The organism is Mesorhizobium sp. P2_D1, assembly GCF_056404455.1.
In genome coordinates this window covers 1-111663 of record NZ_JBFUDZ010000010.1, presented here as the reverse complement: position 1 = coordinate 111663, position 111663 = coordinate 1, and the positions used below count along the sequence as shown (strand labels likewise).

Below are 111663 nucleotides of genomic sequence, written 5' to 3'. Positions count from 1 at the left end.
GAAAACCGTGATGTTCTGGACGGGTGCCAGTGACCGTAGCGCGAGGCATTGGTTGAACGGAGATCATGGCCCAGGTGGTTTGCACCTCATTCTGCTGGCCAGGAATTCGACGGCGGTAATGAAGACAATCATGCAGCTCGCCGACCAGGAAGGATTCGAATTGACGATTGAACTATCGGCCGCGCGGACAGCTCTCATTCGAGCCACCGCGATCGTGGAAGCCTTGTCTTTCAAGGCAGACAAGATTGATGTATGAGCTCTGGCCGTCTCAACCCCACCAGAACATCGCCCAAGTTCGACAGTGAGGCCTCGTCGTGGCGGCGAAATGTCATAGAGACGAACCTGCCAGACTTGCCGAAGGTATGACTGCCGTACCGCGCGAGCGGGCGCGGATCGAAAATCATGTTTGCGAGTTTGCCGGATGTGGCATGCGTGCGCCAATTCGGTTTCGCCAAGCCGAGGCATGAACCGCACTGGTTCTGTTTCGGGCACCGAGAGCATGGTGACAGCTATTTGCAGGGGGCAAGATGATCAATCCGCCGAAAGGACAGGAAGAATATCAGGACCGCGACATTGACTGCCAGAAGGCCATGGAACCTGGCATCCAAGCCATCGTCGACTGCATGCGCGAGGCGGGCTGGACAAGGGGYGAGATTCTGCGGGCGCTGAAGCGGCTCATTGCCGCCGACAACATGACCCTGAAAGAGAATGCCAGGACGGAAACGCAACTCGCTATAGCGCGAGCAATGATACGCTCAGGCAAGCCGCTCTAGGCTTCACTGACACCCGCTTCGTCGACCTCCGCTTTCATTTGGTCGCTGATCGGCTTGGCCTTGCCGGCGCCAACTATGGGTTCGCCATCAAAGCCCTGCATCCACGCGTCGGCCAGAAGTCAGGCGCGGCACGCACATTGCCATCCTTGCGCGCCTGTGCGCCATACATCCATGCGTAGGTGATGCGCTCCTGGTCCTTCTTTAGCTACGGCCATTCTCGCTTTCCTTTCTGCGCTGAAAGCAGGCGTACATTAGCAATCTCTTGACAACCGAACCCGTCACTCCAGAATCCTATGCATGGCGCGGGAAATCAATATCGGTGACCGTGTGGCGATCAGCGCCACGGTAGGCAAACGCATCGAGGATCGCGTGACCCTCCACATTCTCACGGCCAACTATCCCTATTCGATCGTGGATCTAAAGGCGAAGCCAGGCGACAAGATCAGATTCGAGGGCGATGTCGTCCATGTTGACGAGGATCTGGGTCGGGTGACTGTACAGGTGCTCGGGCGTGTCACGGTCGACGCCGTCACGGTTGAACTGGTGCGGAAACTCCGTAGGCCCAAAGGCACAACACCGCTGATTGGCGAGCCGACCTGACGATATCTGGACTCTCTCCCGCAACGGACGCATTCTCTTCTCTGGGGAGTGGGGCGTGGGCAAACACCGATACGACAATCGGTCTGATCAATGGCGCAAACGGCGCGGCGCCCAGCGGATGCGTGCGCGCGTTCTGGCTGGCATTCCGAAGCGGCTTGTCGTAGTCACGGTGGCGGCGATGGCCGCCTATGTGGCGCAGTTCGTCGTGCAGCACAGCGAAGGCGCCCCCGACCTCCATGTATCTCACTGGATCGGACGCACGCCGGAGCCGATAGCCGGTGTCGCCTCGGTCATCGATGGCGACACGATCGAGATCCACGGACAGCGCATCCGCTTCAACGGCATCGATGCCCCAGAGTCAGCCCAGCAGTGCGACGACGCCAAGGGCTTACGCTACCGGTGCGGTGCCAAGGCAGCGGCAGCGCTCGACGGGTTCTTGGCTGCCTCTAGGCCGGTCACATGCACCTTTGTCGCGTGGGACCCTTACAACCGCTTCGTGGGCGACTGCCAGCGCGCAGACGGTGCCAGTGCGGCCGCCTGGATGGTCGAGCACGGCCAGGCGCTCGACTGGCCCAAATACAGCCATGGGCTTTACGCGGGGCACCAGGCGAAGGCCGAGGCGGCAAAGATCGGTCTCTGGGGCGGCAAGTTTCAGATGCCCTGGGATTGGCGTGCCGGCCATCCCAACGTCGGCGTTCGCACGACAACCAACCAGCCTCCCGGGCTCATCAACAGGCTGGTGGCGCAGAGCTATTCGTGCCAGCCGAGGCGAACCTGCTCGCAGATCAGTTCGTGCGACGAGGCGAACTGGTATTTGGCCAGCTGCCCTTGGGGTGGAAAGCTCGACCGGGACAGCGACGGCATTCCTTGTGAGAGCCTATGCTGATCGGGGTGGGATAGGTGATGGAGAGCAATCCGGTTGTCGTTTCCAGCATCATCGAAGATGCTTTCCTGATATCTTGCCTGGTTCTCGCGCTGCAGAATGCAGAACAGGTCATCGATAGAAATTCAGAGGTCGATATCTTCCTGGACGATTGCCAAACCAGTATCGAGAGCATGCTCCTTAAAAGGCTATTGGCCACCGCTGGTTTGATACGCAACGTAGTTTTTGAAAAATATACAACAGAGATGAGAAGCGACGAATGGCGACGGCTCGCCGAAAGAGATGTTGGGTGGCTTTCCACGGATGGGCGAGAGCCCGCACCGCTGCTTTTCCGAGATAGCTGCAACAAAATCCTGCATCACCGCGACTATTCCTTCCCAGCATCAGATCAGGTATCTCACATCAAGGCGCGGTCGAGCCTCTCCTTACAGGACTGCGCACAGTTCTCTGGGGCGCTGCAAAAGAGCGAGTGGCACGCAATCATCAACCTACACCAATTTGCTTCAGCTGCTTATTTTTGCGCCGATATCGATAGCAGGGTTTGAAATGGCGCCGTATTCAGCATCAGAACTCAAGTATGCGCGGCCAATTGCCAATGCTTTGATCGACTGCGGCGATTTTCGCCAGTGGTTTATGCGGGGCACGCCATATGAGGCTGGGGCATTCGAAGCTCGTGCTCTGGTGGAGGAGCATCGAGGCTTAAGAAGCCCCAAAATAAAGAACCCGTTCTGGTTCAACTGTTTTTGCGGCAAGTCCAACTGCGCGTGCCGTATTGGAACCGGAATCGAGACGGATATCCTTCTGATTTTCGAGTTTACGGCGGGTAGTCGCCTCGGGCTGCACATCGAGGTCAAACCACCCGGAGAGGCGCTTGGGAATGGCCAGGCTGAGTCTTATCCAAGACGAGCTGCATGCTGGGCAAACGCGGCGACGCGTCCCAAGACGGTCCCGCGCCATGAACACTTTCTGACTGTCATAGCCTGCTCGCGCGACCTTCGATGGGATAGATCGAAGCAGACCTTCGAGAAAGAAAGGTACCACGATGAGATCGCGCGACATCTGTCGCCCTATCCTGAGGTGTAGGTCATGCAATTGTCGATGAAGGACCGGGATGAACTAAACGAGTTCTTGCTCGACGAAATCCCACGCGGTCGCAACCTCACAAGAAAGGACCTAAACGGCGCCGCCAGCGGGAATCTTTTCGGACTACTCGACATCCTAAACCGACCCCTGAGGCGCAAGCTAAAGGACCGTCAAGGTTTGGTCTCTGCGGCACGCGATCTGGGCTTCGCAATTGAGATTGGAATGGGCGGCAGCAGTCGCGGCGCGGTTGTTTGGGAGTACATAGACTTGCCGCCCAAAGACCGGAGGTGAGGAGGTTCTCGCGATGCGTCCGTAGCGGCGCTGCGGCCATAACGCAATGATGATTTGCTGAAGCACATGGGAAAACTTGTCCTTCTATATCGTCTGCTGGCAATTGCCGGTTTGGGATATGTCGTCGTCCAAGTGATTGCAGATCGGAAGCCGCCACCTTTTGAGGTCCGGTCGACGTCAACAGGACATTCGCTATCTGACGATGAAGCCGACGAAGCATATCGGGAGTATCGAGACGAGATGTCTTACCGATACCGATGACTTGGCCTTCAGGCGGCGTGCCACCGCAACCAAGCCGCCTCGGCCTCTCGCCGGTAGCCATGGCAAGTTCCTATTGTTGAAGGGAACTCCATGGTCGGATCGCGGTCTCTACCCGCTCAAGGCCTATGAATACCGCGCCATCTCAGAACCAGGCGACACTCCCGCGAAGCGGGTTCGTGCATGCGGCGCAACCACGACCTCCAGCGCGGTCGCCGGCGACGTCAGCTTTCAGGAAACGGCCAAGCTGATCTATACGGCTGACATTGGGCGCATTGCCGCCTAGCAGCCTAGCAGTCTATGGCCGAGAGCGGACTGGCAGCTAGGGACAGGCCGCCGTGTTTTTTGGCTGGGGAAATGGCCGGCGCGGTCGCCGGTGAAAGCATTGCTTAAAAATCGCGCGGCCATTGCGGCTCTTTGAGGGATTGCCGCCTGTGGAAGCTAGAGCCCGGCAACAGGCCGAGCACCGCCTGTGGAGGGCCGCTCCCGAGAGCTGCCAGGTCCGCTTCACCCTCAGAACGACTCGTTCACATTTTTTTCGCCAAAGTTGGTTCTACCTCAAGGTGGCCAGCCAAGTCTTAGCACCCCTTGGTTGCAATTCGCCCGCCCGATTTCGATCATGCTCTGTTCCTTCCGGCTCCCTGACCATGACCTGCGACCCTCCTTTATCATTTCACTGCTGGTGCAGGACTCGCCGACGAACCAGTGGCCTCCACTGTCGAAAGGCGAGGACATCGATTCCTTCGGCCCCGGGGGCAGCGTCGCAACCAGCTACAGGAATCGATAGCATTGCCGACTTGCCGGCGGCAAAGGGTCGTTTCAAGCTCTGGTGGCGGATAGTTGACACCGTTGTCAACATTTACAGACGCCAATAATTTTGGTCCCATCCTGCGCCTTCTTCGACAACGCCACGGGCGCCATCACACGCCGCGAGTCCTATACGACCGTCGCAAGATAGCTGGTGGTTGACCAGTTCGTGTCAAAGCGCGCCGAACGAGCAATGCCGAATCGAATCCCTATTCATCGATGTTTTGGGGGCAATTCGCAGATCGTGGCCGTGCCAGCGAGAGAGGCGCCGGACTCCACTTCAGGGGCGCAGGAACGAATCCTGCAAACTACAAGCCACCCCCGAACCGGCCCCAGAAATCCGGGGTCAAATGACCTGTTCAGCCACCGGATTGCGAAACACTGTCCGTGAAGCCGCGGTACTGCCACGCCGGTCCGTTTGAAGGTTTTTCCGCCCGAAGTCCCAAGGCTTGCCCCATCAGGTAGCGGTCGTCTCAGATCTTAATCACATCTTTGTCGCAGCTAAGTAACTGCGCGGTAAAGGATTCGCGCCGACGGAGCCAAAGGATCCATTGACTGCACTCAAATTCAAAATAAGGCCGATTTCTTCGAAATTAAGAAGTCAAGTCATTTCGAACTGATCCATAGTTTTGATTAAGATCCGATCCATCATTGGCATTGTTACATTTGTAAGACTGTGTTACTTGCCAACATTTTCGATCCGGTCATATGCATTCGTCGCCTACACGTTAAGGAGGATGAGATGAGACCAACTGTTCCCGAGTTGAAATATGAAATGGCATGCGTTGTAAGTGCGCGTCAGAAAGATCGCCTCCTAATCGGTGCGTCATCGGTAAAGTCATTCATTGTGGATGCAAGCATAGTTAGTCTGACTTGGCCTTATAACTGTCACCGCACGGCATCCTTATGGCTCGACGAGACGATCTATCAGACCCTTTTTGTACCTAGCATTGTTCTTGGTGTGATCAATCGCGGTAAATCAAAAGTACATCATGAACATGAGCACGTGATGGAACTGACAGAATGGCGGAATTCCCTTCCCCGACGTGGCTTCACCTTCGTGCAACCCCACGGAGAGATCGAGAAGATCGTGAGCCGGATGAAAAGTACAAAAAGGCTCAACAACTTTTGGATGACATCACCCCGGGCCAAGAAGAAGAAGATCCCGCAGGAGATCCATGTGGCAGCCACGTCCGTTGCTCTGGGAATGACGATCGTTAGTCTTAAGACCAGAGGTTACCAGTGCATAAAGGATACGGGATTTGACCTGCCCGGGTGGATCAACCTGGATGACCCTGCTCAGTCTAGGGTTTTTGACCCTATCCTCGGGCAATACGACCAACATCAGGCCCGCTTACACTGATTGGGTCGGTCGAGGGAGCGAACCCCTGGGCTCCTCCCTTGTCACCACGAATAGATCGAGGCCGACCGGTCGCAGTCATCAAGCGTGATGCGTAAGAAAATCTCCCCTCGACATCTAAATCCGCAGCTCTCCCGCCTCACTTAGGTTGGATCCTCGACAAGACCGCAATGCGCGTGAATGCGCCCACCTGAACGGAAGGAAAACTACAACGATGAACACGCCCGACAAAATCCCCGCGCATGACGCTCCGATCTACCGCATCGGTGAACTGKATCGATTTACCATCGTAGAAACCCCCTATACCTGGATCAGCTCGGATGCGGCTGGCCACGTTCTCGCTCCGGAAAGATTTCCGGAGCGGCTCCAGGGATTCTTGCACTCGGAGTTCCACGAACTCATCCAGAACGGAGGCGCCAGGATCGAAACGGACTTCTACGCCCCCGTCAACATTGCACGCCGCAAAGCCGGGGTGGGAGACGTCCCAGAAAAGGAGGCACAGTGCGCGCGGTTCAATGCGGCGATCTGTGACGCATTCCTTGACAGGCGTGAGCGCGGTGAGGACGGCGCCAGCCTTTCCGACGCGTCGCTTGCGCGAGTGCTTCCGGAACTTGCATCGGAAGCGGTGCTGGGCACGAAAGGGGACCGTTTACCCGGACTATTCAGCCTGCCCTCCCCGCGCGCTTTCCGTCGACTGCTCGAGACGTACGTGGAGTCGAAATACCAGCCGCTCGCGCTGGCATCCACGGGCTTTTCGAACCGGAGTGAGACCCCGACGTTCGGAAGCCATGATTTCCAAGTATGGAATGAATTCGCGGCCATGTACGCGGGACCCGGAAGGCCGACTATGGCCAACCTTTTCGTCCTCCTGAAGGCTGCTCTCCACGAATGCAATCTCAACCGATGCCAGCAGGGTCTGCCACCGCTCACGGTTCCTTCCCGGAGGACCTTCGAGAGGTTCATTCGACGCTGCCGCGATCCATTTGCTTCAGGTACTGGAGCACCCTCCTTGGCGCCGCTTCCGGGGTCGACCGCTGAAGAAGTGCGCCAAGTTGCCAGCAGGCGAGTTGACGTAATGTTTCGGTTTGCAGCAACCCGCTGAGCCCTTTGCATACCCACCCCAGTAAACACGATTCAAACTGTACGCGGTCAATCCGCGTCCCGACCGAAAGGAGAACTTCGATGAACAGATCACGACTTGTGCTGGAATATATCCTGGACCGCCGTGCCGGCGTCCTTGATGACTATTTCGTTCCCGAGCAGACAACCTACCTTACCTTGCCTCCGCATCGCAAACGTGAGACTGCCGACGGGACGTCGGACTGCGCTATATGAGGCTCCCGCTTCCCGTGAAGTACCGGAATCGATCAGTTCCAGGCCGCCGGCTCCATCCAGCGGCGTGAGGGGGCCCGCCCGGAACTCAACCGGCTCGTACCGCTCCTGGGCGCCAATCTCCGAGCTGGACCGGGTCATTACCGCGGAAAGTCTTGGCGAAAGGCGGGTACGCAACGTCCTGCTCGGCCGGAGAGACCTTAGGGATCTGCGCGATCAATGGCCGAAAGTCACATTTCGCGACCATACGGGCAAGCTCCGAACCCACACTTTCGACTACTGCGCGCGGTACGATTCGGGCCTCGTGGAGGCCATTGCGGTAAAGCCCTCTAAGAGAGTCGACTATTGGCCGCGAACCGAGGCACCCTCCCTGAGGGAAGCGATCCGGCGGATCAATGAGCAGGGAGCGGTCCTCCCCTTCGCGCACCGGGCCATCATCCTGACCGAGGAGGACGTGTCGGATGACGATGCCCACAACGCCAACTGGCTGCGCCGGGCGCGCAGGTTCCGGGTCGAGGAGGACGTGCGGGAGGCGCGTCATGCGCTGCGCGCGCTCGGAAACCGCTTCCGTTTTCATAATCTCATCCGCGGTGCCGAGATCGAATGGCGGCGATCGCACGCCGTCTGGGCTTTGATCGATGACGGCGTCCTCGTTGCCGAGAAGCCGGGGGCGATTATCGACCGGTCGTGGCTGCGCGTCGCGGTAGCTTCGAAGGAGGTCATGTAGATGTTGCAGCATCTCCTCCCTCCGCCACCGCCCCGGGTGCCTTTTTGGAAGCTCGATCCGGACGCGCTGTACGGCATCGACGGATGCGACTATCGGCTGCTCGAGTCCAAGGACCAGGTACACAGCTTCCAGGCCACGGGGAGCCCTTACAAGACCATCTCCCTCAGCCAGGATGAATTCTACTGCAAACACGCAGACGGTGAAGCCCGTATCGAACCCCGTTACCTGTCACGGCAACGGGCCTATCTGAGGACCCTCAACCGGGACTTCATGGTTTCCGACCTGTTGCCGGCGGAACAGGAGCGCGTGCTCTTTTCCTACCTCCTCTGCCAAGGGTTCGAGAAGCTTCTGGGCGAGAAGCAACAGGGTCTGCGTTCCGGGAAGATCAACCTGGGGAAGACTTGCCTCTCCTTGCTTCTGCCGCAGGTCCAGCAAGAGATCGTGGACGCTCACAACGTCAAGGCGAGAAAGGGTGATTCCTTGCGTTTCTCCGGCAAGCTGCCGTCGGCCAGGCAGTTCGTCCGCGACTGGCGCAAATACGAGGCGTGACGCGCCCCCGCAGCATTCGCCCGCCTCTACAGAGGGTCAGCGACACGCCGGAAGAACTCAAATCCGCACGAACTGCACATCCGGTGCCACATGCAGCGTGCCTATGCCTCCCCAAAACGACCGACTGTGGCTGCGGTTCTGAAGCGCTACGTCGGGATAATCCGCCGCATCAACCGGGGACTGAAGGCGAAGGGGCAACCGAAGCTGAAAGCGATCAGCCGCAAGACCTTCGCCAAAGGCATCGCGGAACTCGATCCCTTCTATGTGGTGGTAATGCGCGAAGGCGAAAAGGCCGCCCTCGCCCGTTTCGCGAACGGCTCAGGCGGATACGGTCTGTTTCGCCCTCTCGAGCGCGTGGAGGCCGATGAATGGTTGATCGATCTCCAGACCCTGCTCGTGGAGCTTGAGATCTGGATGACGATGACCCCGCAGGAGCGGGATGCTGTCGCGAGGAGCAGGCTTTGGGTCACGGTGTTCATGGACACTGCCACCAGGTGCATCCTGGCATTCAAGATCCACGAGCGGGAACCCTGCGGGGACACCGCGGTGGACGTTTTCGAGCTTGCACTGACGGACAAGTCTGCGATCGCCGAGTATGTCGGATCGGGTGCTTCATACCCGTTCTGTGGAAAGATCGAGACGGTCCTGCCTGACAACGGCTCGGCTTTCCGGAGCACCCAATTTCTGGTTGCCTGCAATGACGCAGGCGCGGAACTCCTTCTACCGCAGGCAGGGAAACCTCAGGCGCGAGCGCATCTCGAGCGCTATTTTCGCACTTGCTCCGACAAGGCCTTGCACTGGTACAGCGGCAGGACATTCTCCGACGTCGTCACCAAGGGCGATGCCAAGCCCGAAGCGGAGACAACCGTTCCCGCCCCCGCATTTGCCAGAGGGTTCTTTCGTCAGCTCATCGATGATTACCACCATACGCCTCACAGCGGGCTTGGTGGACAGACGCCGTATGACGCCTGGATGAGCCAGACGAAGAAGTATCCCCCCGAACCGCCACCGGACCCATGGCGTATGCGGCGGATCTTTGGCCTGGAGTTCAAGAGGAAGGTGGACAAGCTCGGAATCAGGTTCCTTGGATTCCAGTACAACTCGCGCCCCGTCCAGAAGCACTTCGGCGAGTACGTCATTTTCCGCATCGCCCGCTATGACGTGTCTCAGATCACATTCTGGGATGGCGTGATGTGGACCGATGTCGATAGCGACCTGCCGGTGCCAAGGGGGCTGACGGTCTACGAACTGGAGCAAGCTCAACGCGAGTTCGCAGCACGGTTTGCCGGACGCGAGGAAATGCATCTGGACTACGTTGCCGACGCCGCGAACGCACTGCGCGAGATCGGAGAAGCGGCAGATCGGGCGGCGGTCGTCAGTCCCTTCGCAGACCGTGCATCTGAGCGCGCCCGACTGGACCGCCTCGACCGCGAGCGCTTCGGTTTCAGGATCACCCAGCGCAATCCCGACCAGTCCGAGAGGCGCGTCCTTCTCGACCTGACAAAAGCACCACCAAGCTCCCAGCAGGTCGGAATCTACGACGTTCCGCCGGGGTGGCAAGACGCGTCGTCCAAACCCGATCCGGACCGCTACACCATCAAGGGGGACGAGGCAGAAGAAGTCAGCAGTAATGACCCATCATATTCGGGCCGTTCGGAAGCAATCGAAGATGAAGATGACATCGACTTCGAATAGGAGGTGAACATGTTGCAACAGAAACACGAGCATGGGATCAGCAAGCCAGTTGGTCGCAGGAATTCCCTTTCCCGCCTGCGTGACAGTATGCCCCCGGAAACGCTTGCTCGCGTGGACCGGATGGCACGCATCAATCGAGGCTACGTTGTCCGGCCAATCGACAGAATCCTCGAGAAGCAGGTGAATGCGATGATCGAGGGACAGCTGGTCCTTGAGAGGCAGCTCAATGCGATGAGAGAGGGTCAGCTGGCGTTTCAAACCAACCAAGACTACGCCGCATCGGAAGCGTTCAAGTATCGGGCCATCTTCGTGATCGGCGACTCCGGCTCCGGCAAGTCAACTGCCATCAAGCGCATCTTCGCCCGTATGCCGGCCGGACTACAACCCTACGAGGATGACTTTGGGCAGAAGATTTGTCCGACGGATTCCTTCAAAGCCCCCAAGCCGCTCACAATGCGGCTCCTAGCGAAAACCGGGCTGGAGTCGATCGGCTACACCATCGACCGTAATCGGGCAGAAAACGAGATGTGGGACCTCTACCGTCAGCAGCTGGAGGAACGCGAAGTTCTTTGGGTCCACATCGACGAGATGCAGCACGCCGTAAGGGGTAGCGGCCACGCTGCCATGCAGGATATTGCAGATATCGCGAAGAACCTGCTTCAACTCGAGGACTGGCCCCTCTGCGCCATCTTTTCAGGGGTGACGAGCCTCGCGGCATTCCTGCGGTTCGAAGACACTCAGCTGCGAAACCGCTGCTTCGTCCTGCCATTCCTGCCACTAAAGCCTGGTGGCGGAACCAAGCGGCTGAAACGGGCCGTTGAGGGTGTTGTCACCGTACATGCGGAAATGCAGACTGCCGAGGTCATTCTGACGGATGAGTTCGTCAACCGTCTCATGCACGCGACATGTGGAGCCTTCGGGACCGCGATCCAGGTCACGCGCGAAGCAATCTTCATCGCGCTACGCGCAGGGCGCGAGCAGCTACTGCCGGAGGATTTCGTACAATTCTACGCAACCGCTTCAGGATGCAAGCCTGACGAGAACGTGTTCACGGCGCCCAACTGGCAGCTGATCGACCCCGGAAAGGCCATCCACGACTACATCGTCAGGTTCGAGCAGGAAGAAGAGGCGGCCCGAAAAGCGCGGAAGCGGGGGTGATCATGCCGCTGATGCGAACCGTTCCTTTCGATCCTCGCGAGACGCCGCGCAGCGTAGCCGCGAGACTTGCGGCGGCCAACGGCGTCCCCGCCATCGATTTTGCGCGGGATATGAGGTTCTGTCTTGCAGCCCTCGACACCGGAGACACGAAAGCACTAGCGGTGCTTTCACAGCTGGCCGGCATCCCTGTTGCGAACTTGAGATCCACTGCCATCCTCCGGCGGGAGGACGGGGTCTGGATCGGAGCCCAGAAGCTGAGCCTGCGCAACGTCGCCCAAAACAGACCGCGCGTCTGCCCTGTCTGCCTTCAGGAGGACCTCGAGGGCGGCATGGAGCCAAAGCTCGAGGCGCGACCACGGTACCGGGTGACCTGGACTGTACCGTTCGTGCTCACTTGTCCGGTCCACCGTTGCCTACTGATCTCGCCTAGAGAGCTTACCATGGGCTCGTCATCCAGCATCCCGGATTCGATGCGCCGACATCCTAGCTGGATCCATCGAGCAGCCAGATCCACGACCGGCGCACCTGCCTCACCACTTGAGAACTGGCTGGCAGAACGGCTGGCTGGGAGTGAAACGGCAGCGGGGTTTCTCGAACAGCTTCCGCTATACGTCGGAGCGAGACTTGCGAATGTCACAGGCTGGTCTATGGCGCTCGGCGAGCACGTCCCGTGGGAAAGCCTCACCGATATCGAAAAGGTTGAAGCGGGAGCTGCAGGCTTCGCTCTGGCGCAATCCTCGCTGGAGGAATTCCTTGGCGAGATTGGCGAGAGACGAAACAGCACGACGCCAGTCACAGCAAGACCCAAGAGCCGCGGATTCATGGCCTGGCTGGGAGGCAACATCCAGAACCCAGACTACGCGCCATTGCTGGATTGGGTCCGTGAGCATGCGATCGATCATCAGCCTCTCGGTCCGGGAGACACGTTTCTCGGCCCCATCACTCGCCGAAGCCTGCATTCCATCTACTCAGCGTCGAAGGAACACGGGGTGCATCCGAAACGCTTGAGGAAGCTTCTGGTGCAAGCGGGCATCGTCCATCCGGATACGACCGGCCTGTCAGATTCCCAGGTCGTGTTTCGGGTTGAAGCTGCACACCATCTAATCTCGGCCGCGGCCGAGGAGATCATCGGCGAAGACGCTCGGGTATATTTGGGCATGACCCGCGTGCAGTGGGGCCAGATCCGTAAGGCAAAACTCATCGACACCCTCTTCCCGGAAAGCGACGAGACAAGGCGGGCGTATTCCAGAGCCGAGTTGGACCGGTTTCTTGGGAGCGTCCGATACGAGAAGGGTGAAGGCGCTGACCTCGTTTCGATCGCCAAGGCAGTTAAAATTGCCGTTACCGGCTACGTCGACGTGGTGCGGCTTCTTCGCGACCACCGCCTCGACCGGGTCAGCATCGATACTTCACGCAAGGGCTTTGCTGGAATCTTGGTCGATGCGCATGAGGTGAAACGAGAAGTTCCCAAGCCTGCCATGGCTGGGCTGACTTCAAGACAGGCCGCGCAACGGATCGGCGTAGCCATCGAGACCGTGCATGCCCTGACGGAGCTCGGCGTCCTGCCGTCCGCTATACACCAGACATATGGCGGGGGACGGAAGGCTCGCCTCGTCCGTCCTGCGGACCTTGCCGCCTTCCTTGTTGAATACATTCCGCTATCGGAATTGGCAGACCGGCTCAACGTCAGTTTCTGGCCAAGACATGCCTGCCGGATCATGGAAGCGGAAGGTGTACTTCCGGTTTTCGACCGTGGGATGATCCGCACGATAATTTATCGACGTACTGACGTCCTTCCAATCCTGGCGGCTTCGACATGACGGTCAGATAGGTCATCGCCAGCACGCATGCTCGCTATTTCCAACCCCGCCTTGAGCGGGGTTTTTTTGTGCCCGAAGGAACCCTGCGAAGACAAACCTTAAGTCACACTGGAGACAGCTTGGTTCGTATGTGGCGGAAAAATCCCAGTAACATCAGCGTCGCCATCGTTTCCAGAGACAAACCTTAGGTGCATCCACAGAGACGCTAGTCCAAAACGCAACGTTATCGGCCCGGTCGTAAGATCGGGCCGAAATGTCTTAAGGGTAGCGATCAGGTGCGTCTTCCTTCTCCCCTTGTGGGAGAAGGTGGCCGAGCGAAGCTCGGTCGGATGAGGGGTGCTGGAAGGGTCACCGCCCAAGCCGTAAAGATTTAAAATCATTCGATATTTTATAACGCCCAGTTTCTTCCAGCACCCCTCATCCGTCTCGACGCTGCGCGCCGATCCACCTTCTCCCACAAGGGGAGAAGGGGAGAGTCGCCCGCCCAATCCGGATCACACTCCCTACCCCGACGGCAACACCTGCAGTGTCTGCTCGTCAAACAACGGCTCGTCCTGACCTATGCGGACGAACAGCAGCTTGCGCGCTGCCCCAGCTGGTACCTCGAAATACTGGATGCCGTCGGGCATTTCACCCCAGTCGCCGCAGGGCGGATCGGGTATTTCGTTGGGATCGGCCTTCGCTTCCAGCTCTTTCGCATAAGCAGCGTCGGGGCTGAATGTGTAGCGTTTGACGCCGGCGGGCACGGTGCCCTCCGTGTAAGGTGCCAGAACGCAGCGGGCGCTGACGGCCTTGTCGGTCTTTTCGCGGAACAGGCGCTGCAATGAGGCCTCTGCGGTTTCGCCGGACTTGATGTCATACAACTCGACAAGAGGATCGGCCGCGCCGCCATCGCTGTATTTGATGGCGAGAGCGTTGCCGGTGAATTCGAAGTGGATCTGGCGGAAGCCGAAATCGCAGCGCTGCACCCAGGCGGCAAGCCCGAGAGTTTTGTCCGTAAACTTCTCCCAGACGCATTTGTCGATGGGCGGGCGCGACGGAGCCGGCTCGTCCGCACGTGCCACGGCCGATACCGCCACGCATCCAAACAGGGCACAGGCCCAAGTGATCGATCTCATGGCGCTATTCATCGCTGCATCCTGTCAAAGTAAAGGCGTCCCATGCCGAGCCATTGGGATTGGCGTTGGCGAAATCGGCCCATTCGGTGAAAGCGGCGCCAAAATCGGGCAGCAACAGCCCCGTCGGCGCTGGTGTCGCTTCGCTCGAATTCAACTGCTCGGCGCCGCCGCCGGTCAAGGCATAGACCTGTCCATCCCATATCCTGCACAGGCCGCTGCCATCCTGCAGGCCGGCTTCGCGGTCGTCGTCGGTGCAGGTGTGGCGGATGGTGCCGAGCGGAAACGAATTCTTGCCATTCGTCCAGGTGATGTCGGCTGGCAGGCGGGTGTCGGTATGGGGAACGGTCAGCGAAAACACCTCGGCCGTCAGCGCGGCCGGTTCGTTGGCGAGCGGCCGAAATTGCATGACCGCGCCCGAGCGCGGTTCCCGATAGGTGGCATGGCTCAGCAGGCATTCCCCGGCACTCGCCGTCTGCAGCGGGACGAGCAGGCCCAGGAACACGAAGGCCAGTTTGCGAATGATCACCAGATGTCTCCGGGAGAGCGTTGTGAAAGCCAAAAGCCTGTCCTCACACCAGCCCGACCAGAAAGGCAGCGCCGCCGAGAAATCCTGCCGAACAGACCCACAGCAGCCAGAGCCCGCGCACCCGGCATTCGAGCACGGCCGAGCCGGGGTTGGCGGGATCATAGTGCACGTCGACCTTGCTGCCCTCGACATAACGACGCACCTGGCCGCCGACGAGGCCGGGCAGCGAAGCCGTGACCGTGGCGCCGAAGGTGACGCGGTCGGCGCTGTAGCGTTGGCCGGCGACGCCATAGCTGTAGACGATGCGAGATTTGAAGACGGTGCGCCAGCGTTGATAGCTTGAATGGCTTCGCAGCGCCTGCAGACCTGATGCATCGATGCGGCCGGCGGCGACCGGCCATTTTGCCGCCTGCTCGGCAAGCGACTTCTGGGCAAAGCCCATGCGCAGGGCGAACAGGCCCATGAACAGCAGCAATGCCGCGGCACCGAGGTTTTGCGGTTTGGGCAGATGCGGCCGGATCGCCTCGAGCAGGCCGCCGACGGAAAACACCAGAACCGCCGTGCCGATCACCAAACCGGCCGAGAGCTGGACCATGAACTTGAAGGCACCATCCGGCATGGTGCGTTCGATTACGGCTTTGCTCGGGTCGGCCGGATTGTAGAAGACGGTCACCTCCGCGCCGCGGGGAAACTGCGCAAGGGTTTCGGGGACTTCAAAGTTCCCCAAATTCTCCTTGACGCTGTAGCGCGAGCTTTGAAATTTCTTGCCGCCGACTTTGTATTCGAAGGTGATGGCCGGGAAATTGCGCATCTCCGTGGTATCGGTGCTGTCCGAGCTAGCGCCCGAGCTTCTGACCTCACGCGCCTCGACGCGTGACGAGATGATCTTTCCCGGCGTCGGCAACCAGCGGCTGAGGGTCTGCACCTCACGCCATTTCACGAAGGTGATGAGCGACAGCATGCCGGAGACCGCGCAGGCAAAGCCGACAAGCAGAAATTTGAGTTCCAGCTCCACCCTGATCCCCCCGGAGTGCAGGAACAGGCACTAGACAGCACTGCGGCGGCAATGTCTCGCTTATTCGCAAAGGCGAGAGATGAGCGATGGGGCGTAACGCTCGCCCCTCTCCTTCTCCCCTTTGTGGGAGAAGGGAAAAGGTCCCTTCACGACGGTCTCACGGCCAGGAACGTGTTCCACTCTTCGTTGTTGCGGCCGATGTTGAAATCGTCCCTGATAAGGACCAGCCCGGCGCTTTCGATGCGGGCCGCAAAGTCGTCCCTGCGCCAGTAGACGGTATGATATTCGCCGCTCGTCTCGCCATCGCCATTGCGCATCGATACGAGGAACGCGCCGCCTGGCCGCAGCGATCCGGCTATCTTGGCAAGGACCTGGTCGGTCTGGTCGCGAGGCATATGGATCAGGACGCACAAGGCCAAGACTGCGTCGTAGGGGCCGCCGAAATCATCGGTGATGAGATCGAGCATTTCACCGTGCTTGCCGCGCGCGGCCTGCAGCTCAAGAAACCGCCTTGTCGCGTCGGTGCGCCGAACCCTAGCGCCCAAGGTCTCCAGAAAGTCGGCGTCGTATCCCGCTCCCGACCCGACTTCCAGAATCTGGCCGCCTGTGCCGGCGATCGCCACGAGGCGCCTTAGCGCTGCCTGCTCTCTCGGGTTGGGAACATGCCGCACGATTGCATCATACTGTTCCGCATAATCCTCATAGGAGGAGATCGTTTGACGGCTCTTCGCCAGGGCCTCCGCAGATACGCTCGTCTTTTCCTCCCGTTGCACCGGTCAATGCACGCAAGTCAGCGGGTGCTGCCGGCAGAGGCGTGTCCGTCGAGCACGCCGATATCGCGCAGGAAATGATCCGACAGCGCACGCTGGTCGAGCACGCCGCGCGTGCGGGGTCTGAACGGAGCGGTGAAGAGGTCGAGCACCGGACGACGAAGTGTGTTGTAGAGGGTCATTGCCGTGTCCTTTCGGGTTCGAGTTGATGACCAGAGTATGCCTGTTCGCGGCCTTGGCTTCCAATCGAACGTCGCGTAGCCTGCATCAGGAGGATTGATGCGTCATGAGTTGGGAGCTACCACCACTGGGTGCCATTCGCGTCTTTGAAGCCGCGGCGCGGCTGGGCAGTTTCACCAAGGCTGCCGAGGAACTCGGCATGACCCAGTCTGCGGCCAGCTATCAGATCAAGGTGCTGGAAGAACGCGCTGGAACGCCGCTTTTCATAAGAAAAACAAGGCAAATCGCTTTGACCGAAGCTGGCCAGCAGTTGGCGCCGCACGCAACGGGCGCATTCTCGGCCCTGGCCGACGCGTGGGTCGCCACAAAGGGTGGAGCGACTGGCGTGCTGTCCGTCACAACCTCGGAAACATTCGCATCGAACTGGCTGGCCGTGTGGCTTGGAACATTCCAGCTGATGCATCCTGATCTCGCCGTGAAGGTGAATACATCGTCCCGGCTGGTCGATTTCACACGCGAGGACATGGATATCGGGATCAGAACCGGCACCGGAAAATGGCCCGGCCTGACGGCTCATTACCTGTTCAAAGCAGACTATACGCCAATGCTCAGCCCGAAACTGGCCGAGAGCGTAGGCGGCATTCGCCACCCCGAGGACCTCTACAAGGTGGCGCTGTGCTGTGCCGACGATCCCTGGTGGAAAATCTGGTTCGAAACAGCCGGCGTACCCTTCGAGCCCGATCGTGTCATGGCCGGACCGAACCTGGGTTCGCAGGCCTACGATGCAATGGCGGCGCTGACCGACCAGGGCGCCGCGATCCTCACCCGCAACATCTACAGCGCCCTGCTGGCAAAGGGCCAGTTGATACAGCCATTTGAAGTGCTGGGATCAGATGGCGACGGCTATTGGCTGGTGCATCTGGAAAGCCGCCGCAACACGCCGAAGATCAAGGTGTTCCGGGACTGGGTGCTGGCCCAGACGGCCGACATACGCGAGCGCGAGGTACGCCGGGCCTGATGGATGATCAGTCAGCGTCGGCGACGGAAATCCGTCCGCCGGCCCAGGCGCGCCATTGCCGTTCGTCGCCGTGGAACACGTTGAGGTCGATGCGACCGGTGACACCATGCGACAGGCCGGAACCGGAATACTGCCAGAACAGCCATTTGCGGTCGGGGTAGACCTTCGACGGGTGGCGCGCCACCGCGCGCACCCAGAACGGATAATCGAGAAATTCGCCCCGGAGATTGTCGCGGTAGAAATCAGGCGCGGTGTAGATGATGGGCCGCTGGCCGTAATGGCGCTCCAGCTTGTCCATGAACACCTGCATCTTTTCCAGCACCTTTTCGCGCGACGGCCGCCGCTTGCAGCTGGATTCGCCGTTCCATTCGACGTCGATCACCGGCGGCAGTGCACCATCCATCTTAGGCACGTTGCGGATGAACCAGTCGGCCTGTTCGCCCGCCGTGCGGCACCAGTAGAAGAAGTGATAGGCGCCGCGCTTCAGGCCGGCGGCGTCGGCATTGCGCCAGTTCTTCATGAACATCGGATCGAGATGGTCGCCGCCATCGGTCGCCTTGATGTAGGCGAAGTTGGCGCCCTGCGCGCGCAGCTTTTCCCAATTGACGTTGCCTTGCCAGCGAGAGACGTCGACGCCATGCACGGCAAGGTGCCGGGGCGAGGACCGACCAAAATTGATCGGCTTGGCATCGCGAAAGCCGTAACGGGTGACCGGCCCGGCGAGCATGGGCGGCGCCGCGCGGCTCAGCAGCCTGGGCGGCGACACGAGCGCAGCCGGCTCGACCGGCGGTTCCGCGCTGTCGGGCAGCGCCGGAAATGACACTGTCTCTTCTTCCGCCAGGCCGAAAGGCCGAGCATTTTCGGCGGCGGCATTGTCGTCTTCCAGACCATTTTCAGGCAGACCATTTTCAGGCTCGGGCGCCCTTTCGGCCCTCGGCGCGCTCCTGGCCATCGCCTTCGGAGCCGCGGCGATCGGCGCGGGCGGCCGTATCACGGAACTGGTGGTTTCGTTCGACGGTTTCTGCAAATCCAGCGCGTCGACGCCGGCCGTCGAGGTACAGCCGGCAAGGCATAGCGATGCGATCAAAAAACTGATGGCGCCCGGAATCCGCATCTGGACCTGTACTCAAAACACAACAGACCGAGGGCAAAACGACAGCCGACGGACAAACCAGATCGAGTTATGAACGAGAAATTACCAATAAAGTTTGAATCAAGTTTTTTTCGAGCGCGCCAGGTCGCAAAATCTGGCTCCCGGTGCGAGCGATCGGCAGGGCAAGCGGGTTGGCAAAGCCGCTAGGATTTCCTGAGGACGCCGATCATCGGCCCGAGATTCCAGTAGTCGTCGTTGCGGCCGATGGCCGGCGCGAACAGGCTCGATATCGTGCCGTCGAGGAAAAGCGCGTTGTCGCAGCCGAGCGCATCGCGGAAAAGACGGGCGAAGGCATGGAAGGTCACCGTGCCGTTCGAAATGGCAAAGACGGCGACGCCGTCCTTCCGCACGCCGACGCCGTCGCGCGTCTTGCGCGAGGTGCTGTCGGCCTGGAATTTCGGATGCAGCTTGCCGTCGATCACCAGCATCGGCCCGGATTGCGTCGCATAGTCGAGCGGCGGTCGCTTTTTCAGGAAGTCCCTTGTGGCGCGGACCGTGGCCTTGCCGTTGCTCATGTAGAAAATGCCGTTCGGCTGCAGGGAAAAATTGCCGCTTCCCGATCCCGTCTTCACCGATGCCATTTCGTTGCCGCGCTCGACATACAGACCGACCGGATCGAGGTCCGGGTGATACATGCCGGCATTGATGGCAAACAGCATGGTGCGCCCGGCCGCCTGCTCCGAGGCATTGAGATTGTGCAGCGATTGAAACGGCTTGCCCGCCGGATCTTTCCAGAACAATTCGATCGAATACCGTTTCGGGTCGACCTCGCAGACGAGGTAGCTGGTCGCCTCAAAGGCAAAGTCGCGGCATGGCGGCAACGAGGCGACCCATTGGCCAAACCCCATGCCGAACGCCGCCACCGACGGCAGCGCACCCTTGGCCAGCATCAGCAGCAGCGGCAGCGATTGCAGGAGGGTCAAAAAATCCATGCGTGTACCGGAATCGAAGTTCAGGAAGATCCGGTAGGGATATAGCCCGTTTCAAGCGATACTGTGAAAGAGCCCTAGGCAAGCCATCCCATCGCCACGCATAGCAGCAGGACGACGCCCAGCACACCGCGATAGATGACGAACGGCCAGGCCGAAAAACGCTCCAGAACGCGCATCAGGCCCCATATGGCGAAGAAGGCGGAAACCGAGGCGACGACCAGTCCGACGATCAGAACCGACCAGCCATGCGCGTCGAGATGGACCTTGTGCAGTTCCCAAAGCTCCTTGAGGCCGGCCAGTGCAATCGCGGGCAGCCCAAGCAGGAACGAGAACCGCGCCGCCTCGGCCCGCTTGAAGCCGAGCCCGAGTGCGGCCGTCAGGGTCGAGCCGGAACGAGAGACGCCTGGAATCAGCGCGCCGACCTGGGCGACGCCGACGAGCAGCGCGTCAGTCAGCGATGCCTCGCCGACGGTGCGCCGGTGACTGGCAAAAATCTCGGCCAGCGCCAGAAGGATCGCCATCACGATACAGGCCCAGCCGATCACCGTCAGGCTGCGCAGCGGCGAGTTGCAGGCGTTGAGCACGCCCGACAGCGCCACGCCGGCGATGACGATCGGGATGGTCGCCAGCACGATCCACAGCGCCAGCCGGAAATGCCGGTCGCCGAAATCACGTCGCGTCAGGGCGTCGAGCGAACCAAACAAGATATCCCTGACATCGCTCCAGAAATAGCTGACCACCGCGGCCAAGGCCGCAAGCTGCATGGCGGCGGAGAAGGCGGAGCCCGGATCCTGCCAGCCGAGTACGGCCGGTACGATGCGCATATGGGCGGTCGAAGAGATCGGCAGCAATTCGGTGATGCCTTGCACCAGGCCGAGGAACGCCACCTTGGCGAATCCCAGCCCGACAAAGCCGGTGTCGACGCCTTGGGTGCAGATGTCTGCCATATCGAGCCTTTCTGTCGAACAATCGTGAGGGGCGATCCCCGCCGAGCCATAGTCTGGCGATCCCCGGAATCCAATTTACGGATTTGTAAGGCGCCGCTTGACAAGCCATGCGGTTATATTAAAATCCGCTAATCTTACACTGTAAGGCATATGACGGAGGAGAGCCATGCAGACCGCCCTGTCAGAATTGCAGCCCCCGCCCGAACCATGCCCGCCTGTCATCGCGATCGAGGATGTCTCGCGCGACCTCAGCCGTATTATCGAGCACGCCGAGGTGAATGCCTGGCTCGACCTCTACGCCGCCGTGCCTGCCGATTTCGCCGCAAGCCAAGGCCTTTCTATAACGGAAGAAGGCGGCCTCGCCTGGACCACCTGCACGACAATCCCGTTCATTCATTTCAACTGCGTGAAGAACTTCGGCGTCGACAGCGCGGCCACCGAAAGCCAGCTCGACGCGCTTCTGGCGCACTACCGCGCCGCCGGCATTTCGCGGCCCTGGTTCTATGTCAATCCGCACACTGAACCATCGCGCCTCAGATGCTGGCTCGAAGCGCGCGGCCTGCAGCGCCAGGGCGGCTGGGAGCGGATTTATCGCGGGGCAGAACCGCTGTCATCCGAGCCGCTCTTCACGGCTGAAGGGGTTTCAGTAGAACGTGTGACGAAAGCATCGGCAAGCGAATGGGCCGGCTTCATCGACAGCCGCTACCGGCTGCCCACCTCACCATGGCTGATGGCGTTGGTCGGCCGGAAGGGCTGGCATCACTACATGGCCAAGCGGGACGGCGCGGTGGTGGCGGTGCGCTCGCTGTTCATCGGGCCCGACGGCGCGGCCTGGAGCGGCATCGACGCGCCGGTGCCCGGCATCATGGCGCCGAGCTTCGATCTCGACGCGGTGCTTGGGGAAGCGCTGGTACGCGACGGGACTGCGGCCGGCGCGAAACTGTTCGTCGCCGACATCGAGGCGCCGCACGAGGAGCGCGACGGCCCTGCCTATCGCAACTATGCACGCATGGGCTTCAAAATCGCCTATTTCCGCAGCCATTACAGCTATTTGCAGGCCAGCTCCAACTGAGCGTACCTAAGTAAGCAGCCATTGCTGGAAACAGCTTTTGGCCACCATATGGGCCGGCGGCACCATGGGCTCGTCGACGGAAGTCCGGCGAACCCGTTCGAGCAGCATGCGCACCTGTTCGGGGCGCACACGATCGCGCTCCATCACAAGCAGGACCATCGGATCGCTCAAAAGCTCGTCCAGGGTGCTGATGCTGTCGTTCATCCGTCGTCTCCTCGAATGCCGTACCCGCGCCCCATAAATAGGGAGACGATGATGGCCCGCCAATGACGCTTTGCCGGCTATCTCGTGTCTCTTTCGATTAAATTTTGTTCATGCTTGCGCTCCCCCTTCGCCCCCCTGGGGGAACGGACAACCTAGCCTGGAGGCGGTGCGCCTTCATACTGCGGCAGGCCATCATCGAGCATCACCCAGGGCTGCTTCGAAGCCGTGAAAATATGCATTTGCGGCTTGAAGGCCGTGGGATCGTCGAGCGAACCGGTGGTGATGCCGATGATGCCGGCGGAATCGCGCCGGGAAAACATCGTCGTGCCACAGCTTGGGCAAAAGCCGCGCTTGAGATCCGGCGAGGTGTTCACCGTCGCCAGCGGCCCCTCGATCGCCACTTCATCGATGCGAAACAGCACGCGTGCGTTGAAGGCGGCGCCAATCACCTTCTGGCACAGCCGGCAGTGGCAGACGCGTTCGTTGATGGGGGCTGCGTCGACGCGATAGCGCACCGCCTTGCACAGGCATCCGCCCTGATATTTGCCCATCGTCCTTGATCCATAGGTGGAGAGAATAGGCGGCAAGGTAATGGCCGGCCCGATTGGGTCAATTGAAAAGCTTTGATACAACGCCATCGCTTATCGTGATGCAGGGACCTGAAGCCATGACACCGGACATCGAAACCATCGGCATTGCGGATCTGTTCGGGCCGCCCTCGCCCGCGCGTGACCGCACCGACGCCAGGATCATGGCCGCAGCTTCGGGGATCGGCTTCATGGCCGTCCGGGACTTTCCCGGCGATGACTGGCTGACGCCGGAAGGAAGGGCACAATTGCTGCGCATCTTCGCGCTCCCCGATACGGAGAAGCAGAAATTGCTGCGCTGGAATTTCGACCGCAGCAAAAGGAACGTCTATCGCGGCTGGTTCCCGCTGCAGCCGGCAGCCGTTTCCTACAAGGAAGGCATCGACATGGGTCCGGACCTTGCCGATCCGGCCGATTCCTCGGTTTTCGACGATCCGTTGTGCGAGCCGACACCCTTGCCGGCCGAAGAGGCCCTGCCCGGCTGGCGCGCGGCGGCAGCGGACTACTACCGCGCCATGGAGACGGTGGGCAACGCGCTGATGCGGTCGATCGCCCGCGGACTTGGCCTGCCGGAAACGACCTTCGACGCCTATTTCGATCATGGCATCTCGACGCTGCGGCTGATCCGTTACCCCTTGCGTGACGCCAATGCCAGCGTCGACACCAGCGGACCGGAGTTTTCGGTGGTGCACAAAGGCGAGACGCGCACAATCATCGGGCGCGAGCATGCCGATTCAGGCTTCGTCACTTTGCTGGCGCAGGACGGCGTGGAAGGTCTGCAAGCAAAGAACCTCACTGGCGAATGGATCGACGTGCCGCCGGCCAACGGCACGCTGGCTGTCAATTTTGGCCAGTTGCTGGAGCGCTGGACCGGCGAGCGTGTCCGTGCGACGCGACACCGGGTGATCGCGCCGAAGACGGCGCGCTTCTCGATCCCGTTCTTCTACGAGCCACGCGTCGACGCGGAGATCGCGCCGCTGCCGCTGGCCGACGCGGAGCCTTTCGAGCCGTTCCTCTACGGCGACCATCTTTGGGAAGCGGCGACGAATTTCGTCGAGATGAGCGGCATCAAGCATCTCAGGCAGCCGCGCCGCGCCAAAGCCTCATAAACAAAACCACCGGCCGCTTCGATCGAGACGGCCGGTGGGAATCGGCAGGCGGTTATTCGGCTTCGCTGACGACCTCGTCCCAGGTCTTCACCTTGGTCTCGCCGTTGAGGAACGGCAATGCGGCAGCGGTCAGTTCGGGGGCGAAGAAGACGTCGTAATGGGTGCGGTTGGGCAGGATCGCCAGGCGGTTCTGCGACAGGTTCTCGCGCATCCAGCCGGCGTCCTTCAGCCCGCCGCCGAGCATCTGGTAGAACTTGATCTCGTGCTCGGGCCTGTACATGTCGCTGTCGCCATAGGCCAGCATGACCGGCATCTTCAGCTTGGCGACGTCGGCGGAGTAATCGTAGTTCTGACGCATGAAGTTGCCGAGCGTGTCGAGGAGCCTCGGGAAATCCTCGGGATGCGGCGCCACCGCGACGTAGGATTTGTACATCGGCGTGTCCTTCATGAAATCGGCCGCCGCCGCGCTGACTTGCGCCTGCTGGCCGCGCATCTCGACGTAGAAACCGTCCGCGGCATAGCCGGTCGAAACCAGCACAAGGCGGCGCACCGTTTCGGGATGCTGGACCGCCATGCGGAAGGCGACGCCTCCGCCCAGCGAATAACCCATGACGTCGACCTTGTCGTAGCCGAGCGCCTTGACGATATCAGCCATGTCGTCACCGATCGCCTCCAGGGCGAATGGCCGGTCGCCGAGTTCCGTGCGGCCATGACCTTGCAGGTCGACGCCGATGACGGTGCGGTTCTCGGCAAGCTTGGGCAGGATCGGGGCGAACATGTCAGTCGTGCCAAGACCGCCATGCAGCAGAAGCAGCGGCTCGCCTTTGCCGTAGACGGCGTAATAGTAGTTCAGGCCGTTGACCGGCAGCAGGCCAGATTTTTCCGGCTTCGGCAGTGGGTTCGTAGCGGTCGTCATGGCGGGTTTTGCCTCCTCTGCATTGGTGGGGCCCGGTGAAGCAAGAAGCGCTGCAGCCGAAGCAAGAATGGCGAAAATCAGGGTTTTGAACATATCGATCTCCTCCTCGTCCCGGCGGTATCAAAGCGTTCTGGCGAGCTCTTCGAGCTGGTCGGTGCACTGGCCCCAGCCCTCGTGAAAGCCCATCTTCTCGTGCTGCTCGCGGTCGGCGACACTCCAGTGCCTGACCCGAGCAATGTAGCGGGTCTTGCCATTGCCCTCGTCCTCGAAGGTCAGCACGCCGGTCATGAACGGCTTCTCCGATGGCTCCCATGCCTTTGTGTAGGCGTCGGTAAAGACGATCTTCCTGCCGGGAACGACTTCGAGGAAAACGCCGGGGTTGGGGAATTCATTGCCGTCGGGGCCTGCCATCACGACAAGGCTCGAGCCGCCGGTGCGCACATCCATTTCGGCGCGCGGCGTCGTCCACGGCTTTGGCGCGAACCACTGCGTCACCAGTTTCGGGTCTGTCCAGCAGCGATAGACGTTCTCGCGCGGCGCATCGATGATGCGGGCCAGAACCAGTTCGCGGTCATTGGCGGGGGCGATGTCGAGCTTGGTGGTCATGATGGGGTCCTTGCATGGTTTGATCTGGCTTCCGTCCCTAGGACGAACGGATGACGCGCAAGTCGACATCGCCAGCGAAAAATTCTGGGCCACCAAAAAATTCTGGGCCAGAGAAAAAATCTGGAGAAATGCGCCTGTTGGATAGAGATCACGAACGAAGGAGCGTCAGTGGCGCTTGGCTTGCACCAGATAGGCGTCGATCTCGGTCTCGCCGAGCCATTTGGCTGCTTCCAGCCGATGCAGGCCTTCGACCAGGATATGGCGCTTGCCGTCATGGCGGACCTGGATCGGCGTTTTCATGCCGTTTTCGAGGATGTCCTCGGCCAGATGCCGGACGGTCTCGGGATGCAGCGTCTTCTTGCGCGCCGCCGGCACGTAGATGTCGTCGACCTTGACCTTCTGGATTCTGAGCATGCCGCCTCCGGTGGCGGAAAACGCCGCCCTTTGTGGAGATAGTCTTTTTGGCCACAGGGGCCAAGGGCGCGGCTAACGAATGCTGGCCCGATGGTTTCCATTTGACGCTTGACCGCCAGATCGCCGAAATGGCGCCTTTGAAACTTCAGGGCTTCATGATCAACCTTCCGACCGAATTCCCCGATTTCGGACTGACGCCGGAGCAGCGCCGCCACGCGGTACGCGGCCATTACTACGAATGGCCTGGGATGGATGGCGAGCGCGGCGAGATCTGGTGCTACAGCGACCGGTTTTCCTATCGCACCGGCGAGACCGTGGCGTTGCATGTCAGTTCGACGGCTCCGGCAGTCAACATGGCGATCGTCCGCGATGGCGGCACCGAGACCAAAGTGTTCGAGAAATCGGGCATCGCGGCGCGCTGGCAGGACAGCCCCGACCAGTGCTCGGCCGAAGGCTGCGGCTGGGAAGCCTCGTTTGAATTCCGCATCGGAGCAGACTGGCCGTCCGGCGCCTATCGCGTGACGCTTGAAGCGGATGGCCGCGACGGCAAGCCGATCCATTGCCATCATCTCTTCATCGTCAGCCCGCAGCCCGGCAAGAAACCCGGCGGCGTGCTGCAGGTGGCGGCGACGGGCACCTGGCTTGCCTACAACACCTGGGGCGGCTCCAACCACTACCAGGGCATCACCGGGCCGGACCGCAATCAGTATTCGCCCATCGTGTCGACACAGCGCCCGTGGTGCCGCGGTTTCGTCGTGCTGCCGAACGATGCGCCGCGTGTGCCGCTGGAAGTCGCCGTACCGCCAAAGACGGTGCCGCGTTATCCACACATGGAATGGGCGCTCGCCACCGGCCATTCGAAGAAGTACGCCTCGTCCGGCTGGGCGAGCTACGACAGCCACTTCTTCCGCTTTGCCGAACGGGCCGGCTATGGCGTCGACCTCGCCAGCCAGCACGATCTGCATTTCTCGCCCGAGATTCTCGACGGCTACGACTGTGCCGTCTTCGTCGGCCATGACGAATACTGGACCTGGGACATGCGCGATGCGGTCGACGCCTATGTCGAGCGCGGCGGCCATGCAGCGCGCTTTGCCGGCAATTTCATGTGGCAGACGCGGCTGGAGGACGAGGGCCGCCGGCAGGTCTGCTACAAATACCGCGCGCGTGCCGAAGACCCCGCCTATCTCCACGGCGGCAACGTCACCCGCGCCACCAATTCCTGGGAAGCGCCGGAAATCGGCCGGCCGGGTTCAGCGACCTTCGGGCTCAACGCGACGCGCGGCGTCTATGCCGGCTGGGGTGGGTGCGCACCAAGGGGCGTGCGTGGTTTTCCGGTCTACCGGCCAGAGCACTGGGCCTTTGCCGGCACCGGCATCTATTATGGCGACCTGCTGGGCGCCGACAGCCATGTCTATGGCTATGAGGTCGATGGGCTCGACTTCGAGATACGCGGCGGCCTGCCCTACCCCACCGCGACCAGCGGTGCTCCCGACGGGTTGCAGGTTCTCGCCGTCGGCATGGCATCCCAGGTCGAGGAAAGTGCCGATATCCCGATAGAGGACCAGTTCCTTAGCGACGAGGATGGCCGCTTCACCGCCGAGACGCTGTTCGGCGAGGCGAGCGACGCCAATCTGGAAAAGGTCAAACGCGGCAACGGCATGATCGTCAATTTCCCGCGCGGCAAGGGTGAGGTGTTCCACGCCGGAAGCTGCGAATGGGTCGCCGGCCTCCTAAGACAAGACCCGATGGTCGAACGCGTCACCAGGAATGTCCTCGATCGCTACCTCAGAAAGTCCTGACATGTCGAAAGTCCAGATCACCGCTCAAGACACCGACGCCCGGCGCCAATCGCATCTGTTTTATCTGTCTAGCCTGCGCCGGCCATTGGTCGACCGCGCCGAGGGCATCTACATCTGGACGCAGGACGGCCGCCGCTTCATCGACGGATCGAGCGGCCCGATGGTTGCCAATATCGGCCATTCCAACCGCAACGTGCTCGACGCCATGAAGCGGCAGATGGACCGCGCCACCTTCGCTTATCGGCTGCATTTCGAAAACGAGCCGGCGGAGGAATTGGCACGGGAACTGGCCGGCAAACTGCCGGAGGGCATGGACCGCATCTTCTTCGTCTCGGGTGGCTCGGAAGCGACGGAGTCCTGCATCAAGCTGGCGCGGCAATGGGCGGTTGCCACCGGCCAGGCCAGCCGCTGGAAGGTGATCACACGCTTCCCTTCCTATCACGGCGGCACGCTGGGTTCGCTCTCGATCACCGGCGACGATGCACTGGCCGAAACATTTGAGCCGATGATGCGGGTCATGCCGACCGTGCCGGCGCCGACGGCGTGGCGCGACCGCGACAACCTTTCGATGGAACAGCGCGGCGTCCGCTATGCCGACATGCTGGAGGAGAAAATCCTGTCCGAAGGCCCTGAGAGCGTGGTCGCCTTCATCATGGAACCGATCGGCGGTGCCGCCACCGCCGCCCTGGTGGCGCCGGACAGCTACTATGCGCGCATTCGCGAGATCTGCGATCGATACGGCATCCTGCTCATCCATGACGAAGTGATGAGCGGCGCCGGCCGCACCGGCAAATTCCTCGGCGGCGACCACTGGAACTGCAAACCCGACCTCATCGCGCTGTCCAAGGGGCTGGGCTCGGGCTACGCGCCGCTCGGCGCGCTGGCCGCACCCATGCGGCTGGTGCAGCCGCTGCTCGCCTCCGGCGGCTTCCAGCACGGCCACACCTACGCCGGCAACCCGCTGGCCTGCGCCGCCGGCCTTGCCGTGCTCGGCGAAATGGACCGGCTCGACCTGATCGCCAATGCCGCTGCCGTGGGCGATGTGCTGATGGACGGGCTGAAGGGGCTGGCCAAGCGATTTCCGTTCATCGCCGACGTGCGCGGTAAGGGCCTGCTCACCGGCGCGGAGATGGTTGCCGATCCCGAGACGCTACGGCCGATCGACCAGAACAAGAAGGCGACGCAACGGCTGCTCGACCTCACCTATGAGCGTGGGCTGATCATCTATGGCCGCAGGGTCAAGGGCGGCGTCGACGGTGACAATTTCATGGTCGCGCCGCCGATGATCGTCACCAGGGAACAGGTCGGCGAGATCGTCGCCATCATCGGCGACTCGCTGGACGTTCTGGCCGCCGAGCTCGACCTGCCGCTCGAAGGCTGAGGGGCAAAGATGGCGCCGCGAAAAGTCATCATCACCTGCGCCATAACAGGCTCGGTGCACACGCCGTCGATGTCGCCCTATCTGCCGGTGACGCCGGACCAGATCGCCACCGAGGCGATCGCGGCCGCCGAAGCCGGGGCCTCGATCCTGCACCTGCACGCCCGCGATCCCGGGGATGGGCGGCCGACCGCCGATCCGGACGTGTTCATGCAGTTCCTCCCGCGCATCAAGCAGGCGACCGACGCGGTGATCAACATCACCACCGGCGGCTCGTCGCTGATGACGCTGGACCAGCGGCTGGCGGCGCCGCTTCGGGCCGAACCCGAAATGTGCTCGCTCAACATGGGCTCGATGAACTTCGCGCTGTTCCCGATGCTCGACAAGCCGAGGGAATGGCAACACGAGTGGGAGCCGAAGCTGCTCGAAGCCACGCGCGACACCATCTTCAAGAACACCTTCGCCGATATGGAGGGCGTGCTTGAGAGGCTGGGCAAGGGCTGCGGTACGCGCTTCGAATTCGAATGCTACGATGTCGGCCACCTCTATTCGCTGGCACATTTCCGCGACCGCGGGCTGGTGTCGGGACCGCTGTTCATCCAGTTCGTGCTGGGCATACTGGGCGGCATCGGTGCTGACCCGGACAACCTCGTCCACATGAAACGGATCGCCGACAAGCTGTTCGGCGACAGCTATCAGTTCTCGGTGCTGGCCGCCGGCCGCAATCAGATGCCACTGATCTCGATTGCCGCGGCGATGGGCGGCAATGTCCGCGTCGGGCTGGAAGACAGCCTCTATGACGGCCGCCAACTGGCGAAGTCCAATGCCGATCAGGTGCGCCGCATCCGTGGCATTCTCGAGGGGCTGTCGCTGGACGTTGCCTCACCCACCGAAGCGCGCGACATGCTGGCGCTCAAGGGCGGCGACCGGGTGGCGTTCTAGGGGTACTGGAGGTCTAGTGGCAAAGGGAGGGCGCTGATATGGAAAGGGTTCTCGTTTCAGCCTGTCTGCTCGGCAGCAAGGTTCGCTACAACGGCTCCTACCGGCTTAACGACCATCCCATTCTTGCGCGATGGCAGGCAGAGGGGCGGATCGTGCAGATCTGCCCGGAGGTTGCCGCAGGCTTCTCCACGCCACGTCCTCCGGCGGAAGTTCGAGGCACAGGCGACGGCCGCGCAGTGCTGCACGGTCAAGGCCGAGTGGTCGAGCAAACAGGAAACGATGTGACCGCACTTTATCTCGAAGCCGGGCAGCTCGCACTCGATCTCGCCCGACAAACAGGGTGTCGGTATGCGGTTCTTACCGACGGCAGCCCGTCCTGCGGCAGCAGTTTCATCTATGACGGGCGTTTTTCGGGAAACCGGGTGGCTGGCCAGGGCACGACCACCGCGCTGCTGGAAGCGAACGGCATTCGCGTCTTTTCGGAAGACGGCATCGACGAGCTCGATGGCCTTCTGACCAGGCCGGGCTCGGCCGGCGCCGCGGCCTGACCCATGCCAGAGAAGACCCAAGCCAGGACCACCGACACCGTTATCCGGCCCGGCCGCATCGACGATGTCGACACCATCCATTCGGCGATCCTGAAACTCGGCACGCACATCGGCGCGCCGGAGGAGATCATCTCGACAGCAGACGATCTCAGAACCTACGGCTTTGGCGAAAAGCCTGCCTTTTCCACCTTGATTGCCGAAGTGGGTGGCGAATTCGCCGGCCTGTGCCTGCATTTCCCGATCTTCTCGACCTGGATGGGGCGGCCTGGCGTCTATGTGCAGGATCTCTATGTCGAGGACCGGTTCCGTGGTCGCAAGATCGGCGAGTTGCTGCTGCGGCATGTCGCGGCGCAGTGCCGGAAGGAAGGCGGCGTTTATCTGAGGCTGTCCGTCGACACCGACAATGAGGTCGCCAAGACATTTTATGAAAGGCTGGGCATCGCCTGGTCGAGCTACGAGCAGACGCAGAAGATCATCGGTGATGCCTTTTTTGCCTTTGCCGACGCGCCGCAGAATGGGGAACAGGAATGAAAGCCTTCTTTGCCGAGGAACAGAAACGCCACGACCCCAAGGCCTTTCTTTCGAGCGGTGCCGCGAAGCCCAATCCGGAACAGCCCGAACGGGTCGAACGACTGTTGGCCGGCGCATTATCTGCCGGCTGCACGATCGAGCGACCGCGCAATCACGGGCTTGGCCCGGTCTCGGCGGTGCACACGCCGGAATATCTCGACTTCCTCGAGCACATTTTCGAGCGCTGGCAGCGCATCGAGGGCGCTTCTGCCGAAGTGATCCCCAACATCCACCCGATCGCACGGTCAGGCAGCTATCCGGCCTCGGCGGTCGGCCAGGCCGGCTATCATATGGCCGACACCGCTTGCCCGATCTCGGGCGAGACATGGCAGAGCGCGCTGTGGAGTGCATGGAGCGCCGTCGAAGCCGCTGAAGGCGTGACATCAGGCGCGCCGGCCGCCTATGCGCTGTGCCGCCCGCCCGGCCACCATGCCTTTGCCGATGTCGCCGGCGGCTTCTGCTTCGTCAACAATTCGGCCGTTGCAGCTCAGGTTCTGCGCAAACAGGCTGCGCGGGTGGCGATCCTCGATGTCGACCTGCACCACGGCAATGGCACGCAAGGCATCTTCTATGCGCGTTCGGATGTGCTCACCGTCTCGCTGCATGCCGATCCGGTACGCTTCTATCCGTTCTTCTGGGGCCATGCCGATGTGCGCGGCGAAGGCCCGGGCCTTGGCTACAATTTCAACCTGCCGCTGCCGCGCAAATCCGCCGATGCGGCATTTCTCGAAGCGCTAGCGGTGGCGTTCCAGCGCATCCGTGCCTTTTCGCCAGACGCGCTGGTCGTGGCGCTCGGCCTCGACGCGTTCGAGGGCGACCCGTTCGGCGGGCTTTCGGTGACGACACCGGGCTTCTCACGCATTGGCGAGGCCATCGCCAAGCTCGGCCTGCCGACCGTCATCGTCCAGGAAGGCGGCTATCTCTGCGACGAACTCAGCGACAATTTGACGGCCTTCCTCACCGGTTTCGGTGGCAAGACGTCGTGATCGGTCAAGCTGGCGTCAGGAGCGCTGCTGCCTGAGCATGGCGATGACCCGGTGCACGCTCTCCAGCGTCTCGTCTATTTCGGCCGCCGTGTTGTAATGCGCGATGCCGATGCGCACGACCCCATGTTCGGCCGGAATGCCGAGCTGGTGGACGATCTCCCAAGCGTAGTTGTGGCCGGACCACAGGAAGATGTTTTCGGCGTTCATCTGCCGAACGATTGTCTCCGGCACAATGCCGTCGACGGTGAAGGACACTGTCGGCACACGTTCGGCGAGCCGCTTCGGATCAGTGATGCCATGGATGGTCAGGCCCGAAATGTCCGACAGGCCATCGATCAGCCTTTGCGCCAGCGGGTTTTCGTAGGCGATCGACACCTCGAACGCCTTGACGATCTTGCGCCTTCGCGACCCACCCTCGCCCGCTGCCGCACCCAGTCCTGAGAAATAATCGACCGCGGCCGTGAGACCCGCCATCAGCTCGATCTGCGGCGTGCCGAGTTCGAACCGCTCCGGCAGGCCATCCGACGAACAGCGGCATTTGTAGGGTTGCAGGCCATCGATGACATCGCGCCGGCCCCACAATATGCCCATGTGCGGACCGAAGAATTTGTAGGCCGAGCAGATCAGGAAATCGCAACCGAGATCTTTGACGTCGATCAGGCCATGCGGCGCAAACTGCACGGCGTCGACATAGACCAGGGCGCCGGCATTCCTGGCGATGGTGGTCAAAGCCTTCACCCGGTTGATCGAGCCGGTCAGGTTGCTGGCGTAGTTCAGCGCGACCAGCCGGGTCTTCTCCGAAAGCAGACCAGCCAGCGTCGCCTCTTCGACCTGCCAGCTCTTTTCGTCGAACGGCAGCCAGCGCACCACCAGGCCAAGGTCCTCAGCCAGTTGCAGCCAGGGCGAGACATTGCCCTCATGGTCCATGCGGGTGAGGATGATCTCGTCGCCGGGCTTCATCGTGCGGCCGAGCGTGCGCGACATGTGATAGGTCAGCTTCGTCATGTTGGCGCCGATGATGATTTCCTCAGGGCTTTCCGCACCGAGGAAATCGGCCATCGCCTGATGCGCCGCGTCGACGACGGCCTGCGCTGCGACAGTCGTTTCGAAATAGCCGCCAAGGTTGGCGTTGGTGGTCAGAAGGCAGCGCGACACGGCGTCGGCGACTGCCTGTGGCACCTGCGTGCCGGCAGGATTGTCGAGATAGATCCGCCGCCGCCCTTTGTCGGTCAGGGAGAGGGCCGGAAACCTTCCACGCACTGCCTCGATCGGAAAATCCACCATTGTCTCCACCCCTCTGTCATTCCTGGATAATTCTGTCCCCTATCAAGGACAGGGATTGCCGACGCGCTGATGGATCGCGTCCACCGCCTTCTGCATCTCTTCGGTCCAGACGACGTCGACCGAAGACAACGCCATGTCGAGCTGCGCAAGGGTGGTCGCGCCGACGATGTTCGAGGTGACGAAGGGCCGGCTCGAGACATAGGCATTGGCAAACAGCGCCGGTTCGAGGCCAAAGGAGCGCGCCAGCTCATTGTATTCGAGCTGTGCCTCGGCCGCGTTGGGTGTCTCGTAGCGCTGGCCGCGGTTGAAGAGCTGCGTGCGCGACCCCTGAGGGCGGGCGCCATGATCGTATTTGCCCGTCAGATAGCCCTGCGCCAGCGGCGAATAGGGAAGCAGCGACACCTGTTCGCGCTCGCAGACCTCGGCGAGGTTCACTTCGAAGGTGCGGTTGACGAGATTGTAGGCGTTCTGGATCGACGCGACGCGGGGACCGATGCCTTTGTCGGCCTCCGCCAGGAACCGCATCACGCCCCAGGAACTTTCGTTCGACAGGCCGAAATGGCGGATCTTGCCGACCTTCACCAGTTCGTCGAACACGGCAAGCGTCTCGGCGATCGGCGTTTCGTCGGTTGATGCGCCCACAGAATCGGCGCGGCGCGGTACGGCGCCGACGCGCGTCGGGTTGGCGCCCCAGGGGATGTCCCGTTCCGGCCAGTGGATCTGGAAGAGGTCGAGATAGTCGGTGCCGAGCTTGGCCAGCGATTTGTCGATGGCGTCAAATATATCGGCACGCACCAGTTGCGACGGCCTGTCGCCGCGAAACCAGCCGTTGGCGGTGCGGCCTACGACTTTCGAGGCCAGGATCACCTTGTCGCGGTTGCCGTTGGCCTTCATCCAGCTGCCGATGATCTTCTCGGTCCGCCCTTGCGTCTCCGCCTTTGGCGGGATCGGGTAGAGCTCGGCGGTGTCGATGAAATTGACGCCGCGCGAGAAGGCCAGATCCATCTGGGCGTGGCCATCTGCCTCGGTGTTCTGCTGGCCCCAGGTCATGGAGCCCAGGCAGATCTGGCTAACAAGAAGATCGGTCCGACCGAGACGGCGTTTGTGCATGGAATTCTGCTCCGGAGGGAAAGCTTGCGTGGCGGCGTCGGAAGGAAGCCGCATCTATAGGGAAAGCAGAGGCGCTCTCCAAGCCTCGCCAGCCCGACTTTTGGGTGAACCAGTGGCGTTTAGCGGCGAGCGCCGGCCAGCGCGCGGCGCTTTGCCTCGTCGATCAGCATATTGGCCACCTGCATGCGGATCATAGCGCGCTGGCGCAGGTGCGGAGCGACACGGTCCGGATGGTTGGCAAAGGCGAAGCTGCGGCGCATGCGGCCAAAATCGGCGACCTGCTTGGTCTGATTGAGGCCAAGTTCGACGGCAATGGATTCCGGATCGATCGGCGGCAGGCTTTCCTCGGGCTTCAGCTCTTCGCCGGCGAGTGCCAGTCTGGCATGCTCGAGCAAGGCGGCGAATTCGGTGGCCAGATCGGCGCCGGCCTCGCGATATTCAGTGGAAAAGCTGCTGCCCGAAACCTTGATGCGGCCGGAATGGAGTTCATCGGCCACCGAGAGATAGTCGAACGGGATGGATGGACGAGCGCCGGACTCTTCGCCCTCGATCCCGTCGAGCTTGTCCGAAGCGACGAAGAGGTCGTCGAGCAACGAAGCGAAATCCCGCTTGGCGCCAGTAGCGATGTCAGCCTCCCCCTTGCTCGACTATCCAAGCTTCGGACCATAGAACCGGCTCGTTAAAAATGCATGCCACCGATGTTAACGAATTTAGCCGTTGCGGGTACCAAAGCTGTGGTATCTGCCGTCCCAAAACAAAAAGCCGGACTGCACTTTCATGCAGTCCGAAATTCGCCAGGAGTGGCGAGGAAAAGCCGGCCATGTACCGGCGTTCAGCGTACGGTGCGCATCGGGAAAAAGTTTCACCCGCTCGCAAAACACTGCTCGGAAAAATCATCAGGACATGGCAGGCATGCAAATGCTGCACTGCACAATTGTCACGATTCACCTATATTAGCAGCCGTGGAGGAATCAACCAGGAGCCTGAAACATGGGTTTCTTCACTGAAATGTTCGCCCGGCCACGGCCGCAGGAACATCTGAGATACCGCTCGGCACTCGCGCTGCTTCATTCGATGAGCAATGCCGACCGCGCCGACATCGGCATCAAGCCCGCCGACTTTCCGCGCATCGCCCGCGAAATGTCCATTCGCTAAACACATACGCTCGCGAGATGTCCCGGACCCGTCCAGGACATCTCAAAAACCTCAAGTCCTTTAGCGCGCGCCGAGGAACGTCGCCTTGCCCAATGGCACGCCATTGTGGCGGAGGATGTCGTAGGCGGTGGTGAGGTGGAAATAGAAGTTGGGCATGGCCACATGCAGGAGATACTGCAGGCCGGGCATCGAGCGTTCGCGCCCGCCAAGCTTCAACTCGATCACCTTGTCGTCCGACCCGTCGAACTCCGCGGCTGAAAATGTCGCCAGCAGGTCCAGGGTCTTCGTGATGCGCGCCTGGATATCGGCAAAACTCGCCTCGTTGTCCTCGTAACTCGGCACTTCGCGACCGGCGAGCCGCGACGGCGCACCCTTGGCATGGTCGGTGGCGATCTGCACCTGCCTGGTCAGCGCAAACATGTCGGGCGCCAGCCTGGAGGTCAGGAACACCTGCGGGTCGATCTTGCGCTCAAGCGCATTCTGTTCGGCTGCGGCCAGTATGGTGGAAAGGGCTTTCAGCCTCTCCGTAAACACAGGCACGGATACCTCATACATCGATATCGTCACGTCAAATCTCCTTGTCCGGCCGGAACGCCGGCGGATGGACGTAGCGCCTTCAGGCACGATTCTTCAAGCACCACCAGCGGCACGTCACCACGTTGCCGCAATCGCCATAGTAGAATCTCCCCATCGAGCGGAGATTCCCGATGAGACGCGCCCTTTTCGCAGCGACTGCCTTTCTCTCCCTTGCTACAGCAGGCCAAACAGTACTGGCCGCCGACGATACACCCGAAGCGCCGTATGTCGACGATCGATCAAGCGCCGACGCCGTCGTCCGCTCACTTTACAGCGCGATCAACCGGCATGAATTCGCTCGCGCCTGGGGTTATTTCGGAGATACAAAGCCGGCAAAGGACTTCGACAGTTTCGTCAAGGGCTATGACGGCACCGACAAGGTCGAGGTCGAGACCGGTGCAATTTCAGACGAAGGCGCTGCCGGCAGCATTTTCTACAATGTCCCTGTCGCCATTCGCGCCACCGACAAGACCGGCGGCCAGAAGGTCTTTGCCGGCTGCTATACGCTGCGCCAGGTCAATGCCCAGGTCCAGGCGGCGCCGCCCTTCGATCCCATCCACATCGAAAAAGGTGCGCTGAAACCCTCCACCGCGGATTTCGAAGAGGCGCTGCCGCCAAGTTGCGGCGACGGGCCGCCACCTCCGAAGAAGGACACGGCACTGGAGCAGGCCAAGAAGGCCTTCCTGGCGACTTATGGCGACCAGTGCGACAAGCAGTTCCTGGCCGATGAGCCGACCGTTTTTTCGATCAAATACAAGGACAAGGATGCAGCGCCCGGCGACCCCGACAAGGAAACACGGCTGTTCCATTTTTCCTGCTCAGCCGCTGCCTACAATGAAAGCTCGGTCTACTACATGACCGACGAGCTATCGGCCGTGCAGCAATTGCAGTTCGCCGAACCCAAGATGGATATCCGCTACGAGAACAATAACAGCGACGGCAAATTGCTGGGCATGAGCATCGTCGGCTTCCAGACGACCGGCTGGGCGGTCAATTCCGAYTATGACGAGGAAGCYCACACGATCACCACCTTCAACAAGTGGCGCGGCGTCGGCGATGCATCCGATTCGGGGACGTATCTGTTCCGCAATGGCAATTTCTCGCTGGTCCAGTACGACGTCGACGCATCCTACGACGGCGAAGAGAATCCGCAGACGGTTGTCGACTACAATACCGCGCCCTGAGGGTTAGCCCGGCTTCCCGCACCGTCGATCAAGGTGCTTTCGACAGCATCCAGTTGAGGGTGCCGCGCCAATCGGTCATGCGGATCGGCGTGCCGTGGGTGCCTGTCTCGAAACGGACGAAGCGGGTCGGATAGGGATAGGCTTTCGATTTGGCGATGATGGCACGGAAGAAGGCTTCCTGCTTTTCCACCGGGAAAACCACGTCATGGCTGCCCTGTCCGAAGAAGACCGGGACGTGACGCCTGAAGGCCGGGCTTGAGAAAAAACTCTCGTCCCATAGCGAGCCGAGCAGCAGCAGGCCGTTGATGCGCCGGCCCGTGTCGTTGCGGGCAGCAAGCTTCCAGCACAAGGACCCGCCCATCGAGCCACAGGCGATGAAAATCTTCGCGCTGGGAGATTGTTCGGCATAATGATCGATCAGCGCCGCCACCTGGGCCGCGCCCTTGTCGCCGAAATCGGGAAAGTCGGGGCTGAGATAGAGGCCGCCATTGCCGGCCATCAGGTTCTTGAGCCGGTTGAAATTGCCGCCGAAGGTGAAGTCGTCGACGCCTTGCTTGCGGCTGCCGCCCTGCCCGTGCAGGTAAAGCACGATGATGCCGGCGCCCTCGGTCTTGCCGACGGCAACGTGCCTGACATCGCCTGCATCGGTCTTCAGCAGCAGATCCTGCTGTACCTTGCGCACGCTGGTGTCGGTGTATTGGGCGCGCACCCTGCGCTCCGGCACCTCGTCGCGCTGGTTGATGTCGCGTAGCTCGTGGTAGTCGAGGACGGTGTAGGCGCCGCTGGTGTCGGACGACAGCACGGCCGGATAGGCGAAGAGATCGTCCTTGAAGGGTTTTAGCGACAGCGTTTGACTTTGCGCGGCCGCCGACAACAGGGCCGTCGCAGCTACAAAGACACAGAAAAATCGGAAGCGGAAAGACATGCCAGCAGGCATGCGTTTTTCAGCTTCGGTTTGTCAATCCTGCAGAACGCCGCCGGCGCCTTCCAGCGCTTCGCGGGTGTCGACATCGACGGACGCCCCTGCGCCGATCTCGACATCGATGACATCGAGCCCTTCGGCCTCGACCAGATGGCGCGCACCGGTGTCGCCTTCCAGATGGGCGATCGCCGGAAACAGCGAGCGCGGCAAAAGCACAGGGTTGCCGCGTTTGCCGTCATGCGAGGCGCGCACCACCGAATTGCCGCCGGCCTTGCGGAATGCATCGATCAACCTGTCGAGGTCATCAGACGAGACGCCCGGCATGTCGCCGAGAACGATCATCACGCCGGCCGAGTCTTCGGGCAGATAAGCAATGCCGGCCTTTAGCGAGGTGGACAGTCCGTCGGCGAAATCGGGATTGTCGGCGAAAGCCACATCCAGCCCCGCCAACGCCGCCTGCACCCGCTCGCGCTGGTGGCCGGTGACGACAATCGTGCCCGAAGCCTTCGAGCCGAGCGCGCGTTCGGCGGTGCGGCGCACCAGCGGCTTGCCGTCGAACAGGGCCAAGAGCTTGTTCGGCCCGCCCATGCGGCTCGACCGGCCAGCCGCCAGAAGCACGATGCCAACCTTGAGCTTGTTTTTGGGCGGCAGGGGTTCGCGCGGCTGCGGCCGGGTCGGGATTTCCATCAACAGCCCGCCGACGCCCATGCCGGCGATATCCTTGGCGGTCACATCAAGGCCAGCGATCAACCGGTCCAGCACCCAGTCGAAGCCATTTTCCTTGGGGCTGCGGGCGCAGCCGGGTGCACCGATGACACGCTTGCCGCCGAGCGTGCCGAGCACCAGCAGATTGCCGGGATCGACCGGCATGCCCGCGCGGATAACAGTACCACCCGCCCTCTCGATCGCCGCGGGAATGACATCGGCGAAATCGCTCATCGCCGAGGCGCCGAAGATCACCACCATGTCGTTGTCGCGCGCCATCAAGGCCGCGGCCTCCGCCACTGGAGCGATCTCGTGCGGGGTGCGACGCTCCGCTGTCAGCCTGCCGCCGGTGCGCGCCAGCCGCGCTTCGGTGACGCGCAGCGTCTTGTCGAGCGCGCTCGGCTTGATGCCCGGCAGGACGGTTTGGATGACGCCGACACGCACCGGCTGATAGGCGTTGACGGCAAAGATTTCCTCGCCGGCGCAGATTTTCGTGACCGCATCGACCAGCGCAGAGCTGACCGCGAAGGGAATGATCTTCACCGTCGCGACCATCTGGCCTTTCTCGACCGGCGCATGCTGCGCCAACGTGGCGATGGTGATGGCGGGATCGACGGCGTTGATGGCGTCGATGATAGTGGCGTTGACGGTGAAGATACCGGCTGACCCGGCGTGGAGATTGACCCGCCCGGTCGCGGCCGGCCGGGCGTCGATGCCGCGAAAGGCCATGCTCTCGGCTATTTCCTGCGCGGCGGCGTCCTCACTGAGATCGTCGGCGGCCAGCACGGCCGCAACGACCTGGGAAATGCCGGCGCCGCGCAGCAAGGCCACGTCTTCGGCGTTCAGCCTGTGCGCCTTGCGAAAGCGCCGTTCGCCGGCCGTGGTGGCATGCGCCAGCACAGCACCTTCGGCCGCTTCGATCGGAATCGGGCCGAATTTCACGCTGCCGCGCCTTTCACTTCCAGCCGCGCGAGCGGAAGGCATGGACGACCTGCGCCAGCACCGCGACCGCGATCTCGGCAGGGCTGGCGGCACCGATGTCGAGCCCGATCGGCGCGTGAATGCGGGCGATCTCGTCGGCGCTCGCGCCAAGCGCCAGCAAGCGTTCGACACGCTTGGCGTGGGTTTTGCGGCTGCCAAGCGCGCCGACATAGAAGCAGTTGGCGTCGAGCGCTGCCTTCRGCGCAAAATCGTCGATCTTCGGATCATGGGTGACAGCGGCAAGCGCCGTGTAGCTGTCGAGCGGCTGGCGCTTCAACACGTCCTCCGGCCATTCGGCATGCAGGGTGACGTCGGGAAAGCGGTCTGATGTGGCAAAGGCGGTGCGGGGATCGATGATCTCCAGGGGATAGCCTGCGATCCTGGCCATCGGGGCCAGAGCCTGGCTGATGTGCACAGCGCCGACGACAACCAACCGCGGCTGCGGCAGATGCGCGTTGAGAAAGAAGGTCCGTCCCTCGGCCTCGACCGAACCGGAATTGCCTGATCGAAACGCCCTGGCGACAGCAACGCCGAGATCGCCTGCAACCTGGTCGCCTTCACGCACGATACGGTCGCGGCCGTCACCGAGATCGGTGACGAGGATCGCCGCGCGGCGGGCGCGGCGTTCGGCGTTCAACATCTTGAGCGCATACGGGTCCATAAAGGTCAGCCCAATCTTTCAACATAGACTTTGATGCGGCCGCCGCAGGACAGGCCGACCTGCCAGGCGGTTTCGTCGGCAACACCGAACTCGAGCATCCTGGCCTTGCCTGTGTCGATCACATCGATCGCTTCGGTAACCACCGCGCCTTCGACACAGCCGCCAGAGACGGAGCCGTGGAAATTGCCGTCGGCGTCGATGACCAGATGGCTGCCCACGGGGCGAGGCGCCGATCCCCAGGTCTCGACCACCGTGGCGATGGCGACATCCTTGCCGTCCTTCATCCAGCCTTCCGCGATGATCAGCGGATCGCGGGCCTCGTCGAGATAAATGCTGTTTTCCATGGTCGCTTCTCTTGGAGTCTGTTTATGATCTGGGCACCGCCAGTTCGCGCAAGCGGGTTCGTGGTGATCCACTTGGCGCGCGGCAAACGCATGGTCAATCAATCACTGCGAATGCGTCAACTTCGATGAGGTAGTCGGGGGACAAGCTCGCCACGCCAAGCACCACGTCAGCTGGTTTGTGATCTCCGAACAACCCTATCCGCGCCTTTTCGATGATCGGCAGGCATTCGTCGCGATTGTAGTTGACGACATAGATCGTGATCCTGGTGACCTGCGTAGGCGCCGCACCGGCGGCGGCAAGTGCTCGGCCGAGATTGGCAAACACCTGGCGCGCCTGAGTCGCAAGATCACCACGACCAACAAGCTTGCCATTTAGGTCTTCGGGCTCCTGGCCCGAGACGAACACCAACTTGCTACCCGTCGCAACGACGACCTGGCTGTACGTCTGCGGAACTGGCAGATCCTTGGGATTGATGCTTTGGAGCGTCATTGATCGGGCCTCCTGCGCGGTGATTTCAATTTTTTCTGGGAGTCTGTTTCCCGATGGATAGACATATGGCTATGCGGCACGCCTGACACCAGCCTCAAGCCAGCGGCGCGGATCGACCGAAGCGGCCGATTTCYTGTCCAGCGAGGCGCAGAGGTCGGCGAGCGCATCAAGATTGTGCACCGAGCGGAACTCATCGACATGCGGCAGCATCGCCTTGACGCCGCGGGCGCGCGCCTGGAAACCGTCGAAGCGCAGCAACGGGTTCAGCCAGATCAGCCGCCGGCAGGATTTGTGCAGGCGCTCCATCTCCTCCGACAGGCCGGCGATATCGTCGCGCTCCAGCCCGTCGGTGATCAAAAGCACCACCGCCCCCTGCCCCAGCACGCGGCGCGACCACAGCCGGTTGAACTCGGCCAGCGTATCGCCGATGCGCGTGCCGCCCGACCAGTCCTTGACCGCCGCCGAGCAGTCGGCCAGTGCGGCATCCGGATCGCGGTGGCGCATCTGCCGGGTCAGATTGGTCAGCCGGGTGCCGAAAACGAAAGTGTGGACACGGCGGCGCTTTTCGGTCAGCGCATGCAGGAAGTGCAGGAAGATGCGCGTGTACTGGCTCATCGAGCCGGAAATGTCGGCCAGCACCACCAGCGGCGGGTGAACTTCGCGCCGTGAGCGGAATTTCGGCAGGATCAGTTCGCCGCCGGTGCGGGCGGCCGAACGCATCATGGCGCGCGGATCAATGCGGCGGCCATGCGCATCGGCCTTGAAGCGCCGGGTCCGCACCATGTCGAAAGGCAACCGCAACTGGGCGATAGCCTTCCTGGCATCCGCCATCTCGACTGCGTTCATCTGGGCAAAGTCCTTGCCGCGCAGCACCTCGTTGCCGGAAAAAGTAAAGCGGGCATCGACCTCGATTTCCGGGATTTCCTGCGTCGGCTGGCTCTTCTGGTGGCCCTCGAACATCGCCTGGCTGACGCGGTTTTCGGCGGCGCGCGGCTTCTGTTTTTCCCTGGTGTCGGGTGCCACCGGCGAGAACATCGCCAGCATCTTTTCAATCAGTTCGCGCGACTTCCAGAACAGCCGGAAAGCTTCGTCGAAGATGGCGTGGTCCTCGTGGCGTGACACCAGCACGGCATGCAGCGTCCAGTAGAAATCATCGCGCGAACCGATGCCGGCGACGAGCACTGCCTCGATGGCATCCTTGACCGACGCCGGTCCGACCCGCATGCCGGCCTTGCGCAAAGTGCGGGCGAAATAGACGATATTGTCGGCAATCCGACCGTCCGCTGTCGCCTCTTTCGGCTCGGGGCGCGGCATCGCCTACTCCGCCGCCGAAAGCTCAGCCTTCACCTCGTTGAGGATGCGCCGGCCTTCGCCCTGTTCGATACGGGCAATGTCGTCCTGGTATTTCAACAGCACGCCGATGGTGTCCGATACGGTTTCCGGATCAAGCGCCACCTTGTCGAGCTCCGTCAGCGCGCCGGCCCAGTCGATGGTTTCGGCGACGCCCGGCACCTTGAACAGCTCGATCTGGCGCAGCTTCTGGATGAAGGAGACCACCTCGGCCGAAAGCCGTTGGTTGGCCTGCGGCACCTTTCGGCGCACGATCTCCAGTTCGCGCTCGGCATTGGGATAGTCGACCCAGTGATAGAGACAGCGCCGCTTCAGCGCGTCGTGGATCTCGCGGGTGCGGTTGGTGGTGATGATGACGATCGGCGGTTCTTCCGCCTTGATCGTGCCGAGTTCAGGCACTGTCACCTGGAAATCGGACAGGATTTCGAGCAGGAAAGCCTCGAAGGCCTCGTCGGTGCGATCGAGTTCATCGATCAGGAAGACCGGCGCGGCACCCGTCTTGCCGGTCAGCGCATCGAGCACCGGGCGACGGATCAGGTATTTTTCGGAGAAAACGTTGCGCTCCATGTCGGAGCGGTCGACCTTGCCGGCCGCCTCCTCCATGCGGATCTCGATCATCTGCGCAGCGTAGTTCCACTCGTAGACGGCAGACGAGACGTCAAGGCCTTCATAGCACTGCAAGCGGATCAACCGGCGGCCAAGCGCTTGCGCCAGCACCTTGGCAATCTCGGTCTTGCCGACACCGGCCTCGCCCTCGAGGAACAGCGGCCGTTTCATGCGCAGCGACAGGAACAGCACGGTTGCCAATGACCGGTCCGCCACATAGTCCGCACCGGTCAGGAGATCGAGCGTCTCGTCGATCGTCCGCGGCGCGGCACGCGGTTTCAGCTCGTTCATTCTTTCTCCGTGAACGCCGCCGCCCCGCTGTCCAGGACATGGTAGCCGCGGGCGTGATAGATCAGCGGCCGCAAATTATCGCCCATGCGCAGACCTGTCACCTTGCCAAAAAGCACACGATGCGTGGCCAGATCCTTGCTGTCGATCAGCTCGCAGTCGAACACCGCGAGCGCGCCCTTCAGCGTCGGCGCGCCGGTCGAAATCACGTCCCATTCGCCCAGCGCGAAGCGTTCCTCGACCGGCAGGCCGGTGATGCCGGAAAAGCCGATCGAGAGCGGCTCCTGATGCGAAGCCAGCGTGTTCAGGGCAAATCTGCCGTTTTTCACGAACGGCTCATTCTTGGGGTTTTCACGGTTGAGGCAGACGAGAATCGTCGGCGGCGTGTCCGACACCGAACAGGCCGCTATCACCGTCGCGCCGCGCTTGCCTGCCGGCCCATCGGTGGTGACCACATGGACGTGGCCGGCAAAATGGCTCATCGCGTCGCGATAGGCCTGCGGCCCAATGTCATTCTTCTTCAGCACCGGAAATTGTCCACAGCCAGAAACCTACCGCTATATATGGCGACATACGACATGCCACAAGCGAAGTGCTTGGCCCATATCGTGAAATTCGCGTGTTGCACCAAGGCCGGCCAGCCTTTAGGTCTTGGCGGGAATTGGCGGCTGCGAGATGTCGCCAGTTGGGAGGAATTCATCACCAGAATGCGCCCCGGGGTAACGATATCTGCCGCACTGGCCTGGCTGTTCATGGCCGGCGTCGCCAGCGCCCAGACGCTTCTGGTGGGCGTGGCTGCGCCCTTGTCCGGACCATCTGCCATCCTCGGCAAGCAGATCGACGCCGGCACCGGTCTCGCAGCCGAAGCGAACGGCGTCGAACTCAAGACTTTCGATGACGCCTGTACCGCCGATGGCGGAGCCGCCGCGGCCAGGGAATTCGTGGCGGCCAAGGTCACTGTGGTGGTCGGCTTTCTCTGCACCGACGCGATCGAGGCGGCGATGCCGATCCTGAAAGACGCCAACATTCCGGTCATCACCGTTGGCGTGCGAACCGAAAGCCTGACCGACCGGCGCGCCAAGACCGGCTGGCCAGTCTATCGTCTCGGGCCTCGCGGCGACGACGAGCGCAATGCGGTCGCCGCCAGCCTCACCCATCTGTGGCAGGATGAACTGTTCGCCATCATCGATGACGGCACCATCTATGGCCGCGAAATGGCCGAGACGTTTCGGGCGGCGGCCGAACAGGCGGCGCTGAAGCCGGTTTTCGTCGATACGTTCCGGCCGCAGCTCGACAACCAGATCGGCCTGGTCGGCCGGCTGAAGAAGGCCGGCGCGACGCATGTTTTTGCGGGCGGCGACGGCGACGATGTCGCCATCATGGGCCGTGACGCGGCGCAACTCTCTGCCGGTATCGTGTTCGCCGGAGGCGAAAATCTGCGCACACCGCCCGGCGACGTGCCCTATGCGACGGGCACGCTGATGATCGCACCGCCTGAATGGGCCGATGTCGCCGATCCAAAAGTGCTGGAAAGCTTCTCCGCACGGAGGATCGTGCCGGACGGCTACACACTGCCGGCCTACGCGGCGGTCGAGATCGCCAAGGCAGCATCAGGCCTGGCCGAAACTTCAGGCAAGCCGCTGGCCGACGCGCTGACCGGGCATGATTTCACCACCGCGATAGGCCCGGTCCGCTTCGACGCGAAAGGCGACCTCAGCCAGAGCCCGTACCGCGTCTTCCGCTTCGACGGCACACGTTTTGCGCCTTTGGAAAGCAACTGATGTTTCGCACCGGCCCGCGCAATCTGATCACCGATGTTGCCGGGCTGCGGGTCGGCAACGCTTCCGATGCCGGGCTGAAGTCCGGCRTCACGACCATCCTTTGCGACGAGCCGGCGGTGGCCGGCGTGCAGATCCTGGGCGGTGCACCGGGCACCCGCGAGACCGATCTGCTCGAACCGCACAATTCGGTCGAGGCGGTCCATGCGGTGGTGCTTTCAGGCGGTTCGGCTTTCGGCCTCGATGCGGCATCCGGCGTGCAGGCGGCCCTGCGCGAGCGCGGCATCGGGCTCGAAGTCGGTGGCTTTCGCGTGCCGATCGTGCCGGCGGCGATCCTGTTCGACCTGCGCAATGGCGGCGACAAGGACTGGGGTCGTTATCCGCCCTACCGCGACCTCGGCTATGAAGCAGCGCAAGCCGCCACTACCGATTTCCCGCTCGGCACGATCGGCGCCGGCACGGGTGCGCTCACCTCCGGGTTGAAGGGCGGCCTCGGCTCGGCCTCGACGCTGCTCGACAATGGCATCACCATCGGTGCGCTGGCCGCCGTCAACCCGACCGGCTCGGTGACCGTCAGCCGAACCCGCCATTTCTGGGCGGCACCCTTCGAAATCGGCGACGAATTTGGCGGACTTGGCTACCCCTCACCGATGCCGGACCACGCGAAACGGATCCTGTTGAAATACCGCGACAAGCATGTCGACGGACAGATGGAGACCGGTGGCAACACCACCATCGCCGTTATTGCCACGGACGCGGTTCTCACCAAGGCCGCTGCAAAACGACTAGCGATAGCAGCGCATGACGGGTTCGTGCGCGCCATCTGGCCGACGCACACGCCGGCCGACGGYGACCTGGTGTTTGCGCTGGCGACGGGTACCAGTGGTGTCGAGCTTGGGGCCGATGCGGCGATCGACCTCTATGCCGCGGCCGGCGCCACGATGGCGCGCGCCATCAGCCGCGGTGTGTTTGCCGCGACGCCTGCCGATGACGACCTGTTTCCGGTCTGGTCGTCGCGCTCGGGGTGAAGCAGCCGATCAGACGGGATCGGACTTTTCTTCCTCGAAGGTCACCGCGACATCGGAATTCGCCGACAGCCACACCTTCTTGCCATCGACCTCGGCAACCAGAGCCAGGGAAATGTAGTGGTGATGGCCCTTGTGAGCGCCCTCGCCGCTGTCGGCCTTGGTCAGCTTGATCCGCTTCCCGTCGACCTTGTCGACGGTGCCGACATGCACGCCATCGGCGCCGATGACTTCCATATGCTCACGAATTTTGCTGGTGTCGGTCATGGTGGTTCTCCATTGGATTGCCGACGATAACAAATGACCGGCCGATTGGATGCATCGGCTGTCGGACTGCACGACGTTTTGATTCCGTCGTGCTAGGGGATTGAAACGATCACGGCTGCCGGAGTGAAAACCGATGCGACTGCTCTTCCTGTTTGTCGTTGCCATGCTTGCACAATTCGCGACGTCGATCGCCGCCCATGCCGGCGATGTCGCCGAGCTTGAAATCCTCGGCTTCACCAAGGACGGCGGCGTCTTCGCCTTCGAGGAATATGGCGTCCAGGACGGCTCGGGATTTCCTTATGCCAACCGTTATTATATCGACACGAATGACGACAGCTTTCTCAAGGGAACGCCGGTCAGGGTCCGGATCGACGATGAGAATGCCACGCTCGAAACGGCCCGCCTCGAGGCCCGGCAAAAAGGCGAAGCGATCGTCAGACAGGCTGAGTTGACGGCCAACAGGGGCATCACCGCAGGCTTCAACCCGGTGACCGAGCTTTCGGCCGATCCGCACCGGATGGCGGTCAACCCACGCCCGATCTTTTCACCGGTCGACCATCCGCTTGAATTCCGGCTCGACGAGGTCGGCATGAACAACACCGAAGGCTGCGAGAGCCAGGGCGAGATCAACGGCTTCCGGTTGCTGCGCATCGAGGCGCAGGATGGCGGCACGACCAAGCTGTTGCACGAGGACAAGTCGATCCCCAAGAGCCGGGGTTGCCCGAACGGCTACCGGATCGGCGCGGTGCAGACGTTTTCAATGGACAGTCTCAGCGGCTATGCGGTGCTGATCAGCGTACGCCAATACGGCTTCGAGGGGCCGAATTTTCGCTGGATCGCAGTGACCGGCCGCCTGTGACATCGCTTGTTCAACCCGCTGGGCGCAATCGTGCCCTGAGCCGCCTTCGCCGCGCTATACCGGCGTCGCGAACAGCGCTTTTCGGCGCCTTGTTGTGGGCCGTCGCGATGAGCGCCAGTGCGCTCGTCACCCTGCTATTGGATGGCTGGGAGACGCCTGAAAAGATCGGCACCGTGTCGCTACTCTATGCCTGCGGCGGAGCACTTGCCTTTCCGTTTGGCCTGTTCGCGGCGCGGCTGGTCTCGCTTGGAAGGCGCTGGGAGGTTGCGTTCGCAGCCGCGTTTGTGTGCCTGCTCGGCGCAACCATCGGCCTGACCGGCGGGCTGTATGCCTTGCAATACCGCTCCTATTATGCCGAGTGGCATGCACCGGCTTTCACCCGCAACTGGGCCATCCAGTTCGTCTTCACTGTGTTGATTGCGCTCTACCAGTTCGTGGTGCTGGGCATCCGGCACTATTTTCCGCTCGGTTTCGCCGCCTTGCTTGCCGCGAGCGTCTGGTTTGCGCGGCAGCGGCGTTGAGCATTTTGCCCGCCTCTGTTAGGACGCGGGCAAACTCCTCGACAAATCAGGACTGACCGATGATCCCTCGTTATTCCCGGCCGGAAATGGTCGCCATCTGGTCGCCCGAAACCCGGTTCCGCATCTGGTTCGAGATCGAAGCTTATGCGTGCGATGCGCTGGCCGAACTCGGTGTCATCCCCAAGGAAGCGGCAAGAACCATCTGGGAGAAGGGCGGCGCGGCAAAATTCAACGTGGAAGCGATCGACGAGATCGAGCGCGTCACCAAGCATGACGTCATCGCCTTCCTCACCCATCTTGCTGAATTCGTCGGACCCGACGCCCGCTTCATCCATCAGGGCATGACCTCTTCGGACGTTCTCGACACCTGCTTTGCCGTCCAGCTTACCCGAGCCAGCGACATCCTTCTGGCCGACATTGACGGCCTGCTTGCGGCACTCAAGCGCCGTGCCTTCGAGCACAAGGACACCGTCACCATCGGCCGCAGCCATGGCATCCATGCCGAGCCGACGACCTTCGGCATCAAGCTGGCGCAGGCCTATGCCGAGTTCTCGCGCTGCCGCGAGCGACTGGTGCACGCGCGGGAAGACATTGCCACCTGCGCCATTTCGGGCGCGGTCGGAACCTTCGCCAACATCGACCCCTATGTTGAGGAACACGTCGCGGCAAAGCTCGGGCTGAAGCCCGAGCCGGTGTCGACGCAAGTGATCCCGCGCGACCGCCACGCCATGTTCTTCGCCACGCTCGGCGTCATCGCCTCGTCGATCGAGCGGCTGTCGATCGAGATCCGGCATCTGCAGCGCACCGAAGTGCTGGAGGCGGAAGAGTATTTCTCGCCGGGGCAAAAGGGCTCGTCGGCGATGCCGCACAAGCGCAATCCGGTGCTGACCGAAAACCTGACCGGCCTCGCCCGCATGGTGCGGTCCATGGCGCTGCCGGCGATGGAGAACGTGGCGCTCTGGCACGAGCGCGATATTTCGCACTCCTCTGTCGAACGGATGATCGGCCCGGACGCCACGGTGACGCTCGATTTCGCGCTATCACGGCTGACCAGCGTCGTCGACAAGCTGCTCGTCTATCCCGACAACATGCTGAAGAACATGAACAAGTTCCGCGGCCTCGTGCATTCGCAGCGCGTCATGCTGGCGCTGACGCAGGCCGGCCTGTCGCGAGAAGACTCCTACCGGCTGGTGCAGCGCAACGCCATGAAGGTGTGGGAGCAAGGCGCTGATTTTCTTGAAGAACTATTGGCCGACAAGGAAGTCACCGCCGCCCTGCCCGAAGCCGATATCCGCGAGAAATTCGACCTCGGCTATCACACCAAGCATGTCGATACGATCTTCAAGCGGGTGTTCGGCGAAGCCTGAGGCAAGCTTTCCCTTCTCCCCGTCACTATACGGGGAGAAGACGCTCTCCAAATGGCAATCAGGCCTTGCCGGGAACGGTGTTGATCACTGTCCCCCACGGGTCTTCGCGGGTTACCGGRCTGGTTACATTGTCCGAACGCATCTCGACCCAGGCCAGACCCGACCGGCTCGGATCGCGGCGGCCGGCGYCGGGGCTGCGCCAGGCATTGGCGCCGATGTGGTGGTGATAGCCGCCCGACGACAGGAACACCGCCTGGCCGCCATATTTCGCCACCGTGTCAAAGCCGAATTCCTGATTCCACCAGGCTTCGGCGTCCTCCGGCCTGCCAACGCGCAGATGGACATGGCCGACAATGCTGTTTTCCGGCGCGCCCTGCCAACCGGCGTCACCCGCCGGCACCTCGGCAACGATCGACGGAATGTTCAGCCGCTCGGTCGCCATGGCAATCTTGTCGCCATTCCACTTCCAGTCGTGCGGACGGCGGTCGGCGTAGATCTCGATGCCGTTGCCTTCCGGATCGGTCAGGTAGAGCGCTTCGCTGACCAGATGGTCGGAAGCCCCCTCGATGGCGATCTTGTCGGCAATGGCGTGGTTGATCCAGCGGCCGAGATCGGCGCGGCTGGGCAGCAGGAAAGCGGTGTGGAACAGGCCCGCACTTTGCGGATCGTCCGGCTTTGCCGCGGCATCCGCCTCGATGACCAGCAACGGACGGTTGCCGGCCCCGAGCGTGATCGCGCCATCGGCGCGGCTCAGTTCCTGCAGTCCGACGACGCTGCGATAATAGGCGGCAAGACTTTCAGCGTCGCGCGCCTTCAGCCCGACGCGGGCAACGCTGACGGGAGTGGTGGCGGCAAAAGGCAATTCGCTCATCAAATTCTCCGTTCGGCCGGCCGCGGTTAGACTTCCAAAGCAAAGAGCCCCACGCCGCCAATCATAGTACGCCGCGTAGGGGTCCCGCACACGGCTGTTTCTCTCTCCTGACGACAAATCGTCGATCGGCATCGTTCACACAAGACTTGAAGAAGCGAACATCGTGTTCACTATTTGTGAGCAAGAGCGCGATTACCGTTGCACGAAGCGACGCCGCTCGCTATTTCAGCGCCATGAAGGTCAAGGAAGCAGATATTCTCATCGTGCCGGGCTACACCAATTCCGGCCCGGACCATTGGCAGAGCCGCTGGCAGTCGAAGCTGTCGACGGCGCGCCGCGTCGAGCAGGCGGAGTGGTCCAAACCGGTGCGCGAGGACTGGACGGCGAGCGTGGCCAAGGCGGTCAACGAGGCCGAGCGGCCCGTTGTCATCGTTGCGCACTCGCTGGGTGTGGCCGCGGCAGTGCAGGCCGTGCCGCAGTTCCAGAAGCCGGTCGCAGGCGCCTTCTTCGTGGCGCCGCCCGATGTCGCCAACCCCGGGATCAAGCCCCGGCACCTGATGACCTTCGGTCCTTATCCGCACGAGCCGCTGCCGTTTCCTTCGATCGTGATCGCCAGCCGCAACGATCCGTTCTGCGCCTTCGATGTCGCCGAGGACATTGCCGGCGCCTGGGGCTCGCTGTTCATCGACGCCGGCGAAACCGGCCACCTCAACGCGGATTCCGGCTTTGGTCCGTGGCCCGAGGGCTCGATGACCTTCGCCAAGTTCCTGACCGATCTGAAACCCTGAGCTCTCTCAGGCGTCGATCGAATCCCTGACGCTCTTCAACAGGGTTTTTGCGCCGAGCCCGATCAGCGCATGCTCCGAGCCCATGGCCAGCAGCCGATAGCCCATCGAGACGACGCGACCGGCAATTGCCGGCTCGACAACATAGATCGCCGCATGTTTTCCGGCCTTGCGGGTGCGCTCGGCGACCGACGCCACCGTTTCCATCATGCTTTCCAGCGTCGAATTGATGGCCGCGCCATTGCTCCAGGCGATCGAGAAATCCGACGGGCCGAGGAAGATGCCGTCGATGCCCGGCGTGTCGAGGATGCCGTCGAGCGCATCGAGGGCAGCACGCGTCTCGACCATGGCGAAGGCCATGGTGCGCTGATTGGTGTCGCGCAGCCATTCAGCCTGGTCGCCCTTGCCGTGGCGCGGAAAGGCATAGGTCGGGCCCCACGAGCGCTCGCCGAGCGGCGGATATTTCATAGCCGCGGCGAACAGTTTTGCATCGGCCACCGAGTTCACCATGGGCGCAATGACAGCCTCGGCGCCGAAATCGAGCGCGCGGCTTGCCATGTCGAAGCGGCCGACCGGAATGCGCACCAGCGCCGGCTTGTTTGCAGCGAGCACCGGCACCAGACCGCGCAGCACGCTGTCMTCATGATGGCCGCCATGCTGCATGTCGAGGGTGACCGCATCGAAGCCCTGCTTGGCGACGATCTCGACGGTCAGGGCATCCGGCACGCCGGACCATGCGGTGAACAGCGTTTCATCGGCGGCAAGGCGGGACTTCAGGGACATCTACACTTTCCTCGTTAAGGATCGCAGTTTCAGCCGGAAACCGCTGCAAGGCAAAGAAAAACCGCCCGGATAGGTCGGGCGGTCGATTGGTCCAGAGTGTGGTCGGATCAGGTGTTCTTGATCTGCTCGATCGCCTGCGCCATCAGCTCGTCCATGGTGCGGCGGATCTGATGGTCCGACTGGTCGACACCGGCGTCGTCGAAATCCTTGCGGATCTTGCGGAACACGTCGTGATCGCCGGCTTCCTCGATGTCGGAGACGACCACTTGGTTGGCATAGGCGTCGGCATCGGCGCCCAACTTTCCAAGCTTTGCGGCCGCCCACAGGCCGAGCGCCTTGTTGCGGCGCGCCAAGGCCTTGAACCGAAGTTCCTCGTCGAATGCGAATTTGCGTTCAAAGCCCTCTTCGCGATCCTTCATGCTGCTCATGGCATCCCTCCGATGGAAATCGATTCGCTGATGATGACGTATATGTGTTGGGGAAGCACAAACCAAAAGGTCGCGAGCCGGTCAATACGCTTCGTTGCATGCTGCGCTGCGGCATTTCAGTCCCGAAAGCGGTTGATTGGAAGGATTTGCCGATTGAGCAAACGATGTGATTGGGATAGACCCGGCATTGAACCCTACAGTAGCCGCACTATTTCAGGCAGACGGACAGGAAATGGTCGATTGCCGCCTGTCTGGAACCCCAGAGAAAAAATCAGATGAAAAATCGCCGCCGCATTTATGAAGGCAAGGCCAAGATCCTCTATGAGGGACCCGAGCCGGGTACGCTCATCCAGTTCTTCAAGGACGACGCAACCGCGTTCAACAAGAAGAAGCATGAAGTCGTCGACGGCAAGGGTGTGCTCAACAACCGCATTTCCGAGCACATCTTCAACCATCTCAACCGGATGGGCATCCCGACCCACTTCATCCGCCGGCTCAACATGCGCGAGCAGCTGATCAAGGAAGTCGAGATCATTCCGCTCGAAGTGGTGGTGCGCAATGTCGCCGCCGGTTCGCTGTCCAAGCGCCTCGGCATCGAGGAAGGCACCGTCTTGCCGCGCTCGATCATCGAATTCTATTACAAGGCCGACGCTCTCGACGATCCGATGGTGTCGGAAGAGCACATCACGGCGTTCGGCTGGGCGAGCCCGCAGGAAATCGACGACGTCATGGCACTCGCCATTCGCGTCAACGACTTCCTCTCCGGCCTGTTCATGGGCGTCGGCATTCAGCTCGTCGATTTCAAGATCGAGTGCGGCCGCCTGTTCGAAGGCGACATGATGCGCATCGTCGTCGCCGACGAGATTTCGCCGGATTCCTGCCGTCTGTGGGACGTGGCGACGCATGACAAGCTCGACAAGGACCGTTTCCGCCGCGACATGGGCGGCCTCGTCGAAGCCTACCAGGAAGTTGCCCGCCGCCTCGGCATCATGAACGAGAACGAGCCGCCGCGCCCCACCGGCCCGGTGCTTGTTGCCTCGACCGATGGCGCCAAAGGCAAGCCGCACTGATAGCGGCTTGCGTCCCGATATTGAGAACAGGAGCATGTCCAGCGTGATCAAGGCCCGCATTACCGTCACCCTCAAGAACGGCGTGCTCGACCCTCAAGGCAAGGCAATCGAACACGCGCTGTCCGGACTGGGTTTCGGCGGCGTCGGCGCGGTGCGGCAGGGCAAGGTGTTCGACGTCGAGCTTTCCGAGACCGACAAGGCCAAGGCCGAGGCTGATCTGAAGGCCATGTGCGACAAGCTGCTGGCGAATACGGTGATTGAGAATTATAGTGTGACACTTACCTGAGGTTGTGTCGGAGGCACTATGTCGGAAGTCACGAATGAATTGATGTTCGAGCTTCTGAAGCGCGTGCATCACGAAATCGGTGAGCTTCGTCAGGATGTTTCCGAGACGAAACGGGAATTGAATGTGATGCGGGGCCACATGGTGGCAACGCAAAGCGATATCCACAATGTCTACGGCATTCTAGCCCGACAAGACGAGCGTCTTGAACGTATCGACAGACGTCTCGACCAGCGCGAACTTGCCGAAGCACAAAAGCCTTATGAGCCGACGTGACACCAGTTCGGCAATTGGGGCTGAAACCGCATTGCCGCCATGCCGAACGACACGCAGATTTCAAAATTCATGAGCCTGGTCCTGCGACACGCGCCGCAGGAGGCAGGACTGTCGCTCGACGAAAACGGCTGGGCCGATTTCGACGCGCTCTGCGCGGTCATCCAGTCGAAGTTCGGCGCATCGGTCGCCGATGTTGCACGCATCGTCGAAGAGAACCCGAAAAAGCGCTTTGCCACCGACGGCAATCGCATCCGTGCCTTGCAAGGCCACAGTCTCGATATCGATCTCGGCCTGCCGCCATCGGTGCCGCCCGACATGCTCTACCACGGCACCAAGGAAGAGTTTCTCCCCAGCATTCTCCGCGAAGGCCTCACCAGCCAGTCACGCCAGCATGTTCACCTGTCAAGGGACGTCGAAACGGCTCTGATCGTCGCCCGGCGTCGCAATGGAAAAAGTGTTATCTTGCAGGTCGACTCGGCAACCATGACGAAGGACGGGGCGTTATTCTTCCTCTCCGACAACGGCGTCTGGTTGACCAACCACGTTTCACCCCGGTATCTGGTTCAGATGCTCGAACGGGAATTGCCATGAAATCCGCCGTCGTCCTTCTGCCTGGCCTCAACCGCGACCGCGACATGATCGCGGCGCTGACCAAGATTTCGGGAAAGCCGCCGATCACCGTCTGGCAGACCGATACCGAAATCCCGGATGTCGACCTGATCGCCATTCCCGGCGGTTTTTCCTTCGGCGACTATCTGCGCTGCGGCGCCATCGCCGCGCGCATGCCGGTCATGCGGGCGGTTGCCGAACAGGCGGCCAAGGGCGTGATGGTCATCGGCGTCTGCAACGGCTTCCAGATCCTGGTCGAGGCCGGGCTGCTGCCGGGGGCGCTGATGCGCAACACGTCGCTGAAATTCGTCTGCCGGCAGGTCAAGTTGCAGATCACCAACGCCAACACCATGTTCACCCGCCGCTACCAGCCGGGCCAGATCATCCGCACGCCGGTGGCACATCATGACGGCAACTATTTTGCCGACGCCGACACACTTGCCCGCCTCGAAGGCGAAGGTCAGGTGGTGTTCCGCTATGCCGACGGCACCAATCCCAACGGCTCGATCAACGACATTGCCGGCATCATCAACGAACGCGGCAATGTGCTCGGCTTGATGCCGCACCCGGAAAACCTGATCGAAGCAGCCCACGGCGGCACCGACGGCCGGGCGTTGTTCGAGGGCGCGCTTGGCATTGCTGCCTGACATCATCAAGGCGAACAGCCTGAAAACAGCCGGACATTCCAGCCCATTTGATTGGGTAAGTCCGCTTCATGAGGGAGAGAGACGGTCATGAAACTCTATTCGCGGCCGTTGTCGCCCTACTCGTCGATCGTGCGGGCGCTGGCCTACATCAAGGATGTACCGCTCAAGATCATCGCGCCGCCGCCCRGTTTTCCGATCCCGGAAGAGTTTCGCGCCATCTCACCRCTCAACCGGATTCCGGTGCTGATCACCGGTTCGGGTGAAACGATCGTCGAATCGGTGGTCATCGCCGAATATCTCGAGGAGCGCTTTCCGGAACCGGCGCTGCTGCCGCCCGATTCCAAGGACCGTGCGCTGGTGCGCATGTTTGCCCGCATCACCGATCTCGACGTGCTGACCCCGACGATGAAGCTTTTCGAGCTTCATTTCGTGCCCAAGCGAAACAATGCCGAGATCGACGCCCAGTTCGCCCGCCTGCATCACGGGCTGGCGGCGATCGAGGAACGCATGGCGCAAGGCCCCTTTGCGCTTGGCAACGACATCAGTTTCGCCGATGCGTGGCTGACGCCGACGCGCTTCATCTTCAACAATTTCCGGGCCATGACAGGACGCCACGACCTGCTCGACGCCTATCCCAAATTCGATGCCTACGAACAGATCGCCTCGCAGCATCCGGCATTGTCGCGTGTGTGGGGCGAGATGACCGACGGGTTGAAGATTTTTCTGTCTGAACTTGAGATGGGTGCCGCTTGAGCAGGAGCAAGATGATCGCCTTGGTTGCCGCCGTAGGTTTCGCCCTGGCGTCCTGCCAATCGAGCCCGAAGAGCGCACCTGTCCCCTCGGGCAAAAGTGCCTCGTTGCTGGCCATGGAACAGGTGGCGATATCGGCTCACAAATGCTGGATCGCCAGCAAGGATCCGGCCTTCAAGCAATACCAGATGGCCAATGAGTTGAATTCGTTCAGCGGCACGCCGCGGTTCCTGCTGGTGCCGGCCAAGCACTATGGCGGCAAACCGTTGCTGGTCGTTCAGGCACAAGGCAATTCCAGCCGCGTCGACGTGTTCGGACCGCTGATGAACGACCCGCTCGGCGCGCGCATCGGCTCCGACATCGCCCGCTGGCAGGCGGGCAATCCCTCCTGCGCGGCGGCCGCATAGGGCAATGGGCCGGTTCCTGCAGATCGCGGGTCTGGTCATCGGTCTGGCCGGACTCGTCCTGCAGTTCTGCATCAGCATTCCGGCGTCGATGGAAGCTGGCCGCAGCCTGCTCGGTTCCATCATCTTCCTTTTCAGCTTCTTCACCATCCTGACCAATATCGGCGCGGTGCTCGTCCACACCTCGCTGCTGTCGTCCACCGGCTATGCATGGCTGCCTGCCTTCGCGGGATCACGGATGCGCGCGGGCATCGCTGTTTCGATCGCCCTGGTGTTCATCGTCTATGCGACGGTGCTGGCGCAGCTCTGGCAGCCACAGGGCCTGTTCCTGCTCTGCGACGTCCTCCTGCACTATGTGACGCCGGTGCTGTTCGTGCTGTGGTGGCTGGTCGCAGGCGCCGACGGTAGGACCAGATGGAGCGACATCTCATGGTGGATGCTCTATCCAGTGGCCTATCTGATCTATGCGCTGGCGCGGGCCCCGTTTGCCGGCGAGGTGCCCTACCCCTTCCTCGATGTCGCCAAGAAGGGCGCAGCCAGCGTCTCCATCTCGGCGGCCGCCATCACCGGGCTTTTTCTGGTGCTGTGCGTGGTCGCCGTCGTCGTCGACCACGGCGTTGCTCGCATCAGAACATCGAGCGTCCGTTAGTCAAGCGGACTCCGGTCCCGCTTGTTGGGATGGTGAGTCCCAGAACGGCCTGATGGCCTCGCGGTGGGCATCGCAGCGCGAGACACCGATATCCTTGAGCTGATCATCGGTCATCTCAAGCAATACCAGCCGGCTGCGCCGGCGCTCCAGCAGATAGTCGATCCATTTCGCCAGCGACCGGACCACATGCACCAGACGGCCGGCAAAGCCGCGCCGGCCCGATGGGCGTGTCGATTGACCCGATGACTCGGCTCTCGAATGGCTGATTGTCGCGATTGTATTCATTTTCTTTCTACCAGATTTCCAAATTGCACCCTTTTTTGGCGCCGATCTGATATGTATTGACTCACAATCCGGTGCAATATAGAAAATTGTCACCATGACAAATTGGCTTCCAGATCTCACCGCCGGCTCCGGGCCGCTGTATCAACGGCTTGCGGATTCCATCGAAACGGACATCGACCGGGGGGTGATCGATGCGGGGGCAAAGCTGCCGCCACAACGCGACCTCGCTTACGACATCGGCACCACCGTCGGCACGGTCGGCCGGGCCTACCAATTGCTGCGCGAACGCGGGCTGGTGAGCGGCGAAGTCGGGCGTGGAACCTATGTGCTCGGGCAGCGCGGCGATGATGCGAGGCCGAGCTCGCTGGCCCCAGACGTCACCGGCGAAGGCACACGCCACATCGATGCACYGCGCGGCAAGCTGCGTTTCRACAGCACGGCCGCGCCCGACATCGGCCAGGGCGCCATAGTCGCCGATGTCCTGACGCGCGCGGCGCAGGATTATCCGCATGAGATTTCAAGCTACACGCGGGATTTTCCGGACCGCTGGTACGAAGCCGGCGCCCGCTGGCTGTCGCGCAATTCGTTTCGCCCGAACGCCGACGCCATCGTTCCAACGCTGGGCACACATGCCGCTGTGATGGCGGCGATCGCAGCGCTGACAACGCCCGGCGATTATGTCGCCTTCGAGCACCTCACCTACTCGCAGATTTCCCGCAGCGCCGGCCTGATCGGTCGGCGCACCGCGCTGGTGGCGTCGGACGACCAGGGCATCGACCCGGCCGATTTCGAGCGCGTCTGCGCGCAAAAGCATCCCCGAATGATCTTCCTGATGCCGACGGCGCAGAATCCCACGCTGGTGACGTTGTCGGCAGCGCRCCGCGAGGCGATCGCGCGTGTCGCACGCGAATACAATGTCGTTCTCATCGAGGACGATCTCTACGGCAACCTGACTGATGATCCGACGCCGCTGCTGGCCGAATACGCGCCCGAACGCACCATTGTCGCCGGCGGCCTGTCGAAATCGGTCGCGGCGGGTGTGCGCGGCGGCTGGCTGTCCTGCCCGCCCGCCTATCGCCATCGCATCCGCGTCGCCCACAAGATGATGACCGGCGGCATGCCTTTCCTGCTGGCGGAGGTGAATACAAGGCTCGTGCTGTCCGGCCAGGCGGACGAGATACGCAAACGCAGTATCTCCGAAATCGGCGCCCGCATCGCGATTGTGCGCGAGACCTTGGCCGGGTTCGCGTTCAAGTCACACGAAAAGGTGCCCTTTGTCTGGCTGACCCTGCCCGACCCCTGGCTTTCCGGCACCTTCAAGAACGCCTGTCTCGAACATGGCGTGCTGATCGACGACGAGGACGAATTCAAGGCCGGCCGCTCCGAGCAGGTTTTCCACGGCGTCCGCTTCGGCGTTTCACAGCCGAGGCAGCGCAAGGACATTGCCGAAGGCGTCGCGGTCATCAGGCGTCTGCTGGATGAGGGCCGCGCCGGCTACGACAGCTTCTCCTGAGCCACAAGGCGTCTTGTCGCGAGGGATCGATACCTGCTCGGGATCGGTCTGCGGCTTTGTCCGGCTTTCGCGCGTTTTTCGTCGATTCATGGGGTGTATCGGCCGCAAGGCTTGCGATAAGACGGGACTCAAATCCCAACGCTCCGGATACAAACCGCCGCCCATGACCATTTCCAATTCCGTGCCGATCACCCCCGAGCTCATCGCCGCGCATGGGCTGAAGCCTGACGAGTACCAGCGCATCCTCGACCTCGTCGGCCGCGAGCCGAGCTTCACCGAACTCGGCATCTTCTCGGCTATGTGGAACGAGCATTGCTCGTACAAATCCTCGAAGAAATGGCTGCGCACCTTGCCGACCACTGGCCCGCAGGTCATACAGGGACCGGGCGAGAATGCCGGCGTGGTCGACATCGGTGACGGCGACTGCGTCGTCTTCAAGATGGAGAGCCACAACCATCCCTCCTTCATCGAGCCCTACCAGGGCGCGGCGACCGGCGTCGGCGGCATCTTGCGCGACGTCTTCACCATGGGCGCCCGGCCGGTCGCGGCGATGAATGCGCTGCGCTTCGGCGCACCTGACCACCCCAAGACCAGGCACCTGGTCTCCGGCGTGGTTTCCGGCGTCGGCGGCTACGGCAACGCCTTCGGCGTGCCGACAGTGGGAGGCGAGGTCAATTTCGACGCCCGCTACAACGGCAACATCCTGGTCAACGCCTTTGCGGCCGGCATAGCCAAGACAGACGCCATCTTCCTGTCGGAAGCCAAGGGCGTCGGCCTGCCGGTCGTCTATCTCGGCGCCAAGACCGGCCGCGACGGCGTCGGCGGCGCCACCATGGCGTCGGCCGAATTCGACGACAAGATCGACGAGAAGCGCCCGACCGTGCAGGTCGGCGACCCCTTCACCGAAAAGTGCCTGCTGGAAGCATGCCTCGAACTGATGGCCTCGGGCGCGGTCATCGCAATCCAGGACATGGGTGCGGCCGGCCTCACCTGCTCGGCGGTCGAGATGGGCGCCAAAGGCGATCTCGGCATCGAACTCGATCTTGACAAGGTGCCGGTGCGCGAAGAGCGCATGAGCGCCTACGAGATGATGCTGTCGGAAAGCCAGGAGCGCATGCTGATGGTGCTGCGTCCCGAAAAGGAAAAGGAAGCCGAGGCGATCTTCCACAAATGGGGCCTCGACTTCGCCATCGTCGGCAAGACCACCGACGATCTGCGTTTTCGCGTGCTGCACCAGGGCGACGAGGTCGCCGACCTGCCGATCAAGGATCTCGGCGACAAGGCACCGGAATATGATCGGCCCTGGGTCGAACCCAAGAAGCCGGCGCCGCTTGCTGCCAACGACGTTCCGCAGGCCGACGTCGCCGAGGCGCTGTTGAAGCTGCTCGGCGGGCCGGACCTGTCGTCGCGCCGCTGGGTGTGGGAACAGTACGACACCCTGATCCAGGGCAATTCGCTGCAGCTTCCCGGCGGCGACGCCGGCGTGGTGCGCGTCGACGGCCATGCCACCAAGGCGCTCGCCTTCTCCTCCGATGTGACGCCGCGCTATTGCGAGGCCGACCCCTATGAGGGTGGCAAGCAGGCGGTGGCCGAGTGCTGGCGCAACCTGACCGCTACCGGCGCGCTGCCGCTGGCGGCCACCGATAATCTCAATTTCGGCAACCCGGAACGGCCTGAGATCATGGGCCAGCTGGTCGGCGCGGTGAAAGGCATCGGTGATGCCTGCCGCGCGCTCGGCTTCCCGATCGTCTCCGGCAATGTCTCGCTCTACAACGAGACCAACGGCCAGGGCATCCTGCCGACGCCGACCATCGGTGGTGTCGGCCTGATCGCCGACTGGTCGAAGATGGTGCGCACCGGTTTTGCGGCGCAAGGCCAGATGATCCTGCTGGTCGGCGCGCCCGCTTCCTGGGGAACGCATCTCGGCCAGTCGGTCTATATGCGCGACATCCATGGGCGCAGCGACGGTCCCCCGCCGCCGGTGGATCTCGAGCATGAAAAGCGCGTTGGCGACCATGTGCGCGCGCTGATTGCATCCGGCATCGTCACGGCGGCGCACGACGTTTCCGACGGTGGCATCGCCGTGGCGCTGGCCGAGATGGCGATGGCGTCGGGCATCGGCGCCACGGTTCCCGGGCTTGTCGGCACCGACCCGATCCCGGTCTGGTTCGGCGAGGATCAGGGCCGCTATCTCCTGACGCTGTCGATCGATCCGGATAGTGATGAATGGGACGCCATTCGCAAGCAGCAAGGCGAACTCGGCATCTTCGCGCCGTGGATCGGTTCGACCGGCGGCAGCGCGCTGAAGCTTGGCGAGGCGCGGGCGATCCCGGTCGGCGAACTGAGCGCGGCGCACGAAGGCTGGTTCCCCCGCTTCATGGATCAGGCCAGTTGAGCAGACTGGCTGCCCGGGCACTGCTTGCAGTCGTTTTCTGGCCGTCGCTGTTCTTCTTCTGGTTCCTCGGGCCGTTCGTCCTGTTCCTGCTGTCAACGACCTCGAGCGAGGTTTGCGCGCGGCTGGAAACACGTGCCGAGTTCCTCGCTGCGGCCAACGGCACCATTCCGATGCTTGTCGTCCAGAACTTCATCTACGCGGTTCCGATCGTTTGCCTGGTGTTGTGGGGCCGCCTTGTGCCGGATCCGGCACGGGCAAGGCATATTGTCGCCTGCATCAAACTTTTCGCTGCGGCGATGGTCGTTGGAGCGCTGTGGGAATATGGCTCCTCGCTTGTCTGCGATGGCTACGGCCAGCCATTCTTCTCGCCCGCCTGGCAGATGACGAGCTATCTCCCCGTCGTCAGCCTGATCATCAACGTTCCGCTCTATGTCCTGGCCTTCAGCCTTGGCCGGGCCTTTTCGACGCGCGAGGATGTGGGCGAGGACGAAGCACGCCCACCAGCCTAAGTCTGCTTCTGAGGCCCCAGGACCTTCTTGCCGGTGGCAAGGACTGAACGGCTTCAATCCGGACCCGAAAGGCTTTAGGCTCACCCGACTCTTATCTTAAGGCCGATCATCGGCCGCTCGAAACAGGATTTTGCCATGGCAATGGATGCCCACGACATCGAAAAACTGATCAAGGACGGCATTCCGGACGCCAAGGTGACGATCCGCGATCTGGCCGGTGACGGCGACCACTACGCGGCCGAAGTGGTGGCCGAGAGCTTTCGCGGCAAGAGCCGCGTCCAGCAGCACCAGATGGTCTATGACGCGCTGAAGGGCAACATGGGCGGCGTGCTGCATGCGCTCGCCCTGCAGACAAGCGTTCCCGACTAACCCGCACCAGAACAAGACCGCTTGGCCCAAAACGGCCCATCATTTGCGCCATTTCAGCTAGGGCACGGCTAACGTCTTGTTTCGAGCAATCGTTGGGTTTATTTGAAAGGTATGTTTCGAGCCTGACTCCCACAGGCGGGAAAGGATATTTTATGAGCGGCATCAACGACTACATCGACAATGAAGTGAAGGGCAACGACGTCGTCCTTTTCATGAAGGGCACGCCCGGCTTTCCGCAGTGCGGATTTTCCGGCCAGGTCGTCCAGATCCTCGACTATATCGGCGCCGACTACAAAGGCGTGGACGTGCTGACCTCGGCCGAGCTGCGCCAGGGCATCAAGGAATACTCCAACTGGCCGACGATCCCACAGCTTTACGTCAAGGGTGAATTCGTTGGCGGCTGCGACATCATCCGCGAAATGTTCCAGGCAGGCGAACTGCAGACGTTCCTCGTCGAGAAGGGCGTCGGCGTAAAAGGCGCCGCCTGATTTCTGTTTTTGCATGAACTGAAAATCGACGTCGATTTTCGGTTCATGCACCAGGCGCCCGGGCAGCCCCACCTCGGCAATTTTTTTGTCCCGGATACCGGGACCAAGACGAGCCAATGCGCCGGCCCGCCGGCGCGTTTTCGTTTGAGAGATCGGACTTGCCGTGGACCAGCCAACAGCAGCGCCGCTATCGGCAAGCAAACTGCCCATTCCGCGCTGGGAGTTCATCGCGCTGTGCGCCGCGCTGATGGCGCTGAACTCGCTGGCCATCGACATCATGCTGCCGGCCCTACAGCAGATCGGCGCCTCGCTCGGCGTCGAGAATGAAAACCATCGGCAATATGTCATAACAGCCTATATTCTAGGCTTCGGCGGCGGCCAGCTCTTTTTCGGTCCGCTCTCGGATCGTTTCGGACGTCGTGCACCGCTGGTTGCCGGGCTGGTGATCTATGTCGCCGCGGCTGCGGCGGCCGCTGTTGCGCCAAGCTTTGAAACACTTCTGCTGTGCCGCGCCGTGCAAGGCATTGGCGCTGCCGCCACACGTGTCATCGCCATCTCGATCGTGCGCGATACGTTCGACGGCCGTCGCATGGCCGAGGTGATGTCGCTGATCTTCATGGTGTTCATGGCGATACCCGTCATTGCGCCGGGGATCGGCCAGTTCATCATGCTGTTTGCAAGCTGGCATTGGATCTTCGTCACCATGGCTGTCGGCGCCCTGATCGTGTCGGCGTGGTCGCTGCTGCGCCTGCCCGAGACGCTGCATCCGGAGTATCGCAGGCCGCTGACGGTTTCATCCGTCGTCGGCGGCTTCCGCATCGTGCTGACCAACCGCATGGCGCTCTGCTACGCCTTCGCCAGCACGTTCATCGTCGGCGCCATGTTCGGCTTCATCGCTTCGGCGCAACAGATCTATGTCGACGTCTTCAACGTCGGCGAGATGTTCCCGGTGATCTTCGCCGGTGTCGCCGGCGTGCTCGCTTTTTCCAACTATTTGAACTCACGCCTTGTCGGCCGCATCGGCATGCGCCGACTGTCGCAGAGCGCACTGCTGCTGTTTTTGACCATCAGCCTGGTCTGGCTGGTGGTTTCCCTGGAAATGAAGATGCCGCTCTGGCTGTTCATCACCCTTTTTGCCAGTGCCATGCTTCCGTTCGGTGCACTCGGCGCGAATTTCAATGCGCTGGCCATGGAGCCGCTCGGCCAACTGGCCGGCACGGCGTCATCCATACTGGGCTTCATGCAGACCTTTCTCGGCGGCATTCTCGGCACGCTGATCGGCCAGGCCTTCAACGGCACGGTAACGCCATTGGCCGCCGGCTTCTGCAGCGTGTCGGTGGCAGCGCTTCTGATGATCCTGATCGCCGAACGCGGCAAGATGTTTCAGCCACACAACCCGCCGGTTTGAGGCGACCTGCACGGGAGCGGTGCGGCTACTCAGCCCAGAGTTCGTGACGCAGGACCTGCCAGCTTTCCCTATCCGGAGCGACAAGCAGGCCACCGCCAACATGCGACGGCAGATAGGCGCTGCCGTCGAAACGCGCGGCGTGGCCGCCGGCCTCGACATGGATCAGCACACCGGCTAGATGATCCCACGGCATCAGGTTGTTGTAGACGACGAAATGGGCATGGCCGCTGGCCAAGAGGCGATATTCGTGTGCCGCACAGCGATAGGCGAATTGCGACAGGATCTTGGTCTGGTTGCGCGCCAGCCGCGACCGCTCCGGTTCGGGCATGTATTGCCAGGAGACCGAGCCGGTCATTTCCGAGATCGGCGCAGGCGCCGCGACATGCACCTTCTCAAGGCTGCCATGCGCGTGCCTGATATGGCTGCCGGCGCCCTTGGCGCCGATCAGCCAGTCCTTGCCGACCGGATCGTGGATGATGCCGGCAACCGTCTCGCCCTTGACCACCACCGCCAGCATGACGCCGAACAGCGGCACGCCGGAGGCGAAATTGAAGGTGCCGTCCACCGGGTCGATGACGAAAGCAAGATCGGCATCGCCCAAACCATCAAGCAGCGCCGGATTGTCGGAACAGGCTTCTTCGCCGACCACCATCGCCGAGGGATAGCGCTCGCGCAGCGTGGCGGTGATGAGGCGCTCGGCATTGACGTCGGCCTCGGTCACCAGGTCGGCGGCCGAGGTCTTCTGCCGGATGTCACCCTCCCCCAGCCTGCGAAAGCGCGGCATGATCTCGACCTCTGCCGCCTCGGCCAGAATGCTGGACAGCCAGTCGATCGCGGTGTCGTCAAATGTCATTGGAAACATCTTGCCTGGTGGTGAGGGTGTCGTTGAGAGCGGCGAAGTCGAACAGTTTTCTGTCGAGCAGGTGCGACGGCCTGGTGTTGGACAGCGCGCGGATCATGGTGTCCTTGCGGCCGGGCATGCGCTTTTCGATATCCTCGAGCATCGCCTTCATGGCGTTGCGCTGCAGGCCTTCCTGACTGCCGCAGAGATCGCAGGGAATGATCGGGAACCGCATCGCCGCGGCGAACTTCTCGAGGTCGGTTTCGGCGCAGTAGCTCAGCGGCCGCAGCACCATGACGTCGCCCTCGTCGTTGAGCAGTTTCGGCGGCATGGCAGCGAGACGGCCGCCATGGAACAGGTTCATGAAGAAGGTCTCCAGAATGTCCTCGCGATGGTGGCCAAGCACCAGCGCCGAGCACCCCTCTTCCCGCGCGATGCGATAGAGATGGCCGCGCCGGAGACGCGAGCAGAGCGAGCAATAGGTGCTGCCCTCTGGCAGCTTGTCGGTGACGACGGAATAGGTGTCCTGATACTCGATCCGGTGCGGTATGGCGTGGCTGTCGAGATAGTCCGGCAGGATGTGTTTGGGGAAATTCGGCTGGCCCTGGTCCAGGTTGCAGGCCAGCAGATCGACAGGCAAAAGCCCGCGCCATTTGAGATCGAGCAGAACCGCGAGCAGCCCGTAGGAATCCTTGCCGCCCGACAGCGCTACAAGCCAGCGCTGGCCGGGCTTGACCATCGAGAAATCCTCGATCGCCTGACGGGTGAGACGCAGCAGCCGCTTGCGCAATTTGTTGAACTCGACCGAGGACGGCACATCGGCAAACAGCGGATGGAAGCCGCCTTCGCCGTCGGCAATCGGTTCAAGCGTTTCGATGTCTGGCAGCATGTTCATGGCATGTCGCTTTCAGTGGACCGGTCATCGTTTCAAGGAAACTCCAACCGCTCTATCACTTTGTTTGGAGCGCCCGGATTAGCGGACATGGCAGACAAAGAAAAGGCCGCCTCGATGGGCGGCCTTTGGATGGTGTCGCAAAATGGGTTTCGCTTAGCGCGAATAGAACTCGACGACGAGGTTCGGTTCCATCTGCACGGCGAACGGAACGTCAGCCAGGCCGGGAATGCGCGAGAAGGTCGCGACCATCTTGTTGTGATCGGCTTCGATGTAGTCCGGCACGTCGCGTTCGGCCAAGCCCACCGATTCCAGAACGATGACCAGCTGCTTCGACTTTTCGCGGACTTCGACGACGTCGCCCGGCTTGCAACGGAACGAGCCGATGTTGACGCGCTTGCCGTTGACGTTGACGTGACCGTGGTTGACGAACTGACGGGCGGCGAAAATGGTCGGCACGAACTTGGCGCGGTAGACGACCGCGTCGAGACGCGACTCGAGCAGGCCGATCAGGTTCTCGGAGGTGTCGCCCTTGCGGCGATCGGCCTCTTCATAAACCTTGCGGAACTGCTTTTCCGAAACGTCGCCATAGTGACCCTTCAGCTTCTGCTTGGCGCGCAGCTGCAGGCCGAAATCGGAAAGCTTGCCCTTGCGGCGCTGACCATGCTGGCCGGGGCCGTATTCACGCTTGTTGACCGGGGACTTCGGGCGGCCCCAGATATTTTCGCCGAGACGGCGGTCGATCTTGTACTTCGCGGATTCGCGCTTGCTCATCGCATTCCCTTTTCAAAACAACACACCCGGAACCTCATGGTCCGGGTGAAGGAAACGCGCCCTCCTCTGGCCTCCGTTTTCGAGACCTGACAGGGTTTTCCCACGCAACGCGGCGGAAAACCCACGGGACACGTCATTTCAAACAAGATCGGAAACGACTAGGCATCCTGATCCTGCGCATACAAAACAAACACCGGACATCGCTGCCCGGTGGTTGTGACGGCTGGTTAAACCGAGATTCAACCGGTGTCAAGCTTGTGACTGGCATAGGGCCCGGCGACGAGATACCCGTTTTCCTGCGTAGATGCAGTGCACTTTGGTGCAGCTTCCAGACGACACGCGACCAGGGTCAGCTGTCCGACTTCTTTTCCGGCAGTCCCTTGCGCTTCGTCTCGGCGAACTCCTCGAGTTGCTTTTCGCTCATCGATTCATACATTCCCTTCGAAGCGCCTTTGAGCTCGCTCTTCTTGGTCTCGCCGCGCTTGGCCGACAAAGCGGCGCCGGCAGCTTTCTGCTGGGCTTTCGAGGTGGCTGGCATGGCTGTTTCTCCGTTGCTTTCAGAAGAAACGCCCCGGTTTGGTGACGGTTCCAGTCCCGGTGGCTCGGTTCCCGGCCCGCTGGTGCCAGTTCGCCACCTATTCAGGCTTGGCGATTCTCGTTGGCAGCCTTCCCGTGTATGGAACCCCAGTGTAGGACGGCTGGATGAAGTCTCTGACCGATCCCTCACAAGCTCTCTCCACTGGCCTGGCGAAAATCCGCACCGAATTCCACGTGCCAGATAGATTTCCGGTAGTCGTCGTGGCTGCCGCGGAGGCGGCGGCCAAACGTGTGCCCAACCAGCATGCCGATCGAACAGCGATGCCCTTCGTCACGCTCGATCCGACGAGCTCCACCGATCTTGATCAGGCGTTCTCAATCGAGGCGAGCGGCGGCGATCTTCTGCTGCATTACGCCATTGCCGACGTAGCCTGGTTCGTCGAGGACGGTGACGCGATCGATCTCGAAGCCTGGACGCGGGGCGAGACACTTTACTTGCCGGACGGCAAGGCCGGGCTCTACCCGCCGGTAATTGCCGAGGGTGCAGCGAGCCTGCTGCCGGATGGATCCCGGCCGGCGGTTGTCTTCACGGTCCGGGTTGCGCAGGACGGTGCGACGAAGTTGGACGGCGCGGAGCGGGCAATCATTCAAAGCCGCGCGAAGCTCGCCTATGACAGTGTGAAGCCCTCAGACGTTCCGGCCGGCTTCGCCGAAATGGCGCGACGCATGGCAATGAACGAAGAGCGTCGTGGCGCTTCGCGCGTCGACCCACCCGAGCAGGAGGTTGAAAGGCTCGCCGATGGTACATTCCGGCTTTCGTTCAGACCGCTGCTGCAATCCGAGCAAGACAACGCCGCGCTTTCGCTGGCTGCAAACATGGCGATTGCCGACGCCATGTTTGCGCACCATACCGGGTTATTTCGGGTGATGTCGGTGCCAGATGCTTTCAGGGTGCAAAGACTGCGCAGCGCGGCACAGGCTCTCGGGCTGTCTTGGCCGGCCTCCACAAGCTTGCGTGACTATCAGCGAACCCTTGACCCGACCGATCCGCAACAGGCGGCGCTGATGCTGGAAATCCGCCATGCAAGCGCCGGCGCATCCTACCAACCCTATAAGGAAGGTGTTGTGCCTTGGCATGAGGCGATGGCAGCGACCTATGCCCATGCAACGGCGCCACTCAGGCGACTGGCCGATCGCTACGTCGTGCGCTGCGCGCTGGCCATCGCCAATGGCCAGCCGGTGTCCCAGGCTGTCACCGACGCGTTCGCCAGATTGCCGCAGGTAATGGGGCGTGCGGATAGCCATGCTTCGCAGATCAACCACGCGGCTATCGACCTTGCCGAGGCGGTGATGCTGAAGGGACGCGAGGGCGAGACGTTCAAAGCTGCTGTCACCGACGTCGTCGACCATGGCGTGCGCGTTCAGCTTGCCGACATGCCTGTCGTTGCCAACGTAAAGGCCTCCGGGCTTAGACAGGGCGACGATCTGACGCTAAGGCTGATCTTGGCCGATCCAGATCAACGCAGCATCGTCTTCGAACCTGTTTAAGTGGGAGACGTTTCCGCCGCCATCTGGCTCACGACCAGCCCGAACCCCTGCATCAGCCGGCTGGTGGCGAAATCCACCTTGCCGGAGGTGAAGACCGCAATGTCAGGCTCACCCACCGGCAATGGCCCGTCGACCGGCGCCAGCAGCGACATGGCGCGGCGGGCGATCGCTTCGGCCGGATCGATCCAGTCGACCGGCCAGGGCGCGGTCTTGCGCATGCGATTGGCCAGGAACGGATAGTGCGTGCAGCCGAGCACGACGATGTCGGTGCGGGCGCCGTCCTTCTCGACGAAGCAGGGCGCGATCTCCTGGCGGACGATCTCCTCGTCGACGAACCCCTCGCGCATGTAGATTTCCGCCAGCGGCGCCAGCCGGTCCGAGCCGACGAGCCGCACATGGCATTTCTGCGCCCATTTGCTGATCAGGTCGCGCGTGTATTGACGCTTGACCGTGCCTGGTGTCGCCAGCACCGAGACGAGGCCTGAGCGCGTGCGCTCGGCGGCCGGCTTGATCGCCGGCACCGTGCCGACAAAAGGGTGACCGGGAAATTTCTCGCGCAACGCGTCGATCACCAGTGTCGATGCGGTGTTGCAGGGGATGACCGAAATCTCGGGCTGGAATTTTTCCAGCAGCGCGCCGAACAGGCCAAGGATATGGGCGTTGAGGGCCGGCTCTTCCCAGGCGCCATAGGGGAAGGCGGCATCGTCGGCGACATAGACAAAGCGGCGGTCGGGCATCAGCACGCGCGCCTCGCGCAGCACGGTGAGGCCGCCGATGCCGGAATCGAACATCAGGATCGGCCGCTCAGTCATTGTCGGTTCCCTTTCCGCCGAGCGGCGGCATGTCGTCGTCCTTGCCGGTGCCGTCTGCCTTGCCTGCCAGGCGATCGCCTTCCGCCTTGCGGGCGCGCGCCACGGCCGCCGGCAAGCGTCTTGGATCGTCGCCCGGGGAACCCTCGCCACGCGGCATCGCCGGTGAAAACCTGTCCAGCGACGAAATGATACCGCGCAGCACCTTCAGCTCCGGCTCGGCGAAACCGGCACGCGTCAGCACGGCGCGCAGATTGTCGACCATCTTCGGCTTCTTCGGTGCGGGGCGGAAATAACCGCGCGCTTCCAATGCGCCTTCGAGATAGGCGAACAGGCCGTGCAGCTCTTCCTTGCTTGCCGGCTTCATGTCCGGACCGGAGAAATTGGTTTTGGTCTCGTCTTCCAGCCCGGACTTCATCCACTCGTAGGACATCAGCAAGGCCGCCTGGGCGATGTTGAGCGAGGAGAAATCGGGATCGACGGGAAAGGTGACGATCTCGTCGGCAAGGCCGACCTCGTCATTGTAAAGGCCGAAGCGCTCGCGGCCGAACAGGATGCCGATGCGCTGCCCCATCGCGTGACGGGTCCGGAGCACCCTGCCCGCTTCCACCGGGCCGCGCACGGATTTGAAGCCGTCGCGCTGCCTGGCCGTGGTCGCGAAAACAAAGTTCAGATCGGCGAGCGCCGAGGCCAGGTCGTCGAACACCTTGACGGCGTCGATGACATGGTCGGCGCGGCTGGCGGCCGCGCGCGCCTTCTCGCTCGGCCAACCGTCGCGAGGGTTGACCAGGCGCAGTTCCGACAGGCCGAAATTGGCCATGGCACGCGCCACCATCCCGATGTTCTCACCGAGCTGCGGCTCGACGAGGATGATCGCCGGGCCAGCGGTCGTGAGGCCGTGCTGAAAGTCCGTTCCGGTCATGTTTTCCAGGTGATTGCGCCACGAAGTCTCCGCGTCGTGCCATATCGATGCGGCTTTTTGAAGAGTTATCCGCCACTTGGCCGACAAATAGCCTTGTGCCGTCCCCTCGGCAGATTGGCGGGATGCGGCATCGCGCTCTGGCCTCTACCAAAAGACATTCGACCTCGTTGCTGCGTGACGGCTCGACCTGGCGCCCCAAACCACCGGCAAATGGAAACACGGGGGCTCGCTGTTGCTATTGACGATATTTCCCATTTTTAGAAATCATCTACGATCCGAATGCATATTTATTTACGATGACGCATCGCGTCGGTGGAAAATCAAATTAGAAAAAGGTAATCTCCCGCCCGCTTGGGTCCAGCGTGTATTGACGAATGGTATTGAGAAGACGGAGCGTGTCTTGCACACTCCCGTCATCTATTTATGCCCCAAGCATTTCATCATGGATTTCAACGGCCGACGCAGGCGTTGGCCAAAATCTAGGAGGGGCAAATGAAAATCGTACGGTTTTTCCTTTCACTCGCCGTGTTGCTTGCAGCGTCAGTCTTCCTGATCGCGCCAGCTTCCGCGCAGGCGACACGGACGTGGGTTTCCGGCGTTGGCAATGACGCCGATCCGTGCAGCCGAACCGCACCTTGCAAGACGTTTGCCGGTGCCATCTCGAAGACAGCGACGGCCGGCGAGATCAACTGTCTCGATCCGGGCGGCTTTGGCGCGGTCACCATCACCAAATCCCTCACCATCGACTGCAGAAACACTGAAGCCGGTGTGCTTTTTACGCTCGGCACGAACGGCATCATCGTCAACACGCCCGCCGGCTCGATAGTGCATCTCCGCGGCCTCGATCTAGACGGTGTAGGCACAGGCGCCGACGCCGTGCGTATGCTTGGTCAAGGTCAACTGCATATCGAGGACTGCAACATAGAGCGGGTGACCAGCAATGGCGTCGAATTCGCCGCCAACGCGAACAGCGAACTCTACATAAGCAACACGCGGATAGCTGAGGCAGGCGCCGAAGGTGTTCTTATCAAATCGTCCGTGGCTGCTGGTATCAACGCCATCCTTTCAAGAGTGGAAATCACCAACAGCGGCAGCGGCATTCTTATCGACGGCACGGGCAATACAGTGGCCATGAACCTGACGCTGACCAACAGCCTGATCAGCGGCAACACCGGCAACGGCGTGGTGGTCAAATCCGTCGCAGCGGCATCGCCGGTGCGCGCGACGATTACCGGCAACACGATCAGCGCCAATGCCGGCGCCGGCGTCAACGCCAACGGTGCGGCTGCCAGCGGCAACGGAAGCGCCATCGCCTTTCTCGGCGGATCGACGATCTTCGGCAATGTCACCGGGGTCAGCAATACCGGGAGCGGCGCCGTCCAGTCGTTCAAGAACAACATGATCGCCGGCAACGTAACCGACGGCACGCCGCTCACCGCCTTCCCGGGCCCTGGCGGTACGCCGCTGCAATAAGCGACGACAGCCTGCGCGGTAGCGTGAACAAAGGCGATGCCGGCTGCCTCAAGGGATAGGCGGCATTGCCTCTTTGTTCCCGACTGCCATAGCAGGAGCCTGCGTCTTCCGCTGCCCGGTTGCACCGCTCGACCATGGCGGCCCAAGCCGTCGACAAATGGACCCGCCCTGTGCTCGGTGCCGGCATTGACGATATTTTCCATTTGTAAAAATCATCAACGATCCGAATGTATATTTATTTACGATGACGCGTCGCGTCACTGGAGAATCAAATTAGAAAAAGGTAATCTCCCGACCGCTTGGGTTTTCAAAGTGTATCGACGGTTGGTATTTCGAAGATGGAGTGTGTCCTGCACGCTCCCGTCGTTTATTTATGCCCCAAGCATATCGACACCGGTTTCCATGGCCGACGAGGCGTTGGCCAAATCTAGGAGGGGCAATTGAAAATCTTACGGTTTTTCCTTTCACTCGCTGTGTTGGCTCTGGCGTCAGCCTTCCTGATTGCGCCAGCTTCCGCGCAAGCGACGCGGACGTGGGTTTCCGGCGTTGGTGACGACGCCAATCCGTGCAGCCGAACCGCACCGTGCAAGACGTTTGCCGGTGCCATCTCGAAGACGGCTACGGCCGGCGAAATCAACTGTCTCGACCCGGGTGGCTTTGGCGCGGTCACCATCACCAAATCCATCACCATCGACTGCAAAACGACGGAAGGTGGTGTGCTTGCGTCCCTCGTGAACGGCATCATCGTCAACACGCCCGTCGGCTCGGCGGTGCATCTTCGCGGCCTCGACATAGACGGTGTAGGCAATGGCCTCGACGGCGTGCGGATGGTTGGCCAGGGTCAGCTGCATATCGAGGACTGCAACATAGAGCGGATGGGCGGCAACGGCGTCGAATTCGCCGCCAACGCCAACAGCGAACTCTACATAAGCAACACGCGCATAGCCGAGTCAGGCGCTGAAGGCGTTCTCATCAAATCGTCCGTGGCTGCTGGAATCAACGCCATCCTTTCGAGGGTGGAAATCACCAACAGCGCCAGTGGCATTCTTGTCGACGGCACCGGGAATACCGTTGCCATGAACCTGACACTGACCAACAGCCTTATCAGCGGCAACACCGGCAACGGCGTGGCGATCAAGTCCGTCGCCGCGGCATCGCCGGTGCGTGCGACGCTGACCGGTAACACGATCAGCGCCAATGCCGGCAGCGGTGTCAACGCCAACGGTGCCGCTGCCAGCGGCAACGGAAGCGCCATCGCCTTTCTCGGCGGATCGACGATATTCGGCAATGTCACCGGGGTCAGCAATACCGGGAGCGGCGCCGTCCAGTCGTTCAAGAACAACATGATCGCCGGCAACGTAGCCGACGGCACGCCGCTCACCGCCTTCCCGGGCCCTGGTGGTGCGCCGCTGCAATAAGCGACCGCCGCTTCCGCGGCAGCATCAAACAAGGCGATGCCGGCTGCCCCATCAGGGGCAGTGCGGCATCGCCTCTTTTTGTTCGATTGCCAGAGCGGTTCACCGTTTCACGGAAACGCCGAACCGCTCTATCTTTTTGTTTTATCGCAATTCCCTAAGGGAAAGCGCCACGCGCTTTTCCCGAGAAAATCGCTCCACACTTTTCCTGGAATTGCCCCGGCAGCAGCCTGCGTCTGCATCGTCCCGGTTTGCACCGCTCTGATCGCTTTGCTATAGGCGAAGTCCCTACTCTGGCGAGGTCTGCCCCGCCATCACCCAACTGTTGAACGAGGCATTCTTTCCATGGCGAAGATCAAGGTGGCGAACCCGGTCGTCGAACTCGACGGCGACGAGATGACCCGCATCATCTGGCAGTTCATCAAGGACAAGCTGATCCACCCTTATCTCGACCTCAAGCTTGAGTATTACGACCTCGGCATCGAGCACCGCGACGCCACCAACGACCAGGTGACCATCGATTCGGCCAACGCCATCAAGAAATACGGCGTCGGTGTGAAATGCGCGACGATCACGCCCGACGAGCAGCGCGTCGAGGAATTCAAGCTCAAGAAGATGTGGAAGTCACCGAACGGCACCATCCGCAACATCCTCGGCGGCACCATCTTCCGCGAGCCGATCATCATGAAGAACGTGCCGCGCCTGGTGCCGGGCTGGACCAAGCCTATCATCGTCGGGCGTCACGCCTTCGGCGACCAGTACCGTGCCACCGATTTCCGCTTTCCCGGCAAGGGCAAGCTGACGATCAAGTTCGTCGGCGAGGACGGCAAGGTCATCGAGCACGATGTCTACGATGCGCCGGGCGCCGGCGTCGCCATGGCCATGTACAATCTCGACGATTCGATCCGCGAATTCGCCCGTGCTTCGCTGAACTACGGCCTGCTGCGCAACTATCCGGTCTATCTCTCGACCAAGAACACCATCCTCAAGGCCTATGACGGGCGCTTCAAGGACATCTTCCAGGAAGTCTACGAGGCCGAGTTCGAGGCCGAGTTCAAGTCGAAGAAGCTGTGGTACGAGCACCGKCTGATCGACGACATGGTGGCSTCCRSCCTGAAATGGTCCGGCGGCTATGTCTGGGCCTGCAAGAACTATGACGGCGACGTCCAGTCCGATACCGTTGCGCAAGGGTTCGGTTCGCTTGGCCTGATGACCTCGGTGCTGATGACACCGGACGGCAAGACGGTGGAAGCCGAAGCCGCGCACGGCACCGTCACCCGCCACTACCGGCAGCACCAGAAGGGCGAGGAGACCTCGACCAATTCGATCGCCTCGATCTTTGCCTGGACGCGCGGCCTCGCGCACCGCGCCAAGCTCGATGACAATGCCGAACTGAAGCGCTTTGCCGAGACGCTGGAAAAGGTCTGCATCCAGACGGTCGAGAGCGGTTTCATGACCAAGGACCTGTCGCTGCTGATCGGCCCCGACCAGCCCTGGCTCTCGACCACCGGCTTCCTCGACAAGATCGACGAGAACCTGCAGAAGGCGATGGCCTGACCAGGCAAGACCCGGGAGGGGTATATGGGCAAGCCCGTCGTCTACGGCGCGGACTACAGCGTCTATGTGCGCATCGTGCGGCTCGTGCTCGAGGAGAAAGGCATCGACTACGGGCTTGTGCCGGTCGATGTCTTTGCCGCCGAGGGCATTCCCGCCTGGTATTTCGAACATCACCCGTTCGGCCGCATTCCGGCCTTCGAGCATGACGGGTTTCGCCTTTTCGAGACGAGCGCGATTGCAGGCTATGTCGACGAAGCCTTTGACGGGCCGGCGCTGCAGCCGAAGGATCCGCGCGGCCATGCGCGGATGAACCAGTTCATCGGCATGCTCGACGCCTATGCCTATCGGTCGATGGTCTGGGATGTCGCCGTCGAACGGTTGGAGAAGGAGGCGCCCGACGAGGCACTGATCGCCAAAGGGCTTTCGCAGGCGAGCAAGGCGCTTCAGACGCTCTCCTCACTGAAAGCGCCGGGTCCATGGTTGCTTGGCGACCAGCTGACGCTGGCCGATCTGCATGCGGCGCCGATCATCGGTTATTTCGTCAAGGTCGCCGAGGGGCAAAAGCTGCTCGCCGAGTTCCCCGAGATCCAGGCCTGGTGGGACCGGATCGCTGCCCGTCCAGGCTTTGCCGCGAGCGGTCCCGCGGCCTGATCAGCCTGCGCTCGTTGTTCATCCGGCCTGTTGATCATTCCGGAAGGTAGATTTCCGCCTTCATGAAGGTCTTGGCACGACCCAGGATCAGCACGCGATCGCCGGCCAGGTCACACAAGAGGTGCCCGCCACGCTGTGAGCACTGGAAGGCCGACAGGTGGGTCTTCCCAAGTTTTTCAGCCCAGTACGGCACCAGCGTCGCATGAATGGAGCCGGTCACCGGATCCTCGGGGATGCCGGCTCCGGGAACGAAATAGCGGGAGACGAAGTCATGCGTTTGGCCGCGCGCGGTAATGACAAGGCCGAGCGGGTGGAAAGCCCCGATCCTGAGCAGATCGGGAACAAAGGACCGGACGGATTGCTCGTCGGCAAGCTCGACGAACAGGTTCTCAAAATTGCGAAAGCCCGCAACCGGATGCGGCGACAATATCTCCTGCAGCGCCAGCATGGTTTCGCCATCGACAGGCTGCGGCGGAAAACATGGCAGATCGAGCTGGTAGGCGCCTTGCCGCTGAGAGACCCGCAACTCGCCCACTCGCGTGGCAAAGGCCATGTCATCGGCCACATCGTGTTGCTCGGCCAGCACATGGGCGGTCGCCAGGGTGGCGTGTCCGCAGAAGTCGACTTCATGAACGGGTGTGAACCAGCGCAAGTCCCAGCCCTTACCGTTCGGCCGCGAAAAGGCGGTTTCGGCAAGATTGTTCTCGTTTGCGATGGCCTGCATCACCTCGTCTGCCAGCCAGTCCTGCAAGATGAGGACGGCAGCGGGGTTGCCCTGAAAGGCGCGCTCGGCAAAGGCATCGACCTGGTACATGGTCAGCGTCGGCACATCATCCTCCGAAAAGACTGATCGCCGGCCGGGCGACCATCAGCCAAACGATGGCAAGCACGGCAGCGAAAGCCGGAAAGCCGCAAGCAAACCAGATGCGAAAAAGGCGCTTTTCCTCGAGGGGCAGCGGTCGATTTTCGATGGCCGCCTGTCGCGCCAGATTTCGTATCCGAATCTGGATCCAGACCACCGGCAGCCAGAACAGACCCGTCACGACATAAAGCAGCAGCGACAGTACAATCCAGCCCTCGGACAGCGGCCACCCCAATGCCCGAGCAAGCAACACGCCGGTGATCGGCTGCACGACGACCGCGGTTGCCGTGAATATGGTGTCGGCGATGACAACCGTGCCCGCGACATGGGCGACCAGCTCGGCGCGACCGGTGCGCTGCGCCATCAGCATGAAGAAGGCGATCCCGGCGCCGGTGCCAAAGAGAACCGTGGCGCCAATGACATGCGTCCAGCGCAGTATGTCGGCCCAGAGGTTCATCTCTCGTCGAGGACCGCCAGCGCCACAAGCACCAGGCACAGCATGGGGATCGTCTTGACCAGCGGCCCCAGCGGCGCGAGCCATAGACCGGGAACGAGAAGCGTCGACGCCGCCAGATAAAACAGCGTGATGGCTATCATCGCCAGCAGCGCTGGCCGAGCAAAGGGCCGGACCAGAACCGCCGCGCCGGCCAGGATATCCGCAGCACTGCCGGCAAGAACCGACATGTCCGCCAATTTCGCCGACACGCCGCGTGAGACAAGAATGGAAGCGGCCTCGTCTTGCCGGATCAGGCCGATGATGCCCGAAGCAAGCCAGAACAGGGACAGGCAGCCGAAGATGACAGGTTTTGCCAGCCAGAGGCGCGCGAACCATCGCTCCTGGACATGGGCCGGCATGGCGGCCAGCGTTGCTTCCAGCGGCTGCAGCGGATGGCCGCAAATCTGGTTCCATGGCCCGGCATTGCCGGTCACGCCACGCGCCAGCGCGGCAAGGGCTGCGCTGCGCAAAGGCGATCGCCAGCCAAGGAGGCCGAGGCCATCGGCGGTCACGGCAGCAAGACGGCCGACAATGGCCGGCACCGGTACGACCTTCGCCTGCGGCAGGCCAAGCCATGCCCGAAAGGCCAGGAGAACATCGGCGAGCGGTCTGGCTTGCGCCTCGACGAGATCGACGGCAGTACGGGGCGGCAGCGATCCGGCGACAGCGCGCGAGACCGCTTCAGCAACGTCGGTGACCGCCACGGTCTGGATCGGCTGGCGCGACATGACGGCAGGGATAAAAGCGGGGAAGGCCGCAAGGGCGCGCAAAAGGGCTGTCCCGCCATAGGCGGCGGGCGCGATCACCAAACCCGGGCGCAGGATCGTCCATTCCAGCGCAGAGCTTGCGACAGCCCTGTCGCCTTGCGCCTTGCTGTTGAAGAAAGCGTCGCTGGAGGAGAGGTCGGCGCCGATCGCGGAAATCTGGACAATACGGTGCACGCCGGCCTGTTCGCATGCCGCGACCAGCGCCACCACCGAATGCCGGTGGATGGCGTCGAGGCGATCGCGCGGGCCGTCCTGCAAGGCGCCCGCCGCATTGACGATTGCATCCATGCCGGTGACCACCGGCAGCCAGTCGTCAGCGGCAAGCAGCCGTGACATGTCGGCGGCGATCCAGCGCACCGCCGGCCAGCGCCGCTCGGCATCCACGACATCGCGACCAAGGCCGGCTACATGATGACCGTCGCGAAGCAGACGGCCGACGACGGCTTCGCCGATCAGACCGTAGCCGCCAAGGACGAGCACCTTCATGCAGGGACTTTCAGGCTGCCTCCAGCGCCGCCTTGACCGCGGCGATCGCATCACTGGCTTTCGAGGCGTCCGGGCCACCGGCCTGCGCCATGTCGGGCCGTCCGCCGCCACCCTGACCGCCCAATGCTGCGGAGGCCACGCGCACCAGATCGACGGCGCTGAAACGGCCTACCAGATCATCGGTGACAGCGACCACGACGCTCGCCTTGTTGTCGTCGCCGGCGCCGACGAAGACGACGACGCCGGAACCGAGCGAGCTCTTGCCGGCATCGGCCAGCGGCTTCAGATCCTTCGGCGAAACACCCGAAACCGCCTTGCCGAGGAAGCCGACGCCGGCGACAGTCTCGTTCTCCGACGGCGCACCCGCCGCGGCACCGCCGCCCAGCGCCAGTTTCTTGCGCGCTTCGGTCAGTTCCTTCTCGAGCTTCTTGCGCTCGTCGAGCAGCGCCTCGACGCGCGCCGGCACGTCGGCCGGCGAGATCTTCAGCGTCGCGGCGACCGATTTCAAACGCCGGTCCTGCTCGTCGAGATGCTTGCGCGCGGCCTCGCCGGTCAAAGCCTCGATGCGGCGCACGCCGGCGGCGACCGCGCTGTCCGACACGACACGCACCAGACCGATATCGCCGGTCGCCCTGACATGCGTACCGCCGCAGAGTTCGACCGAATAGGGCCGGTTGGCCTTGGCGCCATGCAGGCCGGTGCCCATCGACACGACGCGCACTTCATCGCCGTACTTCTCGCCGAACAGCGCCATGGCGCCCTCGGCAATGGCATCGTCGACCGACATCAGGCGCGTGCTCACCGGGCCGTTCTGGACGACGATCTCGTTCGCCATGCGCTCGACCTCTTCGAGATCCTCGGGCGATATCGGCTTGTTGTGCGAGATGTCGAAGCGCAGGCGCTCGGGCGCGACCAGCGAACCCTTCTGCGCGACATGGGTGCCCAGAACCTCGCGCAGCGCCTCATGGATCAGATGCGTCGCCGAATGGTTGGCGCGCAGCCTGGAGCGTCTGTCATGGTCGACCTTGAGCTCGACGACAGCGCCGGTCTTGACCGTGCCGCTGGCCACCTTGCCGATATGGACGAACAGGCCATCGGCCTTCTTCTGCGTATCGGAAATCTCGATCGAGAAGCCTTCGCCTGACATGATTCCGGTATCGCCCATCTGGCCGCCGGACTCAGCATAGAACGGCGTCTGGTTGACGACCACGGCAACCGCCTCGCCCTTGCTTGCGCTGTCGACGGTCTTGCCGTCCCTGACCAGCGCCTGGATGAGGCCTTCCGCCTGCTCGGTCTCGTAACCGAGGAATTCGGTGGCCCCCGCCTTCTCGCGCACCGGGAACCAGATCGTCTCTGTGGCCGCGTCGCCGGAGCCTGCCCAGTGAGCGCGCGCCTCGGCCCTCTGCCGCTCCATGGCATTGGTGAAGCCGGCCAGATCGACCGAGATGCTGCGCTGGCGCAGCGCATCCTGCGTCAGATCGAGCGGGAAGCCGTAGGTGTCGTAGAGCTTGAAGGCCGTCTCGCCGTCCAGCATGTCGCCGGCGCCGAGCTTTTCCGTCGCCTCCGAAAGCAGGCCGAGGCCACGCACCAGCGTCTTGCGGAAACGCGTTTCCTCGAGCTTCAGGGTCTCTGTGATCAACTGCTCGCCGCGCACCAGTTCCGGATAGGCCTGGCCCATCTCGCGGACCAGGGCCGGCACCAGGCGCCACATCAAGGGATCGCGGGCACCGAGCAACTGTGCATGGCGCATGGCGCGGCGCATGATGCGGCGCAGCACATAGCCACGGCCTTCGTTCGACGGCAGCACACCGTCGGCGACCAGGAAGGACGACGAGCGCAGATGATCGGCAATGACGCGGAAGGACGCGACCGTCTCCTTGTCGGGACCGTGCCCGATGGCGGAGGACGCCGCGTCGATCAGATGACGGAACAGATCGGTTTCAAAGACGCTCTCCACCCCTTGCAGGATGGACGCCATGCGCTCCAGGCCCATGCCGGTGTCGATGGACGGGCGCGGCAGGTCTATGCGCTCCTCCTTCGTCACCTGTTCATACTGCATGAACACCAGGTTCCAGAATTCGAGGAAGCGGTCGCCATCCTCCTCCGGGCTGCCGGGAGGGCCGCCCCAGATGTGTTCGCCGCGGTCGATGAAGATCTCCGAGCACGGCCCGCACGGTCCGGTGTCGCCCATCGCCCAGAAATTGTCCGAGGTCGCGATGCGAATGATGCGGTCGTCGGAAAAACCGGCGATCTTCTTCCAGAAGCCCGCCGCCTCGTCGTCCGTGTGATAGACCGTGACCAGCAGCTTGTCCTTGTTCAGCCCGAATTCCTTGGTGATCAGGTTCCAGGCAAGCTCGATGGCGCGCTCCTTGAAATAGTCGCCAAAGGAGAAATTGCCGAGCATTTCGAAGAAGGTCAGATGGCGCGCGGTGTAGCCGACATTGTCGAGGTCGTTGTGCTTGCCGCCGGCGCGGACGCTCTTCTGCGCGGTCGAGGCGCGCGAATAAGGCCGCTTCTCCAGGCCGGTGAAGACGTTCTTGAACTGCACCATGCCGGCGTTGGTGAACATCAGCGTCGGATCGTTGCGCGGCACCAGCGGGCTCGACGCGACGATCTCGTGACCCTCCTTGCAGAAGTAGTCGAGAAAAGTCGACCGGATCTCGTTCACGCCACTCATGAATGCTGCCTTTTCGAGAAAACCGCCGGCAAACCGGCGGAAAATGGGCTCTGGGTCTCAAAGCGCGTCGCGCTGAAAACGGATTCAGTCGACGCGCTTCAAGTTTTTGCTTCCATGCATGTCGCTGTCCCAAAACCGCTGCGCACTTTTGGACGACATCCATAAGAAAATAGACTTGGCCTTTTAGCGGTCGCACCGCACCCTGTCCAGAAACACGGAATTGGTCCAAATCGCGCGCTTGCCGACCATCGACGCCGGCCGCAAAACGAAAAACCGCCGGCTCGAAAGCCGGCGGTTTGGAACGCAAAAAACACTGAACTCAATTACATAAGCTTGAGATAATAGAACAGGATTATGGCCGATCTTCGGCCGGCATCCTGTGCACGAAGTTGTTACATCGCGCCGGACTCCTCCTCGAAGCCGTCGTCGCCGCTCTCGGCGCCGCCATTCTCGAGGAATTTCTCGGCGATCAACCCGGCATTCTGCCTGAGCGCCAGTTCGATCTCGCGCGCCGTGTCGGGATTGTCGCGCAGGAACAGCTTGGCATTCTCGCGGCCCTGGCCGAGACGCTGCGAATTGTAGGAGAACCAGGCGCCCGACTTCTCGACCACGCCGGCCTTGACCCCGAGGTCGACCAGTTCGCCGGTCTTGGATACGCCCTCGCCATACATGATGTCGAACTCGACCACCTTGAAGGGCGGCGCCAGCTTGTTCTTGACCACCTTGACACGAGTCTGGTTGCCGACGACCTCGTCGCGGTCCTTGACCGAGCCAATGCGGCGGATGTCGAGGCGGACCGAGGCGTAGAATTTCAGCGCGTTGCCGCCCGTCGTGGTCTCGGGCGAACCGAACATGACGCCGATCTTCATGCGGATCTGGTTGATGAAGATGACCATGGTGTTGGAGCGCGAGATCGAGGCGGTCAGCTTGCGCAGCGCCTGGCTCATCAGGCGGGCCTGCAGGCCGGGCAGCGAATCGCCCATCTCGCCTTCGATTTCGGCGCGTGGCGTCAGCGCCGCGACCGAATCGACCACCAGCACGTCGATGGCACCGGAGCGCACCAGCGTGTCGCAGATTTCCAGCGCCTGCTCACCCGTGTCGGGCTGCGAGATCAGAAGGTTTTCCAGATCGACGCCAAGCTTGCGGGCATAGACCGGATCGAGCGCATGCTCGGCATCGACGAAGGCGCAGATGCCGCCCTTCTTCTGGGCTTCCGCAACAGTGTGCAGCGCCAGCGTCGTCTTGCCCGAGCTTTCCGGCCCGTAGATTTCGATGATGCGGCCGCGCGGCAGGCCACCGACGCCAAGCGCGATGTCGAGGCCAAGCGAGCCGGTCGGCACGGTTTCAATCTCGACGACCTGCTCGTTCGCGCCGAGCCGCATGATCGAGCCCTTGCCGAAAGCCCGCTCGATTTGCGACAGCGCCGCATCCAGAGCCTTTGATTTGTCCACCGCTTTGTCCTCTACCAGCCGCAAAGAATTCTGAGCCATGATACATCACCCCTTGGTCGTCAATGAAGGCCGGACAATCCGTAATCCCTGCCTATTTGTACCTTTTTTGTTCTCGTTTGGCAAGAGGGTTCAAGTATCTGAAAGGCAATCAATATCCGGATTTGTTCTTTTTTTGTCCCAAGAATCACATCAGGAGCGCACCTCGCATTGGGCCAGTCGGCTCGATTGTTTCGATCTGCCGAATCGCCGCCCCGCATGCGAAGCTTCGTCACTTAGCGTAGCGCTTGTGCGGCTGGAATAACAAAGGTCATATCGCCGGCATGTTGAAATCTCCAAGAATCCTGGCCGTGGGCGGCGCCCATATCGACCGCCGTGGGCAGGTGTCCGGCGCTTACGTGCCGGCCGCGTCCAATCCCGGCACGATGCGGGAAGATGTTGGCGGCGGCGTCTTCAATGCTTTGCGCAGTGCGGTCCGGCGCGGTGTTTCGGCCTCGCTGCTGTCGGTGCGCGGCGGCGATGCCGCTGCCGATACGGTTTCAAGGGCCATCGCCAAAGCCGGGATAGCCGACCTGTCGGCGGTGTTCCTCGATCGCACGACGCCAAGCTATACGGCGCTGATCGACAGTGAGGGCGAGCTGATCGTTGGCTTTGCCGACATGGCGCTCTATGAGCTGGCGTTTCCCAAGCAGGTCAGGCGCTCCAAGGTGCGCGAGGTCATCGCTGCCGCCGACGCCGTCTTCTGCGACGCCAACCTGCCGACGGCGGCACTGGAGAGGCTCGTGGCACTCGCCGCCGGCAAACCCGTTTTCGCCATTGCCATTTCGCCGGCCAAGATCGTGCGCCTGAGGCCGGTGCTCGGCAATCTGGCAGTGGTCTTCATGAACCAGCGCGAGGCGGTCGCACTGGCCGGCCTGGACAGTGCGGCCTCCGGGCAGGACATCGTCGACGGGCTGAAACGTGCCGGGCTCAAAAGCGGCGTGGTGACAGCAGGTGGCGCTCCCATGCTGGGCTTCGATGAAGCCGGCGCCTTCTCGATCCTGCCGCCGACACCAAGAAAGGTCACCGACGTCACCGGCGCCGGCGATGCGCTGGCGGGAGCGACGGTCGCTGCCTCGCTGCGCGGCATGCCCTTGCGCGCGGCCCTGCGCGAAGGCATTGCCGCGGCGACGCTGGCCATCGAAAGCGCCGACGCCGTTCCCGATTTCACCACTGCTGATTTCACAGAGGCGCTGGCTCTTGTGCCGGATGCGCAGGAAGTGGCATGAGACCGGCCAGTTCATAGTGCCGGAGTGTTTTCGCGTCCAGGTGGAGACGCATCGCGCCGGATTGGAGATCAGGATGACACCAGAAACCGCCCGTCCCTTCATCGATATCCATGCGCCGGTTGCACAGGCCTTGGCCGCCGGGCGGCCGGTGGTGGCGCTGGAAAGCACCATCATCACCCATGGCATGCCCTACCCCGACAACGGCGCCATGGCGGCGGATGTCGAAAAGATCATCAGCGACGGCGGCGCCGTGCCGGCCACGATCGCCGTGGTTGGCGGGCGCATCAAGATCGGGCTTTCGGACGGCGAGCGCGAGTCGCTTGCCATGACCGGCGACGCCATGAAGCTGTCGCGCGCCGACCTCGGCTTCGCGGTGGCGCAAGGGCGCACGGGCGGCACCACCGTCGCCGCAACGATGATCGCGGCGCATATGGTCGGCATCAAGGTGTTCGCCACCGGCGGCATCGGCGGCGTGCACAAGGGTGCGGAAAAGAGTTTCGACATTTCCGCCGACCTCGACGAGCTGGCGCGCACGCCGGTCATCGTCGTGTCGGCCGGCGCCAAGGCCATCCTCGACATCGAAAAGACGCTGGAAGTGCTGGAGACGCGCGGCGTGCCCGTTGTCGGCCATGGCTGCGAGACGATGCCGGCCTTCTGGTCGCGGCATTCGCCCTTCCGCGCGCCGCTGACCTTGCACCGACCGGAAGAGATCGCGCATTTCTACCAGACCCGGCAGGCGCTGGGGCTCGCCGGCGGCATGCTGATCGCCAATCCGGTGCCCGAAAACCACGAAATCCCCGCAGAAGAGATGGCCGGCTATATCGAGGCCGCGCAGAAGGCGGCCGAAGCGCTCAACGTGACCGGCAAGGCGGTGACGCCGTTCCTGCTGTCGAAAATCCTGGAACTCACGGGCGGCCGGAGCCTGAAGACCAACATCGCGCTGGTCGAAAACAACGCAAGGCTGGCGGCGAGGATCGCGAAGGCGCTTTAAAGCGACTGCCGAGTTCCTTCACACCCCCCTCTGTCCTGCCGGACATCTCCCCCGCAAGGGGGGAGATCGGATGTCACATCGGCTTTCGCCAATCATCAATGTTGAAAGCGAGAGCCAGCGGTTGAGCTGCCAATCTCCCTCCTTGCGGGGGAGATGTCCGGCAGGACAGAGGGGGGTGCTGTCCYGCCGGCGTTTCCAACCCTGCACAGCCGCAACGCACCAAAGTCACCCGTCACTTCCCCACCCGCCGTCCGGCCTCATAGGCGCGGCGTGCCCAGAGCGTCATCTCGTCGGGATCATCAAAAGCGCTGTCGGGAATGTTCCAGTAGGGCATCGAGACAAGCTTGCCGTGGCGGGAGCCGATATAGGTCCACTGCCGGCATCCGGCAGCCTCGAAGTCGGGCGCGCTTTGCTCGTCGGCCTTCAGCATCAGTTCGCCGCGCAGCACGACGGCGATGATGACACCGTCGAAATAGATGCCCTTGCCGCCGAACAGTTTGCGGATGCTGACCGGACCAAGGCCCTCGAACAGTTCGGCGATGCGTTCATTGTCCATGCCGCGATCATGTCACTGGCATTTGACATTGTCATCGCGCAACCAAGATCATGCTGACAGATTGAGAACATCCGTCGGAGTCGTTTTGTCATGCCGCTTCTGCTCAAAGGGTCCTGCCGCTGCAATGCCGTCCGTTTCGAGGTGGAGAGCCACACGCCGGCGCCGTTCATGCTGTGCTACTGCTCGATCTGCCGCAAGCAGCAAGGCGGCGGCGGCTTCGCCATCAATCTCGGGGCCGACAACAAGACCCTGAATATCAAGGGCAAGAGGAACCTCGGCGTCTACCGGGCCGAGATCGATGACGACGAGCATCCGCGGTGCGAAATATCGACCGGCGAGCGCAATTTCTGTCGCAAATGCGGGTCGGCACTGTGGCTCTACGACCCCACCTGGCCGGAGCTGGTGCATCCCTTCGCCTCGGCGATCGACACCGACCTGCCGGAGCCGCCGAGCCGAGTGCATCTGATGCTGAAGTACAAGGCCAACTGGGTCGAACCCGTGATCGGCAAGGGCGACAGGACGTTCGATGTCTATCCGGAGGAATCCATCGCCGACTGGCACAAGCGAACGGGCATGTGGGTGGATTAGCGTTCGTCACCCCGGCGAGGGGAAATCTCAGGCCGAGGCGCGTGCTTCCGCGAGAGCCTTCAGATCAGCCGGCTTCAGCTCAACGGATTCGCCGCAGCCGCAGGCCGAACTCTGGTTCGGGTTGTGGAAGGTGAAACCAGTGCGCAGCGTCGTCTGCTCGAAATCCATCTCGGTGCCGAACAGGAAAAGGGCAGCCTCGGGCGCCACATAGACATGGGCGCCATCACGCTCGATGTGGTCGTCCTTGGTGTTGGGTTCGGTCACCAAATCGACCGTGTATTCCATGCCGGCGCAGCCGCCCTTCTTGATGCCGAGGCGAATGCCACGCGCGTTGTCGCGGGTGGCGACGATCTCGCGCACCCGGTCGGCGGCCTTTTCGGTCATGGTGATGACGGCAAAGCGTCCCATCTGTTCTTTCTCCATTCCGTGCAGGTTCAAGGCCTGCCGAACGATTCCTCACCTAAAATGGTGAAGTTTTACCACTGGCGCAAGGGCGCCAACCTTTGTGAGGCTAGTACCAGCCCACCGCGACCTGCGCCTCTTCCGACATGCGGTCGGGCGTCCACGGCGGGTCGAAGGTCATGTTGACCTCGACGCCGGACACGCCTTCAACGGCGCCGACGGCATTTTCCACCCAACCGGGCATTTCGCCGGCGACCGGGCAGCCCGGCGCGGTCAGCGTCATGTCGATCTTGACCGAGCGGTCGTCCTCGATGTCGATCTTGTAGACGAGGCCAAGTTCGTAGATGTCGGCCGGGATTTCCGGGTCATAGACCGTCTTCAGCGCCGAGACGATGTCGTCGGTCAGCCGCGCCAATTCGTCGGCGGGAATGGTCGAAGCAGACACCACGCTGTTGGCGGCGGCTTCCGGCGTGGTTTCGGCAGCGATGCTCACATCATCCATGGTCGTCACCCAAAAAACTTGCGCGCTTTTTCAAGCGCCTCGGCCAAAGCATCGACTTCGGCCCTGGTATTATACATGCCGAACGATGCCCTGCATGTGGAGGTTACGCCAAAGCGTTTCAACAGCGGCTGGGCGCAATGCGTGCCGGCGCGCACGGCAACGCCTTGCCTGTCTATCACCATCGACACGTCATGGGCGTGAATGCCTTGCAGTTCGAAGGAGATGATGGCGCCCTTGCCGGGCGCGTCGCCGAAAATGCGCAGCGAGTTGATGGCGCGCAGCCGCTCATGCGCATAGGCCTTGAGGTCTTCCTCGTGCGCTGCGATGCGCTCGCGGCCGATTTTTTCCATGTAGTCGAGCGCAGCACCCAGCCCGATGGCCTGCACGATCGGTGGCGTGCCGGCCTCGAAGCGGTGCGGCGGTTCGTTGTAGGTGACGATGTCCTCCGTCACCTCCTCGATCATCTCGCCGCCGCCCATGAACGGCCGCATGCCAGAGAGAATGTCCTTCTTGCCGTAGAGCACGCCGATACCCGACGGACCGTAGAGCTTGTGGCCGGTGAAGACGAAGAAATCGCAGTCGAGATCCTGCACGTCGATAGGCATGTGCACGGCGCTCTGGCTGCCGTCGACGAGGACGGGAATTCCGCGCGCATGCGCAATGCGCACGATCTCCTTGATCGGCGTCACCGTGCCCAGTGCATTCGACATCTGGGTGATGGCGACCAGCTTGGTGCGATCGGTCAGCCGCTTCTCGAACTCCTCGATGTGGAAGACGCCGAGATCGTCGACCGGCACCCAGACCAGCTTGGCGCCCTGCCGCTCGCGGATGAAATGCCACGGCACGATGTTGGAGTGATGCTCCATGATCGACAGCACGATCTCGTCGCCCTCGCCGATGTTGGGCATGCCATAGCCATAGGCGACTGTGTTGATCGCCGAGGTCGTGTTCGAGGTGAAGACGATGTTGTCGGTGCTTGGCGCATTCAGGAAACGACGCACCGTTTCGCGCGCCTTTTCATAGGCGTCGGTCGCCGCATTGGAGAGGAAATGCAGGCCGCGATGGACGTTGGCGTATTCCTGGGAATAGGCGTGCTGGATGGCGTCGAGCACCGCCTGCGGCTTCTGCGCCGAGGCGCCATTGTCGAGATAGACCAGCGGTTTGCCGTAGACCTCGCGCGACAGAATCGGGAAGTCGCGGCGGATCGCCTCGACGTCGTAGGGGATGTTTTCGACTTTCTGGTCCATTTCGAAGTCCTTGCCGCTCTAGGCCGCGTTCCTTCCAGCACCCCTCATCCGTCTTGGCGCTTCGCGCCAATCCACCTTCTCCCACAAGGGGAGAAGGCAGGGAGCTTACCCGTGTGTCACAAACCAGTCGTCGAGCTTCGCTTCGAGCGCGTCGACGATCGTCTCGTCGTCCAGTTCCTCGATCACCTCGGCGACGAAGGCTTTGACCAGAAGGCCGCGAGCGGTCTTCTCGTCGACGCCGCGCGCCATCAGGTAGAACAGATGGTCGTGGTCGATTTCGGTGACCGTCGCACCATGGCCGCAGACGACGTCATCGGCGAAGATTTCAAGCTCCGGCTTGGTCGAGAACTCGCCATCGTCCGACAGCAACAGCGTGTTGCAGGCCATCTTGGCGTTGGTCTTCTGCGCATATTGATGAACGTTGATGCGGCCCTGGAAAACGCCCCGCGCCTTGCCCGTCACCACGTTGCGGATCACTTCCGTCGAGGCCGTATGCGGCACGGCGTGGTCGAGAACCATGGTCACGTCGGTGTGGGTGTCGCCGGCCAGAAGATTGATGCCGCGCAGCTTGAAATCGGCGCCTTCGCCGGTCGTCCTGACCATGACCTCCTGGCGCACCAGCCTGCCGCCGGCGTTCATGACGAACAGCGTCAGTTTCGCGTTCTTGCCGATATGGGCCTTGAACTGCGCCAGATGCGTTGCCGTCTCCGGCTGTTCCTGGACGATCAGCCACGTCACCTCGGCGCCTTCGCCGAGCACGAGCTGGCTGACCGAGCTCGTCAGTGCCGCGCCCTCGCCGGCCTGACGCTCGACGATAACGGCCTTGGCGCCAGCGCCAACGCGCGCCATGAGGCGCACATGGGTCTGGCCGCCGGCCTGCAGGTTCTGCAGTTCGATCGGCTTTTCCAGCTCGGCGCCATCGGCGATGTCGACAAAGTAGCCGTCGGCGACGAAGGCGGTGTTCAGCGCGCCGATGGCGTCATCGCTGCCATAGGGATCGAGCCCTGGTGCCGCGCTGCCGTCGGTGAGTTTTTCCGACAGGCGCTCCACGGTGACGCCTTCGACGACCGGCGTCTTGGCGTCGGACTTCCCGTTCAGGATCGCCAGCACGGCGGAGCCTTCCACAATCGGTGCAACAGCCTTGGTCATGGCGGCCGGATCGAAGTCCGGCACCGCGTTCAACAGCCGGCGCAGATCGGTGTAGTGCCAGGATTCGATGCGCCGTGTCGGCAGGCCGTGCTTGATCGCTTCGATGGCGTCGTCGCGCTTCAGCATCACCGCGCCGTCACCCGGCAGCAGCGACAACCGGTCGCCGAACGCGTCGATCAACGCTGTTTCGGCCGGTGTCCGCTGGGGCTGAGTGTGCATATTCATCAGTTTGACCTTGCCTTCTGGCATCTCACGCGGCTTCGCCGATCACACCGGCATAGCCATTGGCTTCCAGATCGAGCGCCAGCGACTTGTCGCCGGACTTGATGACCTGGCCCCTGTAGAGCACGTGCACCGAGTCAGGCACGATGTGTTCGAGCAGGCGCTGGTAGTGGGTGATGACCAGGAACGCACGGTCGGGCGCACGCAACGCGTTGACGCCATCGGAAACGATCTTCAGCGCATCGATATCGAGGCCGGAATCGGTCTCGTCGAGCACGCAGAGCTTCGGTTCCAGCAACTTCATCTGCAGGATCTCGGCGCGCTTCTTCTCGCCGCCGGAGAAGCCGACATTGAGCGGCCGCTTCAACATCGCCATGTCCATGCTGAGCGAGGCGGCGGCTTCCTTCACGCGCTTCAGGAATTCCGGGATCTTCAGCGGCTCTTCGCCACGGGCCTTGCGCTGCTCGTTCATCGCAACCTTCAGGAATTCCATGGTCGCTACGCCCGGTATCTCCATCGGATACTGGAAGGCGAGGAAGATTCCGGAAGTGGCGCGCTCGGCCGGATCCATTTCGAGGATCGACTGGCCATTGTAGAGGATGTCGCCTTCGGTCACCTCATAATCCTCGCGACCGGCGAGGATATAGGACAGCGTCGATTTGCCCGAGCCGTTCGGCCCCATGATCGCGGCGACTTCACCGGCTTTCACCGTCAGGTTCAAGCCGCGGATGATCTCGGTGCCGTCATCGACGATGCGGGCGTGCAGATTTCTGATCTCAAGCATTCTTTGTTTCCTGAATATATGTCCGGTCAGCCGACCGAGCCTTCGAGCGAGATGCCGATCAGCTTCTGCGCCTCGACAGCGAATTCCATCGGCAGTTGCTGGATGACGTCCTTGACGAAGCCGTTGACGATCAGCGCGATCGCTTCCTCTTCGGGAATGCCGCGCTGCATGACGTAGAATTTCTGGTCCTCGGAAATCTTCGACGTCGTCGCCTCATGCTCGAACTGCGCCGTCGAATTCTTGGCTTCCATGTAGGGCACGGTGTGTGCGCCGCACTGGTCGCCGATCAGCAGGGAATCGCAGTTGGTGAAGTTGCGGGCATTGGTCGCCTTGCGGTGCGCCGAGACCTGGCCGCGATAGGTGTTCTGCGAGAAGCCGGCGGCGATGCCCTTGGAGATGATGCGGCTCGACGTGTTCTTGCCGAGATGGATCATCTTGGTGCCGCTGTCGACCTGCTGGTAGCCGTTCGAGACGGCGATCGAATAGAACTCGCCGCTGGAATCGTCGCCGCGCAGGATGCAGCTCGGGTACTTCCAGGTGATGGCCGAACCGGTCTCGACCTGCGTCCACGAAATCTTCGAGCGGTCGCCGCGGCAGTCACCGCGCTTGGTGACGAAATTGTAGATGCCGCCCTTGCCCTCGGCGTCGCCGGGGTACCAGTTCTGCACCGTCGAATATTTGATCTCGGCATCGTCGAGCGCCACCAGTTCGACGACCGCGGCGTGAAGCTGGTTCTCGTCGCGTTGCGGCGCCGTGCAGCCTTCGAGATAGGAGACGTAAGCCCCCTCCTCGGCGATGATCAGCGTGCGCTCGAACTGGCCGGTGTTCTTCTCGTTCATGCGGAAATAGGTCGACAACTCCATCGGGCAGCGCACGCCCTTGGGCACGAAGACGAAGGAGCCGTCGGTGAACACGGCGGAGTTCAGCGTGGCGTAGTAGTTGTCGGAGGTCGGCACGACCGAGCCGAGATATTTCTTCACCAGTTCCGGATGCTCGCGGATGGCTTCCGAGATCGAGCAGAAGATGACGCCGGCCTGCGCCAGCTCCTTCTTGAAGGTGGTGACGACGGAGACGGAATCGAACACCGCATCGACAGCGACGCGGCCCGATTTGTAGACATTGTCGCTGACTTCCTCGAGTTCCGAGGCGTCGGTCTTCTGCACGCCGGCGAGAATTTCCTGCTCCCGCAGCGGGATACCCAGCTTCTCGTAGACCTTCAGCAGTTCGGGATCGACATCGCTGAGCGACGTCGGGCCGGGCGTGCTCTTGGGCGCCGCGTAGAAGTAGATGTCCTGGAAATCGATCTTCGGGTAGTGAACGCGCGCCCAGGTCGGCTCGTCCAGCGTCAGCCAGCGGCGATACGCTTCCAGGCGCCATTCCAGCATCCAGGACGGTTCGTCCTTCTTGGCCGAAATGAAACGGATGATGTCTTCGCTGAGGCCCTTGGGGGCCTTGTCCATCGCGATTTCAGTCTGGAATCCGTATTTGTATTGGTCGACGTCGATCTTTCGGACCCGATCGATCGTGTCCTGCACAGCAGGCATATGCGTTCTCCATCCACGCCGGGGTCAAGGCCCGACAGTTTTCAAACTATGGCACCGCCAAATGAACGCCGAAGAGGCATTCGCGGCAGCGTAAGTTCCATATAGTGCGTTTTGACCGGAAATTCACCCGTCCAGCATAAAACGCACGGCTCTACCAGACCGAAGGCCTGTCTATGTCCGGCCGCTGCTCATGCGGCCCTTTCCCTACTCGCCCGACGTGCGGCGATTGCCGCCAGCGCGGTGCGAAACAGTTCGATGTCCTCAGCGCCGGTCGAGGCACCGATCGACACGCGCAAGGCGCCAAGGCTGTCGCCGTATCCCATGGCTTTCAGCACATGGCTCGGCCCGACCTTGCCCGACGAACAGGCGGAGCCGGCCGACAGCGCCACGCCGGCCAGATCGAAGGCGATCTGCGCGGTTTCGGCTTTGATGCCCGCAATAGCGAAGAATGTCGTGTTGGCAAGCCTTGGTGCGCCGGTTCCAAAGATTTCCGCATCCGGCACCAGCATTTTCACGATGGCCTCGATCTCGTCGCGGCGCTGCCGCACCGTGTCCATCGACCGCAGCCCTTCGAGCGCCTCGCGTGCCGCGGCGCCAAAGCCGGCGATGGCGGCAAGGTTTTCGGTGCCGCCGCGATGGCCTTTTTCCTGGCCACCGCCATTGATCAGCGGCTTCGGCATCATCAGATCGGAGGCGGCGACGATGGCGCCGACGCCCTTGGGGCCGCCGATCTTGTGCGAAGACAAAATCAGATAATCGGCGTAACCCGATGATAGATCGATCGAAACGCGTCCCGCTGCCTGGACGGCATCGACGACGAGGACACCGCCCGCAGCCTTGACGACCGGGGCGATCCGATCGATCGGCTGGATGACGCCGGTCTCGTTGTTGGCGGCATGGATGGCGACCAGCGGCAGGCCCTCGGCCTTGTCATGACGGGCGAGTGCGGCTGCCAACGCGTCGAGATCGGCGATGCCGTCGGCATCGACGCCAATCCGCGTCACCTGCGCTGCCGGGAAGCGCCCGCCATTCAACAGGCAGGGATGATCGGCCTCGGACACGTAAAGACGGCTCATGCGCACGCTGCCGCGCCCCATCTGCCAGTCTGATGTCAGCAGCGTCGAGGCCGCTTCCGTCGCGCCGGAGGTGAACACGACATGCTCGGCCTTGGCGTTGACCAGTGCCGCGACATCTCGCCTTGCGGTCTCGATCAGGCGCCGTGCGGCGCGCCCTTCGGTGTGGACCGATGACGGGTTGGCGGCGACATCAAGTGCGGCGACCATAGCCTCGCGCGCCGCGGCAAGCAGCGGCGCACTGGCATTATAGTCGAGATAGGCGCGCATTCCGGCCATTTTCGTCCGTTTGGTTCCCGTCAGAAGCCATTCCGCTGTCGTATCGCGTTATTTCCTTGAAATTCCAAGGCGAGCCGTCCTATTTACGCGGCTTGCGGCGCGGGTGGCCCGGCTCGACGTCTGGCCACTCAGTTTTGAACAATTCTAAACTAGCTTCTAAGAAGACGCTCGCCCTGCGTCAAGGCCAGAGGAAGACACGTTCCGGGCGCCGCGCATTCGTATTACCCAAGTGGAGTATTTCATGCCTGAGGTCATTTTTACCGGTCCTGCCGGCCGCCTGGAGGGACGCTACCAGCCTTCCAAGGAAAAGAGCGCGCCGATTGCCATCGTCCTGCACCCGCACCCGCAATTCGGCGGCACGATGAACAACAAGATCGTCTACGACCTCTTCTACATGTTCCAGAAGCGGGATTTCACCACGCTTCGCTTCAATTTCCGCGGCATCGGCCGCAGCCAGGGCGAGTTCGACCATGGCACCGGCGAGTTGTCGGATGCGGCGGCGGCACTCGACTGGGTGCAGTCGCTGCATCCGGATTCCAAGAGCTGCTGGGTCGCCGGTTACTCGTTCGGCTCCTGGATCGGCATGCAGTTGCTGATGCGCCGGCCGGAGATCGAAGGCTTCATCTCGATCGCGCCGCAGCCCAACACCTATGATTTCTCGTTCCTGGCGCCCTGCCCGTCATCGGGGCTGATCATCCATGGCGATGCCGACAAGGTGGCGCCGCCGAAGGATGTGCAGGGCCTGGTCGACAAGTTGCACACGCAGAAGGGCATCACCATCACGCAGAAGACCTTGCCCGGCGCCAACCATTTCTTCTCCAACGATGCCGACCTGCTGCTCGAGGAATGTGCCGACTATCTCGACCGCCGGCTGGCCGGCGAGCTGTCGGATCCGCGGCCGAAGCGGCTGAGATAGGCAAGCGATGTACGAGCCTCCTCATTTCAGGGAAACGCGGCCGGAAATCCTGCACGGGCTGATCCGGGCGCATCCGCTCGGCCTGTTGATTTGCAACGGAGCCGAGGGGCCGGTCGCCAACGCCATCCCGTTCCTGCTCGACGCAGACGTGCCGCCGAACGGCAGGCTGCGCGCCCATCTGGCGAAGGCCAATCCGCAATGGCAGCTGTTGGCCGACAATCCGGCGTCACCGGTGCTGATCGTATTCCAGGGCACCGATGCCTATGTCACGCCGTCCTGGTACGAGACCAAGCGCGAGACCGGCAAGGTGGTGCCGACCTGGAACTATGCCATCGTGCAGGTGCGCGGCACCGTCAAGGTGATGGATGACCAGGCCTGGCTGGCGCAGCAGATTGCCGACCTGACCGCGTCCCAGGAAGGCACCCGCGCCACGCCCTGGGCGGTGACCGATGCGCCCGCGCCCTTCATCCAGTCGCAGATCAAGGGCATCATCGGGCTGGAAATCGAGATCGCAGAAATCCACGGCAAGTGGAAGGTCAGCCAGAACCGGCCGGTCGCCGATCGCGTCGGCGTTGCGCAAGGGCTCGAAAGCGAAGGGCAGCAGTCACCCGACATGGCCCGCCTGGTCAGGTCCTACGGCGGGCTGGACAGCAACTAAGCCTCAGCAAACCCGAGCCTTCAGCCAGCCTTCGCTGCAATCAGCCGGAACGTGTTCTTGCGGACCGGCAACCCCGACGGCATCTGGCGAAAGATGAAGCCGAGCCGGGCAAAGACAAGCCCGCACGCCAGCGCGAAGGCGCAGCCAAGGCCGAAGCCGGCGACAGTGTCGCTGGGATAGTGCGCGCCAACGAAGACGCGCGTCGAGGCAATGCAGGCGGTGATCGCCAAGGCGATGTACCAGCGCCGGGGAAACAACAGCAGAGCGACCCCGAACACGGCGCCCATGGTCGTGGCATGGCCGGACGGGAAACCGGCGAAGCGCGCATCGAAGGCAAAGGGATGAAAGGCCAGCACGCCAAAATCGTCGAAATAGAGCGGGCGAGCCCGACCGATTGCATATTTCAGCACATTGACGGCCAGGCCGGACAGGCCGGCGGCGCTCAGCACCAGAAAAGCCAGGCAGGTCCAGTTGTAGACCAGCATCAGCGAGCGCCTTGAAAGGCTTCGCCAGTCCGTCAGGTTCGCGGCGACCAGCAAAAGCGCCGATGGAATGAGATACCAGCCACCCAGGCCGAACTGCGTGAAAAAATCGGCCAGGTGGACGAACCCTGGCGACCACTGGCCATGAAGCATCCCTGCCGGAGTGTCGAGGCGAACAAACGCCGCCGCCGTCAGCAAGATCCAGACCAGGCCCCAGACCGGCCACACTATGTTCGGGTATCTGGCCGGACGAGCGGCAAAGCGCTTTCTTGCGATCTGCATCGTATCGCGAAAATTGTCGAGGGATCGGCGCCCCACCCCAAGGAGCATACCGGAAACGGAAGGGCGCGATTTCACCAGCATAGGAAATTCGAGCCTGTCATCGACGAGCCGTCATGGCGCCACACGATAGAGACCGAGCGACAGTTTGTCTCCCGACGAATAGTTTAGGCCGTCGATCAGGGCAACGCGGTTCACCGATTTGCCTTGTGCTGCCAGCAGGCCAGTCAGTTTCTGCTCGTCCTCGACCGATGCCAGCGCCAGCGCGCAGGCCGGATCGGCAGATAGATGCCTGGCGACGCCCTCGACATCGGTCAGCACCGTTTTCGTGCCGACCAGGAACACCAGGCTCGGTTCCTGAAATCGCGACGAAGCCAGAATGGTGGTGTCGCAGGGCTTGTTGGCGCGCACCGCCGCCTCGATGGCCGGGCTCAGCCAGATCGGCTTCAACGACGGCGCGATGATGCCGAACAGCAGCGCATAGGTGATGCCCGCGCAAACGGCGATGGCACCGATGCGGCCGAGCGGCACTTGCAGCTGCCGCGAAAAGCCTAAGTAGCCGGCGCCGAGCGCCGCCGCGGCAGCTGGAATGCTCCACCATGAGAACGTACCTGTGAGGTAGATCGGCGCGCCGACGCAGACCGCGGCCAGGCCGAGACTGACCACGGCGAGACCAAATGCCGTCGACCACCACAACCAGTCCTGCCAGCGCCGGAGCGGCGCGTTCGCATCCTGGGGCGACAGCGTCAAAAGCCAGCCGATCAGCAATGCCATGCCGGGATAGGCCGGCAGGACATAATGCGGCAGCTTGGTCGGGATCAGCTCGAACACCAGCCAGAACGGAATGTACCAGGCGAGGCAGAAGCGCAGCCGGGGGTCATCGCGCAGGCGATTGAGTGCCTGGAGCCCGGCGCCGACCGCGATCAGGCCGAAGGGCCACATGAACAGCGAATAGGTCAGCATGTAGAAGCCGGGTGGCAGGCCATGCGATTCCTCGCCGGAGGCGACCTTGCCGATCATGTCCTTGCCGACGGCCTGCTGCAGGAAGGCGCCGCCGCTCTTCCAGGTGATCAGCGCGAGCCAGGGCAGCACGATCAGCACGACGAGCGCCAGGCCGCGCCCCACCTTGAGCTTCGACAGCCAGCGCCCGTCACGCTCGAAGGCGAACAGCACGGCGATGGTGAGTGCCGACAGCAGCGGCGCAATCGGGCCCTTGATGAGGATCGCGGCACCCTGCGCAATCCAGAAGATCCACCAGAGATGGCCGCCGACAGGTTGGTTCCGGCGCGAGGCCAGATAGATCTGCGCCAGCGCGCCTTGGGCCGCCACGCAACAGGCCAGCAGCATGGCGTCGGTCTTGGCGTCGCGGCCTTCGAAAGCGGTGGCGAAGATCGCCGCCATGACCAAGCCGGCGGCGATGCCGGCATTGGCCCCGAACAGATTGGTGCCGGTCCAGGTGATCGCCAGGACAGCAATGGCAATGCCAAGCGCCGAAACCGTGCGATAAACCCAGATCGGAGCGGCAGCGCCCTCGCCGCTCAGCGCGACGGCCGCCGATTGCAGCCAGTAGATGCCGATCGGCTTCTGATAGCGCGAGGCGTCCTGAAAGCGGATGTCGACATAGTCGCCGCTCTCGGCCATCTGCTTGGTGGCCTGGACGAAGCGCGACTCGTCGCGATCGATCGGCGGCATCGACGCCAGCCCCGAAACCGTCATCACCAGGCTGAACAGGAAGAGAAGGATGTAATTCCTGTTCACCGCCATGTCCCGGCCTCTGTGACGAATTTTGATTGATATGCCACGCTGCTCAATAGATCGCTGTTCAATCGACCTTGCTCATCGCGGTCTTGCGCTCGTTGGCGATCAGCCAGAGATTGCGGATGTAGATGAACAGGCCCATGGACTGGCCGGCGATGAACACCGGATCCTGACGCTGGATGGCATAGATCAGAAGCAGGCCGCCGCCGAACAGCGAAAAGAACCAGAAAGCGACCGGCACCACGCTGCGCTTGGCTTTTTCCGAGGCCAGCCACTGCACGACGAAGCGCATGGTGAAGAAGAACTGCGCGACGAAGCCGAGCAGGATCCACGCATCGAACTGCTTGATGAAAACCTGGTGAAGCCAGGTCACCAATTCCTGAAGCACGTTAACCACGGCTGATTTCCTCTACTTTAGGCATTCTGCGGCGCCGGCGGCGCAGCCACCAGACACCGGCGAGATCGAGAACCCCCTGCAGGCCGCGATCGAAAATGCCGTAATTCGACTTGCCGTGCCGGCGCGAGCGATCGATGACATCGCAATGCACGACGCGATAGCCCTCCTGGATGACCAGGGCCGGAACGAAGCGATGGGTGCCGTCGAAGAACGGCAATTTGCGCAGGATATCGGTATGGACCGCCTTCAGGCCGCAGCCGGTGTCGCGCGTCTCGTCATGCAGGATGGCATTTCTCAGCCAGTTGGCGAAACGTGACGCCAGTTGCTTGACCTTGCTGTCGCGGCGCTTGAGGCGCTGCCCMTGTGCGGCGCCGAAATCGGGGCCGGCCGCTACAAGCGCATCGATCAGCACCGGAATGTATTGAGGATCGTTCTGGCCGTCGCCGTCGATCGTGGCGACGATGCTGCCACGCGCCGCCCAGGCGCCCGAGCGCACCGAAAGGCTCTGGCCGGCGGATTTCCGGTGCCGCAATTCCCGCACCGGAAACGGGCGAAGCGCTGCCTGCGCTGCGAGCACCGAAGCGGTGTCGTCGGTCGAGCCGTCGTTGACGATGATCAGCTCGAAGTCGCGCCCGGCCATGGTGGCCTCGATCTCGTCGATCAACAGCGGCAGATTTGCCGCCTCGTTCCTGCAAGGAATGACGATGGATATCAATGCGTCCGGCATGTCGCGTCGGGGCTCTGTCGTCGGATATGGCATTTTGTGGATGCCGTGCGGTGCCGCTCGAGGTCGTGGACTGCTAGAACCTTTGGCGCGGCGCCTCATTACGCCAGCCGAAACGATGAAGCAAGCATTGGGCCGATGGTCTCAGACTTCATCCGCGCGGACCACAAAACCGGATTCCACTTTTGCTGATCGCGGATCTCTGCCTGACGCGCGATCGAACGCAAAACCGGATTCCACTTTTGCTGATCGCGGATCTCTGCCTGACGCGCGATCGAACGCAAAACCGGATTCCACTTTTGCTGATCGCGCTTGGGTGCTAAACGCGCCCGTTCATGCACGCCACGCCCGGGCCAGATTGGCCGGACGCTTTCGGGAAACACAAAATGCCTGCCTTCAAATCCGATTTCCTGCGCACGATGAGTGAGCGCGGTTTCATCCACCAGACTTCGGATGATGCCGGCCTCGACAATGTCTTCGCCACGGAGACGGTGACGGCCTATATCGGCTTCGACGCGACCGCCAAAAGCCTGCATGCCGGTTCGCTGATCCAGATCATGATGCTGCACTGGCTGCAGCAGACCGGTCACCGGCCGATCGCCCTGATGGGTGGCGGCACCTCGATGATCGGCGACCCGTCCTTCAAGGACGAGGCACGCAAGCTGCTGACCCCGCAGGACATCGACGACAACCTCGTCGGCATCCGCCGTAACTTCATGCCGTACCTCAAATTCGGCAGCGGGCCGAACGACGCGGTCATGATCAACAACGCCGACTGGCTGATGGAGATCAACTACGTCAATTTCCTGCGCGACGTCGGCCGTCACTTTTCGGTCAACCGCATGCTCGCCTTCGATTCCGTCAAGCTGCGGCTCGATCGCGAGCAGTCGCTGTCGTTCCTCGAATTCAACTACATGATCCTGCAGGCCTATGATTTCGTCGAGCTCTACAAGCGCCTCGGCTGCCGCCTGCAGATGGGCGGCTCCGACCAGTGGGGCAACATCATCAACGGTATCGATCTCGGCCGCCGCATGGAGGACGCGCAGCTCTATGCGCTGACCACGCCGCTGCTCACCACCTCATCGGGCGCCAAGATGGGCAAGTCGGCGTCGGGCGCGGTCTGGCTCGATGCGGAGATGCTGAGCCCCTACGAGTTCTGGCAGTACTGGCGCAACACCGAGGATGCCGACGTCGGCCGCTTCCTGAAACTCTACACGACGTTGCCGCTGGACGAGGTCGCGCGGCTTGAGCAGCTCGGCGGATCCGAGATCAATGAGGCCAAGAAGGTTCTTGCCACCGAGATCACGGCCTTGCTGCATGGTCGTGCGGTCGCGGAACAAGCCAGCGAAACGGCACGCAAGACGTTCGAGGAAGGCGCGCTCGCCGAATCGCTGCCGAGCGTCGAGGTGGACAAGGCAGCGCTTGGAGCCGGTGTCGGTGTCCTGTCGCTGCTGGTGACAGCCGGACTGGCGGGGTCGAACGGCGAGGCGCGGCGGCATGTGCAGGGCGGCGCGGTGCGGTTGAACGACCAGYCCGTCAGCGACGAGCGCCGGCTGGTGACGCTTCAGGATTTGAGTCCGGAAAACATCGTAAAGCTTTCACTCGGCAGGAAAAAACACATTTTGGTGCGGCCGGTCTGAGATCGGTCACCGGTATTCTCACCGGTATTCGAAGATCGACCTGAAGATMCCGGGYGCGATCACCGACAGCGGGTTGATATCCAGCACCGGCTTGTTGGCATTGCCCTTGAGCCGATAGGTGACGCCAATCAGGCCGCGGTCGCGGCCATTGCCGAGAAGCGCGCCAACGATGGGCAATTCGCCGAAGATGCGGTTGAGGCCATAGACCGGCATGAACGTACCGGTCATGTCCATGTTGTTGTCCTGGTCGTAGAGGGTGCCCTGGAACGTCGTGCCGATTCGGGGGCCGCGCAGCACGCCATTGGCTAGTTTCAGATAGCCGCCGCCCTTGTCGATCTCGGCGTAGCCGCGTTCAAACTTGACCCGCGAGGTGTCCAGATTGCCCTTGACCGCCTGGTTGAGACTGCGGCTGTCGCCGGCCGGCGTGGTCGAGACGATGGAAGCCAGTTTCGGCTCATTGACCACGAAGAAGTTGCTGGTATCGACCTTGCCCCGCAGCGATCCGTCGCTCGGCCCCGCCAGCGCGAGCGTGATCGCTCCGCCTTCCATATGCTCGTAGATGTTGAGGAACCTGAGTACGGCGCCAGCGTCAGCGGACTGCATGTTGAGCGTGCGCTGGCCAGCACCTGTGGTGTTGCTGATGGTTATAGCGGCGCCCGAACTTGCCGTGGCGCTGACCTTCAGGCCGTTCACCCGCGAGCCGGCGGCGCTGTAGTCGAGCTTCAGGTTGGACAATTGCTCGTCGTGGAACCCGGTCAGTTGATCGACGTCGGCGCTGACGGAAATGGCATCGGAGCCGGTGGTCTTGGTTGCCGTGTCGACGTCCGAGGTGAACTGCTTGATCAGCGAGCGGGCATCCAGCGCGTTGCCTGATATGTCGACCGCATAGCCCTTGCCGGACCGCTTCACCGACACCGCGACATCGTCGCCCCGGTTCAAGGTCACCTTGCTGAACTTCGCGGACGACAGGGCGCCATTGACCAGCACGATGTCGCCTTCGATGGAGAAGGTTTTCCCGTCGAGATCGAAGTCGGACAGCGTCGTGGTGTCGCCGGACTTGGTCATGACGAATGTGACTTTGGCGGGAACCCCCGCCCCCTTGCTCCAGCCGGCCCAGGGAATGTCCAGCCTGGCGTTGGTCAGATCGGCCGAGACGTTCTGGTCGCCGCTGCCGCTCTTGTCGATCGCGACCTTCACCGTGCCGCCAAGCAGCGGCGTCAATCCGGGCATTGCGGCGGCACGGATCTTGTCGTCGAGCACCAGGGCCACCTTGCGGCTGGGCGGCGGCCCGTCGTCCCGGAGTGGCTCGATCAGGTCGAGTTCGGCCGGAATGCCGTTCAGCGATGCCTTGGCCGAGATCACCGCCTTTTCAGGGTCGACGGTGATCGAACCGTCGGCATCCGTCACGGTCTGCCCCTCGAACGGCTTGGCCAATGACATGCCGCTGTAATCGAGCGACACCAGCCAATCGAGCTTCGAGGAGTCGACGCCGGACTGCAACGGAATGTCAGCCCTGACATGGCCGGTGACGCTACCCGACAGATCTTCCGGCAAAAGGCCGACATGGCGCATGGCGTTGATCGGCTCGTAGGAGGCGAGTTCGGCAACGGCGGAGGCGTCACCCTCGACATCGATGTCGAGCGCGCCGATGACTGGCGGGTGGTTGGCGGCTTTGACCGTCAGCGTGCCATTGCTGGCCGCGACGGTGCGGCCGCTCGGCATGTAGACGGTGCCCGAGGACAGGGAGACGTCGACATCATTGCCATGGAAACCAACAACGCCGACGGCGTCGCGTATCGGCGGAATGCGGCCGGCCGTGTCAAAACGCGATCCCTCGATCTGGAAGCGGCCGAACACCTCGTCGGCGGACAGCGGCACGCCATTGCCGAGACGGTTCGGGACGACGTGGAACTGGAGGTTGGCGTCGACGACGCGGCCGCCAAACAGATTGGCCAGCACCCACAGCCGGGCGTTGCGCGCCGAAAACCACGGCCAAAGCTGCTTGACGTGAGAGACCTGCATGTTGTGGACGTTGAACGCCAGATTGATCCCCGGCGCCTTGCCGTCGACGAACTCCACGGCGGCGGTGCCAAGCACCTCGCCGGAGGAGGCGGAGCGAAGCGCGATCTGCTCGGCGACCAGCCTGTGGCTCACCGTGTTGTAGACACCGGCAATCCGGGCGAGGAAGGTGAGCGCTGGCTCGGGCGAGTCCGAAGGCGCCAGCGAGGAACCGTCGCTGGTCAGGTCATAGCGATAGGCCGGTTCCTCGCCGGCCGCTCCGGTTGCCGGCTTCGGCCCGATCGAGCCGGCGAAATCGAATGTCGACCGGCCGGTCTTCAGCAGCAATCTGTCCACCTGGACCTTGTTGCTGCCCGCTACCAGCGTGACGTTGACGTCGACGTCCGCCGGCAGCAGCCCGCGTGTGCCGAGATCGAGGATGGAACCCGTCGATGACAGAGCGGCCGTCAGCCGCGATGCATTCGTGCCGGACCCTTCCGATCCCGTCAGCTTCAGCGCCACCGCACCCAGCTTTCCGGCAGCGGCCGTGGTATCTGCAGCCCCCGTGACAACACTCGCGTCCGCCAGATTGATGCTCGCGTCCAGCGCCGTCACGCGGTGTGCCGCGATATCGCGGGTGGCGGAAGCGGCGATGGTAACCGCCCTGCCGTCGACATCGGCCTGCGACGAAAACTGCATGCCGCCCGGTCCCGACTGCACGACGGCGGCGTCGGTGACTTTGACCCGTTTGATCGTTGCGGTTTCGGGCAGTACGAATTCGACGTTGCGAAGATCGATCTGGCGCATCGAATCTTCGCGCACGGCGTCGAGCGCGCTGTGAACGTTGGCGAACACCGCAGCCGTCAGTTTCTCCGGATCGACGAGGCCACCCTGATTGCGCAGGCTTGCTGCCCAGTCGCCGCCGGACGGCATCGCCGCCACGACGATGTGGGCATCGGATATCCTGGCGCTGGTCAGCCGCACTTCCCCGCGCAGTAGCGGTATCAGGCGCACGCCGAAGCGCACGCGGCCCGCATCGGCCATCGGCTTGCCGTCGGCGGTCTTCAGGCTGACGTCGCTGACCTGCAACGCAATGAAGCTCGAACCATCAAGGGTGATGCGCGCCGGCCCCACCGAAACATCGACATCGACGCCGGCCAGTTTCTCGATGGCGGTTTCCGCTTCTGCGCGAAGCCGCTCGGAGCCAACGCCGGACGCGCCGACCAGATAGACAGCGACTGCCGCCAACAGGACAAGGCAGGCGAAACCGGCGAACACCCTTGCCAGGATGCGAAAGCCGCGTCCGATCCGCGCCTGACCCAGCGGCGGCACGCGGCACGCGGAGGGAAAGGCCCCCAGGTCGGTGATCTCATCCCGCCTGAACCGGATCTTCTCGTGCTGCGGTTGCTCCTGATCCACGCAATTTTCCGTTGTACGAACTCGATCGTGGACGAATCCCCGCTCGACACTATATGGCTGTGGCTTGGCGCGTAACCACAAACAAGGGCATCGGTATGGCTGACCTAGACGTAGGCGATATCGCGCCGCAATTCGACCTGCCGCGGGACGGCGGCGGATCGCTCAGCCTTGCCGCATCCTCCGGCAAGCCCATTGTGCTCTATTTCTATCCGCAGGACGACACAACAAGCTGCACGCAAGAGGCAATCAGCTTTTCGCAACTGAAGCCGGAATTCGAGAAGGCCGGCGCGGTGGTGATCGGCCTGTCGCCTGATAACGTCAAAAAGCACGACAAGTTCAAATCGAAATACAGCCTCACCATCGACCTCGCCGCCGACGAGGAGCGCAAGGTGATCGAGGCCTACCATCTGTGGGTGGAAAAATCGATGTATGGCCGCAAATACATGGGTGTCGAGCGGGCAACGTTCGTGATCGGCCGCGACGGGCGGATTGCCAGGATCTGGCGCAAGGTCCGGGTCAAGGGCCATGCCGAAGAGGTGCTCGCGGCTGTCCGCGCGCTTTGAGATCTTCGTCGGCACAGCCAACTGCCCGCAACCCCATGCCCGCCTGACGCGCAATCGTTACTGAAAAGTCCGCAGCGCAAAGCTTTGTTAACCTTAATAATGTGTAGTCAAGCTGTCGTGGTGTCGTAAACGAAAGCTTGGTCCCGTGAAGGCAACCGGTCAGTCAGCAGTCTTCGGCAGGCGCAAAGAACCTCACACGATCATCATCGCCCGGGGCAATGAGATCAGGCACTTCACGATCCGCCCCTGGCTCGCGGCCTTTGTCGGCTCGGCGCTGGCGGCCATCGCCATCGGCTACCTGCTGGCCACCTCCTATCTGGTGCTGCGCGACGACCTGATCGGCGCCACCACGGCGCGGCAGGCGCGCATGCAGCAGGCCTATGAAGATCGCATTTCGGCGCTTCGCGCCCAGGTCGACCGCATCACCAGCCGCCAATTGCTCGACCAGCAGCTGATGGAAACCAAGGTCAGCGAATTGCTTGAACGCCAGAGCCAGCTCAGCCAGCGTCATGGCCGCCTCGGCCCGCTGCTCGAACGCGCCGAGACCGAAGTCGGAGCGGCGCCTGCCGAGGATCCGGTGGCGGCCGGCAAGCCGGACAAACGCGCCGAGGTGACCGGCAGCATCAAGCCGCCGGCGCAGACCTACGCGGTCGCCAGCCTGGGCGCCGATCTCGGCGCCGGCGACACCCGGCCATTCTCGTTGTGGTCGACCCGCTCCGATCCGCTGCCCAACGATTCAGCCGCCGATCGTGCCGACCGACTGTTCGTGTCGATCAACCAGTCGCTGAAATCCATCGAGAGCGATCAACTGACCCGCATCAGCACGCTCGCCGACAACGCCTACAAGAGCGCTGACGCGATCACGCAGGCACTTGAAGCGGCGGGCCTGCCGGTTGACAGCGATTTCGGCAAGAACGAGAGCGACGTCGGCGGACCGCTCATCCCGCTCGACAGTTCGATGATGTTCGACAGCAAGGTCAAGGAACTGGACGAGGCGCTGGACACGCTCGACCATCTCAAGAAGGAAGCCCGCCAGCTGCCGCTGACCAACCCGGCTCCGGGTCATTCCGTCACCAGCCCGTTCGGCGTGCGCACCGACCCGATCCTCGGCACCGCGGCGCTGCATTCCGGAATGGATTTCAGGGCGCCGATCGGCATGGCCGCAAAGGTCACCGCGCCCGGCGTCGTCACCAAGGCAGGCTGGAACGGTGGCTATGGCCGCATGGTCGAGGTCGACCACGGCAATGGTTTTGCGACGCGCTATGGGCATCTCAGCGAAATCGACGTGACCGTGGGCGAGAAACTCGATGCCGGCGCGGTCATCGGCAAGACCGGCAGCAGCGGCCGCTCGACCGGCCCGCATCTGCACTACGAAGTCCGCCACAATGGCGAAGCCATCGATCCGCTGCGCTTCCTCACGATCGGCAAGAAGGTCGCCCAGTATCTCTGAGCCGCGCAGGCCCTGAGCTGATTGGCCCAATACCTCCGAACTCCTATCTGCCCCGCTTCGCAAGCAACCCGGCGAGCGAGGCAACGCCATCCATGCCGCCTGACTGCCGGACGATGGTTTCGCGCTCCTGAAATCATCCACTGGTCAAGCCCTCGTTCCGAAGGACCGAATGCACGAATTATTTTTGAATTCCATTTGACTGAATAAATAAGCGGTGCGAAGCTGAGCCTTCCTAAGGGGCGCACGTCATGGCACTGCGGGGGACCAATCAGGAATTCGGGCGGCCGTACAACCGGCGCATCGTGCTTGAGTCCATCCGCCTGCAGGGACCAATCGCCCGCGGCGAGATCGCCAGGCGCGTCGGGCTCACCGTCCAGACCGTGTCGACCATCGTTCGCGAACTCGAAGAGCAGGGCTACATCCTTTCGCTGCGCGAAGAGCCGAAGGGTCGCGGCCTGCCCCCGGCGACCCTGCGCATCAATCCCGAGGGCGGCTATGCCGTCGGTATCCACATCACCCCGTTCGGCATCAGTGCCGCCTTGATCAATCTGAGCGGCGACGTGATCGAGAGCACATACCGCGAAGCACCGAACGCGACGCCCGACCACGCCTTCGACCTGATCGGAGCAATGGTGGTTGAATTGACAAGATTGCGGGCTGGAGGGCGGGTCCTCGGGGTCGGCCTCGCCCTGCCCGGCCCGTTCGGCGTCGAGTCCATGAGCTTTGTCGGCCCGACCACCATGACCGGCTGGAAGGATGTGGCGCTGCGCGAGCGGCTGGCGGCTTCGACCGGACTGCCGGCCTTCTTTGAAACTGACATGGCGGCGGCCGCCATGGGCGAGCGCCTCTACGGCCTCGGCGCGCAGTTTTCCGAATACTATTACCTTTATTTCGGCGTTGGTTTGGGCGGCGTCATGGTTCATGACGGCAGCGTGTTGCGCGGCGCCTGGGGAAATGCCGGCGAGGTCGGACACATTCCCGTCGTTCCAGGTGGCGAGGCTTGCCCCTGCGGCAATAGCGGCTGTCTCGAAAGGTACCTGTCGCTCGAGGCGCTCCGGCGCTGGAATGGCAGCGAGGCCGATTGGGTGGCGGAAGTCGCCCCGATCTTTCGCAATGCCGTCGCCATCATCGAGAACCTGTTCGACCCCGAGACCATCATCCTCGGCGGGCTGGCATCCACCGACCTGCTCGAACGGCTGGCTGGTTCAACCGAAGGCCTGCACAACTCCGTCTCGGCGCGGAAGGACCGCACGACGCCGCGCGTCATGGTCGCGCGGGGCGGGCAGCATTCGGTGTTGCGCGGCGCAGCCGCCCTTGCGGTTTCCGGGGTGCTGTCGCCGCGCTTCGGCCAGATCTTCACGGCTGAACGCGAACGCGGGCGCGATCTTCTGAAAACCGGAGGAATTGCGGCATGAGCGAACCTCTGCTGGTGCTCGACAACGTCACCAAGAACTATGGCGCGATCGAAGCGCTGAAGGGGATCAGCTTCTCGATCGGCAAGGGCGAGGTCGTGGCGCTGCTGGGCGACAATGGCGCCGGCAAATCGACACTGGTCAAGATCATCGCCGGCGGGCTGGAGCCGACCTCGGGGCGCATGCTGTTCGAGGGCAAGGAGTTCCTTGCCAGGTCGCCGGCAGAGGCCAAGGCGGCGGGCATCGAAACCGTCTATCAGGACCTGTCGCTGTGCACCAATGTCGACGTGGTCGCCAATTTTTTCATGGGCCGCGAGATCACCAGGAAGGTTCTTGGCATCCCCGTGCTCGATGAGCGCGCGATGGAGGCCGTCGTCGAAAAGGCACTGGCTAGCGCGGGCACGCGCATTCCTTCGCTGCGCACCAATGTCGAGCATCTCTCCGGCGGCCAGCGGCAGGCCATCGAGCTCAACCGGTTCGTGCATTGGGGCGGCAAGCTGGTGCTGCTCGATGAACCGTTCGCCGCCCTCGGCGTCGAGCAGACGCGGCGCGGTCTCGACATGATCCGCCAGGTGGCGAGCCAGGGCATCGGCGTCGTCATCATCACCCATATCATGCAGCAGGCCTTCCAGGTCGCCGACCGGATCGTGGTGATCCGCCAGGGCGTCGTGGCGGGCGATGTCGCACGCAACAAAACAAGTCCCGATGCGGTGATCAACATGATCACCGGGGAGACGCTTGCCGGTGCCGGACCGGCGGGCTGAGGGACAAAGAGGGGTCCGGCTCAACAGGAGCGAACGACATGAAGCGAATACTTCTTGCTGTCTTCGGTATCCTGGCACTGGCCTTTGCCACGCTTATGCCGGCATTCGCCCAGTCCAAAGGTACTGTCTACTACATGGTGCCGACACTGCTCGACGAGTTCCAGACCGGCTCGGTGAGCGCCCTGGAGCTGTTCCTGAAGCAGGTCGGCTATGAGATGAAGGCGCTGAACGCCGACAACAAGACCGACGCCCAGCAGTCGCAGATGAACGACGTCATTGCGCTGAAGCCGGCGGCGATCATCCTCGCCGCCGTCGATTTCAATGCGCTGAAACCGTCGATCGAAGCCGCACGCGCCGCCGGCATTCCGGTGGTCGAGTTCGACCGCCAGATCACGTCGACGCCCTCCGACTTCACCTCGGTCGCAGGAACGGTCGAGATCGGCTACGTCGCCGCGGACCAGGCCGAGAAGCTGCTCAAAGCCAAGAACGGCGCGGTGAAGGGCAAGGTCCTGCAGGTGCTTGGCGACCCTGGCGATCCCTATACGCTCGACATCCAGAAGGGCTTTGAGGAGAAGCTGAAGGCGTTTCCCGACGTCAAGATCATCTCGCTTCCAGCCATGCAATGGGAAGCCAGCAATGCCGGCACCATCGTCGCCGACCAGATGCTTGCCAACCCCGACATCGACCTGATCTTCAGCCATGCCGCTCACCTGTCGGTCGCTGCCGTCGCCTCGCTCGAGGCCGCCGGCAAGAAGCCGGGCGACGTCATGCTGATGAGCTCGAACGGCGCTCCGGTCGGCCTCGACCTGATCCGCAAGGGCTGGCTCAATGTCGAAGTCGAGCAGCCGCTCTACGCACAGGCGGCGGCTGTTGCCATGTTCATGGACAAGATCGTCAAGAAGGAAGAGATCAAGCCCGGCGAATACGACGTGCTCGGCTTGAAATCGACCGTGACCAAGGAAGCCTGGGGCCCGAACATCAAGATCCCCGGCGCCGCCATCACCAAGGAAAATGTCGACAACCCTGCCTTCTGGGGCAATCAGAAGCCGTCGACGGAGGCCATCAAGTCCGTCGAATAGGCCCGTCGCATGAAACGCCCCGGGCCATCTCGGCCCGGGGCCAATCCTCTGCAATTCCAATCGCGCATGATCCCTTGCGGAAATCGAATTGATTTCAGGGGGATGCGCCAGCCGGATCAGCCCATGAACCCCCGCACGCGCCACGCCCTGGAGTTCGTCCTCGACAACCTCGTCTGGTTCATGCTGCTGTTCGTGCTGGTGGTGTTCTCCATCTTCATCCCGAACTATTTCCAGCTCGGCATCTTCGCCAACATCATCGAGGCGTCGAGCGTTCTCGGCGTCATGTCGATCGGCCTGGCGCTGGTCATCATCGCCGGCCACATGGACCTGTCGGTCGAATCCGTCGCAGCGCTCAGCGCCATGGCGGTCGGAATCCTGTTCTGCTCGTCGGGCATAGGCCTTGGCGTGCAACTGCATCCGGAATGGCTGATGGTTCCGGTCTCGCTGCTGCTGGCGGTTGCCGTCGGCGGCCTCATCGGCGCCTGCAACGGCTATCTGGTGGTGCGGGTGAAGATGAGCGCCTTCATCATCACGCTGGCGTCCTACATCTGGGTGCGCGGCCTGGTGCTGGTGATTTCGGGCGGCCGTTCGGCGCAGGATCTTGCGCCAGCCATCCGCTGGTTCGGCATCCAGCGCCTCGTCGGCCTGCCGCTCACCGCCTGGATCGCGATTGCCTGTTTCGTCATTTTCTCGCTGATCATGGCGAAGACACCGTTCGGCCGGCATCTGGTGATGATCGGCGGTAACGAGACGGCGACCTTCCGCGCCGGCATCCGGGTGAACCGCAACCTGATCATCGCCTTCGTGCTGGCCGGCGCCATTGCCGGCCTTGCCGGCTGGCTGCTGGCGATCCGCACCTCGGGCGCCACCGCCAATCTCGGTGTCGGCCTTTTGTTCAACGCCTTCGCCGCCGTCGTCATCGGCGGCGTCAGCCTGAAAGGCGGTGTCGGCACCCTGCCCGGCGTCTATGCCGGCGTGCTGCTGCTCTCAGCCATCAACACGGCGATCAACCTGATGGGCCTGCCAGCCAACTTCACCCAGGTGATCCATGGCCTGCTGGTGCTGGCCGCCGTGCTGCTCGACGCTTTCAAGCAAACCATTCGTCAAAAACTGGCATGACAGGACGGCTCGCATGACCGCACGACTAGAAGGCAAGGTGGCGCTGATCGTCGGCAGCGCCCGTGGCATCGGCAAGGGCATCGCGCTGCGTTTTGCCGAAGAAGGCGCAAAGCTGGTGCTCGCCGATACCGAGCTCGAAGCCGGGCAAGCGACGGCGGCCGAACTGGGCGTCCCCTTCGTCCGCACCGACATTTCGTTGATGACCGAGGCCGAGGCCGCGGTGGCGTTGGCGCTCGAACACCATGGCCGCCTCGACATCGTCGTGCAGAATGCCGGCATCTATCCCTGGCAGCTGATCGAGAACACCAGCGCGGACGACTGGGACCGCGTCATGGCGGTCAATCTGCGCGGCACCTTCAATGCCACCCGCGCCTCCCTGGTGCCGATGAAGGCGCAGCACTACGGGCGCATGCTCTACACCTCCTCCATTACCGGCCCGCATGTGACCAGCCCCGGCCACGGCCACTATTCAGCCAGCAAGGCCGGCATCAACGGCTTCATCCGTGCCGCGGCACTCGAATTCTCCGGCTACGGCATCACCGTCAACGGCGTCGAGCCCGGCAACATCCTCACCGAGGCGATCGAGCTGCATCGCGGCGCGGCCTATATCAAGAACATGGAAGACTCGATCCCGCTCGGCCGGCTTGGCAGCCCGCGCGACGTCGCCAATGCCTTCCTGTTCCTCGCCTCCGACGATGCCAGCTACATCACCGGGACGACCATTGTTGTCGATGGCGGACAATTGCTGCCCGAGGGCAACGACTTCCGGCTCCTGCCGCCCTGATCGCTGCGCCCCGCGGCGCTCCGAAGCCGTAATGCTTTCCTGGGAAAACTTGGCCGCTGTCCAACAATACTGTTGAACTCGAATTCCGAGGCACTTCGCTGGTGCCGAACAGGATGACCCTACGTCTTTATATCAGATGACTCTAATGCAACCGTAGGATACAGTTTCCGTTGGGGAAATGCCAAACAACGGGAGGACCAAATGGCTGTCATCAACGGAACCGTCGGCAACGATATCAATCCCGGCGTTCAGGACCTGGTCGGCAACGACACCATCAACGCATTGGCCGGTGACGACTTAATTTTCATGGCGATTGGCGGCAATGACCAGGTGAATGGAGGGGACGGGGAGGATGACATTGTCTACGAGGCTTACACAAATGGCCTAACCATCAACATGCAGACTGGTGTCGTCACCGACGGCTTGGGCAACACCGACACGCTCAACAGTGTCGAGGCGGTGAACGCCAGCTACTTCGCAGACAACATCACGATGCGAAATGACGGTTTTTGGGCGTATGCCCGGGCGGGCAACGACATCATCCATCTGGGATCAAACGGCGGTATGATACTGCCGGGAAGCGGCACCGACACCATCATTGGCGGCGCCGGCAACGATCTGGTCTCCTACAGGGACGACGGTTTTGACTATGGAAATGACGTCGATGGCGGCGGCATCATCACCCATGGTGCCACGATCAATTTGACGACCGGCGTTGTAATTGACGGCTGGGGCTTCACGGATACCCTGACTAGCATCGAGTATGCTGAAGGCACCCAGTTCGCCGACATCATCACCGGCACAAGCGGTAGCAACTATCTTGCCGGCGACGAGGGCAATGACACGCTGGACGGCAAGGCTGGTGCCGACACCATGCAAGGCGGGGCCGGCGACGACACCTACTTCGTCGACAATGCCGGCGATATCGTCGATGAGAGCACGGCCGGCGCCAACGGCACCGATATCGTCAATGGCTATATCTCGATCAACCTCAGCGATGGCAACCACTTCAAGGGCAATATCGAGAACGTCGCACTACGCAGTGCGGCTTCGATCAACGCCACAGGCAACAGCCTGGCCAATGCGCTGACCGGCAATTCGGGTGTCAACATCCTGATTGGCCTTGGCGGCAACGACACGCTGGACGGCAAGGAAGGTGCCGACACGATGCAGGGTGGCATCGGCAACGACACCTACTATGTCGACAATGCCGGCGATCTCGTCGACGAGAGCACCGCCGGCGCCGACGGCACCGATGTCGTCAATGGCTATGTCTCGATCAACCTTGGCGATGGCAACCACTTCAAGGGCAATATCGAGAACGTCGCGCTGCGCAGTGG

At 62.2% G+C, this 111663-nt stretch carries 120 protein-coding genes (1 of these 120 only partly in view); 64 read left to right on the top strand and 56 right to left on the bottom strand.

The window, feature by feature from the left end:
- The 5 genes from AC1D0I_RS10710 to AC1D0I_RS10690 all read left to right on the top strand — a co-directional run.
- Window positions 1-256 carry the 3' portion of a hypothetical protein gene (locus tag AC1D0I_RS10710; protein WP_477394942.1) on the top strand. The gene continues 116 nt to the left of window position 1, outside the view, so 256 of the gene's 372 nt are visible here — the last part of the coding sequence; its start codon lies off the left edge, out of view; the stop codon is at window positions 254-256.
- A 271-nt stretch (window positions 257-527) separates the two neighbouring features.
- Window positions 528-773 (top strand): hypothetical protein, encoded by a 246-nt coding sequence (locus AC1D0I_RS10705; protein ID WP_477394940.1) that lies wholly within the window; start codon window positions 528-530, stop codon window positions 771-773.
- A gap of 297 nt (window positions 774-1070) precedes the next feature.
- Entirely contained in the window at window positions 1071-1373 is a 303-nt protein-coding gene (locus AC1D0I_RS10700; RefSeq protein ID WP_477394938.1) for a hypothetical protein, read from the top strand.
- Between the two features lie 118 nt (window positions 1374-1491).
- The gene (locus AC1D0I_RS10695) at window positions 1492-2259 is read left to right on the top strand and encodes an excalibur calcium-binding domain-containing protein (RefSeq protein ID WP_477394936.1); all 768 of its coding nucleotides are present in this window, start codon (window positions 1492-1494) and stop codon (window positions 2257-2259) included.
- 17 nt (window positions 2260-2276) lie between these two features.
- Entirely contained in the window at window positions 2277-2801 is a 525-nt protein-coding gene (locus AC1D0I_RS10690; protein ID WP_477394934.1) for a hypothetical protein, read from the top strand.
- Window positions 2802-2955: 154 nt separating this feature from the next.
- Here AC1D0I_RS10690 and AC1D0I_RS10685 read toward each other — a convergent pair whose 3' ends face one another.
- Entirely contained in the window at window positions 2956-3315 is a 360-nt protein-coding gene (locus AC1D0I_RS10685) for a hypothetical protein (protein WP_477394932.1), read from the bottom strand.
- A gap of 517 nt (window positions 3316-3832) precedes the next feature.
- Between AC1D0I_RS10685 and AC1D0I_RS10680 the strand changes: the two genes are divergently transcribed.
- The 9 genes from AC1D0I_RS10680 to AC1D0I_RS10640 all read left to right on the top strand — a co-directional run bounded on the left by AC1D0I_RS10680 (window position 3833) and on the right by AC1D0I_RS10640 (window position 13336).
- The gene (locus AC1D0I_RS10680) at window positions 3833-4174 is read left to right on the top strand and encodes a hypothetical protein (RefSeq protein WP_477394930.1); all 342 of its coding nucleotides are present in this window, start codon (window positions 3833-3835) and stop codon (window positions 4172-4174) included.
- Between the two features lie 1263 nt (window positions 4175-5437).
- On the top strand, window positions 5438-6058 hold the full coding sequence (locus AC1D0I_RS10675) for a hypothetical protein (RefSeq protein WP_477394928.1): 621 nt from the start codon (window positions 5438-5440) through the stop codon (window positions 6056-6058).
- A 211-nt stretch (window positions 6059-6269) separates the two neighbouring features.
- A complete protein-coding gene (locus AC1D0I_RS10670) occupies window positions 6270-7157 on the top strand; it encodes a hypothetical protein (protein ID WP_477394926.1) in 888 nt (295 codons plus the stop codon).
- A gap of 80 nt (window positions 7158-7237) precedes the next feature.
- Complete coding sequence (locus tag AC1D0I_RS10665) at window positions 7238-7390, top strand: hypothetical protein (RefSeq protein ID WP_477394924.1); 153 nt, start codon at window positions 7238-7240, stop codon at window positions 7388-7390.
- Between the two features lie 301 nt (window positions 7391-7691).
- Window positions 7692-8114: a hypothetical protein gene (locus AC1D0I_RS10660; protein ID WP_477394922.1), complete on the top strand. Its 423-nt coding sequence runs from the start codon at window positions 7692-7694 to the stop codon at window positions 8112-8114.
- Window positions 8115-8663: a hypothetical protein gene (locus tag AC1D0I_RS10655; protein ID WP_477394920.1), complete on the top strand. Its 549-nt coding sequence runs from the start codon at window positions 8115-8117 to the stop codon at window positions 8661-8663. It begins immediately after the preceding gene.
- A gap of 90 nt (window positions 8664-8753) precedes the next feature.
- Window positions 8754-10358, top strand: a complete 1605-nt coding sequence (locus tag AC1D0I_RS10650; RefSeq protein WP_477394918.1) for a transposase family protein — start codon at window positions 8754-8756, stop codon at window positions 10356-10358.
- Window positions 10359-10367: 9 nt separating this feature from the next.
- On the top strand, window positions 10368-11516 hold the full coding sequence (locus AC1D0I_RS10645; RefSeq protein WP_477394916.1) for an AAA family ATPase: 1149 nt from the start codon (window positions 10368-10370) through the stop codon (window positions 11514-11516).
- Window positions 11517-11518: 2 nt separating this feature from the next.
- Complete coding sequence (locus AC1D0I_RS10640; RefSeq protein WP_477394992.1) at window positions 11519-13336, top strand: TniQ family protein; 1818 nt, start codon at window positions 11519-11521, stop codon at window positions 13334-13336.
- A 503-nt stretch (window positions 13337-13839) separates the two neighbouring features.
- On the opposite strand, the gene AC1D0I_RS10635 is transcribed toward AC1D0I_RS10640, so the two are convergent.
- From AC1D0I_RS10635 to AC1D0I_RS10615, 5 genes are all read right to left on the bottom strand, one after another.
- Window positions 13840-14454, bottom strand: coding sequence for a hypothetical protein (locus AC1D0I_RS10635; RefSeq protein ID WP_477394914.1), 615 nt, complete (start codon window positions 14452-14454; stop codon window positions 13840-13842).
- Between the two features lie 4 nt (window positions 14455-14458).
- Window positions 14459-14980 carry a hypothetical protein gene (locus AC1D0I_RS10630; protein ID WP_477394912.1) on the bottom strand — a complete coding sequence of 174 codons (522 nt, stop codon included), beginning with the start codon at window positions 14978-14980 and terminating at the stop codon, window positions 14459-14461.
- A gap of 43 nt (window positions 14981-15023) precedes the next feature.
- Window positions 15024-15995, bottom strand: a complete 972-nt coding sequence (locus AC1D0I_RS10625) for a DUF3592 domain-containing protein (protein ID WP_477394910.1) — start codon at window positions 15993-15995, stop codon at window positions 15024-15026.
- A 146-nt stretch (window positions 15996-16141) separates the two neighbouring features.
- On the bottom strand, window positions 16142-16768 hold the full coding sequence (locus tag AC1D0I_RS10620; protein ID WP_477394908.1) for a class I SAM-dependent DNA methyltransferase: 627 nt from the start codon (window positions 16766-16768) through the stop codon (window positions 16142-16144).
- 17 nt (window positions 16769-16785) lie between these two features.
- Entirely contained in the window at window positions 16786-16947 is a 162-nt protein-coding gene (locus AC1D0I_RS10615) for a hypothetical protein (RefSeq protein WP_477306230.1), read from the bottom strand.
- Between the two features lie 104 nt (window positions 16948-17051).
- Here AC1D0I_RS10615 and AC1D0I_RS10610 point away from each other — a divergent pair, with 104 nt between their 5' ends.
- On the top strand, window positions 17052-17963 hold the full coding sequence (locus AC1D0I_RS10610) for a LysR substrate-binding domain-containing protein (protein WP_477394907.1): 912 nt from the start codon (window positions 17052-17054) through the stop codon (window positions 17961-17963).
- 7 nt (window positions 17964-17970) lie between these two features.
- On the opposite strand, the gene AC1D0I_RS10605 is transcribed toward AC1D0I_RS10610, so the two are convergent.
- The 3 genes from AC1D0I_RS10605 to uppP all read right to left on the bottom strand — a co-directional run bounded on the left by AC1D0I_RS10605 (window position 17971) and on the right by uppP (window position 20995).
- Complete coding sequence (locus AC1D0I_RS10605) at window positions 17971-19077, bottom strand: glycoside hydrolase family 25 protein (protein WP_477394905.1); 1107 nt, start codon at window positions 19075-19077, stop codon at window positions 17971-17973.
- 182 nt (window positions 19078-19259) lie between these two features.
- A complete protein-coding gene (locus AC1D0I_RS10600) occupies window positions 19260-20048 on the bottom strand; it encodes a phosphodiester glycosidase family protein (RefSeq protein ID WP_477394903.1) in 789 nt (262 codons plus the stop codon).
- 74 nt (window positions 20049-20122) lie between these two features.
- Entirely contained in the window at window positions 20123-20995 is an 873-nt protein-coding gene (gene uppP / locus AC1D0I_RS10595) for an undecaprenyl-diphosphatase UppP (protein WP_477394901.1), read from the bottom strand.
- Window positions 20996-21161: 166 nt separating this feature from the next.
- On the opposite strand from uppP, the gene AC1D0I_RS10590 reads away from it, so the two are divergent.
- Entirely contained in the window at window positions 21162-22067 is a 906-nt protein-coding gene (locus AC1D0I_RS10590; protein ID WP_477394899.1) for a hypothetical protein, read from the top strand.
- Between the two features lie 6 nt (window positions 22068-22073).
- Here AC1D0I_RS10590 and AC1D0I_RS10585 read toward each other — a convergent pair whose 3' ends face one another.
- Together AC1D0I_RS10585 and AC1D0I_RS10580 are read right to left on the bottom strand one after the other, a co-directional pair.
- Entirely contained in the window at window positions 22074-22271 is a 198-nt protein-coding gene (locus tag AC1D0I_RS10585; protein WP_095085597.1) for a hypothetical protein, read from the bottom strand.
- Between the two features lie 152 nt (window positions 22272-22423).
- The gene (locus AC1D0I_RS10580; RefSeq protein WP_477394897.1) at window positions 22424-22822 is read right to left on the bottom strand and encodes a GFA family protein; all 399 of its coding nucleotides are present in this window, start codon (window positions 22820-22822) and stop codon (window positions 22424-22426) included.
- 116 nt (window positions 22823-22938) lie between these two features.
- Between AC1D0I_RS10580 and AC1D0I_RS10575 the strand changes: the two genes are divergently transcribed.
- Window positions 22939-23967, top strand: coding sequence for an isopenicillin N synthase family dioxygenase (locus AC1D0I_RS10575; protein ID WP_477394895.1), 1029 nt, complete (start codon window positions 22939-22941; stop codon window positions 23965-23967).
- A gap of 52 nt (window positions 23968-24019) precedes the next feature.
- On the opposite strand, the gene AC1D0I_RS10570 is transcribed toward AC1D0I_RS10575, so the two are convergent.
- The 3 genes from AC1D0I_RS10570 to AC1D0I_RS10560 all read right to left on the bottom strand — a co-directional run bounded on the left by AC1D0I_RS10570 (window position 24020) and on the right by AC1D0I_RS10560 (window position 25903).
- Entirely contained in the window at window positions 24020-24976 is a 957-nt protein-coding gene (locus AC1D0I_RS10570) for an alpha/beta fold hydrolase (RefSeq protein ID WP_477394893.1), read from the bottom strand.
- Window positions 24977-25003: 27 nt separating this feature from the next.
- Window positions 25004-25489 carry an SRPBCC family protein gene (locus tag AC1D0I_RS10565; RefSeq protein ID WP_457154010.1) on the bottom strand — a complete coding sequence of 162 codons (486 nt, stop codon included), beginning with the start codon at window positions 25487-25489 and terminating at the stop codon, window positions 25004-25006.
- 165 nt (window positions 25490-25654) lie between these two features.
- On the bottom strand, window positions 25655-25903 hold the full coding sequence (locus AC1D0I_RS10560; protein WP_477394891.1) for a ParB N-terminal domain-containing protein: 249 nt from the start codon (window positions 25901-25903) through the stop codon (window positions 25655-25657).
- A gap of 155 nt (window positions 25904-26058) precedes the next feature.
- Between AC1D0I_RS10560 and AC1D0I_RS10555 the strand changes: the two genes are divergently transcribed.
- The 6 genes from AC1D0I_RS10555 to AC1D0I_RS10530 are packed head-to-tail and all read left to right on the top strand — an operon-like array spanning window position 26059 to window position 32126.
- A complete protein-coding gene (locus tag AC1D0I_RS10555; RefSeq protein WP_477394990.1) occupies window positions 26059-27702 on the top strand; it encodes a N,N-dimethylformamidase beta subunit family domain-containing protein in 1644 nt (547 codons plus the stop codon).
- A gap of 1 nt (window position 27703) precedes the next feature.
- The gene (locus AC1D0I_RS10550) at window positions 27704-29083 is read left to right on the top strand and encodes an aminotransferase family protein (RefSeq protein WP_477394889.1); all 1380 of its coding nucleotides are present in this window, start codon (window positions 27704-27706) and stop codon (window positions 29081-29083) included.
- Window positions 29084-29092: 9 nt separating this feature from the next.
- The gene (kce, locus tag AC1D0I_RS10545; protein ID WP_477394887.1) at window positions 29093-30022 is read left to right on the top strand and encodes a 3,5-dioxohexanoate:acetyl-CoA acetone transferase; all 930 of its coding nucleotides are present in this window, start codon (window positions 29093-29095) and stop codon (window positions 30020-30022) included.
- 38 nt (window positions 30023-30060) lie between these two features.
- Entirely contained in the window at window positions 30061-30570 is a 510-nt protein-coding gene (locus AC1D0I_RS10540) for a 2-thiouracil desulfurase family protein (RefSeq protein WP_477394885.1), read from the top strand.
- Between the two features lie 3 nt (window positions 30571-30573).
- Entirely contained in the window at window positions 30574-31101 is a 528-nt protein-coding gene (locus AC1D0I_RS10535; protein ID WP_477394883.1) for an N-acetyltransferase family protein, read from the top strand.
- The gene (locus AC1D0I_RS10530; RefSeq protein WP_477394881.1) at window positions 31098-32126 is read left to right on the top strand and encodes a histone deacetylase family protein; all 1029 of its coding nucleotides are present in this window, start codon (window positions 31098-31100) and stop codon (window positions 32124-32126) included. The genes AC1D0I_RS10535 and AC1D0I_RS10530 overlap by 4 nt, the downstream gene beginning before the upstream one ends.
- A 15-nt stretch (window positions 32127-32141) precedes the next feature.
- Here AC1D0I_RS10530 and AC1D0I_RS10525 read toward each other — a convergent pair whose 3' ends face one another.
- The 3 genes from AC1D0I_RS10525 to AC1D0I_RS10515 form a co-directional block, all read right to left on the bottom strand.
- The gene (locus tag AC1D0I_RS10525; RefSeq protein WP_477394879.1) at window positions 32142-33410 is read right to left on the bottom strand and encodes a cysteine desulfurase-like protein; all 1269 of its coding nucleotides are present in this window, start codon (window positions 33408-33410) and stop codon (window positions 32142-32144) included.
- 42 nt (window positions 33411-33452) lie between these two features.
- Window positions 33453-34520, bottom strand: coding sequence for an aldo/keto reductase (locus tag AC1D0I_RS10520; RefSeq protein ID WP_477394877.1), 1068 nt, complete (start codon window positions 34518-34520; stop codon window positions 33453-33455).
- A gap of 119 nt (window positions 34521-34639) precedes the next feature.
- On the bottom strand, window positions 34640-35113 hold the full coding sequence (locus tag AC1D0I_RS10515) for a hypothetical protein (RefSeq protein WP_477394875.1): 474 nt from the start codon (window positions 35111-35113) through the stop codon (window positions 34640-34642).
- 397 nt (window positions 35114-35510) lie between these two features.
- On the opposite strand from AC1D0I_RS10515, the gene AC1D0I_RS10510 reads away from it, so the two are divergent.
- The gene (locus AC1D0I_RS10510; protein ID WP_023810361.1) at window positions 35511-35675 is read left to right on the top strand and encodes a hypothetical protein; all 165 of its coding nucleotides are present in this window, start codon (window positions 35511-35513) and stop codon (window positions 35673-35675) included.
- Window positions 35676-35735: 60 nt separating this feature from the next.
- Here the strand turns inward: AC1D0I_RS10510 and AC1D0I_RS10505 are convergent, their stop codons facing one another.
- Window positions 35736-36242, bottom strand: coding sequence for a DUF1993 domain-containing protein (locus AC1D0I_RS10505; RefSeq protein WP_477394873.1), 507 nt, complete (start codon window positions 36240-36242; stop codon window positions 35736-35738).
- Window positions 36243-36382: 140 nt separating this feature from the next.
- Between AC1D0I_RS10505 and AC1D0I_RS10500 the strand changes: the two genes are divergently transcribed.
- Entirely contained in the window at window positions 36383-37435 is a 1053-nt protein-coding gene (locus tag AC1D0I_RS10500) for a DUF1176 domain-containing protein (RefSeq protein WP_477394871.1), read from the top strand.
- Between the two features lie 28 nt (window positions 37436-37463).
- Here AC1D0I_RS10500 and AC1D0I_RS10495 read toward each other — a convergent pair whose 3' ends face one another.
- From AC1D0I_RS10495 to AC1D0I_RS10460, 8 genes are all read right to left on the bottom strand, one after another.
- On the bottom strand, window positions 37464-38360 hold the full coding sequence (locus tag AC1D0I_RS10495) for an alpha/beta hydrolase family protein (RefSeq protein WP_477394989.1): 897 nt from the start codon (window positions 38358-38360) through the stop codon (window positions 37464-37466).
- 33 nt (window positions 38361-38393) lie between these two features.
- Window positions 38394-40004 (bottom strand): NTP transferase domain-containing protein, encoded by a 1611-nt coding sequence (locus tag AC1D0I_RS10490; RefSeq protein WP_477394869.1) that lies wholly within the window; start codon window positions 40002-40004, stop codon window positions 38394-38396.
- A 13-nt stretch (window positions 40005-40017) separates the two neighbouring features.
- Window positions 40018-40704 carry an XdhC family protein gene (locus tag AC1D0I_RS10485; protein ID WP_477394867.1) on the bottom strand — a complete coding sequence of 229 codons (687 nt, stop codon included), beginning with the start codon at window positions 40702-40704 and terminating at the stop codon, window positions 40018-40020.
- 5 nt (window positions 40705-40709) lie between these two features.
- Window positions 40710-41048, bottom strand: a complete 339-nt coding sequence (locus AC1D0I_RS10480; RefSeq protein ID WP_095085542.1) for an XdhC family protein — start codon at window positions 41046-41048, stop codon at window positions 40710-40712.
- A 94-nt stretch (window positions 41049-41142) separates the two neighbouring features.
- A complete protein-coding gene (locus AC1D0I_RS10475; RefSeq protein ID WP_477394865.1) occupies window positions 41143-41538 on the bottom strand; it encodes a RidA family protein in 396 nt (131 codons plus the stop codon).
- A gap of 69 nt (window positions 41539-41607) precedes the next feature.
- Window positions 41608-42852: a vWA domain-containing protein gene (locus tag AC1D0I_RS10470; protein WP_477394864.1), complete on the bottom strand. Its 1245-nt coding sequence runs from the start codon at window positions 42850-42852 to the stop codon at window positions 41608-41610.
- 3 nt (window positions 42853-42855) lie between these two features.
- Complete coding sequence (locus AC1D0I_RS10465) at window positions 42856-43785, bottom strand: AAA family ATPase (protein ID WP_095085532.1); 930 nt, start codon at window positions 43783-43785, stop codon at window positions 42856-42858.
- Window positions 43782-44309, bottom strand: a complete 528-nt coding sequence (locus AC1D0I_RS10460; RefSeq protein ID WP_095085520.1) for a flavin reductase — start codon at window positions 44307-44309, stop codon at window positions 43782-43784. Before AC1D0I_RS10460 ends, AC1D0I_RS10465 begins: the two co-directional genes overlap by 4 nt.
- A gap of 180 nt (window positions 44310-44489) precedes the next feature.
- On the opposite strand from AC1D0I_RS10460, the gene AC1D0I_RS10455 reads away from it, so the two are divergent.
- Both AC1D0I_RS10455 and AC1D0I_RS10450 read left to right on the top strand, forming a co-directional pair.
- Window positions 44490-45563 (top strand): branched-chain amino acid ABC transporter substrate-binding protein, encoded by a 1074-nt coding sequence (locus AC1D0I_RS10455; protein WP_477394862.1) that lies wholly within the window; start codon window positions 44490-44492, stop codon window positions 45561-45563.
- Window positions 45563-46588 (top strand): P1 family peptidase, encoded by a 1026-nt coding sequence (locus AC1D0I_RS10450; protein WP_477394860.1) that lies wholly within the window; start codon window positions 45563-45565, stop codon window positions 46586-46588. Before AC1D0I_RS10455 ends, AC1D0I_RS10450 begins: the two co-directional genes overlap by 1 nt.
- 9 nt (window positions 46589-46597) lie before the next feature.
- On the opposite strand, the gene AC1D0I_RS10445 is transcribed toward AC1D0I_RS10450, so the two are convergent.
- Window positions 46598-46852 carry a DUF2171 domain-containing protein gene (locus tag AC1D0I_RS10445; protein WP_184870741.1) on the bottom strand — a complete coding sequence of 85 codons (255 nt, stop codon included), beginning with the start codon at window positions 46850-46852 and terminating at the stop codon, window positions 46598-46600.
- A gap of 133 nt (window positions 46853-46985) precedes the next feature.
- Between AC1D0I_RS10445 and AC1D0I_RS10440 the strand changes: the two genes are divergently transcribed.
- From AC1D0I_RS10440 to purB, 3 genes are all read left to right on the top strand, one after another.
- On the top strand, window positions 46986-47711 hold the full coding sequence (locus tag AC1D0I_RS10440) for a DUF2259 domain-containing protein (protein WP_477394858.1): 726 nt from the start codon (window positions 46986-46988) through the stop codon (window positions 47709-47711).
- Between the two features lie 107 nt (window positions 47712-47818).
- Window positions 47819-48232 carry a hypothetical protein gene (locus tag AC1D0I_RS10435; RefSeq protein ID WP_477394857.1) on the top strand — a complete coding sequence of 138 codons (414 nt, stop codon included), beginning with the start codon at window positions 47819-47821 and terminating at the stop codon, window positions 48230-48232.
- 59 nt (window positions 48233-48291) lie between these two features.
- Window positions 48292-49599, top strand: coding sequence for an adenylosuccinate lyase (gene purB / locus AC1D0I_RS10430; RefSeq protein ID WP_477394855.1), 1308 nt, complete (start codon window positions 48292-48294; stop codon window positions 49597-49599).
- Between the two features lie 58 nt (window positions 49600-49657).
- On the opposite strand, the gene AC1D0I_RS10425 is transcribed toward purB, so the two are convergent.
- A complete protein-coding gene (locus AC1D0I_RS10425) occupies window positions 49658-50470 on the bottom strand; it encodes a VOC family protein (RefSeq protein WP_477394853.1) in 813 nt (270 codons plus the stop codon).
- A gap of 233 nt (window positions 50471-50703) precedes the next feature.
- Here AC1D0I_RS10425 and AC1D0I_RS10420 point away from each other — a divergent pair, with 233 nt between their 5' ends.
- The gene (locus AC1D0I_RS10420) at window positions 50704-51258 is read left to right on the top strand and encodes an RBBP9/YdeN family alpha/beta hydrolase (protein WP_477394987.1); all 555 of its coding nucleotides are present in this window, start codon (window positions 50704-50706) and stop codon (window positions 51256-51258) included.
- Window positions 51259-51264: 6 nt separating this feature from the next.
- Here the strand turns inward: AC1D0I_RS10420 and AC1D0I_RS10415 are convergent, their stop codons facing one another.
- Together AC1D0I_RS10415 and AC1D0I_RS10410 are read right to left on the bottom strand one after the other, a co-directional pair.
- The gene (locus AC1D0I_RS10415; protein WP_477394851.1) at window positions 51265-52038 is read right to left on the bottom strand and encodes an HpcH/HpaI aldolase family protein; all 774 of its coding nucleotides are present in this window, start codon (window positions 52036-52038) and stop codon (window positions 51265-51267) included.
- Between the two features lie 107 nt (window positions 52039-52145).
- Window positions 52146-52466 carry a DUF1476 domain-containing protein gene (locus AC1D0I_RS10410; protein WP_477394849.1) on the bottom strand — a complete coding sequence of 107 codons (321 nt, stop codon included), beginning with the start codon at window positions 52464-52466 and terminating at the stop codon, window positions 52146-52148.
- 275 nt (window positions 52467-52741) lie between these two features.
- Between AC1D0I_RS10410 and purC the strand changes: the two genes are divergently transcribed.
- From purC to AC1D0I_RS10370, 8 genes are all read left to right on the top strand, one after another.
- Window positions 52742-53536: a phosphoribosylaminoimidazolesuccinocarboxamide synthase gene (gene purC, locus AC1D0I_RS10405; RefSeq protein ID WP_095085488.1), complete on the top strand. Its 795-nt coding sequence runs from the start codon at window positions 52742-52744 to the stop codon at window positions 53534-53536.
- Window positions 53537-53579: 43 nt separating this feature from the next.
- Window positions 53580-53822, top strand: a complete 243-nt coding sequence (gene purS / locus AC1D0I_RS10400) for a phosphoribosylformylglycinamidine synthase subunit PurS (protein ID WP_095085690.1) — start codon at window positions 53580-53582, stop codon at window positions 53820-53822.
- An 18-nt stretch (window positions 53823-53840) separates the two neighbouring features.
- Window positions 53841-54095 carry a hypothetical protein gene (locus AC1D0I_RS10395; RefSeq protein ID WP_477228558.1) on the top strand — a complete coding sequence of 85 codons (255 nt, stop codon included), beginning with the start codon at window positions 53841-53843 and terminating at the stop codon, window positions 54093-54095.
- A gap of 39 nt (window positions 54096-54134) precedes the next feature.
- Window positions 54135-54686, top strand: coding sequence for an RNA 2'-phosphotransferase (locus AC1D0I_RS10390; RefSeq protein ID WP_477394847.1), 552 nt, complete (start codon window positions 54135-54137; stop codon window positions 54684-54686).
- Window positions 54683-55351 (top strand): phosphoribosylformylglycinamidine synthase subunit PurQ, encoded by a 669-nt coding sequence (gene purQ, locus AC1D0I_RS10385; RefSeq protein ID WP_477228560.1) that lies wholly within the window; start codon window positions 54683-54685, stop codon window positions 55349-55351. Before AC1D0I_RS10390 ends, purQ begins: the two co-directional genes overlap by 4 nt.
- A gap of 87 nt (window positions 55352-55438) precedes the next feature.
- On the top strand, window positions 55439-56104 hold the full coding sequence (locus AC1D0I_RS10380) for a glutathione S-transferase family protein (RefSeq protein ID WP_477394845.1): 666 nt from the start codon (window positions 55439-55441) through the stop codon (window positions 56102-56104).
- Between the two features lie 11 nt (window positions 56105-56115).
- Window positions 56116-56508, top strand: a complete 393-nt coding sequence (locus AC1D0I_RS10375; RefSeq protein WP_477394843.1) for a hypothetical protein — start codon at window positions 56116-56118, stop codon at window positions 56506-56508.
- Window positions 56509-56512: 4 nt separating this feature from the next.
- Window positions 56513-57154, top strand: coding sequence for a Pr6Pr family membrane protein (locus tag AC1D0I_RS10370; protein ID WP_477394841.1), 642 nt, complete (start codon window positions 56513-56515; stop codon window positions 57152-57154).
- Here AC1D0I_RS10370 and AC1D0I_RS10365 read toward each other — a convergent pair whose 3' ends face one another.
- Entirely contained in the window at window positions 57155-57439 is a 285-nt protein-coding gene (locus AC1D0I_RS10365; RefSeq protein ID WP_477394986.1) for a DUF1127 domain-containing protein, read from the bottom strand.
- Window positions 57440-57533: 94 nt separating this feature from the next.
- On the opposite strand from AC1D0I_RS10365, the gene AC1D0I_RS10360 reads away from it, so the two are divergent.
- The 6 genes from AC1D0I_RS10360 (at window position 57534) to AC1D0I_RS10335 (ending at window position 64121) form a co-directional block, all read left to right on the top strand.
- Window positions 57534-58952: an aminotransferase-like domain-containing protein gene (locus tag AC1D0I_RS10360; protein WP_477394839.1), complete on the top strand. Its 1419-nt coding sequence runs from the start codon at window positions 57534-57536 to the stop codon at window positions 58950-58952.
- A gap of 163 nt (window positions 58953-59115) precedes the next feature.
- Window positions 59116-61347 carry a phosphoribosylformylglycinamidine synthase subunit PurL gene (gene purL / locus AC1D0I_RS10355; RefSeq protein WP_477394837.1) on the top strand — a complete coding sequence of 744 codons (2232 nt, stop codon included), beginning with the start codon at window positions 59116-59118 and terminating at the stop codon, window positions 61345-61347.
- Window positions 61344-61856 (top strand): hypothetical protein, encoded by a 513-nt coding sequence (locus AC1D0I_RS10350; RefSeq protein WP_477394836.1) that lies wholly within the window; start codon window positions 61344-61346, stop codon window positions 61854-61856. Before purL ends, AC1D0I_RS10350 begins: the two co-directional genes overlap by 4 nt.
- A 135-nt stretch (window positions 61857-61991) precedes the next feature.
- Entirely contained in the window at window positions 61992-62225 is a 234-nt protein-coding gene (locus AC1D0I_RS10345) for a BolA/IbaG family iron-sulfur metabolism protein (RefSeq protein ID WP_010909092.1), read from the top strand.
- A gap of 152 nt (window positions 62226-62377) precedes the next feature.
- Complete coding sequence (gene grxD, locus AC1D0I_RS10340; protein ID WP_095085430.1) at window positions 62378-62713, top strand: Grx4 family monothiol glutaredoxin; 336 nt, start codon at window positions 62378-62380, stop codon at window positions 62711-62713.
- A gap of 163 nt (window positions 62714-62876) precedes the next feature.
- Window positions 62877-64121, top strand: a complete 1245-nt coding sequence (locus tag AC1D0I_RS10335; RefSeq protein WP_477394834.1) for a multidrug effflux MFS transporter — start codon at window positions 62877-62879, stop codon at window positions 64119-64121.
- Between the two features lie 25 nt (window positions 64122-64146).
- Here AC1D0I_RS10335 and AC1D0I_RS10330 read toward each other — a convergent pair whose 3' ends face one another.
- From AC1D0I_RS10330 to AC1D0I_RS10315, 4 genes are all read right to left on the bottom strand, one after another.
- Window positions 64147-64974 (bottom strand): inositol monophosphatase family protein, encoded by an 828-nt coding sequence (locus AC1D0I_RS10330; RefSeq protein ID WP_477394832.1) that lies wholly within the window; start codon window positions 64972-64974, stop codon window positions 64147-64149.
- A complete protein-coding gene (ttcA, locus tag AC1D0I_RS10325; RefSeq protein WP_095085421.1) occupies window positions 64964-65857 on the bottom strand; it encodes a tRNA 2-thiocytidine(32) synthetase TtcA in 894 nt (297 codons plus the stop codon). Before ttcA ends, AC1D0I_RS10330 begins: the two co-directional genes overlap by 11 nt.
- Before the next feature lie 153 nt (window positions 65858-66010).
- On the bottom strand, window positions 66011-66628 hold the full coding sequence (gene rpsD / locus AC1D0I_RS10320) for a 30S ribosomal protein S4 (RefSeq protein WP_095085417.1): 618 nt from the start codon (window positions 66626-66628) through the stop codon (window positions 66011-66013).
- 349 nt (window positions 66629-66977) lie between these two features.
- Entirely contained in the window at window positions 66978-67166 is a 189-nt protein-coding gene (locus AC1D0I_RS10315) for a DUF3008 family protein (protein ID WP_457151355.1), read from the bottom strand.
- 164 nt (window positions 67167-67330) lie between these two features.
- Here AC1D0I_RS10315 and AC1D0I_RS10310 point away from each other — a divergent pair, with 164 nt between their 5' ends.
- A complete protein-coding gene (locus AC1D0I_RS10310; protein WP_457151356.1) occupies window positions 67331-68713 on the top strand; it encodes an RNB domain-containing ribonuclease in 1383 nt (460 codons plus the stop codon).
- On the opposite strand, the gene murI is transcribed toward AC1D0I_RS10310, so the two are convergent.
- Complete coding sequence (gene murI, locus AC1D0I_RS10305; protein ID WP_457151357.1) at window positions 68710-69525, bottom strand: glutamate racemase; 816 nt, start codon at window positions 69523-69525, stop codon at window positions 68710-68712. The two genes, AC1D0I_RS10310 and murI, sit on opposite strands and share 4 nt — an antisense overlap.
- Window positions 69518-70444, bottom strand: a complete 927-nt coding sequence (locus tag AC1D0I_RS10300; RefSeq protein WP_477394829.1) for an RNA methyltransferase — start codon at window positions 70442-70444, stop codon at window positions 69518-69520. Before AC1D0I_RS10300 ends, murI begins: the two co-directional genes overlap by 8 nt.
- A gap of 492 nt (window positions 70445-70936) precedes the next feature.
- Here AC1D0I_RS10300 and AC1D0I_RS10295 point away from each other — a divergent pair, with 492 nt between their 5' ends.
- From AC1D0I_RS10295 to AC1D0I_RS10280, 4 genes are all read left to right on the top strand, one after another.
- Window positions 70937-71917 carry a right-handed parallel beta-helix repeat-containing protein gene (locus tag AC1D0I_RS10295; RefSeq protein ID WP_477394827.1) on the top strand — a complete coding sequence of 327 codons (981 nt, stop codon included), beginning with the start codon at window positions 70937-70939 and terminating at the stop codon, window positions 71915-71917.
- A gap of 440 nt (window positions 71918-72357) precedes the next feature.
- The gene (locus tag AC1D0I_RS10290) at window positions 72358-73335 is read left to right on the top strand and encodes a right-handed parallel beta-helix repeat-containing protein (protein WP_477394825.1); all 978 of its coding nucleotides are present in this window, start codon (window positions 72358-72360) and stop codon (window positions 73333-73335) included.
- Between the two features lie 342 nt (window positions 73336-73677).
- The gene (locus AC1D0I_RS10285; protein WP_477394823.1) at window positions 73678-74889 is read left to right on the top strand and encodes an NADP-dependent isocitrate dehydrogenase; all 1212 of its coding nucleotides are present in this window, start codon (window positions 73678-73680) and stop codon (window positions 74887-74889) included.
- Window positions 74890-74913: 24 nt separating this feature from the next.
- The gene (locus AC1D0I_RS10280) at window positions 74914-75540 is read left to right on the top strand and encodes a glutathione S-transferase family protein (RefSeq protein WP_477394821.1); all 627 of its coding nucleotides are present in this window, start codon (window positions 74914-74916) and stop codon (window positions 75538-75540) included.
- Between the two features lie 34 nt (window positions 75541-75574).
- Here AC1D0I_RS10280 and AC1D0I_RS10275 read toward each other — a convergent pair whose 3' ends face one another.
- The 5 genes from AC1D0I_RS10275 to recA form a co-directional block, all read right to left on the bottom strand.
- Complete coding sequence (locus AC1D0I_RS10275) at window positions 75575-76354, bottom strand: PhzF family phenazine biosynthesis protein (protein ID WP_477394984.1); 780 nt, start codon at window positions 76352-76354, stop codon at window positions 75575-75577.
- Between the two features lie 16 nt (window positions 76355-76370).
- A complete protein-coding gene (locus tag AC1D0I_RS10270; RefSeq protein WP_477394819.1) occupies window positions 76371-76859 on the bottom strand; it encodes a DUF2269 family protein in 489 nt (162 codons plus the stop codon).
- A complete protein-coding gene (locus AC1D0I_RS10265) occupies window positions 76856-78151 on the bottom strand; it encodes an SDR family oxidoreductase (RefSeq protein WP_477394818.1) in 1296 nt (431 codons plus the stop codon). The genes AC1D0I_RS10270 and AC1D0I_RS10265 overlap by 4 nt, the downstream gene beginning before the upstream one ends.
- 10 nt (window positions 78152-78161) lie before the next feature.
- On the bottom strand, window positions 78162-80828 hold the full coding sequence (gene alaS / locus AC1D0I_RS10260) for an alanine--tRNA ligase (protein WP_477394816.1): 2667 nt from the start codon (window positions 80826-80828) through the stop codon (window positions 78162-78164).
- A 392-nt stretch (window positions 80829-81220) separates the two neighbouring features.
- Window positions 81221-82318 carry a recombinase RecA gene (recA, locus tag AC1D0I_RS10255; protein WP_095085392.1) on the bottom strand — a complete coding sequence of 366 codons (1098 nt, stop codon included), beginning with the start codon at window positions 82316-82318 and terminating at the stop codon, window positions 81221-81223.
- 281 nt (window positions 82319-82599) lie between these two features.
- Here recA and AC1D0I_RS10250 point away from each other — a divergent pair, with 281 nt between their 5' ends.
- On the top strand, window positions 82600-83544 hold the full coding sequence (locus AC1D0I_RS10250; protein WP_477394814.1) for a carbohydrate kinase family protein: 945 nt from the start codon (window positions 82600-82602) through the stop codon (window positions 83542-83544).
- 73 nt (window positions 83545-83617) lie between these two features.
- Window positions 83618-84535, top strand: coding sequence for a pseudouridine-5'-phosphate glycosidase (locus tag AC1D0I_RS10245; protein ID WP_477394813.1), 918 nt, complete (start codon window positions 83618-83620; stop codon window positions 84533-84535).
- A 232-nt stretch (window positions 84536-84767) separates the two neighbouring features.
- Here AC1D0I_RS10245 and AC1D0I_RS10240 read toward each other — a convergent pair whose 3' ends face one another.
- Window positions 84768-85091: a TfoX/Sxy family protein gene (locus tag AC1D0I_RS10240; protein ID WP_477394812.1), complete on the bottom strand. Its 324-nt coding sequence runs from the start codon at window positions 85089-85091 to the stop codon at window positions 84768-84770.
- Between the two features lie 90 nt (window positions 85092-85181).
- Here AC1D0I_RS10240 and AC1D0I_RS10235 point away from each other — a divergent pair, with 90 nt between their 5' ends.
- On the top strand, window positions 85182-85679 hold the full coding sequence (locus tag AC1D0I_RS10235; protein ID WP_477394810.1) for a GFA family protein: 498 nt from the start codon (window positions 85182-85184) through the stop codon (window positions 85677-85679).
- Window positions 85680-85706: 27 nt separating this feature from the next.
- Here AC1D0I_RS10235 and sufA read toward each other — a convergent pair whose 3' ends face one another.
- The 7 genes from sufA to AC1D0I_RS10200 all read right to left on the bottom strand — a co-directional run bounded on the left by sufA (window position 85707) and on the right by AC1D0I_RS10200 (window position 92881).
- Window positions 85707-86087 carry a Fe-S cluster assembly scaffold SufA gene (sufA, locus tag AC1D0I_RS10230; RefSeq protein ID WP_352968830.1) on the bottom strand — a complete coding sequence of 127 codons (381 nt, stop codon included), beginning with the start codon at window positions 86085-86087 and terminating at the stop codon, window positions 85707-85709.
- A 103-nt stretch (window positions 86088-86190) separates the two neighbouring features.
- Window positions 86191-86583, bottom strand: coding sequence for an SUF system Fe-S cluster assembly protein (locus tag AC1D0I_RS10225; RefSeq protein ID WP_477228582.1), 393 nt, complete (start codon window positions 86581-86583; stop codon window positions 86191-86193).
- 5 nt (window positions 86584-86588) lie between these two features.
- Complete coding sequence (locus AC1D0I_RS10220) at window positions 86589-87830, bottom strand: cysteine desulfurase (protein ID WP_477394808.1); 1242 nt, start codon at window positions 87828-87830, stop codon at window positions 86589-86591.
- 105 nt (window positions 87831-87935) lie between these two features.
- The gene (sufD, locus tag AC1D0I_RS10215) at window positions 87936-89204 is read right to left on the bottom strand and encodes a Fe-S cluster assembly protein SufD (RefSeq protein WP_477394807.1); all 1269 of its coding nucleotides are present in this window, start codon (window positions 89202-89204) and stop codon (window positions 87936-87938) included.
- A gap of 25 nt (window positions 89205-89229) precedes the next feature.
- Window positions 89230-89985, bottom strand: a complete 756-nt coding sequence (gene sufC / locus AC1D0I_RS10210; protein ID WP_095085379.1) for a Fe-S cluster assembly ATPase SufC — start codon at window positions 89983-89985, stop codon at window positions 89230-89232.
- A gap of 26 nt (window positions 89986-90011) precedes the next feature.
- Window positions 90012-91529, bottom strand: coding sequence for a Fe-S cluster assembly protein SufB (gene sufB / locus AC1D0I_RS10205; RefSeq protein WP_013532161.1), 1518 nt, complete (start codon window positions 91527-91529; stop codon window positions 90012-90014).
- Window positions 91530-91717: 188 nt separating this feature from the next.
- On the bottom strand, window positions 91718-92881 hold the full coding sequence (locus AC1D0I_RS10200) for a cysteine desulfurase family protein (protein WP_477394805.1): 1164 nt from the start codon (window positions 92879-92881) through the stop codon (window positions 91718-91720).
- Between the two features lie 241 nt (window positions 92882-93122).
- Between AC1D0I_RS10200 and AC1D0I_RS10195 the strand changes: the two genes are divergently transcribed.
- The gene (locus AC1D0I_RS10195; RefSeq protein WP_013532163.1) at window positions 93123-93797 is read left to right on the top strand and encodes an alpha/beta hydrolase; all 675 of its coding nucleotides are present in this window, start codon (window positions 93123-93125) and stop codon (window positions 93795-93797) included.
- A 7-nt stretch (window positions 93798-93804) separates the two neighbouring features.
- The gene (locus tag AC1D0I_RS10190; protein ID WP_477394804.1) at window positions 93805-94455 is read left to right on the top strand and encodes an FMN-binding negative transcriptional regulator; all 651 of its coding nucleotides are present in this window, start codon (window positions 93805-93807) and stop codon (window positions 94453-94455) included.
- Between the two features lie 20 nt (window positions 94456-94475).
- Here AC1D0I_RS10190 and AC1D0I_RS10185 read toward each other — a convergent pair whose 3' ends face one another.
- The 5 genes from AC1D0I_RS10185 to AC1D0I_RS10165 form a co-directional block, all read right to left on the bottom strand.
- Window positions 94476-95219, bottom strand: a complete 744-nt coding sequence (locus AC1D0I_RS10185) for a phosphatase PAP2 family protein (protein ID WP_477394802.1) — start codon at window positions 95217-95219, stop codon at window positions 94476-94478.
- A 111-nt stretch (window positions 95220-95330) separates the two neighbouring features.
- Window positions 95331-96980 carry an ArnT family glycosyltransferase gene (locus tag AC1D0I_RS10180; RefSeq protein WP_477394800.1) on the bottom strand — a complete coding sequence of 550 codons (1650 nt, stop codon included), beginning with the start codon at window positions 96978-96980 and terminating at the stop codon, window positions 95331-95333.
- Window positions 96981-97038: 58 nt separating this feature from the next.
- Entirely contained in the window at window positions 97039-97371 is a 333-nt protein-coding gene (locus AC1D0I_RS10175; protein ID WP_095085369.1) for a lipid-A-disaccharide synthase N-terminal domain-containing protein, read from the bottom strand.
- Entirely contained in the window at window positions 97364-98098 is a 735-nt protein-coding gene (locus AC1D0I_RS10170) for a glycosyltransferase family 2 protein (protein ID WP_477394798.1), read from the bottom strand. Before AC1D0I_RS10170 ends, AC1D0I_RS10175 begins: the two co-directional genes overlap by 8 nt.
- A gap of 98 nt (window positions 98099-98196) precedes the next feature.
- Complete coding sequence (locus AC1D0I_RS10165) at window positions 98197-98436, bottom strand: hypothetical protein (RefSeq protein WP_477394797.1); 240 nt, start codon at window positions 98434-98436, stop codon at window positions 98197-98199.
- Between the two features lie 45 nt (window positions 98437-98481).
- On the opposite strand from AC1D0I_RS10165, the gene tyrS reads away from it, so the two are divergent.
- Window positions 98482-99735, top strand: coding sequence for a tyrosine--tRNA ligase (tyrS, locus tag AC1D0I_RS10160; protein WP_477394795.1), 1254 nt, complete (start codon window positions 98482-98484; stop codon window positions 99733-99735).
- An 18-nt stretch (window positions 99736-99753) separates the two neighbouring features.
- On the opposite strand, the gene AC1D0I_RS10155 is transcribed toward tyrS, so the two are convergent.
- Window positions 99754-103152 (bottom strand): hypothetical protein, encoded by a 3399-nt coding sequence (locus tag AC1D0I_RS10155; RefSeq protein ID WP_477306344.1) that lies wholly within the window; start codon window positions 103150-103152, stop codon window positions 99754-99756.
- Between the two features lie 95 nt (window positions 103153-103247).
- Between AC1D0I_RS10155 and AC1D0I_RS10150 the strand changes: the two genes are divergently transcribed.
- The 8 genes from AC1D0I_RS10150 to AC1D0I_RS10115 all read left to right on the top strand — a co-directional run.
- Window positions 103248-103715 (top strand): peroxiredoxin, encoded by a 468-nt coding sequence (locus AC1D0I_RS10150; protein WP_477394793.1) that lies wholly within the window; start codon window positions 103248-103250, stop codon window positions 103713-103715.
- A gap of 145 nt (window positions 103716-103860) precedes the next feature.
- Window positions 103861-105165, top strand: a complete 1305-nt coding sequence (locus tag AC1D0I_RS10145; protein WP_477394792.1) for a M23 family metallopeptidase — start codon at window positions 103861-103863, stop codon at window positions 105163-105165.
- A 248-nt stretch (window positions 105166-105413) separates the two neighbouring features.
- Window positions 105414-106580 carry an ROK family transcriptional regulator gene (locus AC1D0I_RS10140; RefSeq protein ID WP_477394790.1) on the top strand — a complete coding sequence of 389 codons (1167 nt, stop codon included), beginning with the start codon at window positions 105414-105416 and terminating at the stop codon, window positions 106578-106580.
- Window positions 106577-107341 carry an ATP-binding cassette domain-containing protein gene (locus AC1D0I_RS10135; RefSeq protein WP_027028608.1) on the top strand — a complete coding sequence of 255 codons (765 nt, stop codon included), beginning with the start codon at window positions 106577-106579 and terminating at the stop codon, window positions 107339-107341. Before AC1D0I_RS10140 ends, AC1D0I_RS10135 begins: the two co-directional genes overlap by 4 nt.
- 38 nt (window positions 107342-107379) lie before the next feature.
- The gene (locus AC1D0I_RS10130) at window positions 107380-108420 is read left to right on the top strand and encodes a sugar ABC transporter substrate-binding protein (protein ID WP_095085355.1); all 1041 of its coding nucleotides are present in this window, start codon (window positions 107380-107382) and stop codon (window positions 108418-108420) included.
- Between the two features lie 123 nt (window positions 108421-108543).
- Window positions 108544-109539: an ABC transporter permease gene (locus tag AC1D0I_RS10125; RefSeq protein WP_457150898.1), complete on the top strand. Its 996-nt coding sequence runs from the start codon at window positions 108544-108546 to the stop codon at window positions 109537-109539.
- 13 nt (window positions 109540-109552) lie between these two features.
- A complete protein-coding gene (locus AC1D0I_RS10120) occupies window positions 109553-110323 on the top strand; it encodes an SDR family oxidoreductase (RefSeq protein WP_477394787.1) in 771 nt (256 codons plus the stop codon).
- A 201-nt stretch (window positions 110324-110524) separates the two neighbouring features.
- A partial coding sequence (locus AC1D0I_RS10115; protein ID WP_477394785.1) for a calcium-binding protein occupies window positions 110525-111663 on the top strand: 1139 nt, incomplete at its 3' end.

Bases quoted from the DNA above. Each gene is read 5' to 3' on its own strand.
- AC1D0I_RS10675 (WP_477394928.1), top strand. From the start codon at position 5,438: ATGAGACCAACTGTTCCCGAGTTGAAATATGAAATGGCATGCGTTGTA.
- AC1D0I_RS10390 (WP_477394847.1), top strand. From the start codon at position 54,135: ATGCCGAACGACACGCAGATTTCAAAATTCATGAGCCTGGTCCTGCGA.
- AC1D0I_RS10640 (WP_477394992.1), top strand. From the start codon at position 11,519: ATGCCGCTGATGCGAACCGTTCCTTTCGATCCTCGCGAGACGCCGCGC.
- alaS (WP_477394816.1), bottom strand. From the start codon at position 80,828: ATGAGTGGCGTGAACGAGATCCGGTCGACTTTTCTCGACTACTTCTGC.
- AC1D0I_RS10590 (WP_477394899.1), top strand. From the start codon at position 21,162: ATGCAGACCGCCCTGTCAGAATTGCAGCCCCCGCCCGAACCATGCCCG.
- purB (WP_477394855.1), top strand. From the start codon at position 48,292: ATGATCCCTCGTTATTCCCGGCCGGAAATGGTCGCCATCTGGTCGCCC.
- AC1D0I_RS10445 (WP_184870741.1), bottom strand. From the start codon at position 46,852: ATGACCGACACCAGCAAAATTCGTGAGCATATGGAAGTCATCGGCGCC.
- AC1D0I_RS10605 (WP_477394905.1), bottom strand. From the start codon at position 19,077: ATGCGGATTCCGGGCGCCATCAGTTTTTTGATCGCATCGCTATGCCTT.
- AC1D0I_RS10480 (WP_095085542.1), bottom strand. From the start codon at position 41,048: ATGGAAAACAGCATTTATCTCGACGAGGCCCGCGATCCGCTGATCATC.
- AC1D0I_RS10550 (WP_477394889.1), top strand. From the start codon at position 27,704: ATGTCGAAAGTCCAGATCACCGCTCAAGACACCGACGCCCGGCGCCAA.
- sufD (WP_477394807.1), bottom strand. From the start codon at position 89,204: ATGAATATGCACACTCAGCCCCAGCGGACACCGGCCGAAACAGCGTTG.
- sufA (WP_352968830.1), bottom strand. From the start codon at position 86,087: ATGGGACGCTTTGCCGTCATCACCATGACCGAAAAGGCCGCCGACCGG.
- AC1D0I_RS10530 (WP_477394881.1), top strand. From the start codon at position 31,098: ATGAAAGCCTTCTTTGCCGAGGAACAGAAACGCCACGACCCCAAGGCC.
- murI (WP_457151357.1), bottom strand. From the start codon at position 69,525: ATGACTGAGCGGCCGATCCTGATGTTCGATTCCGGCATCGGCGGCCTC.
- AC1D0I_RS10680 (WP_477394930.1), top strand. From the start codon at position 3,833: ATGAAGCCGACGAAGCATATCGGGAGTATCGAGACGAGATGTCTTACC.
- AC1D0I_RS10540 (WP_477394885.1), top strand. From the start codon at position 30,061: ATGGAAAGGGTTCTCGTTTCAGCCTGTCTGCTCGGCAGCAAGGTTCGC.
- AC1D0I_RS10140 (WP_477394790.1), top strand. From the start codon at position 105,414: ATGGCACTGCGGGGGACCAATCAGGAATTCGGGCGGCCGTACAACCGG.
- AC1D0I_RS10475 (WP_477394865.1), bottom strand. From the start codon at position 41,538: ATGACGCTCCAAAGCATCAATCCCAAGGATCTGCCAGTTCCGCAGACG.
- AC1D0I_RS10185 (WP_477394802.1), bottom strand. From the start codon at position 95,219: ATGCAGATCGCAAGAAAGCGCTTTGCCGCTCGTCCGGCCAGATACCCG.
- AC1D0I_RS10270 (WP_477394819.1), bottom strand. From the start codon at position 76,859: ATGAACCTCTGGGCCGACATACTGCGCTGGACGCATGTCATTGGCGCC.
- AC1D0I_RS10275 (WP_477394984.1), bottom strand. From the start codon at position 76,354: ATGTACCAGGTCGATGCCTTTGCCGAGCGCGCCTTTCAGGGCAACCCC.
- AC1D0I_RS10665 (WP_477394924.1), top strand. From the start codon at position 7,238: ATGAACAGATCACGACTTGTGCTGGAATATATCCTGGACCGCCGTGCC.
- AC1D0I_RS10565 (WP_457154010.1), bottom strand. From the start codon at position 25,489: ATGACCACCAAGCTCGACATCGCCCCCGCCAATGACCGCGAACTGGTT.
- AC1D0I_RS10525 (WP_477394879.1), bottom strand. From the start codon at position 33,410: ATGGTGGATTTTCCGATCGAGGCAGTGCGTGGAAGGTTTCCGGCCCTC.
- AC1D0I_RS10250 (WP_477394814.1), top strand. From the start codon at position 82,600: ATGTTGAAATCTCCAAGAATCCTGGCCGTGGGCGGCGCCCATATCGAC.
- AC1D0I_RS10150 (WP_477394793.1), top strand. From the start codon at position 103,248: ATGGCTGACCTAGACGTAGGCGATATCGCGCCGCAATTCGACCTGCCG.
- AC1D0I_RS10295 (WP_477394827.1), top strand. From the start codon at position 70,937: ATGAAAATCGTACGGTTTTTCCTTTCACTCGCCGTGTTGCTTGCAGCG.
- sufB (WP_013532161.1), bottom strand. From the start codon at position 91,529: ATGCCTGCTGTGCAGGACACGATCGATCGGGTCCGAAAGATCGACGTC.
- AC1D0I_RS10130 (WP_095085355.1), top strand. From the start codon at position 107,380: ATGAAGCGAATACTTCTTGCTGTCTTCGGTATCCTGGCACTGGCCTTT.
- AC1D0I_RS10420 (WP_477394987.1), top strand. From the start codon at position 50,704: ATGAAGGTCAAGGAAGCAGATATTCTCATCGTGCCGGGCTACACCAAT.
- AC1D0I_RS10300 (WP_477394829.1), bottom strand. From the start codon at position 70,444: ATGACCGGAACGGACTTTCAGCACGGCCTCACGACCGCTGGCCCGGCG.
- AC1D0I_RS10440 (WP_477394858.1), top strand. From the start codon at position 46,986: ATGCGACTGCTCTTCCTGTTTGTCGTTGCCATGCTTGCACAATTCGCG.
- AC1D0I_RS10570 (WP_477394893.1), bottom strand. From the start codon at position 24,976: ATGTTCAAAACCCTGATTTTCGCCATTCTTGCTTCGGCTGCAGCGCTT.
- AC1D0I_RS10190 (WP_477394804.1), top strand. From the start codon at position 93,805: ATGTACGAGCCTCCTCATTTCAGGGAAACGCGGCCGGAAATCCTGCAC.
- AC1D0I_RS10650 (WP_477394918.1), top strand. From the start codon at position 8,754: ATGCAGCGTGCCTATGCCTCCCCAAAACGACCGACTGTGGCTGCGGTT.
- AC1D0I_RS10520 (WP_477394877.1), bottom strand. From the start codon at position 34,520: ATGCACAAACGCCGTCTCGGTCGGACCGATCTTCTTGTTAGCCAGATC.
- AC1D0I_RS10600 (WP_477394903.1), bottom strand. From the start codon at position 20,048: ATGGATTTTTTGACCCTCCTGCAATCGCTGCCGCTGCTGCTGATGCTG.
- AC1D0I_RS10195 (WP_013532163.1), top strand. From the start codon at position 93,123: ATGCCTGAGGTCATTTTTACCGGTCCTGCCGGCCGCCTGGAGGGACGC.
- AC1D0I_RS10575 (WP_477394895.1), top strand. From the start codon at position 22,939: ATGACACCGGACATCGAAACCATCGGCATTGCGGATCTGTTCGGGCCG.
- AC1D0I_RS10370 (WP_477394841.1), top strand. From the start codon at position 56,513: ATGGGCCGGTTCCTGCAGATCGCGGGTCTGGTCATCGGTCTGGCCGGA.
- AC1D0I_RS10435 (WP_477394857.1), top strand. From the start codon at position 47,819: ATGAGCGCCAGTGCGCTCGTCACCCTGCTATTGGATGGCTGGGAGACG.
- AC1D0I_RS10695 (WP_477394936.1), top strand. From the start codon at position 1,492: ATGCGTGCGCGCGTTCTGGCTGGCATTCCGAAGCGGCTTGTCGTAGTC.
- AC1D0I_RS10180 (WP_477394800.1), bottom strand. From the start codon at position 96,980: ATGGCGGTGAACAGGAATTACATCCTTCTCTTCCTGTTCAGCCTGGTG.
- AC1D0I_RS10615 (WP_477306230.1), bottom strand. From the start codon at position 16,947: ATGACCCTCTACAACACACTTCGTCGTCCGGTGCTCGACCTCTTCACC.
- uppP (WP_477394901.1), bottom strand. From the start codon at position 20,995: ATGGCAGACATCTGCACCCAAGGCGTCGACACCGGCTTTGTCGGGCTG.
- AC1D0I_RS10455 (WP_477394862.1), top strand. From the start codon at position 44,490: ATGCGCCCCGGGGTAACGATATCTGCCGCACTGGCCTGGCTGTTCATG.
- AC1D0I_RS10685 (WP_477394932.1), bottom strand. From the start codon at position 3,315: ATGTCGCGCGATCTCATCGTGGTACCTTTCTTTCTCGAAGGTCTGCTT.
- purQ (WP_477228560.1), top strand. From the start codon at position 54,683: ATGAAATCCGCCGTCGTCCTTCTGCCTGGCCTCAACCGCGACCGCGAC.
- AC1D0I_RS10365 (WP_477394986.1), bottom strand. From the start codon at position 57,439: ATGAATACAATCGCGACAATCAGCCATTCGAGAGCCGAGTCATCGGGT.
- AC1D0I_RS10410 (WP_477394849.1), bottom strand. From the start codon at position 52,466: ATGAGCAGCATGAAGGATCGCGAAGAGGGCTTTGAACGCAAATTCGCA.
- rpsD (WP_095085417.1), bottom strand. From the start codon at position 66,628: ATGAGCAAGCGCGAATCCGCGAAGTACAAGATCGACCGCCGTCTCGGC.
- AC1D0I_RS10220 (WP_477394808.1), bottom strand. From the start codon at position 87,830: ATGGACCAGAAAGTCGAAAACATCCCCTACGACGTCGAGGCGATCCGC.
- AC1D0I_RS10240 (WP_477394812.1), bottom strand. From the start codon at position 85,091: ATGGACAATGAACGCATCGCCGAACTGTTCGAGGGCCTTGGTCCGGTC.
- AC1D0I_RS10330 (WP_477394832.1), bottom strand. From the start codon at position 64,974: ATGACATTTGACGACACCGCGATCGACTGGCTGTCCAGCATTCTGGCC.
- AC1D0I_RS10265 (WP_477394818.1), bottom strand. From the start codon at position 78,151: ATGAAGGTGCTCGTCCTTGGCGGCTACGGTCTGATCGGCGAAGCCGTC.
- AC1D0I_RS10315 (WP_457151355.1), bottom strand. From the start codon at position 67,166: ATGCCAGCCACCTCGAAAGCCCAGCAGAAAGCTGCCGGCGCCGCTTTG.
- AC1D0I_RS10690 (WP_477394934.1), top strand. From the start codon at position 2,277: ATGGAGAGCAATCCGGTTGTCGTTTCCAGCATCATCGAAGATGCTTTC.
- kce (WP_477394887.1), top strand. From the start codon at position 29,093: ATGGCGCCGCGAAAAGTCATCATCACCTGCGCCATAACAGGCTCGGTG.
- purL (WP_477394837.1), top strand. From the start codon at position 59,116: ATGACCATTTCCAATTCCGTGCCGATCACCCCCGAGCTCATCGCCGCG.
- ttcA (WP_095085421.1), bottom strand. From the start codon at position 65,857: ATGAACATGCTGCCAGACATCGAAACGCTTGAACCGATTGCCGACGGC.
- AC1D0I_RS10495 (WP_477394989.1), bottom strand. From the start codon at position 38,360: ATGTCTTTCCGCTTCCGATTTTTCTGTGTCTTTGTAGCTGCGACGGCC.
- sufC (WP_095085379.1), bottom strand. From the start codon at position 89,985: ATGCTTGAGATCAGAAATCTGCACGCCCGCATCGTCGATGACGGCACC.
- AC1D0I_RS10395 (WP_477228558.1), top strand. From the start codon at position 53,841: ATGTCGGAAGTCACGAATGAATTGATGTTCGAGCTTCTGAAGCGCGTG.
- grxD (WP_095085430.1), top strand. From the start codon at position 62,378: ATGAGCGGCATCAACGACTACATCGACAATGAAGTGAAGGGCAACGAC.
- AC1D0I_RS10135 (WP_027028608.1), top strand. From the start codon at position 106,577: ATGAGCGAACCTCTGCTGGTGCTCGACAACGTCACCAAGAACTATGGC.
- AC1D0I_RS10465 (WP_095085532.1), bottom strand. From the start codon at position 43,785: ATGAACGAGCTGAAACCGCGTGCCGCGCCGCGGACGATCGACGAGACG.
- AC1D0I_RS10125 (WP_457150898.1), top strand. From the start codon at position 108,544: ATGAACCCCCGCACGCGCCACGCCCTGGAGTTCGTCCTCGACAACCTC.
- AC1D0I_RS10225 (WP_477228582.1), bottom strand. From the start codon at position 86,583: ATGGATGATGTGAGCATCGCTGCCGAAACCACGCCGGAAGCCGCCGCC.
- AC1D0I_RS10120 (WP_477394787.1), top strand. From the start codon at position 109,553: ATGACCGCACGACTAGAAGGCAAGGTGGCGCTGATCGTCGGCAGCGCC.
- AC1D0I_RS10585 (WP_095085597.1), bottom strand. From the start codon at position 22,271: ATGAACGACAGCATCAGCACCCTGGACGAGCTTTTGAGCGATCCGATG.
- AC1D0I_RS10645 (WP_477394916.1), top strand. From the start codon at position 10,368: ATGTTGCAACAGAAACACGAGCATGGGATCAGCAAGCCAGTTGGTCGC.
- AC1D0I_RS10345 (WP_010909092.1), top strand. From the start codon at position 61,992: ATGGCAATGGATGCCCACGACATCGAAAAACTGATCAAGGACGGCATT.
- recA (WP_095085392.1), bottom strand. From the start codon at position 82,318: ATGGCTCAGAATTCTTTGCGGCTGGTAGAGGACAAAGCGGTGGACAAA.
- AC1D0I_RS10310 (WP_457151356.1), top strand. From the start codon at position 67,331: ATGAAGTCTCTGACCGATCCCTCACAAGCTCTCTCCACTGGCCTGGCG.
- AC1D0I_RS10245 (WP_477394813.1), top strand. From the start codon at position 83,618: ATGACACCAGAAACCGCCCGTCCCTTCATCGATATCCATGCGCCGGTT.
- AC1D0I_RS10375 (WP_477394843.1), top strand. From the start codon at position 56,116: ATGATCGCCTTGGTTGCCGCCGTAGGTTTCGCCCTGGCGTCCTGCCAA.
- purC (WP_095085488.1), top strand. From the start codon at position 52,742: ATGAAAAATCGCCGCCGCATTTATGAAGGCAAGGCCAAGATCCTCTAT.
- AC1D0I_RS10510 (WP_023810361.1), top strand. From the start codon at position 35,511: ATGGGTTTCTTCACTGAAATGTTCGCCCGGCCACGGCCGCAGGAACAT.
- AC1D0I_RS10580 (WP_477394897.1), bottom strand. From the start codon at position 22,822: ATGGGCAAATATCAGGGCGGATGCCTGTGCAAGGCGGTGCGCTATCGC.
- AC1D0I_RS10555 (WP_477394990.1), top strand. From the start codon at position 26,059: ATGATCAACCTTCCGACCGAATTCCCCGATTTCGGACTGACGCCGGAG.
- AC1D0I_RS10280 (WP_477394821.1), top strand. From the start codon at position 74,914: ATGGGCAAGCCCGTCGTCTACGGCGCGGACTACAGCGTCTATGTGCGC.
- AC1D0I_RS10700 (WP_477394938.1), top strand. From the start codon at position 1,071: ATGGCGCGGGAAATCAATATCGGTGACCGTGTGGCGATCAGCGCCACG.
- AC1D0I_RS10560 (WP_477394891.1), bottom strand. From the start codon at position 25,903: ATGCTCAGAATCCAGAAGGTCAAGGTCGACGACATCTACGTGCCGGCG.
- AC1D0I_RS10635 (WP_477394914.1), bottom strand. From the start codon at position 14,454: ATGAGATCGATCACTTGGGCCTGTGCCCTGTTTGGATGCGTGGCGGTA.
- AC1D0I_RS10655 (WP_477394920.1), top strand. From the start codon at position 8,115: ATGTTGCAGCATCTCCTCCCTCCGCCACCGCCCCGGGTGCCTTTTTGG.
- AC1D0I_RS10200 (WP_477394805.1), bottom strand. From the start codon at position 92,881: ATGGCCGGAATGCGCGCCTATCTCGACTATAATGCCAGTGCGCCGCTG.
- AC1D0I_RS10235 (WP_477394810.1), top strand. From the start codon at position 85,182: ATGCCGCTTCTGCTCAAAGGGTCCTGCCGCTGCAATGCCGTCCGTTTC.
- AC1D0I_RS10535 (WP_477394883.1), top strand. From the start codon at position 30,574: ATGCCAGAGAAGACCCAAGCCAGGACCACCGACACCGTTATCCGGCCC.
- AC1D0I_RS10610 (WP_477394907.1), top strand. From the start codon at position 17,052: ATGAGTTGGGAGCTACCACCACTGGGTGCCATTCGCGTCTTTGAAGCC.